This window comes from Staphylococcus pragensis (assembly GCF_004785665.1).
Lineage (GTDB): Bacteria > Bacillota > Bacilli > Staphylococcales > Staphylococcaceae > Staphylococcus > Staphylococcus pragensis.
In genome coordinates this window covers 576715-692057 of sequence record NZ_SRPJ01000001.1, presented here as the reverse complement: position 1 = coordinate 692057, position 115343 = coordinate 576715, and the positions used below count along the sequence as shown (strand labels likewise).

Sequence of the window (115343 nt, the reverse complement as noted above, 5' to 3'; positions counted from 1 at the left end):
TCGCCAATATGTAAAGCAGATTGAATTTCTTGCACGAACGTTTGTTTATCATTTAAATCGATATTTGTTTTATCAATATCTTCTAATTGTGCATTAAAACTTTCGATTTCTTGCTTTAAAACTTCTTGTTGGTTGGATTTATCATTATATTCAATTTTTAATTTAGCCAATTTATCTCTATTAGCGTGTAATTGTTTTTGTTTATCAATATCTCTTTCTAGCCCATAAATACGTTGTGTTAATTGATCAATTGCATCCTCATCAACTTCAATGGTTTTAACTTTTTCGTTAAGTTCATTTTCATTATAATTAATTTCTTCTTGATTTTTACTATTCTCAACTAACTGATGGTCGGTAGTTTTTATATCAGTATAAGCATTTTTGTATTTTGTAAGGTTCACATAAAATTGCCTAGTATTATTGATATATTCAGATTTTTGTTCAATATCATTCTCGTTTTGTACTAAAGACTCGAATTTACTTGAATATGATTCTAATGATTGTTTTAGATGAGTAATATTAGACTTGGAGGTCGCTATTTTATTTTTAACTTCTTCAATTTTTAGAACTTTATTTTTTTCTTGGTCATATAAATTAGAAAGTGTTTTTATTTCATTTAATCTATCTAATTCCTTATTTAATCGGTTAATGTAACTAGCTTTTTCATCTAACTGCTTTTTTAATTCTTTTCGTTTTTCTAAATCTATCAAGTTTTGTTTAAGTTGTTTATTATCTTCAATACGTTGATTTAAGTTCGTTAGCGCAAAATAGTTTTTATTCTTTAATTCTTCATAATCATTAAGTAATTGTTGACCAACTTCTTTAAAATTTGGAATGACTTTTAAAATTTCTTGTGTTTGAAGACTGTCGATTGACTTAAGTTGGCTTAACACTTCATTTTCAAAGTCATCTATATCTTCCCATAACAATTGAATTTGATTTTGACGGGATTCAATTTGTTTCTTTTCTTCTTTTACTTCATTTAGTAGCAAATTCTGAATTTCTTCGAATCTTATGCTATTAAACAAAGTTCTTAAAATACCTTGTTTATCAGAGCTATTAGAAACTAAAAATTTCTTAAATTCGCCTTGAGGTAATATAAATAGTTGTCTGAATTGATCTGCATTCACCCCTAAAATACTTTTAATAAATGGATTTCCTGAACTAATCTTACTCTCACGCAATTCATATTGATTTGTTTCTTTTTCTAATTCATAAACATCTAATTTTCCTGGAGTTTGAGAGGTATTACCTTGTTTTGTAAAAGCACCTTGTCTTACAATTTTGAATGCTTTATCTTTAAGCTCAAATTCATAAATTACAGACATAGGCGATTTTCCATCTGCAAAATGACTTCTCAGCTCACTTTCATTTCGTCCCTCAGTAGAAGCTTTTCCAAATAAAGCGAAGACAATTGCATCAAACAACATTGTTTTACCAGATCCAGTTTTACCACTTATCAAAAATAATTTTTCATTTTTAATTTCTTGAAAATCAATAGTTTCATTTAAAAAAGGGCCAAAATTAGTTAACTTTAATTTTATGGGCTTCACCGTTTAAACCTCCTTATTCATTACTTGATTAAGTAAGTCATGAATTTTATTATTTTGATAATCAGTTAGCTCTTGATCTGTAATCGATTTATAAAATTGCTTAATAATTGTCGCATCATCTTCTTGTTTTAATTCAGCTTGATGAAATTGACTGCTACTTTCAAAAGTTATATTACTTAACGATAAAGTATTAGGATACAATTGTTTGAGTTGTAACATAGGGTCACTAATATGTGACATGTTTTTCAATTTAAAATGAAAATAATTCTCTTTATTTTTTATTTTGATATTACCTTGAATAACATCATTATAATCACCTTCAATAACTTCCAATTCTCGCAAAGGTTTTATTTGGACAAAGTGATTCGTTATGTCCTCTTTAGAGTTAATTACAAGTCGTTTATAACCTTTTGGTTGGTTACTTTCTGAAAATGAATATTGTAATAATGAACCACTATAACTAATCACCTTATCCTCAATACTAAACGGATGATGTAAATGGCCTAATAGTACTTTGTCAAAAATATTAAAAGATGTTTTATCCACACTTTCAACTGTACCAATTGTAAGTGGTCTTTCAGAATCAGACGTTTTGCCTCCATTAATTGTAAGATGTGCAATTAAGCAATTCACTTCGTCTTTAACCATAGTTTCAGACATATAAGCAATACATCTTTGAGTAGCTTGCTCATATGTCTCAATTGAATCATCTTCAAAAAATGCTTTGATTTCACTTACTGTAGCAAATGGTAATGTATAAAAATTAACATCATTAATTGTAATAGGACAGTTCATATCCTCTAATCTAGTACGTATGTATAATTTTGAATGTTGAAACCAAGTAGAACCGTAATTCAAGCGTTCTTTTCCATCATGATTACCATTAGTAATAATGGTAGGAATACCCATCTGAATATTTATCGTACTGAGCGTCTTTTCAAATAATTTAATTGTTTCTTTACTTGGGTATGTTGTATCGTAAATATCACCAGAAATAATAAAAACATCTGGTTTTTCTTCACTAATTTTATTTATCAATTGATTTAATATGTATTCTTGATCTTCTAAAAATTGCTTGCCATTTAAAATCTTTCCTAAGTGCCAATCTCCTGTGTGTATGATTTTCATAGAAATCCCCCTTAAGAACATTTGTTCGTATAAATTATACACATTCTTTTTTTCTTATTCAAATAAAAAAGGAAGCGAACCAGAAATCAAATTCAGTTCTGTCCCGCTCCCATTGAATCTATGAAACTACAGTTTTTTTCAATTTTTTAAATTTATATAACATAGCTATTCTCCAAGGTACAATCATGCTAAATGCTAATAAGAAGAACATTCCACCGATTTCGCCAGGATCAATTGAGCTACTTATAAATATTTTAATCACCGTACGTATAATTAATAATGAAATCAAAATGATTGGAAAAGCTTTAGATCTTTTCATATAAATTTCAGTTCCTTGAACTTCAAAATGGCTTGTCCAAATTAAAACTGATGAAAAAAGAACGCCCAAAATAATAGATTCAATTATTTCTGCACCAGTTAATCTAAAATACGGTATAACGTACATTAGTGCACCTGTAGCCATGAAGAACGGTGGTAAAATAATTTTTTTCTCATTAACTGGGAATTTTTGAGCTTTCATACGTATGAAGATAACGACAATCCCCATAAACAATGCAAATACTACTGAAAAAATTAAATATGCCAAAATTACACCTTCTTATATTCATAAACTAATACTTTAAAATTATTTTCAATAGCTAAAATTTTAATTGAATTTCTGAATCAATAATAATCCTAAAATTGTTTTACATCAAAAATAAAGGATTGTAAACCTTTAAACGGTACAATCCTTCTTAAAAATTATTTTTTTGAACTTTTCATGTTTTGATCCATGTTTTTGTTCATCATAGTCATCATTTGATTGATTTTCTTTTGTGATGGTTTTTGTCCCATTTGCATCATCATCATACGTAACATTTCTTCATTAATAGGTGGGTTTTTTTTCAAATAATCCATCATATATTTTCTTGCTAAGAAGAAACCACCAACAAGTCCGATGATAAGCGCTACAATGATTAATAATATCGCTAACCAAGTTGCCATTGTTTCACCCACTTTCTATACCTACTGAATTTTACTAAATAACTATCTTATTTTCAATAGCTAGTTTAAGAATAAAAACACATTTATTATGATAACAAATTACCATATCATTTTGATACCTAAAATTTAATAAAAAAGAAGACTTTCCCGTTGAAAGTCTTCTCTCTAGCATTAGTAATCAATTAGAATGTTCTAATTTGATTTAAAATATTTTCTTTAGTAAATCCATATTTTTCAACTACTAAATCACCCGGGGCACTTGCGCCAAATCCATCGATACCGATAACTTTACCTTCAGTACCAACGTATTTATGCCAACCAAGTGGTGAAGCCATTTCCATAGCAACACGTTTAGTAATGTCTTTAGGAATTACTGATTCTTTATATTCATCGCTTTGTTGTTCAAATGCTAACCAGTTCGGCATAGAAACTACTCTTACACCTTTACCTTGTTTATCTAGGTCTTTAGCCGCTTCAATAGCTAAGCTAACTTCTGAACCAGTAGCTAATAATAAGTATTCTGGTTTAGTTTCAGTTTCATAAACAGTATAGGCACCTTTACGAACGCCTTCTTCAACTGTAGCTTCATCAACATCTAAATAAGGAAGATTTTGACGAGTTAATACTAATGACGTTGGTGTTTGTTCAGATTCTAAAGCAACTTCCCAAGCTACTCTTGTTTCATTACCATCAGCTGGACGAATCACATTCATATTTGGAATAGCTCTTAAACCAGCTAATTGTTCAATTGGTTCATGAGTAGGACCATCTTCACCTACTGCAATTGAGTCATGAGTAAAGATGAATGTTGAGTTAAGTCCCATAATTGATGATAAACGAAGTGCAGGTTTTAAGTAATCACTAAATACGAAGAATGTTGCACCATATGGGTGGAGACCACCATGAGCTGCCATACCATTAACTGCTGCGCCCATTGCAAATTCTCTTACACCAAACCAAACGTTTTTACCTTCAGGTGTGTTACGGTCATAATCTATAGCTTCTTTAACATTAGATTTGTTAGAACCAGCTAAGTCAGCAGAACCACCAAAGAATGAAGGTACTGATTTACTTAGAGCTTGGATAATTTCACCTGAATCAGCACGAGTAGCAGCGTTATGCTCACTATCAAATTTAGGTAACTCATCTTTATAATTTTTAGGTAATTTACCGCTAATCGCTAATTTAAATTCTTCTGCCAATTCTGGATATTTATTAGAGTATTCTTCTAATTTTTCTTTCCAAGCATCTTCATTTTCATTAGCACGTTTTAACATAGTTGTTTGGAAGATTTCATATACTTCTTCTGGCACGTAGAAGCGTTTCTCAGGATCTAAACCATAAGCTTCAAATGTTAATTTTCTTTCGTCATCGCCTAGTGGTGCACCGTGAACGCCGTTCGTACCACTTACGTTTGGAGCTCCGAAACCAATAATTGTTTTAACTTCAATGATTGTAGGACCTTTTTGAGATTTAGCTTTAGTAATAGCATTATCAATTTCTTCTAGGTCATTACCTTCTTTAACTAAGATGTGATTCCATCCATAGCTTTCGAAGCGTTGTTTAGTATCTTCTGAAAATGATTTATTTAATTCCCCATCAAGAGAAATATCATTTGAATCATATAACACGATTAATTTATCTAATTGATTGTGTCCAGCAAAAGAAGCGGCCTCATGAGAGATACCTTCCATTAAGTCGCCGTCAGAAGCTAATACATAAGTGTAGTGATCAACGATATCGATATCTTCTTTATTGAATTTACCTGCTAAATGATCCTCTGCTAAAGCCATACCTACTGACATTGCAAAACCTTGGCCTAATGGACCAGTTGTTACTTCTACACCATCAGTATGTCTGAATTCAGGATGACCAGGTGTTTTTGATCCCCATTGTCTGAACTGCTTAAGTTCTTCTAATTCTAAACTACCAGATACATGAAGAAGACTATAAAGTAAAGCCGAACCGTGACCCGCTGAAAGAATGAAACGGTCTCTATTGAAATAGTCTTTTGATTGAGGATTAAAGTTTAAATGGCGTGTCCATAAAGTGTAAGCCATTGGAGCCGCTCCCATAGGTAGACCTGGGTGCCCAGAATTTGCTTGTTCGATTGCATCAATACTTAGAGCACGAATAGTATCAATGGCTAATTGATCTTTCTCGTTAAACATCTATAATACTTCCCTTCTACTAAATAATCTTTGTTATATTATAACTTAAATATATTGTTTTTGATAAGGAATTAATCTCAAGGGGTTAAACCTTGAATTTTAACCTTTATTATTTTTATTTTCTTCTTGAATTTTTTTCAATTTATCAGGTGTAACGTCGTTTCCTTCTGGGTCTATTACTTTAGTATTTTCAATCTGTTGTTTAAACCCTTTTCTAAATGATTCTAAATAAGCTTTACGTAACTTAGACTGTTCCTTAGCTTCAGCTTCAGTTAATCCTTGTTCTTTTTTCTTTTTAACTAATTCATTAATTCTATCTATATTTAAATTGTCTTTAGTCAAGGCAATCACTCTCTTTTCGAATAAAATATTTTTATTAATTACTTCATAAAATATACCAAAAATATGTGGGTTAAAAAAGTTTTTTAAAAGCTATTTCTGCCATTACTAACGATTCAAATTATAAATATATGTTTATATTAAATAAACTCGTGTATTGAGTGCTATTACCCCATCAACATACTTTCTAACATTTATTACTTTCTTAAAAATAAAAGCATAAATTCCTTAACTAATTCTATAAGGAATTTATGCTTTTAAAATTTATATATAATTACTCTACACATTAAAAGTTTATTGGACTAACGCGAACACTTTGTAATCTGTTTGTTCTGTATTTGTGTCTTTTATGTTCTTATCGTCACTATTTAACATAGCTTTTTTAGAGATAGTATGATCTGTAATTTCGTACGTTTGTTCCATTTGCGAGCTATGATATAAACTAATGAAAAAAACTAGAAAAACAATGCAAGAGACTACTACAATGGCTATATTGCTAATCAAATTACTAGTATATTTATTAATCATTTATTACACTCCTAGAACATTTGTTTGTATTAACACTTTAACAGAACAGATGATCCTAGTCAATACAAAAACGAACAAATGTTTGTTTTAATGAAAAATTAATGCTATAATAACGTTAAATAAACATAGGGAGTGCCTATATATGAGAGAATTAACAAAAAGACAAAGTGAAATATATGATTACATTAAACATGTAGTTCAAGTTAAAGGTTATCCACCAAGTGTTCGTGAAATTGGTGAAGCGGTTGGTTTAGCTTCAAGTTCAACTGTTCACGGTCACTTATCAAGATTAGAAGAAAAAGGATATATAAAAAGAGATCCAACAAAACCAAGAGCAATTGAAATCGTGAGTGAACAATCAAATGACTCTATTAATATGGAAGAAACAATATATGTGCCAGTAATTGGTAAAGTCACAGCTGGTATTCCTATTACCGCTGTTGAAAATATTGAAGAATATTTTCCACTACCAGAGCATTTAACTTCTACTCACAATAGCGATATTTTTATTTTAAATGTTGTTGGTGAAAGTATGATTGAGGCTGGCATCTTAGATGGAGATAAAGTCATCGTTAGAAGCCAAACAATTGCAGAAAATGGAGATATCATTGTAGCAATGACTGAAGATGATGAAGCTACTGTAAAACGTTTCTTCAAAGAGAAAAATCGTTATAGATTACAACCAGAAAATAGCACTATGAATCCTATTTATTTAGATAACGTTACTGTTATCGGTAAAGTAATAGGTCTTTATAGAGAATTATAAGTAGCACTTGTTTTCTTAAGTTAACTATCTCTCTTATATATTTATATATAATAAAGAACTAGAGCTAGTCTTTTTTGACTAGCTCTAGTTCTTTTTTTCAACTGTGTCTTTTTTGTTTAAAATATCTTTCACTTTATCAAGAATGTCTTTTTTATTTTTTGTATTAGTAGTCATATTATCAACTTCCTTATCAATAAAAAGATACCCCAAACATTCAATATTTAAACTACTCACCAGTATAATTTTCAGTCCAATATGGCTGACGATTTTTATTAAAATCTACGCCGACACCTAACGTAGTAAAATCGTTATTTAAAATATTTTTACGATGCCCTAAAGAATTCATTAAACCTTCATGAGCAAAAATACTACTCTTCTGTCCATAAGCGAGATTTTCGCCAGCAGTATCAAATGTGATGCCATCTTTACGCAAACGATCAAATGGCGAATTTCCTTGTAAATCTGTATGATCAAAGTAATTATTTTTAACCATATCTTCACTATGTTTTCTAGCTGTTTGAGCTAGATTATCTGAATAAGTTAAAGTGTTTAAACCGTGTTGTTTACGTTCAGCATTTACTAAATCATAATTTTGATATTCAAAGCTTTTTTCTAAAGCAGAGGATGGCGCGCCGTATTGTTGAGACAATCGATTCTCCATCGCTTCACTAACTTGTAATAGTGCAGTAACACCATTATTGTTATGCTTATCATAAAATACTGTAGAATATACATGATCTTTATGGAAGACATCATATTCATCATCTTTAACTTCGAAACGATATCTTCCTTTAACTACTTCATTTATAGGTTGACCTAAACGTTTTTCAACAACCTCTTTAGGTGTATTATATTTTATTTTCGATTTAGACGTAATAATATTTTGATTACTATATAGTGCGTTGACCTTATTATTTAAATAGCTTACCATAACAAAGTTATTATAGTCGCCATCATAATAAGTAAACCATTTTAATCCATATTCATTCGTGGTCACTCGCTTAGGTTGACCTAAGTGTTTTTCAACTTCGCTTTTAGATGTATTCAATTGTATATTATTAATTGCAAATTCCTGATCTTTCGGAACTTTTAACGTATTATTTTTAACACTAGTATCCCCATTCATCCATTTACTGACTTTAGCTTGAACGTCATTTTGTAAATGAATGAGGGATGGACTTTCGTTGAGTGGCACTATTAAGATAAAGGACAACAATAACAATGAAAATAAAAGAAATTTTTTAATAAGTCACACCTGCCACTTTTTATAATTAACCTCTGTCGCTGTCCCCATTGAAAATTGAATTTCTTACAATGACATAATCTACTGTTGTTAATGATTTTAAATCTTTACCACCAGCATATGAAATTGAACTTTGAAGGTCTTGTTGCATTTCAACTAATGTGTCTTTTAGTGAACCTTTATGCTCTACAAACATTTTTTTACCTTCAACATTTTTGTGTTCACCTTTTTGGAATTCAGAAGCACTACCAAAGTATTCTTTATAACGTTTACCTTCTAATTCAACAGTTTCACCTGGAGATTCTTCGTGTGCTGCAAACAATGATCCAATCATTACCATGCTTGCTCCGAATCTAATAGATTTAGCGATATCACCATGTGTTCTAATACCGCCGTCAGCAATAATTGGTTTACGAGCAGCTTTGCTACAAATATTTAATGCAGCTAATTGCCAACCGCCTGTACCAAATCCTGTTTTAATTTTAGTAATACAAACTCGTCCTGGACCAATACCTACTTTCGTAGCATCTGCGCCAGCATTTTCTAATTCTCTTACGCCTTCAGGAGTTCCTACATTACCTGCAATAACAAATGATTCAGGTAAGTGTTGTTTAATATGTTTAATCATATTAATAACTGAATCTGAGTGACCGTGTGCAATATCAATAGTAATATATTCTGGTACTAAACCTTTTTCAGCTAACTCTTCAACGAATTGGAATTCATTCTTTTTAACACCTACAGAAATTGACGCAAATAAACCTTTGTTTTGCATTTTTTCGATAAATGGAATACGACCTGCTTCGTCAAAACGGTGCATGATATAGAAATAATCGTTTTCTGCAAACCATTGTGCAAGTTCTTCATTCATAACTGTTTGCATATTTGCTGGTACTACTGGTAATTTAAAAGTTTTTGGTCCAAATTGAACCGTTGTGTCACATTCTGATCTACTTTCAACAATACATTTATTTGGAATTAATTGGATATCTTCATAGTCAAAAATTTTCATTTTAATTTCATAGCCCCTATATAAATTTATTTAACATTGAAAATACGAACAATTTACAAAGCATTTACATAAATCATTCATGATTTTCACCCTTATATACTTTACAACCTTTTATTTATATTGTAAATGGACTAAAGTAGTACTTTTTATAAAAGTTTACCAACTTGATTTTTTCACACCAGGAATTTGACCTTTATGTGCATGTTCTCTAAACGCAATACGAGACATTTCAAATTTTCTCAAAACACCTCTAGGTCTTCCTGTTACTTTACATCTTCTAGTTAAACGCGTTGGTGAAGAATCTCTTGGTAATTTTCTTAAAGTTTCGTAATCACCTTTCGCTTTTAATTCTTTTCTTAATTCGTAATATTGATTAACTAATTTTTCTCTTTTCATTTCTTTTGCGATTTTTGATTTTTTAGCCATAAATGATATCTCCTTTTTACAAATCGTAATAATTACGTTTTATATATTAACACATCTTTTCTCATTTGCAAGTAGTTAAAATTTTAAATTTCAAATTATAAATCACTTTATTAGAATTTTGATGAATAAAAAAAGACTGCTGACAAAATCTTTCTAACTTTGTCAGCAGTCTTAGCTCTTTAATATTATCTTAAAATGTCGTATTTAAAAGATAAGTGATTATTTAGTTTCACGATGTAGCGTGTGTTTGTTTAATCTTGGGCAGTATTTCATCATTTCAATACGCTCAGGATTATTACGTTTGTTTTTAGTCGTAATATAGTTACGATCGCCACATTCTGTGCAAGCTAATGTTACATTAACGCGCATAATTAACACCCTTTCTTTTACAACTAGGAATTCTTACGATTTAAAATTTTACCACAAGGTACAATTATGCGCAATTAATATTTTAATTTATTTGAAGTTTTCGTATGTTTCATCTTCTGTAGTTTCTAAATCGATATCGTTAATATCAATTTCTAATGCTTTTGCTACGCCTTTACCGTATTCAGGGTCAGCTTTATAGCAATGACGAATATGTCTACGTTTCACATCTTCAGAAACACCATCCATAGCATTTGCAGTATTTTTGAAGATTCTTTCTTTAGCATCATCTGTTTGTAAACGGAATAATTTACCTGGTTGTTCAAAGTAATTGTCATCATCTTGGCGTTGATTGTATTCATAACCATCACCATCTACAGGGAATGGTGGTTTTTTGTATTCTGGTTGTGAATCATAAACACCTTGATTATTTGGATAATAATGAGGTCCGCCACCTTGGTTTCCGTCAAGGAATCGCATTTGACCATCACGACTAAATGGGCATAAGTTTTCTACGCCTACTCCTTTAGGTTGGTTTACTGGAATTTGCCAGTGATTAACGCCTAATCTATAACGTTGCGCATCACCATATGAGAATAAACGACCTTGTAACATTTTGTCTGGTGAGAAATCTAGACCTGGAACAATATTTGTAGGTGCAAACGCAGCTTGTTCAACTTCCATGAAATAGTTTTCAGGGTTACGATTTAATTCAAATTCCCCTACTTCAATTAAAGGATATTCATCTTTGTACCAAACTTTAGTTAAATCAAATGGATTGTCTGGGTGATTTCTAGCTTGTTCTTCAGTCATTACTTGAATGTACATTTTCCATTTAGGATAATCTCCACGTTCAATCGCATCATATAAATCACGTTGAGAAGAATCTCTGTCGCCACCAACAATTTCAGCAGCTTCTTCGTCTGTATAATTTTCAATACCTTGTTGAGTTCTGAAATGATATTTAACCCATACACGTTCACCTTTATCGTTGTACATTGAATATGTGTGTGAGCCAAAGCCATGCATATTTCGGAAACCTTTAGGCATACCACGGTCAGACATTAAAATTGTTACTTGATGTAATGATTCTGGGACACCTGTCCAGAAATCCCAGTTATTTTGAGGACTTCTCATATTAGTACGTGGGTCACGTTTCACGGCACGGTTTAAACTAATGAATAATTTTGGATCTCTGAAGAAGAATACAGGCGTGTTGTTACCAACTAAATCCCAGTTTCCATCTTCTGTATAAAATTTTAAAGCGAAACCACGAATATCTCTTTCTAAGTCGGCTGCTCCACGCTCACCTGAAACTGTTGAGAAACGTGCAAACATTTCTGTTTGTTTACCAACTTCTGAGAATATTTTCGCACTTGTATATTGAGTAATATCATTCGTTACTGTAAATGTACCGAATGCGCCTGAACCTTTTGCATGCATACGACGTTCAGGAATGACCTCACGATCAAAGTGTGACATTTGTTCTAAATAATATATATCTTGCATTAATAACGGACCACGATGGCCTGCTGTCATACTATTCTCTCTATCTGAAACGGGATGTCCGAATAAACCAGTCAATTTTTTATCTTCTTTAGACATAGTAAATCTCCTCTCATTACCTTACTTTGTAATAATTATAATCTAATAGCTACTATTATTAAACCCATTTCCCTTGTAGATAAACGTATTTTCACTTTTTCTTGAAAAATCAGAAAATTTAAAATTTTTAGAACGAATTGTTTAAAAGTTATTGAATACTTGAGATAAAAGCATTAAAATGATGTGTATATTTAATTTTTGTATAGGAGACAACATATGGAAGATAACAATATGAAACGTGGTCTTAGTTCAAGACACATATCCATGATTGCAATTGGCGGAGCAATCGGTACAGGTCTCTTTGTAGCTACTGGTAGCGTTGTAGCTCAAGCAGGTCCTGGAGGCGCTATTTTAGCTTATTTATTAATAGGCGTTATGCTTTATTTTTTAATGTCATCAATTGGAGAACTTGCTACTTTTTATCCTGTATCAGGTTCATTCAGTTCATATGCTACCCGCTTCGTTGATCCTTCTCTAGGTTTCACGATGGGATGGCTATATTATATAATGTGGTCTTTAGTTTCAAGTGTAGACGTAATGGTCGCATCAAATGTTTTATTTTATTGGGATATATTTAAATTCTTTAGTCCGCTTACTTGGAGTTTAATCTTCATTACGATAATATTCCTATTAAACATATTCACAGTTAAAGCATTTGGGGAAACTGAGTTTTGGCTTTCACTAATTAAAGTGATTACAATTATAGTATTTATAATTGTTGGTTTCTTAATGATTCTTGGTATCCTAGGTGGCCATACTTATGGCTTTGAAAATTATACTAAAGGGCAAGCACCGTTTGTTGGCGGCTTTTCAGGTTTTTTAGGCGTATTACTTGTAGCAGGTTTCTCAGTGGGCGGTACAGAAGTTGTCGCTGTGACAGCTGGTGAATCAGATAATCCTAAAAAAACAATGCCTAAAGCCGTTAAACAAGTCTTTTGGAGAATTTTATTATTTTACGTATTGTCTATCGCTGTCATTGCAGCCATTATTCCTTATTCAGATCCACTGTTACTAAATGAGCATGAATCTGTATCTCAAAGTCCATTTACCATTGTATTTGATAGAATTGGAATTGCTTTCGCGGCTTCTGTTATAAATGCAGTTATTTTAACTTCATTATTATCAGCGACGAACTCAGGCATGTATACTACAAGTAGAATGTTATTCTCTTTAAGTGATGAAAAACAAGCGCCGAAATTCTTAAGTAAATTAAATGAAAAAACGAAACTTCCTTTACGTGCTTTAGTTACAACATATATTTTAATTGTAGCAATCATTATTATCGCTAACTTTTATTCTAATGCAGTATTTAGTTTATTAAATATTATTGGCTCATTGGTAATTATTGTTTGGGTAGCTAGCTCATGGGCTCAAGTGCGTTTACGTAAAGCGATAAAACGCCAAGGCAAAGATATAAATACTTTATTACCTTATAAATCACCTTTATATCCTCTAGGTCCAATCCTAGTATTTGCAACACTTATTTTCTTATATTTTGGTAATTCAATAGGCGATTTATTTAGTGGTCATATCGGTAAGTTCATCATTAATATTTTACCTTTAATTGTTTTAGCACTCATTTTCTTGGTGCATAAAGTAATTAGAAAAACAAAATATGTTAAGTTAGATGAAATGGATATTACGCCTCATCATTATCATGATAATTAGAATTTTTATATTTTAAGCGAACAGTAAAGAGAACTTTGGATATGAACATATATATCCTCTTTCTCTCTTAACTGTTCGCTTTTTCATTGAAACGTATTCTGTGTATTTCCACGGTTTAATTTATTCTGTATAATAAGTCTTAAGATATCGATTTAGAGGTGAGAAGAATGGTTGGTCAAACAAATTTATTTGACGATGTCATTAAAAGTGAAGAGCGTTTTGTAATCGTAGTCCAATCTCTTGAAGAGAAAAATGGTCAGCTACTTAAACGTACTTTACGAGAGTATCCAAGTCTCGAACACGATCAGATGGAGAATTTATTTATTCACTTAAAGGACGTGTTTGGTAACGAACCATTTAACGATAATCAATCGGCATATACTATTACTGTTTATACTAATTTAGATTATGCAGCGGACCAAGTTTACGCTTATGTCAAACGCTATCGTGGCAAACATGATTGGACACATACTGCTAAGTAATATTAAAAAGCATGAATACTTATTAACGTTTTTACTAAAAACATTTTAGTATATTCAAAGATAATAAGTACTCATGCTTTAATTATTTATAAAATTTCTTTTAAAGCGGCTGGTATACCATTAGAATCATTATCTAATGTCACTTTGTCCGCTACTTCTTTTAATTCTTCAGTAGCATTTCCCATAGCTACAGAATAACCTGCTACTTCAAACATAGACTGGTCATTTAAACTATCGCCAAAGCACACTACTTCTTTTAAAGAAATATCTAACTTTTCACATAACGCTTTAATAGCATTACCTTTAGATACGCCTTTACCCATAAACTCTAAGAAAAATGGTTTACTTGTAGTAACATCAATATTGGAATTAAATGAACCATGTAATGCATCTCTTACATTCGTAATGTTCTCTACATAATCTACACCCATCACTTTAGGCACATCTTCATTGATATATTTTTTGATATCGTCTACTCTCTTCATCGGTAAACCAGTAAGTTGAGATTCAATATCTCTATATTCGTGATCACCATCGTGAATGATATGACCATCTTGATAAGTTAACACTAAAAAGTTCTTTTCTCTACAGAAGTCTGCGATTTTATCAAAGTCTTCTTTTGAGACACTCTTACTTACTTCAACTTTTTCAGTGGCTACTTTGATTGTTTTTCCACCATTATAACTAATGATATAGCTATCATGTTTATCTAAATGTAATTCTTTAGCTATGGGTAACATACCTTCTGTTGGTCGTCCAGAAGCTAGAACTACTTTATAGCCTTGATTTTGAAGATCTATTAAATACTCTTTCGTTTCAGGACTTACTTTATTATCACTATTAATTAAAGTATCATCCATATCCATTACTATCACTTTGAAATTACTCATATTTTTATGGTGCTCCTTTCAAAAATTGCTTGTTCTCATTTTACAATAAATTTAAGAAGGATACACAATTTCTTCAACTACACCTACTTGATTAATCGTAGCTAATTCAGAATGACAATGTGTAATTTGATGTCTCAATGCTCTTACCAACTCGCCGCTTTTTTCTTTACGACTTAATGTTAAGATAGTAGGTCCCGCTCCACTAATCACTGTAGCATAAGCATCATATTTCTTGGCTAACGCTTTTATTTCTTCAAATTCTGGAATTAAATGTTGACGATATGGTTCATGAAAACCATCTTGTGCCATCATCTTCCCAGCAAGTTCATAATTGTGCTGTATTAACGCGCAAATCATTGTATTACTAATCGCACTATTTTGAATTGCTTTTTTATGAGAAAATTTATCTGGCAAAACATTTCGAGAATCTTCAGTTTTTAATTCATATGGAGGAATAGTTAAAATAATATCCACGTCAGGCACATCAATATGAGCTACATCTGTTTCTTTAGTATCTGGATTATAATATCCGGCTAATAGGCCTCCATATATTGTCGGTGCTACATTATCGGGATGCCCCTCAAATTCAGTGGCTAACTGAAGTAACTCATATTTTGAAAGCTGAATGTTACCAAAATAATTAGCTATATATAATGCTCCAACTAAAGCAGATGCTGAAGATCCTAATCCTCTTGCTAATGGTATGTCACTTCTCATTTCAACCTTTAACGTCGGTAACTCAATATTATATTTAGTAGCAACTTGTTGGGCGACTTGATATATGTAATTGTCCTTATTGTTAGGAAGACTATTTAATTCTGGACTTAAATACTCAAATTCCCACTCATCACCTTCGATTCTATGAACATATAAATTTAAATATTTGTCGATAGCCATTCCAATTGAATCAAATCCTACTCCTAAATTAGCAGTTGATGCTGGAATCTTAAGGTGCAAATATTTATTCATTTATAATGCTCCTTTGATGTAATCAATAATACTTGCTTTATCATTCGGAAGCGGTTGAATAGGATTATCTAAAATAGAAATAGCTGTATCAGGATCTTTTAAGCCATTACCAGTTAAAATAGCTACAACTTTTTTATTTTTTGGCAACTTACCTGCACGATGTAATTTAATAAGTCCAGCAATAGAAGCATTACTTGCTGGTTCACTAAATACACCTTCTTTTGAAGTCATTAATTGATAAGCTTCTAAAATTTCTTCATCTGTTACGCTATCAATTAAACCATTAGATTCTTCTAACGCTTTTGTCGCTTTACTCCAGCTAGCAGGATTACCGATACGAATAGCAGTAGCAATTGTTTCAGGATTTTTAATTACTTTATTTTGAACAATTGGAGATGCACCTTCTGCTTGGAAACCAAATAATTGTGGTAACTGGCTACCTTTTTTCTCGTTATATTCTTTAAACCCTTTCCAATATGCAGTGATATTTCCCGCGTTTCCTACTGGGATCGCTAAAACATCTGGTGCTTGTTCTAATTGTTCAACAATTTCAAATGCTCCTGTTTTTTGTCCTTCAATACGATATGGGTTAACTGAATTCACTAATTCAATTTCATCATCATTTGCTGCTATTTCTTTAACAATTTCTAAAGCTTCATCGAAATTTCCTTCTATAGAAACAATTTCTGCCCCATACATTACCGCTTGAGATAACTTTCCTAACGCTATTTTACCTTCAGGAATAACGACTATTGCTTTTAAACCTGCTCTTGCGGCATAGGCTGCTGCAGAAGCAGATGTATTACCAGTTGAAGCACAAATAACTACTTTTTTACCTTGCTCTTTTGCTTTAGTGACAGCCATTACCATGCCACGGTCTTTAAAAGAACCTGTAGGATTTGCACCCTCAAATTTGACATATAAGTCAATGTTTAACATTGCTGATAAATTTTCACAATGGATAAGTGGTGTATGACCTTCATTAAGTGTTAAATGAGGTGTGTCTTCATTCACAGGTAAATATTCTTTAAATTCTTCTACTAATCCTTGCCATCTTTTCATAATTATTAAACTCCTTCAACTGGATAAATTTTTTCAACATTCAATCCTGCTTTACTTAGTTCATCTTCAGGAGATACGTCTAAGCCAATAACCACTACACCATAAGATGTTTCATCTCTTTTTTCTATTTGAAGCGATTTATGGAAAGGTAATATCGCTTTTAGTTCACCTTCAATTTTTTCTATTGATTTGTCACTATGAATAACTACATAATAATTTAACTTTTCCTTAAGAGAAACTGACTCATCATTATCCATTAATTCGCGTGTTTCATCAGTCTTCAATTCGAAATGTGGAGGAAGTGTATGTAGATTGGATTCAAAGAATAACGCAACATTCAATAAGTCACTTACTACCGCACTACCTGTAGCTAAACTACCTGCCCCCTTACCGTAGAACATAGTGTCTCCTACAGCATCACCAATAACGTAAATAGCATTATATTCATTTTCCACAGCAGCTAATTGGTGAGATTTATGTATTAAAGTTGGTTCTACAGATGCTGAAACTTTGCTGTTATAATATGTTCCTTTACCAATCAATTTAATCTTATAACCTAATTTATCTGCTACATTAATATCACTCAATGTTGTGTTACTAATTCCTCTAACTTTTACATCATTTAATTTAATGACTTGGTTAAATGATAAATAAGAAGTAATCACTACTTTACGTGCTGCATCAATTCCTTCAACATCATCAGTAGGATCCGCTTCTGCATAGCCTAAACGCTTTGCTTCTTCTAGTGCTTCTTCAAATGATGATTGTTCTCGTGTCATTTTAGAAAGAATAAAATTAGAAGTACCATTTAAAATTCCCATAAATTTAGAAATATTATTGGCATTTAATCCATTATTGATTGCATTAACGATTGGAATACCACCTGCTACACTTGCTTCAAATTTTAGTGCTACGCCTTGTTTTTCAGCTAAGTCTTCTAAAAGTTTTAAGTGTACGGCTAGTAAATCTTTATTCGCTGTAATAACATGTTTACCACGTTTAAGCGAATCTCTAAGCCAATCAACGGTAGGTTCAATACCTCCCATAACTTCGATAACGATATCAATTGAATCATCATTTAAGATTTCGTCTACATCATCTGTTAAATGATATTGACTAATATTGATAGGTCTTTTTTTAGATTTATTACGAACTAAAATATGTTTAATAATGATATCTTTATTGAGCGTATCTTTAATTTGTTGTCTATTTTCTTCTATGATTTTTACTACGCCTGACCCAACTGTTCCCAGGCCAAGTAAAGCAACGTTCAATTCTTTCATATAACTATCTTCCCCCATTTGTATTACTGAGAAATACAATTGTTTTCTTGAAATATACTTTATTATAGTATACTATTAAATTGATAGGACTTTTTTAGCGTAAAAAGTGAATATATAGATATATATTACCACGGGGTATCAGAAAATTAAATAGAATTTTCTGATTTTTTAGAAAGGTTGATACAATTTATGAAAGTAGCAAAATTCGGCGGTAGTTCTGTTTCAAATGCAACTCAAATTAAAAAAGTCCTTAATATTGTCAATGAAGATGACGAACGTAAAATCATTATTGTTTCTGCTCCTGGAAAAAGACACAAAGATGATATAAAAACAACTGACCTTTTAATTCGTTTGTATGAAAAGGTTCTAAATGGATTAGACTATCAAGATAAAAAGAAGGAAATTATTCAGCGCTATGCAGATATTTTAGAAGAGCTAGAGATGGATATGATTTTTTTAACTACAATTGATGAAACACTTGAACACATCATTAAAACATTAAAAAACGAACCCCTCGTTTATATGATGCTTTATTATCGTGCGGCGAGAATTTTAATGCTCAATTAATCGCAAGTTATAATAACTCACAAGATGTTAAAACAACATACTTTTCCCCTAAAGATGCTGGTATTTTAGTTAGTGATTTGCCTCAACAAGCACAAATTTTAGAAGAAGCTTATGACCAAATCTATAAACTGAGAGAGGTTGAAGGAAAAATTATTATTCCTGGTTTCTTCGGGGTATCTAAACAAAATTATGTTGTAACGTTCCCTAGAGGCGGATCAGATATCACTGGTGCAATTATTGCTAGAGGCGTAAGAGCATCACTTTATGAAAACTTTACTGACGTTTCAGGTATTTTCAAAGCGAATCCAAATGTTATAAAAAATCCAGAACTCATTAATGAAATTACATATAGAGAAATGCGCGAATTATCTTATGCAGGGTTTGGTGTTTTCCACGATGAAGCACTACAACCTTTGTATAAACATAGAATTCCTGTAGTTATTAAAAATACTAATCGTCCCCAAGATAAAGGAACGTTCATTAGACATGATCGCGATATTAATGATAAAGAAGTTATTATCGGTATTAGTTGTGACAAAGACTTTACAGTAATTAATATAAAAAAATATCTGATGAATAGACAAGTTGGGTTTACTCGTAAAATATTAGAAATTCTTGAAGATTACAATATTTCTTTTGACCATATGCCTTCAGGAATCGATAGTATCAGTATTATTATGCGTACACATCAAATTAAAGGTAAGGAACAAGAAGTTTTAAATGCTATACGTAAAAAATGCGATGTTGATGAATTAAGTATTGAACATGATCTAGCTATTTTAATGATTGTAGGCGAAGGAATGAACAAATCTGTAGGTACCGCCCATCAAATTACGCATGCATTAGCCGAATCTAATATTAACTTAAAAATGATTAACCAAGGCGCCTCAGAAATTTCAATGATGTTTGGAATTTCGGTTGAAGATGCTGATAAAGCAGTCTTATCAACCTATGAATATTGTTATCACGGTGTTTGTTTAAAAAATTTATGTGCTAAAAAGTAATAAAAAGCAACTGATATGTTGATAAATACTGTTAAAGTCTTATCTATATCAGTTGCTTTTTTCTATCTTAAATTTTATTAGGTTTAACCTTGTGTTAAAGCTGCTTGGATTCTTTGCTCACCCACAACCATTTTTAATATAACAAATTGATAGTAACTTAACGCTTCTAATACCCTTTTATAATTTGGTAATTGATGATAATTTTGATTATCCATCAAATCATACATTAGCACTATTTCTGGTTTTATATAATCAACATTCCAAGTGAGCGAATGAAAATAAATACTATTTTTAGGTAGACGAATACTTTCATCTAATCTAAATATCCATTCTTCATTTACAACATCATAAATAAAGATATTTAGAACTAATTCATTATTAATTGTGACATCGATATGAGCTACTTCCGGCACATTTAATTTATCTTTATCCATTTTCTTATTATTTTTATTATAAAAATTATATGTGTATGATGAAGGAATTACTCTTAACACTTCGACTAAATATTTTCTCTCAACACATATGTCAACTTTTGAAGGTAGCGTAAAGTTATCGTTTAAAAATAACTGCATAGCGACTTCCCCATGAAATTTAAAAGATTTTCGACATTTTGATTTAAGAATGTCTACTAACTTTTCTACATATTCTTGATGTTCATTCTCCATTCTACTACCTCCTAAGGAAACGCTTTCATAGTGATTATTATACCTTTCTTGTACAATATTTTCAAACTTCAATTTATGAAAAATATGTAAGTATTTAACTCATAAAATGTTAATTCCAACATTTTAAATTCAATTAATATTTAATTGATAATTAACTATTATAAAATAATTCTTTAAAATTTTCGATATAAAAATAACTAATTTATAAGCCAAATTACTTCTAACAGAAACCTACATTATATTTATCAAACCTAAAAGTTAAGAAACTTGAATTAAAATTAAAGTGTAAAATCAATTGTTTTTAATAATGTCTTAACAAAATCTTAAGACCTTCTTGATTTTCAGAATATTGAACTGTCGATATATTACGTTTATAATTTATGTGTTGTCTTATATCATTTAAAATTTTTGAAAACGTTTAATGATATAAACGAATAAACAAAAATGCAGGTGATTAATTATGACGTTAACGGTTATTTTGCTAATTATCATAGCAGTACTTATCTTGGCATTTATTTTAAATCAACGTTATATGCAAGATCGAGTTGACACTGAAATGTATGCTAGAAATCAAATGATATCTAAAAATGCAGTTTTAAGTAAAGAGAATTTAGATCTTAGAAACAAAATGTTAAGTTCTAACAAGGAAATCAGTCCGCATGCTAAAAGTAATGCAAAAAGAGTGATAAGAGAAATTTTAGATAACTACATCACTGAAGGTCAATTAAAATTTTATCATATCGTTACGACGAGTAATCTAGCAACTAAACATCCTTTATTCGAATATGCTAGAACATTTGATTTTATTGTTATTTCTGATATTGGTTTAATCAATATTGATGTCAAAAAATGGAATCAGAAAACGTTCTATCATTTTAATGCGCCGGTAGACGATAAAATGGTTATTGATACTAAAGATGTTAATCAAATAGTTGGTCATTATATTAGCAAACAGTTTCATAGCCAATTCAATTCACCACGTAGTGACATTTATACTTTTGTCGAAAAAGTTCAAAATAATAGAGTGATTTATGACTTTTATGACTATGATCCATATGAACAAGCTGCGATAAATTCTAAGTCTTTAAAAGATAATATTGAAAAGCATTTTGACCACAAAATTCAAAGTATTGGTATTATTTACTTTAGTGATGGAAGTGTTAATATCATTGAAGGTGCGCAAGATCGTGAGAAATATGTAGACACAGTCTCAACAAAATATTCACTCGAACATGTGATTAAAAATGCAATTAATTTATCTAAACACCCACTTACTGAAGCACAGGCTAGTAAAATCGTCAATAGCTTCAATAACTAATTTATTTTGATGAATCGAATATTTAACATTAATGATAAAAGCGATTATCATACCATTTTCCTAGATAATATGATAATCGCTTTTTCTCTTTATTTTAGCTCCAGATATTAACTTTATTCTTTTTAGCTTCCGCTTCATCTTTTTCAAAAGTACTTCTATATTTACCGTTAGGCGCAAAATATTTTTCACGTGCCAACCCTTGTTTTACTAATTCTTCATTGTACATTGTATCTTTATCTAACCAGACATATGCTAAAGTACGTCCGTATCGATCTTCTTTTTCTTTATCGTACTCTAAGTATACATCTTTACCTGATAAATGTTTTTTACTATAATTTGAAGCTTCTTTTCCATAAGGTTGCACAGGTGTATTAGGTTTAACGGTTTCAGGCGTATCCACACCGATTAATCTTATTTTTATTTCTTTACCGCTATTATTTCTAGCTACAAATGTATCACCATCGACGACACGTTCAATATGTACTTTCTCTTTACCCTTTAATTCTGTAGTTGATGAAGTTGGGCTCCCGCTATTTTTAAACGGACCTGTGTGATTAATAAATTGGAATGCTAACACCCCTACTATAATCACAGCTAAGACGATTATACTGAGAGATTTTTTAGATTTCATGAACTCACCTGCTCTTCTTTTCGATACTTCCATATAATATATAATTCAAATTTAATCGTCAATTAAATATTTACTTTTATTTATATAAATCGTTTTTTTATTTTTCCTGAAAATGAAGAAACAATTAAAATCATGCTATAATGTAATGCGTTAGGAGTGAAACACATGAACGAACGTAATGAAAATTTACTGACTACTATAACTGTCGTAATCGCCATCATCATTGGTGTTATTCTTCAAATTGTTTATAAACTTCCAATCATTGTATCAGTAGTAGTAGCCGTATTATTAGGCGTTTTAGTCGGTTTTATTATTTATATTATTCAATCCTTTATTAAAAAACGTAAAAACAAATAAGAGGCTGAGACAAATTAAAATGTCTCAGCCTTTGCTAATATATTGGCAAAGACTGACTGGTTTGAAAATGCGCTTAAATCAAGCTTTTTTCAAATCTAGTCACCCTTGCCGGGGAGCGGGGCCCCAGCACAGAGAATGTCATTAAGAAATTCCACTAATAAAGCAAGCTGGGGTTGGACGACAAAATTTATTTAATTTCTGTCCCACTCCCTTATTTTTAATATTTAAGATTAATTTAAAGTCAGTGTGGTAGATATAAGGAATAACTATATAATTTATCCTTTATAGAAATATTAAGACGATAATCAAAAAGAAACCTCATATTAAATACTAAAGTAAAGAGGTGGAAACAATGGAAATTCTTGATATTATTATCGATACACATGGACTTATTTATAGAGTGCAAACGCAAAATGGCAATATATTTGAACACACATTAGCTAATGAAACACCACCAGACAAAGTAGCACAAGTTTTGCGTTTATTAGCGACTCACGTAGATCAATTAGAAGCGGAAAAGGCAAAAAATAATTAAATCCATCCTTCTAAAAAAACTCACTAAAACTAAAATTTAGTCTTAGTGAGTCATTAAATTCTATAGAATTGGCGATACTAATTTAGCTATATCTTCTTTTATTTTTATAGATAGTGATCGTTTGTCATATTCTTCTTTTGTTAGTTGTTTAGATTTTTTAACATCTTCTTCAAATGCTGTTTTAAGTTGTTGCGCGATATCTTTGTCATAGATAAATGCATTGACTTCAAAGTTTAAAGCAAAGCTTCGGTAGTCCATATTTGCTGACCCCACACTGCTGACTTCTCCATCAATCATAGCGACTTTTGAATGGATAAAGCCATTTTCATACATATAAACTTTGACACCACTTTCAATTAAATCTGCTGCATTTGAAAATGTAGCCCAGTATACGAAAGGATGGTCAGGTTTACTTGGAATCATTAAGTGCACGTCCACGCCGGCGTTAGCAGCCATTTTCAAAGCGTTTATATAAGAACGATCTGGAATAAAGTATGGACTTTGTAAATAAACCGATTGCTTAGCACTCATAATCATCTTCGTGTAACCATATTCAATTTGATGAAGCTCATAAGCTGGTCCGCTAGAAGCAATTTGAATTGCCGAATTGCCATGATGTTGCGCTTTCTTCGGTGGGAAATACTTATCATCATATTCAAATTGAGGACGATGGGCTTGAGAGTTCCAGTCGAGAATAAAACGCATTTGTAAAGCATCGACCACATCACCTTCAACACGAATATGCGTATCACGCCAGTACCCTAATTTCCCTAATCCCAAATAATCGTCACCAATGTTAAAACCACCAATGTAACCAACTTGGCCATCAATAACAATAATTTTGCGATGATTACGGTTATTCATTCTAAAGTTGATAAGTGGAAATTTAGAGGCAAAGAAAGCTTCTACCTCCCCACCTAATGACTTAAAATGTTTAAATTTAGACATTCTTACTTTTTTAGAGCCTACATCGTCATATAAGATTTTTACTTCTAAGCCTTCTTTAAGCTTTGTTTCTAGTGCATCAATAATTCGATGCCCTAGCCCGTCTAGTTCGAAAGTATAATATTCTAAATGTATGTAGTCTTTCGCATTATAGATATCTTCAATTACTTTGTCGTAAAGTTGATGACCATCTATAAATAAATCTACTTTATTATCTTCAGTTAAAAAGGCATCTTGTTTCATTAATAGCATTCTAATCATATCACGATGTTTTTTAACTTCATTATTATTCGTTTGATAATTATTAGCGTCTAATGCTTCAACTTGTTGCTTAATGACATCTTTGAAGGTATCCAATTCTTTACCGTTGTTTTTCTCCATTTTACGTTTAGATACTGTTCTACCAAAGAATAGATATAGAATAAAGCCTATTAAAGGCAAAACGAATAATACAAATAACCAGGCCCATGTCGATGTTGCGCTGCGTCGATTTCTTTCTAAAAATATAATTATAAAAGCTAATACTAAATTAATAATAAACCCTAAAGCTAATATAATTGTAAATACAGTCCCTAAATCTGGACCAAATATATATTTCATAACATTTACTCCTATTAACCCGATATTAATGCTTAAAATTATTGGTGCGCTAAAATTAATGTAGCACTTAAAACTTCTTCGTTATGTGGAAACTTTTGTTCTTCTACTCTTTCAATTGAAGCATTTAAAAGCTTAAATTGACTACCTTCCTTACTAGCTAAAAACTCATTAACTTTAGCTTCTAAACCTTCTAATGTTTTTTCTTTAATCTTTTTGAATTTAATCTTATTCATCTATCTAACACTCCTCTTTTCTGTTTGTTTAAATCATAGTCTTTTTATATACGTTTAGCAACTAAATTTAAATATATTAGTTAAAACGCTTACAATTATATTTTTTTAATATTAAATTCACATCACGAGTGATTTAAGGTATACTAAAGACATTCTTTTAAATTTTCAGAATAATATAATAATTTGTGTTAATTAATTCCATGGAGGGAAATATATGATTTCTTTTGAAAATGACTACCTAGAAGGCGCACATGAAAAAGTGTTACAAAGACTACTCGATACGAATTTAATACAAGCAAGTGGCTATGGGGATGATCAATTTTCCAAAAAAGCAGCTGAACAAATTAAAGCTACTATTAAATGTCCTGAAGCAACCGTACGTTTCTTAGTAGGCGGTACACAAACCAATCAAGTTGTAATTAATTCCGTTTTAGAATCGTATGAAGGTGTCATTTCAGCCGACACAGGACATGTCGCAGTACATGAAGGTGGCGCAATAGAATTTAGCGGTCACAAAGTCTTAGCTATTCCTTCTCATGAAGGGAAAATCACACCTAAAAAAGTTAATGCTTATTTAGATACGTTCTATAGTGATTTTAAACGTGAACATATGGTATTTCCTGGCATGGTATATATTTCTCATCCAACTGAATATGGAACGTTATATAGTAAAGAAGAATTAAAAAATCTAGCTGCTGTTTGTAAAGAACATAAAGTACCATTATTCATGGATGGCGCTAGATTAGGTTACGGATTGATGAGTGATCAAAGTGATTTAACTATTGAAGATATTGCGAAGTATTGTGATATATTTTATATCGGCGGTACAAAAATCGGTGCCTTATGTGGCGAAGCAATTGTCTTCACAAATAATAACGAACCGAAACACTTCACAACACGTATTAAACAACATGGTGCTTTATTAGCTAAAGGTCGTTTAGTCGGTGTCCAGTTCTTAGAATTATTTACTAATAATTTATACTTTGACATTAGCCGTCATGCGATTAACATGGCTAACAAGATGAAAAAAGGATTTATCGAAAAAGGCTATCAAGTATATTTCGACTCACCTACCAACCAACAATTTTTTGTTTTAAGTGAAGATAAGATTAAAGAATTACAACAAAAAGTGAAATTCGCAGTGTGGGAAAAATATGATGATAACCATCGTGTCGTTAGATTTGCGACAAGTTGGGCTACTACTGAAGAAAACGTAGATAAGTTATTAGAGTTAATTTGATATTGAAAAACAGGGCTAATTTTAAAGTTAGCCCTGTTTTTAATGAATTTTAAAATAGTTGCCCATTTCTTCAAAATTATACTTATTTTTCTCATTCAATTACCCAACTAAAAACAAAAAAGAGCTAAGGCAAAATGCCTTAACTCCTTATTTCCCTAAGTCTTTCCCCGATTTGCTTAGCGATTAATATTGTTTCATATATTGTTCGCGTTCCCATTCAGACACTTGAGTTCTGTAATAGTCCCACTCAATTGATTTAGAATTGATGAATTGATTGTAAATGTGGTTACCTAACGCTTTTTTAACTGTGTCGTTTTCACGCATAGCTTTTAGCGCTGTGTATAATGTTGATGGAAGATCTTGAATGCCTACAGCTTCGCGTTCTTCACGATTCATTTCATAAATATTTTGGTTTACTGGTTCTGGTACTTTAGTTTTGTTTTTAATACCATCTAATCCAGCTTGTAAGATTGTTGCTAATGCCATGTATGGGTTAGCAGCTGGGTCAACTGAACGTACTTCAATACGAGTTGATAATCCTCTTGAAGAAGGTACACGTACTAATGGTGAACGGTTTTTACCACTCCATGCGATATAACATGGTGCTTCGTAACCTGGTACTAAACGTTTGTAAGAGTTTACTAATGGGTTACATACAGCAGTGAATCCACGTGCGTTGTTTAAGATACCTGCAGTGAAGTGATATGCATCGTCAGTTAATTGCATTTCGCCATTTGGATCGTAGAATGCATTTTCTTTACCTTTGAATAATGAAACGTTGAAGTGCATTCCGCTTCCGTTAACACCAAATAATGGTTTTGGCATAAATGTTGCATGTAAATTATGTTTACGAGCAATTGTTTTAACAACTAATTTGAATGTTTGGATGTTGTCACATGCTGAAATTGCGTCTGCATATTTGAAGTCAATTTCATGTTGACCAGGCGCAACTTCGTGGTGACTTGCTTCGATATCGAATCCCATATCTTCAAGTTCTAATACGATATCACGACGGCAATTTTCACCTAAGTCAGTTGGTGCTAAATCGAAGTAACCACCATTATCGTTTAATTCTAATGTTGGTTCACCTTTTTCATCTAATTTGAATAAGAAGAATTCTGGTTCAGGCCCTAGGTTAAAGTCTGTGTAGCCCATATCTTCCATTTCTTTTAAGACACGTTTTAAGTTTGTACGTGGGTCACCAGCGAATGGTTCACCATCAGTCGTGTAAACATCACAGATTAAACGTGCTACTTTACCTTGACCAACAGTCCATGGGAAGATTACCCAAGTATCTAAGTCTGGGTGTAAGTACATATCTGATTCTTCGATACGTACGAAACCTTCGATTGATGATCCATCAAACATCATTTCGTTATCTAAAACTTTTTCTAATTGGCTAACTGGTACTTCAACGTTTTTGATTGTACCTAAGATATCAGTGAATTGTAATCTTAAATATCTAACGTTTTCTTCTTTTGCAAATTTACGAATATCATCTTTACTAAATGTACGTTTTGGCATAACAGAAATCCTCCAAATATTTATTTAATAAATCGCGATAAATCGCCACGATTTATTGGCAAAGCTTCACCATGTGGTTTTTGCGTTGCGTCTACAATCATTCTCTTTCTAGTCTCTTGTTCATCGGGTGACAAATGCCCTTGATTACCGGTAATGATTTGTTTAATTCCCTTCAGGTTAAATCCTTTTTCAATTAAGGATTTAATTTCTAAAAGTCTTTCCAAATCATTTAAAGAAAACAATCGTTTGTTTCCTTCCGTACGTTCGGGCTTTACAAGTTCATGTGTTTCATAGTAGCGGATCTGTCTAGCAGTGAGGTCGGTTAATTTACAAACTACACTCATAGAGAACACGGCCATATTGCGTCTTATTCTATCGTTAGACATCAATAACCTCACCTCTACTTTTGAACTTGTCTATAATTTAGCATAGTTTCATTCGCATTACAAAAATATGTTAGGTTTTCTGACATAAAAATTTAAATACTCCTTAAATGTTGTTATATCAAGCATTTGCTTCATATAATTATTAAATTTCGCATTATAATTTATCTTCATTTTCAGAAAAAATAAAAAACCTACTTAAAAAAGTAGGAATTTTTATTAAATCATATTCTGTTCTTTCAAATGGCTCACTGCTCTAGTTACGGCAATCTTCACATGTTCATATGTTAGTCCACCTTGCACATAAGCTTCAAATGGCGGTCGAATCGGGCCATCTGCAGATAATTCAATAGAAGAACCTTGAACGAAAGTACCTGCTGCCATAATAACATCATCTTCATAACCCGGCATATAACTAGGTTCTGGACTGAAATGTGCATTAATTGGTGAGGCATGTTGAATACTTTGACAGAACGCAATCATTTGTTCTTTCGTATCAAATTGAACTGTTTGAATCAAATCGGTACGTTGTTCATTATATTTAGGTACAGTGTTCATGTTCATTTTTTCAAGAAGTAGACTAGTAAATAAGGCGCCTTTTAAACTTTGACTTACGACATGAGGCGCAAGGAAGAAGCCTTGATACATTTCTTGTAGTGAATTCAATGACGCACCCGCTTCTTTCCCAATACCAGGAGCAGTCAAGCGATAGCCACAGCGTTCGATTAAATCCTTTCTACCAGCAATGTAACCACCAATCTTAGCTAATCCACCACCAGGATTTTTAATTAATGATCCAGCGATTAAATCAGCCCCTACTTCAATAGGTTCACGGCGTTCGACAAATTCACCATAACAATTGTCGACAAAGACTATAATATTTGGGTGGTGTTGTTTAATACATTTGATAGCCTCTTCAATTTCATCAACTGGAATAGATGGACGTTGATCATAACCTTTAGAACGTTGAATCGCTATCACTTTCGTTTTCTCTGAGATAGTATTTAAAACACTCTCAACATCGATTTGACCGTTCTTTAAAGCGACTTCGTTATAACTTACGCCATGTTCTTTCAAACTTTCAATACCATTACCGTTAACCCCTATCACTTCTAATAACGTATCATACGGGCTACCTGTAATATAAATGAGTTCATCTCCATATTTAAGAGTACTTTGAAGTGCTAACGTTATCGCATGTGTACCTGAAATGATTTGTGGTCTGACAATCGCATCTTCCGCTTTAAATGTATGCGCGTATATTTCTTCTAAATGATCACGTCCGAAATCATCGTAACCGTACCCTGTACTACCCGTTAAGTCACTTTCTGTGGCTTTAACATGATGAAATGCATTTAACACTTTTTCTTGATTAATATATGCAGTTTCTTCTATTTCTTTAAAATATGGCGCCAAAGTATCTTCTACTTCAGTAACCAATTGTTTAATATCTGACATGCTTAATGACTTCCTTTTACTATTTTTTATAACCTTCAATAAGGTATTCTTCTTTTTCAGCGTCAAAATCCATTTCTTCTATTAATGTATGTTGTTTCAAGAAATATAATCTGTCGGCATCAGCTGCAGGAACCGTCTCTTTATAATGCGTTAATGACGCTTTGATTTGTTGAAACAATAATTGTTTCACTTTCGCTTTATCTTCGTCAGCTCGACTAGAAACAAATATTGAAGGCGCCTCTGAAACAGGGGCATCTTCTTCTTTATTACATTGATCTTTTTTATTGAAAATGACTGCTTGTGGAATTTGATCCATGTCTAAATCTTTTACTAATTGATTAACAGTATCAAATTGTGCACGGTGTTCAGGATGACTTGCATCTACGACATGTAATAATAAATCTGCACCTTTTGCTTCTTCTAATGTTGATTTAAAAGCAGCAATAAGCGTAGTTGGTAATTTTTGAATAAATCCAACAGTATCTGAAATAATTAAATTAAAGCCATCATTAATTTGAATTTGTCTTGTTTTAGGATCTAATGTCGCAAATAGTAAATCTTTTTCAAAAGTCGTTTCACCAGCTAAGACATTGAACCATGATGATTTACCCGCATTTGTATAACCAATTAATGCGATTTGATACACTTGGTTTTGTTCTCGTTTATTACGATAACGTTCACGATGTTCTACCACTGTTTGAAGTTGATGCTTAATTTCATTCATACGGGTTCTGATATGACGACGATCCATTTCTAACTTAGTTTCACCAGGACCTCTTGTACCAATTCCGCCGCCTAAACGTGATAAGCTTTTTCCATGACCCTGTAATCGTGGTAAAAGATAATCTAATTGTGCTAACTCAACTTGAAGTTTACCTTCTCTACTACGCGCTCTTAACGCGAAGATTTCAAGAATTAATTGAGTTCTATCGATAATTTTTATGCCCAAATTATCATTTAATGTTTTCGACTGTGCAGTAGTTAATTCATCATTCGTTACTACTACATCTATTTCATGAAATTCTATAAAAGCTTTTAATTCTTCGATTTTACCTTTACCAACATAATATTTATGATCAACCTGTTCTCTATTTTGTGTGATTTGTCCTTTAACATCTAGTTGGCAAGTTAATGATAATGCTTCTAATTCTTCCATTGTTGACTCAAAATTAAATTGATTATCGTTTTGAGCATGTACACCGACTAAAACAGCAGTTTCTAATTTTTTCTTTGTATCATGAGTGGTTTGCTGCGCCATGTTATACATCTCCTTCTAAAATGTTTCTCAAATATTCTATCATAGTGTGTTTCTTAAGACTATCTTCTAAAATTATGTTAAATTAAAGTTGATAAGAAAGGGTGATATTGTGGAAAATATATATGACTTTGTAGTAAAAAAATCTAACGGTGAAGATTATAAATTAGCTGACTATAAAGGTCAGGTTATGCTAATTGTAAATACAGCAAGTGAATGTGGTTTTACGCCACAATTTGAAGGCTTACAAGCTTTATATGAGAAATATAAAGATCAAGGCTTTATTGTTTTAGGTTTCCCTTGTAATCAATTTGGTGGACAAGAACCAGGTACTGGCGCTGAAGCGAACCAAAACTGCAAAATTAACTATGGCGTAACGTTCCCTATTCATGAAAAAGTAGACGTCAAAGGGGACAATCAACATCCTTTATTCCGTTACTTAACTGATGCGGCTAAAGGTATGTTGAATGAAAAAATCAAATGGAACTTTACTAAGTTCTTAGTAGATCGCGATGGCCGTGTAGTGAGCCGTTTCTCACCACAGAAAAAGCCAGCTCAAATCGAAAAAGATATTGAAAAATTATTATAAAACAAAAAGAAGCTTCATATCAGAAGACATTTATTTTCTAATGTCCGTCTGATATGAAGCTTTTTCTTATTACAAACATTTCCTCTATTTGTTCAAAAGTGCTAAAATGATGAGTTTTCAGCAAGTGAAAGTCATGCTAGACCGCTGTCTACGCTCTACAAAACTTTTAAACTTGGCACTTTGATTACAACTTATTCTTCACTCGCTACTGCTGATTCTGCTTCAGAAGCTTCATCATCAACAGTGAAAGTGCTGATCGCATGTTTGTAAATCAGATGGTGTTTGCCTTGAGATACTAAGCTAATCACGTATTTATCGAAGTCTTCGATAACACCTTTCATTTGAAATCCGTTTAAGAAAAAGACTGTGATTTCAGTTTTCTCTGCTTTAAAGTTCTCTAGTGCTTGATCTTGGATGTTGTGGTTTGCAATCATGTTTAGAACTCCTTTTATTTATTTGGGTTGTAATCTCATCTAACATCATTTGAAGTGTAAGTCTCTCTCTATCAAACCATTGAACATTTAGTTTATTTTTGAACCAAGTCAATTGTCGCTTAGCATATTGTCTAGAATGTTGCTTCAACGTTTCAATGGCAGGTTCTAATTCCATTTGTCCTTTGACTACGGGAACCAATTCTTTATAACCAATTGCTTGCATACTTTGAGTAGATTCAAAACCTTGTTCAACGAGTTGTTGCACTTCATTAAATAATCCGTGGCCCAACATAATATCAACACGTTTATTTATTCTTGAATATAATGTTTTGCGCGACATTTCAATCCCTATTAATAATGTATCATAATTTTCTGTAAATTGTTGCACTTTTTTGCGAGAACTTAAAAGTTTTTTCGTTTTTAAGTAGTATTCTATCGCTCTATTGACTCTTTTTCGATTATTGGGATGAATATCTTTTGCGGATTCAGGATCAAATGAAGCTAAATATTGATGTAAGGTTTGATTATCAAGTTGTTCTAATTCGCTCATTTTTGCATTGGCTTGTGCCTCTACTTCTTTAGATACACTTTCATCATCAAATGGATAGTCATAAATTAACGATTGTATATATAGTCCTGTGCCCCCAGCTATAATTGGCGTTTTGCCTTTAGCAGTAATTTCATCGATTAATATTTCTGCTCTTTTTTTAAAATCATAAGCAGAAAAAGTATCGTCTGGATTCAATATATCTATCATATGATGAGGTATGCCATCCATTTCTTCTTGAGTTACTTTAGCGGTACCAATGTCCATTTGTCGATACACTTGCATAGAATCTCCGCTGATGATTTCTCCATTGATGCGTTTGGCTAATTCAATACTTAGCTCAGTTTTACCTGAAGCAGTTGGCCCCACTATTACAACTAAAAAGGGTTTGGTAGAATCACTCAAAATTATCCCTCACTTTAACTTTTATTTAATATTTGTTTTTGAATCCAATCAAACATATGATTCCAAATCATTTGTTCATCTTCTTCAAATAAAATTTCATGACGTCTATGGGCGTATAGTTGAACTGTAATATGCTTAATTCCAGCTGCTTTAAATTTTTTCCCTAAATTTCTTACGCCTTTACCGTAATCTCCAAATGGGTCCTCTTTACCTGAAATAAGTAGTATTGGTAATTGCGAATTCATTTTTTTCAATTGACCATCATTTGCAGTTCTCATCATATTTTTAACTGTTTGATAAATGAGCTGATTTGAAACTAAGAAACCGGTATATTCATCTTTAACAAACTTATCAACCTCATCACGTCTAGAAGATAACCAATCACTTTGCGTTTCTGGTTGATCGATTTTTTTGTTAAAAGACTTATAAACTAATTGATTTACCCATTTTAAACGATTGCGTTTACCACAGAATAATGTAATTAATTTTAGACCAATCATTGCTGGTATCCCTTTCCATTTAGGATACAGACCCGTGCCTGTTAATATTAATCCTTGTGCCATATCAGGATACTTTTCAACAAATAAACGAGCAATAATCGAACCCATTGAATGACCTAAAACAATATAAGGTAAGTCCCTTTTTTCACTATGTAATGTTTGAGCTATTTCATACGCATCTTGCACCACTATATTCATATCATCAAAGTGGCCACGTTCATCCTCATTTATTTCCATACCATGGCCTCTATGATTATGTCTAATAACATCATATCCCTGTTGAGTTAAAGATTGAACGAGTGCCTCATAACGATCCATATGCTCAGCCATCCCGTGAAAAATATGAACGACGCCAAAGGTAGCTATTTTTGCTTTATCTACTTTAACTTCTAATGTTGTACCATCTTCAACGGTAATTTTATAAGAATTTTGACCCACGCATATGCCTCCCAACGAAAAACAAATCTTTTATAAATTAAAATGATTTAGTATTCCTTTAAATATACCTTTACTTTTTAATGTTATCAAATTGAGAGTGACTTTTTAATAGTGAGTAAATGAATTTTTTGAAAATCAAAATATTAAATGGACTATGTATTAATTTTTTTAGGATATAAGAAAATACTACTAACATATTGGTAAGACACCCATATGTTAGTAGTATTAAAAGTGTTATAAGCTAGTTAACAATTATTTTTTTACAGCTAATTGTTCATTACCATGTGTTGCTTCTTCAATAGCTACATTAACTTCTTTAGTATATTCGTTAACTTGGCTTTGAGTGTAATTCAATAATTGACCCAATTCTTCAATAATTGCATCTTTATATTGTTTTACTTCATTAATATTGAAGTATAATTTACCAGTTCTACGTACTAAGAAGTCAGTTGGTTTATAAACCATTTCATTTTGTACACTATAAACTAATTGTACATATAATTCTAATGGTAATTTAAGATCTTTATCTTTTGCGATTTGAGCAATATTGTATAATTTATCAATATTTGAACCATATTTAGAAGCTAAGCGACGTGCAACATCCTCTTTCAAGCCAATTGCTTTACCTTCTTCAACTTTACGTTCAACGTATTTTTCAAAGTTTTTACTGCCACCTACATCACCGCCAGAAATTGGAGTGTTTTTAGTAGCACATTCACCAAATTTCAAACCGTGTTCTTGTTTTAAGCGTTTCGCTAATAAATCAACAATTTCTAATGCCATGTGACGATAACCAGTTAACTTACCACCAGCGATTGTTAATAGACCTGATTTACCTTCCCAGATTTCATCTTTACGTGAAATTTCAGAAGGATCTTTACCATCTTCTAAAATAAGTGGTCTTACCCCAGCCCATGTAGATTCAATATCTTCATCTTTAACATCTACATCTGGGAACATGTAATTGATCGCATCAATCAAATAATCTCTATCTTCTTGAGTAGTTAATGGTTTCGCTTTATCGTTATCGTAGAAAGTATCTGTAGTACCTACGTACGCTTTACCTTCACGTGGAATAGCGAAAATCATACGACCATCTTTCTCAGTATCAAAGTAAACTGCTTGGCCTAATGGGAATTTAGATTGGTCGATAACTACGTGTACACCTTTAGTTAAACGTAATTGTTTATTATTACGTGTATAGTCTTTTCTTCTCACTTCATCTACCCATGGGCCTGAAGCGTTGATTACTTTTTTAGCCTTGATTTGGTAGATATCGCCTGTTAATTGATCTTGAACTTCGATACCATTTACTTTTGATTTTGAGTCGTATAAGAAGTTTGTAGATTTAGTGTGGTTAATAATTTCTGCCCCGTTCTCTTCAGCACGTTTCATTACTTCAATAGTTAAACGAGCATCATCAGTACGGTATTCAACGTAATAACCGCCACCTTTTAAACCCTCTTTTTTAACTAATGGTTCTTTATCTAATGTTTGTTTTTTAGTCAACATTTTTTTACGTTCATATTTTTTAACACGAGCTAAACGGTCGTACATCATTAAACCTAAGTTAGTTGTAAATTTACCGAATGTACCACCTTTATGCATTGGTAATAACATCCATTCAGGTGTAGTTACGTGTGGACCATTTTCATAAACGATTGCACGTTCTCTACCTGTTTCTGCTACAACTTTAATTTGTGCTTGTTTCAAGTAACGTAAACCACCGTGAACAAGTTTAGTTGAGCGTGAGCTAGTACCTTGCGCAAAGTCTTGCATTTCAACTAAAGCTACTTTCATACCACGTTGACTAGCATCTAATGCAATACCTGCACCAGTAATACCGCCACCGATAATAACTACGTCATATTCAGTATCTTGTAAGTTCTTTTTAATTACTTCTCTATTTAAAGTAGACAAAGCCATAATTTATACCCCTCCAACTTTTAATTAAAAAAAGAGAGACCTATCCATACAGAAGCATACTGCATGAAACAGGTCTCTCAAATCTCGATTAATATATTAACTTAAGTTTATCATAACACATCTTTCAAAACTAAGCCATTAATAGTGATTAATCTTCTAATTTAAAGACCTGAGTTGCTTCTACTGCTTTCTTCCAACCTTTATATAACTTAGTTCTTTGTTCTTCAGACATTTGTGGTTTAAATTCAGTTTCTAATTGCCATCTGTTTTCAATTTCATCTTTACTGTCCCAGAAGCCTACTGCTAAACCTGCTAAGTAAGCAGCACCTAGCGCTGTAGTCTCTTGAATTTCAGGACGTTCTACAGCGATATTAACGATATCTGCTTGGAATTGCATGATGAAATTGTTTTTAACAGCGCCACCATCGACACGTAAAGTCTGTACTTCAATGTCAGAGTCTTTAGACATTGCTTCCATTACATCACGTGTTTGATAGCATAATGATTCAAGTGTTGCGCGAATGAAGTGTTCTTTTTCAGTACCACGGCTTAAGCCAAATACTGCACCTCTTGCTTCTGAGTCCCAATATGGTGTACCAAGACCTACAAAAGCAGGTACTACATATACATTATCAGTTGAATCGACACGTGTAGCATAATTTTCTGATTGTGGTGCTGAGTTAATGATTCTTAAACCATCACGTAACCATTGAATCGCAGAACCTGAGACAAAGATAGAACCTTCTAATGCATAGTTTACTTTTCCATCAAGACCATAAGCGATTGTTGTTAATAAACCACTTTCAGATTTAACTGGTTCTTCTCCGGTATTCATTAACATGAAACCACCAGTACCATAAGTATTTTTCACATCTCCACGTTCGAAACAAGCTTGACCGAATAATGCTGCTTGTTGGTCTCCAGCGATACCAGCAATTGGAACTTCTTGACCAAAGAAGTGATAGTCTTTAGTATGCGCATAAACTTCACTTGATTCTTTAACTTCTGGTAATAAGTTTTTAGGAACATCTAATAATTCTAAAAGTTCGTCGTCCCATTTTAAATCATAAATATTGTACATTAATGTACGACTTGCATTTGTGTAATCTGTGATATGAGCTTCTCCACCAGATAATTTCCAAACTAACCAAGTATCGATAGTACCAAATAATAAATCGCCGTTTTCAGCTTTTTCTCTAGCACCATCTACATTATCTAAAATCCATTTAACTTTTGTGCCTGCGAAATATGGATCTAGTAATAAACCTGTTTTGTTACGGAATGTATCTTCGTGTCCTTGATCTTTTAATTCTTGGCAAATAGATTGAGTTTGACGAGATTGCCATACAATTGCGTGATAGATAGGGCGTCCAGTATTTTTATCCCAGATGACTGTAGTTTCACGTTGGTTAGTAATACCGATACCTTCAATTTGTTCAGCATTTATTTCATTTTCATTTAGCACTTCTGCCATAACTGCTAATACTGATGTCCAAATTTCATTAGCATCGTGTTCTACCCAACCAGATTTAGGGAAGTATTGTTTAAATTCACGTTGAGCGACGCCTTTAATATCCCCATCTTTATCGAATAAAATCGCTCTAGAGCTTGTTGTTCCTTGGTCTATTGACATGATGTATTTTTCCATAAATATTCTCCCTTTCTAATCTATAAATGAAAAAGTGCTATTATGTAGCTTGAGTATCTTGTTAATAAGGAAGTGTACTATCTTTATTACACTTTTCCAAAAAATTAATCATAAAAATGCTATATTTCATTTAAATTTAATAAATCGATTCAATATCATTTGATTTATTAGATTTATTAAGTGCAACACCTAATAATAAAGTAGCAATGACAACAACGATAGCAACTATACAAGAAATATCGAACTGTCCTTGATAGCATACTTTGTAAATTGTTGCGCCAAGCATACCACCAGCAATTGGGCCTAAAACTGGAACAATTGCGTAACCCCAATTTGAATTTCCTTTTCCAGCAATTGGTAAAATGGCATGAGCAATTCTAGGACCTAAGTCACGTGCTGGGTTAATTGCATATCCAGTTGGACCACCTAAACTTAAGCCAATCGCTACGATTAAAGCCCCAACGATTAATGGATTCATACCGTCAGCAATTTTATTTATACCAATGTACATAATCGCTAAACATAAGATAGCTGTTCCAATGATTTCACTTAAAAAGTTTGCGAAATAGTTCTTGATTGCAGGTGCTGTAGAAAATACGCCAAGTTTAGCACCTTGATCTTCTGTTGCTTTCCAATGAGGTAAGTACATTAACCAAACTAACACCCCACCAAAGATACCACCAAGTAATTGACAAATGATATAGCCAGGAACTTGTGCCCAACTAAAACTACCGTCCATCGCAAGTGCAATGGTTAACGCAGGATTTAAATGCGCTCCTGAAAATTTCCCTACTGCATAAGCACCCATCGATACTGCTAATCCCCAACCAGCTGCGATAACTATCCAGTCAGAATCTTGTCCGGCACTACGTTTTAAATTTACGTTAGCACAAACGCCACCACCGAATAATATCAAGATAGCAGTACCTAAAAACTCTGCTAAATATATATTCATGTTTTTACCTCCTATGAAGACAAAAAGATTCCTACAAAAGCACTAGATATATGCATTGCAGAAATCTCTTCGTCTCTTAATCAAATATTAACTTGGTTAAATCATACATAATCGGTGTAAGCGTTGTCAATACTTTTGTAAAAAAATTGTCACAAATAATAGATTTATTTAAAAGCTGTAAAATTTGTTTTTAAAAAATTTTTTAAATTATTTTGTCTTATAGCATTTTCAATAGTTTGTGTTTAATGCAATATTGTGAGTCATTTGTATTAAAAAACGCTTATAATCATTTAATTAAATATCACATGATTATAAGCGCTTAATTAGAAAAATTATGCATCAAAATAATTTAATTGTTACTAAAATATTGTATGTTTCTCGATTACCATAGTGCACGATTGCTAGTTGTTACATAACTCGCACCACTATCAATCACTTCTTGAACTTCTTTGTCTTCTTCAATTAAGCCTCCTGCTATCACTTTTGAAGCAGTTTCTTCGCCAACTATTTTAACAATTTTATGGGCGACGCCTGGCAACACTTCAACGAAATCAGGTTGCACTTTTTTAATAAGTTGAATACTTCTATTTATCGCCTGACTATCTATAATAAACACTCTGAATATCGTTAATGTATTGAGTGACTTAGCTTTCTGAATCACTTTAGTTTTAGTCGAAACAATTCCTTTAGGCTTATAAGTTTGAATAATGTACTCACATGCAAATTCGTCATGAGCCATGCCTTTAATTAAGTCGATATGGATAAATGCTTCAATATTATGATTTTTAAGTAATTCCATTACACTTTTTAAGTGTCCAATATGCATATCTAGTAACACACACACTTTATAGTCTGTTTTAGTGAGCTTCTCTAAATCTTTCATAGTACGAATTGCCGGTAACACGTTCTTTTTCATTTAGCGTATCCCTTTCTACATTACTCGTTTAAATAATTTTTCTAATTCATAATTTGAGAAATTGATAATAATCGGTCTGCCATGAGGACATGTGAATGGATCTTCTGCTTCACGTAATTGATCTATTAAGTCAGCCATTTCATTATTTTTTAAATAATGATTCGCTTTTATGGATTTTTTACAACTCATCATAATCGCGGCATCTTCTCGCATTTTTTTAATATCTATTTTTTTATGATTTAGCACCAATTCTATCATATCTTTAATAATTTCTTCCGCTTTTACTTTAGGGAACCACACTGGATAACTATTCACAATATAATCGTGACCGCCGAAGTGTTCTAAATGCACACCTACTTTATCTAATTCTTCTTGATATTGGTCAATAATCATTTGTTCATCTTTTGAAAAATGGAAAGTCAAAGGAATCAATAAATCTTGAACTTCATTACTTACTTCTCCGATTTTTTCTCTAAAATATTCATACTTAATACGTTCTTGTGCAGCATGTTGGTCAATCATAAACATGCCATTCTCATTTTGGGCAATAATATAAGTACCATGAACTTGTCCTACAACTTCCATATAAGGCACGCGACGAGATGGTGTTTTACTCACTGTACCTTTAATGTCATTTTCTTCATTAGCATTACTTAAAGTGTTTTGCGGCTCAGTATCTAAATCAGTATTTTGATTAAACACTTCATTATCTAAATCTACATATTCTTTCTCTTCATTCAATGAACTCTCTGCTCTATCCAAACTATTTAAAATATCTTTCTGAATTTGGAAGTAATCTACGTCATCTGATCGTTTATTATTATAGGTATCAAAATTAGCAGTATCTTCATCAGCCATAGACTCATTATCACTTGTATACTCATTAGCATGAGTTACGTTATCGAAATTATCAACATTCCAGTTATTAGTAGGACGATTGTTATTTTGTTTTAAAGCTTCTTCATTTTCTCTCTGTTTTTTCTCAAAATCTAATTTCTGTTGTTCAAACGATTGTAGTACTTTATTTTTCTTAGGTGCTTTATCTAAATCATTTTGAGGGATAAGAATTCTATCTTTAAAAGCACTACGTATTTTTTCAACAATTAAATTATAAAGTTGTTCTTCTTTAGAAAGTCTAACCTCTAATTTAGTAGGATGCACATTGACATCTACAAGAATTGGATCCATTTCAATATTGATATAACAGATTGGATATCTACCTATAGTTAGAAGTGTATGATAACCCTCTACTATGGCCTTATTAAGTACAAAGTTTTTAATATATCTACCGTTAATAAAAATTGAAATATAGTGTTTATTACTTCTAGAATGTTCTGGTTTAGCTACAAATCCTTCTAAATGATAATCACTAGTATCTCCGGAAATATGAACTAAATCTTTAGCTACCTTAATACCATATATTTCTGCCATGACTTCATTTGTTTTTCCTGAACCATTTGTTTTAAGTAAGACTTTGCCATCAGAAATAAGTGATATTCGAATGTCTGGATGACTCATAGCCATACGGTTCACAATATCAGTTATCTTACCTAATTCTGTATATAAACTTTTAATATATTTCAAACGAGCTGGCGTATTATAAAATAATGATTCTACTTTAATATCCGTACCTTTTTTCGCTTTAGCAGGTTTTTGATTAATAATTTTTCCATTTTCAGCGTATATTTCATGCCCATTTTCATTATCGGTACAAGTTTTCAAAGTGACTTTAGCTACAGAAGAAATACTTGCCAATGCTTCTCCTCTAAAGCCCAAAGTTCGGATATGAAATAAATCTTCATCAGCATCTAACTTACTCGTAGCATGTCTATGAAATACTAACTCTAAATCATCCTGTTCTATTCCAGTTCCATTATCTACCACGCGAATTGAAGAAATCCCTGATTGTTCAACTTCAATATTAATTTCTGTTGACTGTGCATCAATGGCATTTTCAAGCAATTCTTTAACAACTGAGCTCGGTCTCTCAACTACTTCTCCGGCAGCTATTTTATTAGCTAGAGAGGTTTGCAATTCTTTAATTTTACCCATAATAGCACCTCTATCTTAACTGATTTTGTAATTCACTTAATTTTAATAATGCATCAATAGGTGTCATATTTGATATATTAAGATTTTTGATTTGTTCCTCAATTTCACTAGTTTCTTTATTAGCTTCAAATAAGTCGAAACTAGCTTGTTCGAATTGATTTTTATTTTTAGTATTGTGTGATTTTTCCGTATCATTTTCCGAATAAACTGATGAATCAAGTTCGTTTCTTTCATCTGTACCAGTCTCTTGTTCTTCCGCTATATTTAACTCTGAGATGGAAGGTTCACTTAATGTTGCTGAGTCAATTTGATTGTCGTCTTTTTGTTCAAAATTATTTAATATAACTTGAGCGCGATCAATTACTAAGTCAGGCAGATTCGCTAACTTAGCTACTTGAATACCATAACTATCATCTACTGCCCCATCTTTAACTTTATGCAAGAAGATTAATTCTCCTTGATACTCTTCAGCAGCAACATGCACATTTTTTAAGCTTGGCAATTCTTGTTCTAAAGTAGTTAATTCATGATAGTGCGTTGAGAATAAAGTTTTAGCGTGTGATGTTTGTGCAACGTATTCAATCATCGCTTGAGCTAATGCTAGTCCGTCATATGTTGAAGTACCTCGACCAATTTCATCAAAGATAATTAAACTATCTTCTGTAGCATAAGTAAGTGCTTTTTGAGCTTCTAACATTTCTACCATAAATGTACTTTTACCCGAAACTAAATCATCAGCAGCTCCAATTCTAGTAAATATCTGATCGAAAATAGGTAACACAGCAGCATCACAAGGTACATATGCTCCCATTTGAGCCATAATACTAATAATGGCTACTTGTCGCATATATGTCGACTTACCAGACATATTTGGTCCTGTTATTAAATAAATAAAATTATCTTTATCTAACTGACAGTCATTTGGAACATAGTCATTATAGTCCATTACACGCTCAACTACTGGATGTCGAGAATTTTCAAGTTTTAATGTTTTATCTACACTAAATTCAGGTTTAACATAATTGTATTTTTGAGCAATTTCGGCAAAACTTTGCAAGCAATCAAGTTCTGAAATAATTTTAGCTTGTCGTTGTAAGCGTTCAGTATACGTTTTAATATGTTCTCTTAATCTAACAAATAATTGGTATTCTAATTCGATTGCTTTATCTTCAGCGCCTAAAATAATATCTTCTTTTTCTTTAAGTTCATCAGTAATAAAACGTTCGGCATTAGATAGCGTTTGTTTACGATGATAGCCAAATTCTGTAGGCTCGAAGCCTTGAAGATTAGCACGCGTAATTTCTATAAAATAACCAAATACTTTATTGAAACTAATTTTTAGTGACTTAATTCCAGTACGTTCACGTTCTTTAGCTTGTAATTGCGCTAACCAATCTTTACCATTTTTAGAAGCTTCAAGATATTCATCTAATTGTTTACTAAAGCCTTGTTTAAAAATACCACCGTCTTTGACAGAAATCGGGGGTTCTTCAATCAAACTATCTTCAAGCACTTTTAATAAATCTTCTAAAGGTTCGAGTGCACTGAATTGTTCAGAGGTTGTATTATCCATTTCTTCAAGTAATAACTTAATGTTAGGAATTTCAGAAATAGAATGTTTAAGTTGAATTAAATCGCGAGCGTTAACATTTCCATAACTTACACGTCCTACCAATCTTTCAATATCATAAACTTGATTTAAATAACCTCTTAAGGTATCTCTCTCAATAAAATGATTAATAAATGATTCTACTATATTTAAACGTTCTTCAATTTTATCTTTATGAATTAATGGTCTATCAATCCATTGTTTTAATCGACGGGCACCCATTGGTGTTTTAGTTTCATCCATTAACCATAATAGCGTTCCTTTTTTCGATTTAAGTCTAATACTCTCTGTTAATTCTAAATTTCTCTTAGCGTAGTAATCCATTTTCATAAAGTCGATCGCCGTATATGAAATAACTTCTTCAATGTGAGACAAGTCTCTTTTTTGAGTATGGTGGATGTAATCTAAAAGTAATTGGGTTGCTAAATACATTTTTTGATTATCTAGTTGATTAACTTCATAGGTAGCATCAGAAATGTCATTTCTAACTGTTATTGTTTCAGTCGTTAAACTAATTTGTTTTTTTAATTCCTCATCTATTTCATGATTGACTACAATTTCATTTGGATTGATAGTAATAATTTCATTTATCAATGTACCTTCATCGTCGAAATGAGTAGCTTTAAGTTCTCCCGTCGAAATATCACAATAACTTAAAGCATAACTATTATCTTGTAAAATAAAGCTAAGAATATAGTTATTTTGATTTTCATCCATACCCCCTTGTTCCATTACGGTACCAGGAGTTACTATTCGAACTACTTCTCTTTTTACCATACCTTTAGTCTGTTTTGGATCTTCCATTTGTTCACATATTGCTACTTTGTATCCATTACTAATTAACGTTTCAATATAACTATTAGCGGAATGATATGGTACACCACACATTGGAATAGGATTAGCTTTTTTAGCATCTCTTTTAGTTAAAGTAATTTCTAAAACTCTAGAAGCTTCTTTAGCATCTTCATAAAACATTTCATAAAAATCGCCTAATCTAAAAAACAATAAACAATCTTGATATTGAGATTTAATTTTTAAATATTGTTGCATCATTGGGGTCGTATTCGACATATTTTCACAACCTAACTAAAGTATTTCTAATTTTTATACGTACTTTTAACTTATCTATTTTAACATAACTCATTATTACACGCTCGTTCTCATTACTAGTGAAAGTTTTCGGGTAAACTCTATTTTATAATTTATATTCTATTCAATAATATATTTTCAGATAAAAAAATTACCATTCCAAAATGAAAGATACAAGAGGTTATGACATCTAATAACTACATTTGAAATGATAATCTTTTTAAATTGACTAAATAAAAATCTATGACAATTATTTTTTAAATTTATCGAGTAAGCCTCGTTTTTTCAACATTATAAGTAAGAAATAGCTGATTATCGCACCTATGAAACTTGAGATAATAAAAGCAAGCATTAATGGTTTAACAAAAAAGTTTTGCATACCTAACATCCATGCTACAGGAATACACATTAAACTACCTATGATACCTGTACCTATAACTTCACCTACTGCAGCCATAAATATATGTTTTCTATACATATAGAAAAGACTAGCTAATAATACACCAATCATACTTCCAGGGAACGCAAAGAAGCTTCCTGTTCCAAAAAGAATTCTAATAATTGATGAAATTAAAGCTTGGGCTAAGCCATACCATGGTCCAACAAATACAGCACATAGTACATTGATAAAATGTTGAACTGGTGCTGCTTTAATTGGCCCTAAAGGGATAACAATAATACTGCTTAACACCACATTGATGGCTATCAATAATGCAGTGAGTGTAAGTTTTCGAGTGTTCATAGTTTAGTTCCTTTCTCATTTATAAATCATTATGTTCTTTTTTATTATAATCATTTAATCTTTTTTCCATCGTGCTAATCATCATTTGTAAAAAATCATTAGCTTCATATTGCGCAGAACGAAATTCTTCAACAATTGGTAACCTATTAATTTCACTTTCCAAATTATGAATTTCATCTTCTGATTGTTCATAAGCATGGGTTTTACCATAATTTTGAAAATTAACAGATTGTTTCTGCTGTTTTTTTAATTGATTCATTTTATTTTTTATCGTAGCATTTTCATGAATCTGTTGTTCAATATTTTGATAAGTTTGAATGATATCTAAGTCACTAATTTTACCCGAAAGTTGCTCTGCTTGCTTTAATATTTCTTCTTTACTATACATGTTAATTTGTCACCAATACATTATCATTGAAACGCACGAAAGTACCATTTAATGAATATTGTTTAGCTTCTTCAATTTTCACATCTACTAATTGTCCAATTGCTTCTTTAGGACCTTTAAAATTAACTAATTTATTCTTTTCAGTATATCCTGCTAAAACAGTATCGTCTTTTTTACTAGTACCTTCACATAATACTGTCACTACTTGACCATCGTACTGTTTCATTGCCTCTTCTGAATAGTGTCCTACTTTTTTATTCAGACGCTGTAAGCGATCTTTTTTAACTTCATTAGGCACGTTATCTTTCATTTTAGCAGCAGGTGTACCATCTCTTTGTGAGTATAAATAAGTATAAGCATGTTCGAATTTCACTTCATCGTATAATGATAAAGTTTCTTCAAATTGCTCTTCTGTTTCGTTTGGGTAACCAACAATAATATCTGTAGTTAGTGCAACATTTGGAATAGCTTGTTTAATTCGAGAAACTAAATCTAAATAACTTTCACGTGTGTACTTACGTCCCATAATTTTTAACACAGCATTATTACCTGATTGTACTGGTAAGTGAATATGAGGAACAATGTTTCCACCTTTAGCGATTACTTCAATCATACGATCAGTAAAGTCCCAAGGGTGACTCGTAGTAAAGCGAACACGTGGAATATCTATTTTAGAAATATCTTCTAATAAATCTCCTAGACCATAGTTCAGTTCTTTTATATCTTTACCATAAGAGTTAACATTTTGTCCTAACAATGTGATTTCTTTATAACCATCACGTGCTAAACCACGTACTTCTTCAATAATATCTTCTGGACGACGGCTTCGTTCTTTACCTCTAGTAAATGGAACAATGCAATATGTACAGAATTTATCACAGCCATACATGATATTTACCCATGCTTTTGTGCTACCTTCACGTACTTTAGGGAGATTTTCAATGACATCTCCTTCTTTAGACCATACTTCCACTACCATTGCTTTTGATAGATATGCTTCTTCAAGAATTTCAGGTAACTTATGGATATTATGAGTTCCAAAAATCATATCTACATTTTGATAAGATTTTAAAATCTTATTTACTACTGACTCTTCTTGAGACATACACCCACACACACCAATTAAAGCTTCTGGTCTATTCTTTTTAAGGTGTTTTAAATTCCCGATTTCACTAAACACTTTATTCTCTGCATTTTCACGAATTGCACAAGTATTAATCAAAATGACATCCGCTTCATTAATATCATCTGTAGCAGTATAGTCTAATGCCTGTAAAATACCTGCCATTACTTCAGTATCATGCGCATTCATTTGACAGCCATATGTTTTAATAAGGAATGTACGTCCTTTACCCATTCCTTTATATTTCTCTTCTATATGAAAGTCGCGATTATAATTTATATCCTGTTTCCCACGTTTACGAGCTTCTTTAAGACTAGGTGGCTGATAAACATGTTCAAAATATTTACTATAATCTTTTTCAGCTTTTTTCTCACGTTCATCTAATATATTTATCGTACCAGCTTTTCTTTGTTCTTCGTTCACTTTACAATATCCTTTCTATATGCCCTAATATCATTAGTACATTATATTAAAATTAACCATAAAGTGCAAAAAGAGTTCAAAAGAATTCATAAAATAGTAAAGTTTATGAAAGATTAATTACATACTTTTTTAGTATTGCTACTAAAAATTTCTAAAAATAAAAAAACCAAGGCATTTAATATGCCTTAGTTTCGATAAACTTTTATTAAGCTTCGTCGTATTTGCCAGTTAATGTTTCAATTGAAATGCCTTCTGGTACATGATAAAACTTCACTTGGCTAATAATACTTGGACATTCTAATTCAACCATTCTTTCATTTAATTTTTGAATTAAAATTAAACATTCACTCATATCTCCTTGAACTGTCGTTTCAAGTGGCCCCACTCTAAAATGCAAACCAGATTCTTCTATAATTTTAATAGCTTCATCAACATACGGAATAACATCCTCATTGTTTGGTGTTTTTGGGACAATTTGTATACTCATTAAAGTATCTTGCATTATTCATTCACCTCTATAAATTATATTCATATTTATTTTAGCACTCTTATTTCTAAATAACTTATTTAATTTAGACTTTCAATCGCTTTATTAATTGCTTTAGCTATTTCGTACATTAAATCATCCCAATTTGATTGATCTTGTCTACTTTTAAAATTACTTTTCCTATTTTTAAATAAAGATTTTCTTAATTTTGAAGAAAGTTCAATTTGAACACCTGCACCTTTTGTAGTGCGATTAACAATATTGTTATCTTGAGCACCAGCCATATTACTTGGTGCAGCTTGAACATCTATACCGATGTTAGCTAAACCACTCCCTATGGCCTCTTTAAGTTCTATATCTTTTCCACCTATATATGCAACGCTTTCATCACCAGAGCAACCATGTATTGTTACTGCTATGTCACTATCATTCACAAGGTTCATAGCTGTTTCATTATCGTAATTGATAGAAGTTACATGCAACTCATTGTTTCCTTTGCTTCTTATACCATTAAAAGCAAAATAGTTATATTGTCCTTGCTCAGCTATAACACATGCTAATTCAGTAGTTGCGGGTTCAATACCGCCTCCATGTATAGCTAATATAGTCACATTACTTCTTAAATCATTACTAACTATTTCCCAATCTTCATTCTCTTTTGTTTGTTTTACTAATTCTGTCATTGATTTAAATTTATCCATAGAACCCCCACTTTTTAATAATGTATATTTAAACTCTTCCCTTTAAAATCATTATAAAAAGTAGCTTTACTAAGATTTAACAAAACTTACTTGCAATTAAATTTTGTTATTCCTCTTTAATAAAACTATGAGAGTAAGAGAGAATTTCAAATAATTTCATTCTAAATAAAAAAGCCTACACATTTAATAATGTGCTAGGCTTAAGAGTAAATATTATTAAACAAATTGAGCTGTTAATTTTTGGAAATCTTCTTCTGAAATATGAATATCTCTTTTAGATAATGCACTTTCTTCTAATTCTTCGATTTGAGATTCATATGAAGGCGTTTCTGTATCTTGATAAACAATGCCTTTAACTAGAGATTCATGATCTAATACAGTTTTCATAGCTAATTGTTTATCCGTTGGGTCGTATCCTTCAATATCATCTAAACTAGTTAAATGTTCTTTAAACCAGTCATACGTATTGATTTTATTATACGTTACGCATGGTGAGAATACATTTACAAATGAGAAGCCATCATGGTTTATAGCATCTTCAATTAATTTTGTTAATGCTTTAATATCACTTGAAAATCCTTGCGCTACAAATGTTGCGCCTGAAGATAATGCTAATTCTAATGGCGCTACATTTTTCTCAATATTACCTTTAGGCGTAGATTTAGTTACAAATCCAACTGCTGACGAAGGAGAAGTTTGACCTTTAGTTAAACCATAAATTTGGTTATCCATAACAATATAAGTCATATTCATATTACGACGTAAAGCGTGAATAGTATGTCCCATACCAATCGCATAACCGTCGCCATCTCCTCCTGATGCAATAACTGTTAAATCTTTGTTAGCCATTTTAACACCTTGAGCTAATGGTAAAGCACGACCATGAATACCATGTACACCGTAAGAATTAATGTAACCTGATAAGCGACCTGAACATCCTATACCTGTGATGATTGCTACTTCTTCTGGCTCAAGACCTACATTAGCTGCCGCTTTTTGTATAGCTGCTTGAACAGAGAAATCACCACAGCCTGGGCACCAATTTGGCTTAACATTATTTCGGAAATCTTTAAATGTAGCCAATTAAACCAACTCCTTAATTTCTTTAGCTATTTCTAAACCTTTTTCTTCAATTTCATGAGGTAAGAAAGGCGTACCATCATATTTAGTTTGGTTGATTAATTTATTTTGAACATTTGTATTCATTTTAATAATATTCGCTAATTGTCCTTGATAGTTATGTTCCGCAATCACTACTTTAGAAGCTTTATCAATAGCATCTTGGATTGTGTCTACGGGTAGAGGATGCAATTGACGGATTTGCATTGTATTCACTTTGATACCTTTTTCGTTTAAGCGTTTTGTACCCTCTTGTATCGCACCTTTACTTGAAATGAATCCTATATATAATATATCCGCTTCGTCATATGCTTTATTTAACTCAATAGGATTTTCAATTAGTAAATCAGCTGTTTTACGCATACGTTTTTCCATTTGTTGGCGTCTGTTTTCAGCTGCTTCACTCGGTTTACCTTCTTCATTATGCTCAACACCAGTAACATGATGAATACCACCTTTGACTCCTGGAATCGGTCTAGGAGATACACCACTACCTGTTAATGCATAACGTCTGAAGTATTGTTTATCATCCTCTTCACGTTCTATATCAGACTGTAATAACTCTCCACGTTTAATTTGGATTTTATTATAGTCTAGATTTTTAACAGTTTGTTTACCTAATGATAATTGTAAATCACTTAATACAATGACTGGACATTGATATTCTTCTGCTAAATTAAAGGCTTCCATTGTTAGATAAAATGCATCTTCAGCATCAGTTGGAGCTACGACAATTTTAGGAATATCACCATGTGTACCATATATCATTTGCATTAAATCTGATTGTTCTTGTTTCGTAGGCAACCCTGTTGATGGACCACCACGTTGAGTATTGATAATCACTAGTGGCGTTTCAGTCATACCCGATAAACCAATGGCTTCCATCATTAATGATAAACCAGGTCCAGCACTAGCTGTAAATGCTCTTACTCCAGCATAGTTAGCTCCAATAGCCATATTAGCTGCTGCAATTTCATCTTCAGTTTGAACAACTGTACCACCAACTTTAGGAACATTAGCAATCATATATTCCATAATTTCTGAAGCAGGTGTAATTGGATAAGCAGCCATAAATCTTGACCCTGCTGAGATAGCACCTAATCCTATTGCATCGTTACCAATCATATATAAATGTGGGTCTTCATTATTTGCTTCTAACTTGAAGTCACCTTCAACCTCAGTTAATTGCTCTTTCATTAAATTGTATCCTTGGTTTAACGCTTCAATATTCATTTCAACAACTTTATCGCCTTTTTTACTGAACATATTATTAATAAGTTCTTCAAACGTATTTGTATCTAAATCCATTATTGCACATGTAGCACCTACTGCTACCATATTCTTCATTAGCGCTGTACCTAACTCTTTAGCAGTGCTCGTAAAAGGTAATTCAATTAATTGAGCACGACAATCTTCAGGCTTAGTAGGTTTTGCTTTAGCATCTGCAATGATAATACTATCTTCTCGCATCTCATGATGGTTTAATTCAATTGTTTCTTGATCAAATGCGACTAAAATATCTAAATCATCACTAATCGCATGAACTGGTTCGATAGATACTCTAATTTTATTATTTGTGTGACCACCTTTAATACGACTAGAGAAATGTCTATATCCATAAAGATAATAACCTTTACGATTCATTGCTGTGGCGAATATTTCACCTGTTGATTCAATTCCTTCACCTTGTTGTCCGCCCACTTTCCATGATATCTGTGATTTCATATCATATGCCTCCTGTGGAAATAATTCATCTTAAATAATAACAAAAATAACCACCGTCTTACTATGTCAACAGTGGCATTTGATTAAATTCATACTAATGGACTATAATAAATCCATTTTCAATAAAAATATTAAACACAAAATATATTATTTATTAAAAGGGTGATCGTCATTGATTAAAATTCTTTCAATATGCTTCGTTCTACCGTTTTTATCTAAATCAATGATAACACCTGATAGCACACTTCTTCCATCATTTGGAACTACATGTCTTTGAGGTAAACTTGTAATAAAGCGTTCAATTACTTCGTCACGATTAATTCCAAGAATACCATCGTAGAATCCAGTCATTCCTACATCAGTAATGTATCCAGTGCCTTGAGGCAAGATACGATCGTCAGATGTTTGTATATGGGTATGCGTACCAACTACAGCACTTGCTCTACCATCTAAATACCATCCCATTGCATTTTTTTCTGATGTAGTTTCAGCATGGAAATCCACAAAAATATAATCCGTTTCTTTTTTTGCGTCTTCAATTAATTGATCTGCTTTTTTGAAGGGATCATCAATATCTTGCATAAATGAACGACCTTGCAAATTAATAATTGCTAATTTGATATCATTAACTTGAATAAAGCGCATTCCCACACCAGGGGCTTCGCTTGGAAAATTCGCTGGACGAACCATCCTTTTTGCATCATCAATAAAATCGTAAATTTCACGTTGGCCGTACGTGTGATTACCCATTGTCATAAAATCTACGCCATCTCTTAATAATTGTTTGTAAATTTTTTCAGTTAGACCTTTACCATGAGCAGCATTTTCTGCATTTACGATACTTACTGTTGGTTTATACGCTTGCTTAATTTTAGGCAAATATTCACTAATAGCGTTTCTGCCAATTTTACCAACAATATCCCCGATAAATAATATTCTCATTAAATGTTCATCCTCTCATAAAAACAGTTTAATTCAAAAAGGACTAGATTTAAAGAGAGGATTTATACTCAACTTAAATTTATGCCTAACTTTACTTTAGCATGTATATAACATATGATAATATAAACTTATAAAAATAATAGGAGTTGTAATAAATATATGTCAATTAATATTGATCCTGAAAAATTTGCAGAATTAGTAGTTACATCTAATCCATCAAAGTCTGAGGATGCTGAAGATATTGCTAAAGAAAGTTTAGAATTATACGTTAATGCTTATCGTTTAGCAGAAAGATATTCAAATATTGCTACAAACTGCTATGATACTGCTGAAATAATTTCTGAAGTAAGAAAAACTGATTTACAACTTAAATAGTCAATGAATAAGTGAAATTTTAAAAAGCTAGAAGTTAACGTTAAAATACGACGTTTCAACTTCTAGCTTAATTTTTATTTTTCAAATTACTACTTATACTAATTGATGTCATGTTATCGGTCTAATTTAAAAAGTCGAAGAAAAAACAGACCCAATAAATGATTAGGTCTGTTAAAAATTATTTCGCATACTCAACTGCTCTTGTTTCTCTTACAACTGTCACTTTAATGTGACCAGGATATTGTAGTTCTTCTTCGATTTGATTTTTGATGTCTCGAGCTAATCGATATGACTTCAAGTCATCAATTTCATCAGGTGATACAATTACTCTGATTTCTCTACCCGCTTGAATAGCAAATGCTTTTTCCACACCATCATAACTTTCAGATAAAGTTTCTAAACGTTCAAGTCTGCGGATGTAGTTTTCAAGTGTTTCTTTGCGGGCACCTGGTCTTGCTGCAGAAAGTGCATCAGCTGCAGCTACTAATATTGAAATGATTGATGTTGGTTCTACATCACCATGGTGAGAATGGATAGCATTAATTACAGTATCATTCTCAGCATATTTTTTTGCTAATTCTACGCCAATTTCTACGTGACTACCTTCAACTTCATGGTCGATAGCTTTACCCACATCATGAAGTAAACCAGCACGTTTAGCTAAATTAACATCTTCTCCTAATTCCGCTGCTAACATTCCTGATAAATGCGCAACTTCAATAGAATGTTTTAAAACATTTTGGCCATAGCTAGTACGATAGTTTAGACGACCTAATATTTTAACTAAGTCAGGATGCATATTGTGAACATTAATTTCAAAAGTAGCTTGTTCACCAGCGTCTCTAATAATATCGTCAACTTCTTTTCTAGCCTTATCAACCATTTCTTCAATACGTCCTGGATGGATACGTCCATCAGACACCAAGTTGACTAATGCAGTCCTAGCGATTTCACGTCTTATTGGATCAAATCCAGATAAAATAACCGCTTCGGGTGTATCATCGATGATTAAATCGATACCTGTTAATGTTTCTAAAGTTCGAATATTTCTACCTTCTCTACCAATGATACGGCCTTTCATTTCATCATTTGGTAAATTAACTACTGATACGGTTGATTCTGTAGTATGGTCAGCAGCTAATCTTTGAACGGTAGTAGCTAATAGTTCTTTCGCTGTTTTATCAACTTTTTCTTTTGCTTCTTTTTCTTTCTCTTTAACAAGTACTGCAATATCTTGTGACAGTTCTTCTTCTACTCTATGAAGTTGCTCATTAACAGCTTCTTCTTGAGTTAGTCCGGAGATGCGTTCTAATTCTTGTTCATGCTTCATTATTAATGTTTGAACACTACTCTCTTTTGCATCTACTTGTTGTTGTCTTTCTTCAAGTTTAGATTCTTTTTGTTCTAAAATCTCATCCTTTTTATCTAAAAGATCAGATTTTCGATCTAAGTTTTCCTCTTTTTGAAGAAGTCGGGCTTCTTGTCTTTGAAGCTCACCACGTCTTTCACGTAGTTCAGTTTCAGTTTGTTCTCTTAAAAATTGATTTTCTTCTTTTGCCTCTAATAATTTTTCTTTTTTGATATTTTCGGCTTCTTTTTGACCATGCCTAATAATATCTTCAGCAGTTTGTCTAGCTTGTAATTGCTTTTGATGCAATATATTTCGGGCTACAATATACCCTACAACAACCCCTAGAATAATCCCCAGCAAAATGAGTAGGAGGTCTAATAAATTCACATAAACACCTCCTTTTTCTAGGTATTTGCTTTGTATATCAAAATCTATATGATTTTATAAGTTGTATAATAATTATACATATTAATTGTACGTTTATAAAGTTGGTAGTGTCAAGATATGAAATTGCACATAAGATTCAGTTTACATATATATTATCAAACAATTTTTTGAATAAAACAAAGCAGGTGAAAGCTTCCTTTCACCTACCTCAGGATGTAATTTATTTTAAAATGCTAGATATTATTCTTCATCAAATAATGACTGTGGTGAGTCTTCTTCTTTTTCTTCTACATCACCGTCAAAAATACCAAGTTTTTCACGTAACTTACGATCAATTTCGTCTTTAATTTGAGGGTTTTCTTTAAGGTAAGTTTTAACATTTTCTTTACCTTGGCCCATTCTTTCACCATTATATGAGTACCAAGCACCTGATTTATCAACGATTTCATTTTCAACACCAAGGTCGATTAATTCGCCTTCTTTAGAAATACCTTGACCATACATAATGTCTACTTCAGCTACTCTGAATGGAGGTGCTACTTTATTTTTAACAACTTTAATTTTAGTTCTGTTACCAACAATGTCTTGTCCTTGTTTTAGTTGTTCGGCACGACGTACTTCTAAACGAACAGAACTATAGAATTTTAATGCTCTACCGCCAGGTGTAGTTTCTGGGTTACCAAACATTACGCCGACTTTTTCACGAATTTGGTTAATAAATATTGCTGTAGTATTAGATTTAGAAATAGCACCTGAAAGTTTACGTAACGCTTGTGACATTAAACGCGCTTGTAAACCTACATGAGTATCGCCCATTTCCCCTTCGATTTCTGCTTTAGGTGTTAAAGCAGCTACCGAGTCAACAACAACGATATCTACTGCGCCACTTCTTACAAATGCCTCAGCAATTTCTAAACCTTGTTCACCATGGTCTGGTTGAGATAAATATAAGTTATCAATATCTACTCCTAGAGCTTCTGCGTAAACTGGATCAAGCGCATGCTCAGCATCGATAAATGCAGCTACGCCACCATTTTTTTGTACTTCTGCAATAGCATGTAAAGCTACTGTTGTTTTACCTGAACTTTCAGGTCCATAAATTTCAATAATTCTTCCTTTAGGATATCCACCGACACCTAATGCATTATCTAAAGTAACTGAACCACTGGAAACACTTGAAACACGACGACCTTTATTGTCGCCTAATTTCATAACGGCACCTTTACCAAATGATTTTTCCATATTTTTAATAACTGTATCTAAAGCTTTTTGACGTTCATTATCCAAAGCGAAACCTCCTAAATGAGATAGTTATCTAATTAGACTGTAGACAAACCTTTTCACTCTTCATCACCTTATGCATGACTAAGTCGTTTACATATAGTAAACTCCCAGCATTATGCATTTTGGTTCCTAGATTGACGATGGTCTTCATTCAGTCTTTATACTTAAAAATTTCTTTGTCGACAACCTTGGTTATCTATTTAATATCTTATCTAATACTATACTCTCAATCAGAATGAATTACAAGCATTTTGCGAATATTTGTTCGCATTTTTCAAATTTAAAAGTTCTAAAATCGAACAAATGTGCCTAAAAATTAGATTTTTGAAGAAATATCAAATTACTTAAGCCAATTTAGTAATCTTATTAATGCATAATTTTGACTTCTGTTTTGAAGTAGATTTCTTTTCTGTGACATTTTAAATGCGTCTACTTTAAATTCATCATCTTGAAACATTCCTAAGACAACATGTTCATTGTCATGTAATAAAGCTATACCCACTTCTGTTTTATATAAATCTTTAACGTATTGTGCCGCTCTTTTTGCTTTTTCTTCAATATCATTATTTTCCTCAAGGAATACCTCATTATCAGGTAGTAATCCTTTTAGAATATGCTCCTCATCATAATTTTTAAGACGTGTATATATTGCACCATTTGTTACGCCATCATAAATACTAAATGTTTCTTTCATAGTATTTATAACTGACTGTTCAATGACGACATCATCTGAGCCATAGTAGTATTCACCTATACGATTTAATATTTCTTCTTTAACAGGCGCTATTAGACGTTGACATTCCTCTTTTGTATCAGCATTTGCAGTCAATCTTATATAAACTTCATGTGTACCAGCTAACGGTGCAATAGTAGGATTAGATTGCTCATCGATTAAATCCATAAGTTCTGTTTCAACTTTTGATTCACCTATGCCTGCAAATCTTAATTGTTCTGAAAAGATGACTTTATCATCGTCCATTAAATAAGGAAGTAATTCATTTTTAGCCATTGGTTGCATTTCACGTGGCGGCCCTGGTAATAACACTACTTTCTTATCATCTTTTTCAACTAGCATACCTGGAGCCATGCCATAATGATTTTTTAAAACTTTTGAGCCTTCAATGACTAACGCTTGTTGCTTATTATTAGGTGTCATTTCTTGTCCTTGTTCTTTAAAATATTGTTCAATATATTCTAATGCTTCATTATCTGTAACAAGTTCTCTCCCAAGCACTTTAGCTACAGTATGCTTAGTCAAATCATCTTTCGTTGGTCCTAAACCACCAGTTAATACTAAAGTATCAAATCGTCTTAAACCTTCTTTAATAATATATTCAAGTCTTTGTGGATTATCTCCAATAACCGTATGTTCTACGACACTTTTTCCAATACTATTAAATAACTTAGATAAATATTGGCCATTAGTATTAGCTATCTGTCCTAATAATAATTCCGAACCTACTGCAATGATTGAAATATTCATTTATGACTCCCCCTTGTAATACTTACAATACTCGTTCATATACAACATATATATTATAAACGTCTTAATCTATTTATTCTAAAATTAGGCTTATAAAAAATAAAAAACCAAGAATATCCGTAAGAAAACTATCTTACAATTATTCTTGGTTAATATTTTCACTAATTTAATGTTTAAAAACATCTCTACCTTTATAGAAGTACTCAATACCAGATAAAATCGTAAAGAATACACCAATATAAAGTAAGACTTGTCCAATAGGGAATCCAATCCAATGTACAAATAAATCCCCTAATAAAATCCAAATAATAGCGACCATTGTGACTGCAGTTTTAATCTTACCTAATTGACCTGCCGCACTAACAAAACCTTGTTCAATTTGTAATAAACGTAAACCTGTCACTGCAAATTCTCTGGCTATGATAATAATCGCTACTACTGAATTAGTTAAGTCCATTTGTACCATAACGATAAGCGCACTTGAAACTAATAACTTATCTGCTAAAGGATCTAAAAATTTCCCCATGTTTGTAACTAATTGCCATTTTCTTGCTAAATAGCCATCTAAGAAATCACTTAATGATGCTATGATAAACACAATAGCAGCAATAAGTTGTTCAATACGGATTTCATATCCGCCTAAAATTGATACACTGCCAAATCCAAAGTTAACTAGAGCAAATAAAATAAAAACAGGAATAAGTATTACTCTAAAAACTGTAATTTGATTTGGTATATTCATGTTAAAGCCTCATTTCTAAATTTATATCTTTTGATTATAATATTAATACTGCCAAAACCCAAAGAACAAAAGTAATAATAACAATGCCACCCATAATAACTGCAAGTTGCAACGGTTCTTTATTCTTAGTACGATATGTTGGCGCCTCATCACTATGATAACGATAAAGGAGATCATCTAATTGATTCTGGCTACTAGGAATTTCACTTTTATGTGCTGAGATAAGTTGATTTGCATCTATATTCACTACACTAGCATAACGTCTGATAAAGCCTTCAGCATAGTCTATTTTAGCTAATTGATTAAAACGATTATCTTCAATCATTTTTAACGTTTCACGCTTAATTTGCGTACGTTCTTCTAGTTCAGCTAGTGTCATTCCTAATCTTTCTCTTCTACCTTTTAAAGTTTCTCCAATTGTGCTCACTTTCAAAAGCCTCCACACTTACTATTCAAAAAATCCAAAGCCTCCGCCAAATGTATCTTCACCAAAATCTAATGTGTTTTTACTTTTAACAGTTTGTTGTTTCATGTGTTCATATTGTATTTCTTGATTTTCATTTTCACGTAATTCAATAATGTAATCAAAATCATCCATATTATAATCACATGATTCTGCAAACAAATCCGGATGTTCCACTACTTTAATCGATGGCAATGCCATCACTTCTCTAACTAACTCTTGATGTTTAGGATTTGTTTCTCTAGCTGTAACTGCACCATCAATAATATAAACATGATTTGCTTCATACTCACCTTTAATTAGAGAGCTACGAACAGTTTGTTTAATTAACGTGGAACTGATAAATAACCAACGTTTATGTGCACACACACTTCCAGCTACAATTGATTCCGTTTTCCCAACTCGAGGCATTCCTCTGATACCGATCAGCTTATGACCTTCCTCTTTGAAAAGTTCAGCTAAAAAGTCTACAAGTAGTCCTAAATCTTCACGTTCGAAACGAAATGTCTTTTTATCATCTGCATCCTGTTCGATATATCTACCGTGACGTACTGCTAGTCGATCACGTAATTCAGGTAAGCGCAATTTAGTAATTTCGATTTCATTAAGTTCTTTAATGATGTGCTCAAAGCGTTTTACTTTTTCAAGATTATCCGTTTTAATTAATAAACCACGGCGTCCTCGGTCTACACCATTAATTGTGACAATGCTAATACCTAACATACCAAGTAAACTTGAAACATCCCCTAATAGGCCAGCACGATTCACAGTAATTTCATATTCAAGATACCATTCTTTTTTTTCGGCAATCGTCATTTACATCCGCCCCTTGTTTAAATATCCATTTAGCATCAGTATACATTCATAAAATGATAATCATATTATATCATTTATTTAGATAATGCTAATTAATAATTTAACTCTTCACACTTTAAACTTCATATGTATCTATAAGTACCAAGCACCATTCACTTTCTGAACGGTACCTGTAATGCTTTGAGAAAATGGATGCCATAAATAAGCACACGTATGCGCTACCTCTTCAGGTTTCACCATTCGTTGTTGAGGAAGCTCTGCTAAAATGACTTCTTTTTCAACGTCGCTAAATGTTTGAGACATATTACCTGAAACAAACCCTGGCGTCACAGCATTTACCGTTACGTTCGTCATTGCCAGCTCTTGACTCAACGCTTTAACAAACCCAATTTGAGCACTTTTCATTGCTGAATAAACGGTTTCCATACTTGCACCAGTTTCTCCCCATATAGAAGAAATCACAATAATTCTTCCATTGGAACTTTGTCGCAACGTGTCTACAAAGTAGCGACAACATCTTATAAATTGTTTTACATGAATATGATAACTTTGCTCAATATCATCATCAGTCATATCTTGAATCATGCCATACAAGGCTGTGCCTGCACTATAAACTAAACAATCTAAATGTTGAATATGACCAAAGGTTTGTTCTAAATCAATATCTTTCGTTAAGTCAGCTTGAATAAATTCAACCGCTTCGTTGTGATATTTTTCTTTTAAAATGGCTACATCAGTATGATGGTATTGCACGATAACTTCAAAGTTATCCTTCAATAGTCGTTCTACAATAGCCGTGCCTATACTACCTGATCCGCCCATAACTAAAGCTTTCATTACTGTTTAATCTCCAAGCGACTATCTACCAAATTATCTAAGTTTAAATATTGATTGGCCGTTTCATTAATACTTTCAAGCGTTATATTTTCAACGATATCTAACATATCAAATACACTTACACCTTCGAAGTATAATTTTGCGTATTGATTGGCAATGTATTCAGGAGAATTTAAACTTGAGATAAACTCACCAATAAATTGTTTTTTCAATAACTCGAAGGCTTCAGTATCAGTTAACGCTCCTTTACGTTGTCGTAACTCAGTTAAAAGTATTTCTTTTAACTTATCGGGATGTTGAGTTGCACTAGTAATGATTGAAAAACTATATGTAGATTCTAAAACAAATTGATAGCCAAAGGTGTCATCAATTAAATCATTATTTAATAACACTTGATAAAATTCTGTTTCTTCACCAAATACTAATTCAAAGAATAGGGTCATTTCTAAATCGCGTTGGACATATTTTTCAGGTGTTTCATTTAAAGGTTGATTTTTAAATCCTAACATTAATCGTGGCGATTGCAATTTCATTTCTTCAGTGACATAAGGTTTTATCACGTTGACTGGTTCATCAATGTGGCCTCTTTGAATACTTGGTTGATTCGTTTTATTGCGTTTATTCTCGTGCGTTTCAACTACTTCACGAATATGCTCTGGATCAACATCTCCCACTACGAATAACACCATATTTGAAGGATGATAGAACGTTTCATAACATAAATATAAATCATCTTTTGTAATGTCATAAATACTCTCCACACTACCTGCAATATCTACTCTAATTGGATGGTTTTGATACATAGCGCGTAATGTATTAAACATAATTTTATAGCCCGGTTGTTCTTGGTACATCTTGATTTCTTCAGCTATAATTCCTTTTTCTTTATCTACTGTTTCTTTTGAAAAGTAAGGCGTTTCTACCATTTCAAGTAAACGTTGTATATTGCTATCAACATTATCTGTTGCGCTAAATAAATAACTTGTACGGTCAAAACTAGTAAAAGCATTTACTTGAGCATTGTCTTCTGCAAATGTAGTAAATAAATCCTCATCTTCATCTTTTTCAAATAATTTATGCTCTAAAAAGTGCGCTACGCCATCAGGAACAGTTACAAATTCATCACTATCATGTGGTTTAAATGTGCTATCTAATGAGCCAAACTGAGTCGTATATGTAACAAATGTTTTCTGAAATCCTTTTTTTGGAATCACAAATAAACGTAAACCATTCTCTAGTTCATGTTCGAACACATGCTCATCTATGAGTTCATAGTATTTATTTTTCATCAGTTTGACCTCCTTTTCCTTTAGTAAGCACATAAATAGTATCAAGTAAGCCTTTATTAGCCATTGCTATAACATCTTCCCTTGTCACACTCATGATGGCTTGCATATATTCTTCATCAGTTTGTGCTTCTTCAAGAAGTAATTGGTTTTGCATAACCTCAATAATACTTTTAGGTCTATCTGCAATTTCTTGACGTTGTGAAACAATAATTTTTTTAGCGAGTGCTAGTTTATTATCCTCAAATTCACCATTCTTAAATTTCTCAAATTCTTTTAAAATCGTTTCTTTAGCGACTTCATATTTATCAACCGATACACCACTTAAAACAAATAAATAGCCATTTTTACCATCTAGTTGTGAATGGATTGAATACGCTAAACTTTGCTTTTCACGTACTTCGCTAAATAATACAGATGAAGGGTCTCCACCAAACATTGTATTTAAAACAACAAGGGCATAATAATCTTTAGATCCGTAACGCGTAGGAAAACGATAACCAAGGTTAAGCTTTGCTTGATCTACTTCATCCTCTTCAACAATGAATTGCGGCTCAGTTTGATTGTACTTCAACTCAGGCATAACTGATTGTTGAAGTATAAATGGTCTGATATCAAATTTTTCCTTAATTAATCGACTAACTTCCGCTTCGTCAACATTTCCTACTACATATACAGAACAGTCATCATTATTAATCATAGATTGATATGTATCGTATAAACTTTCAGATGAAACTTGAGCTATATTTTCTATTTGTCCCGTTGCTAAGTAACGATATGGTTCATCTTTAAACATATATTTAAGTAGGTTTAAAAATGAATATTGTGCTTTATTATCTATTATTGACTCAATTTTTTTAGATAATAATGATTTTTCTTGCGTCACAAATGTAGGGTCAAATGCTTTATCTTTAATGAGAGGGTTAGCAATAACTTCTTGTAGTAAATTAAGTCCCTTTTCAAGTAATGGTGTATTATCTTTAAGATAACGTTCATTAACAATTTCTAGTGAGATAGTAATCACATGTTTATCTTTAAATTTAGATACAAAGCTGTTGATATAAGCCCCATATAATTCTGATAACTCTCTATTCAATGCTTTATCAGTTGGCCATTTCTGAGTACCGCGTACTAGAACTTTACTTAATAATGACCTTGCAGTGATTGTATTATAATCAAGCGGCGCCATAAATTTAAAAGTAATCATTGTTGTTTTAAATTTTTCGGTAGGCAATATGTTGATATGTTGATATTTATCCTTATTTACTTGCGAATTCAATGTAACATCTCACTCCTTATTAAGTTTTAAAGCTTAGTGCGCGTCAATTTAAATTTAACTAAGCTACTTTTAACATAATTTAATGAATATAAGATAGGTTTACCCATTTCATCATAATGTACAACCTTTAATAACATTAAACCTTCATGGGGAGAAGCATTTAATATTTCAGAAATATGTGGTTCATAACTAATAGCTTCAACTTCAGTTTCAGCAGATGCCACTTTATGACCTGTATTTGTTTCTATTGCTTTAAGCATTGAGCCATCACTAACTTGATAATCTGCACAAGTTAGATTATTTTTAGCAATTTTATCTAAGCAATATATAACCGGTTGATGATTAGCAGTGCGTAAACGTTCAATAATCGTAATAGGTTGCTTATCTTCAATTCCTAACATTTGAGCATCCCATATTGATGCAGGTTGTTGTTCTAAACTTAAATATTCAGTACCTGAATGGTATCCTGCTTTTTCAATCATGTCATTAATGCTAAATAATTTATTTAATGGATAAAAGAAAGGATGTAACGCTTTAACACTTGGTCCCTCTTCAAAGTTATCTGTTAGGACTTGCTCTGTAATGAGTTCCCCAATTGCGACATAGACATCATCTGTTTTGACATTCACTTCTCTAGCAATTTCTAAATTGCTAGGAAGTGGGTCACCAGGTTTTAAAGATTGATTTTTTATCTGTCTAAATATATACTCTTTAACTTTAAAAACTGAGTTTAATTCTGTCATTTTTACACCTCTTCATTATCTAAATCTATTAAGACTTGTCTAGGTTTACTGCCCTTTTGAGGACCGATAACTTGATTGCGTTCTAAATCATCCATTAATCTTGAAGCTCTATTATAGCCAATTCTAAATTGTCTTTGTAATAAAGAAGTACTTGCTTTTTGTTGTTCAATCACAAATAAATAAGCTTCATCATATAATGAATCTTCACTTTTCATTTCTGACTTATCTACAGGTGCATCGGGTTCCATTTCTTTCACGTAGTTAGCTTTTTGTTGCTCTACTACATAATTCACTACATCTTGCACTTCTTGATCACTTAAAAATGCCCCTTGCACACGTGTTTGAGAAGATTCTCCATTACCAACATACAACATATCACCTTTACCGAGTAGCTTTTCAGCTCCTCCTGAACCAATAATCGTTCTTGAGTCAGTTTGAGAACTTACTGCAAACGCAATTCGTGATGGGATATTATTCTTGATAATACCTGTAATAACATCTACAGATGGTCTTTGTGTAGCCACAATTAAATGAATTCCGGCTGCACGCGCCATTTGCGTAATACGTTGAATCGCATTTTCCACTTCTTTACCTGCTACCATCATTAGGTCAGCTAACTCGTCGACAATCACTACGATATAAGGTAATTCAGCTTGTTTCTCATCCAGCTCTTCATTTTGACGGCGTAAGAATTGATTATACCCTTCGATATTTCGTGTTGAAGAATGTTGGAATAAATCGTAACGTCGTTCCATCTCAGCTACAATTTTCTCTAATGCTTGAGATGCTTTATGAGGATTTGTAACTACCGGAATTAATAGGTGTGGTACGCCATTATATACATTTAATTCTACCATTTTAGGATCGATTAACATAAGTTTGACTTCATGTGGCTTAGCATTTAATAAAATACTAGTAATAATGCCGTTAATACATACTGATTTACCGCTTCCTGTAGAACCTGCAACTAATAAATGAGGCATTTCATTTAACTGGATAGTCATTGGTTCTCCAGAGATATCTCGCCCTAATCCAACTTCTAATTTATTTTGCGCTGGGAACTTGGATTCTAACACTTCTTTTAAAGTAACCAATGAAATTTTATCATTTGGAACTTCGATTCCTACTGCTGAACGTCCAGGGATGGGTGCTTCAATACGGACGTCTTTTGCAGCTAGTGCAAGGGCAATATCATTATGTAAGTTTACGATTTTACTTACCTTAACCCCTTGGGCTGGTTGAATTTCATATTGAGTTACTGCAGGGCCAATTTTAATTTGAGTAACTTTCGCATTGACTCCAAAGTTTTTCATTGTAGATTCAAGAATTTGACCTTTTCTTTGAACCTCAGCTCTTGATGTCGCTTTCTGTTTGGCTGGCTGTTTTAATAATGATAACGGTGGAATATGATATGCTACATTCGCTACTTCACCGGCTTCTGAAATAGAGCTACCCGCTTGTTTACCATCTTCTGAAGAATTATCGTGCTGTGGTGTTGATGGCTTAGATTGAGTTGCTTTTGGAGCTCGTTCAAAAGGTATTTCGTCTTCAAAGTCGAAGTGACGTTTCTTTCTTTTCTTAGCTACTGGTCTCTCTTCTGAACTATCGTTATCACCATAAATTGGAATATCTTCAGATGGTGTTTCTACCTCTGGGAAATCACTAACATCTGTAACTTCTTTTTCACGTTGTAATCGCTCTTCTTCTTGCTCTTTTTGCAATTGTCGCTCTCGTGCGCGTTCTTCTTTTTGACGTGTACGCTCTTGTTTTTTAATCTTATTTTGTTCTCTTTTTTCTTTAAAATTAGACGAAGCACTTGAGCTCGATGATTTCATCTTTTCTAGAGATAATTTAGCAACATCTCTATGACGTAATTTCATAAGTAAAATAATACTTGAAACTAGTAGTAATAAAGTAATAATAATGACACCAGCAATAGAAATTAATGGCACAAATATTTTCAATAAATAAAAACCAATTAAACCTCCCCCAAAATTCGGGAAATGTGTATGGTTATATGATTTATATACATAAGAAAGTACCGGTTCTCGCTCCGCTACTGCACCTTTAGTCATATGATATATAATTTGTGCGACGATTAATAAAACGAACTGTAATAGAATTAAGCCTATCGTTCGGCGTGATTTAGGAAATCGTTTTTGCATAGCAACATAAATTGTAATTAAACTGACTAAAATATATGTAAGATAGCGACTCATACCAAATAAATAATTAAAGAAGCTATCAATCATTCGTCCAACAATGCCGAGTTGAAACATGCCTAATACTGATAAAATGACAACTACAATTGCTACGACGTATCTTAAAGAAGAACTTTCCGTTTTTTGTTGCTTTTTAGTATTACGTGCTCGTGTAGAAGTTCCTTTTTTTCTAGTAGTTGTTTTTTTCTTAGTTTGTGGCAAATTTGTACACCTTCTTTTATTTCATGCGTTAATTTTTATATGTATTGCTTAAAACAAGTTATGACTATGTATTGGTTTCACTTTTCATAAAAATTAGGAAAGAGGTTGAGACAATATCATACATCTTCAGACTAAATTGTCTTTCAACAACGTGAATAATGAATGACGCAAGTTATGATACCCCGCGTTCTATTATTTCACTGCTGTGATGTGTTGTCCCGACCTCTTTATTGTTATATATATCTTATATCTCAGAAATGACTGGTATAATCATTGGACGACGTTTCGTGCTTTCGAATAAAAGCTTACTAATTTGATCACGCATATTTTGTTTAATGTCAGACCATTCGATACGTTTTTCTTGAAGTCCTGCTTCAACGATTTCACGTACTTTCTCTTCAGCTTCTTTCATTAAATCTTCACTTTCACGTACGTATACAAAACCTCTAGATTGAATTTCTGGCCCTGCAGCAATACGTCTATTTTTAGGATCTAAGGTAACTACTGCGATAAAGATACCATCTTCTGCTAATAAATGACGATCTCTTAATACAATATTACCTACATCACCAACACCAATACCATCGATTAAGATATTACCTGATTGTACTTTTTCATTTAATACCATATCTTTGCCATCATAATGAATGACATCCCCTTTTTCTACAAGGAAAATCTTTTCAGGTGCAACGCCTGCTTCATTAGCTAATTTGGCATGAGCGATTTGCATTTTAAATTCACCTTGTACAGGAATGAAGTATTCAGGCTTCATGATATTAATCATCATTTTTAATTCTTCCATGCAACCATGACTAGATGCATGGATTTTTTTATTGTTAGGAATAATGTGTGCACCTGCACGAACAAGTTCATTCAATGTATCTGCAATGATGACTTCCATATTAGCTGAAGCGGTAATTGCTAAATAAACTGAATCGCCTTCTTCAATATTCATAATTTTATGCTTATGTTGAGCCATTTGACTTAAAGCTTCAATTGGTTCGCCTTCCATACCTGTAGCAATAATTACGACTTCATTTTTAGGATAATTCTCAACTTCATTAATAGGGATTAATAAATCTTTTGGAATATCAAAGTATCCCATTTTACGTGCAATGTTAAATGAACTTTCTAATGAACGTCCTAAGAATGAAACTTTTCGGTTTAATTTACTAGCCGTGTTAAGCACTTGTTGGATACGAATAAAATTAGACGCATAACAAGACACAATTAAACGTCCTCGCACTTTAGCAAAGGCATCATAAATATGTGACTCAATTACATTTTCTGGCGTATTATAACCAGGTTTCTCTGCTTCAGTAGAGTCACTGATTAATGCAAATACACCTTCTTCACCAATTTCAGCCATGCGCTTAATATCTGGCGCATAATGACCTTGTAAACTTTGATCAAATTTAAATTCACCAGTATAAACGATTGAACCGTAAGATGTATGGATACAAATGCCTAAGCTATCTGGAATACTATGTGTTGTATTAAAGAAAGTGATATTTACATTTTTAAAACGCATTACTGAATCATGATTAACTGTGTAATAGCGCACTTTTTTCTTCACATTTCTTGCTTTCATATTCTCTTTAACAAGCGCTAAAGTTAATTTCGAACCATAAACCGGCGCATCAATTTGTTCTAAAATATAGCTAACAGCACCAATTGCATGTTCATGACCATGACTTAAAAAGATTCCTTTTAATTTTTCTTTGTTCTCGATGACATATTGAATGTCAGGAATAACAATGTCTACACCTAACATTTCATCTTCTGGGAACATTAATCCCGCATCTAACATGAACATTTCATCGTCTACTTCAACGATATACATATTTTTAGCGATTTCGCCAACGCCACCAAGTGGGATGATGCGAATATCGTCATTTTTTTTCTTTACTAAACTCAAAATGTTACCTCCTATATAAAAAAATCCCCGTCCATATAAACTCATCATTTATTATAATTTAATTTATGTAGGATGTACACTATTAAAGTACTTCATTACTTCTTGTAATATAGGCAAAAACTATTAATGCTTATTTTTACTTAAATTATTCATTTTTGTAACAGCAAGTACCACAGATATCTAAATGAGTTAAAAAAATAAGGTTAAAGCGTAAACAAACGCCTTAACCTTAACAATCTTGGTATAGTCACCCTTAATGAGCGAGATGAAGAAATGAGTTTAATTTCTGTCTCAATTCCTATTCATTTAATGCTTTATGAGATGCATTCACACGACCTTGCTTATCAATTTCAGTAATTTTAACTTCAATTGTATCGCCAATTTTTAATACATCTTCGACTTTATTAATACGCTCTTTAGAAATTTGAGAAATGTGTAATAATGCATCTTTACCAGGGAAGATTTCTACAAATGCTCCATATTTCTCAATACGTTTAACTTTAGCATTGTAGACTTGACCTACTTCTGCTTCACGTGTGATATCTTCAATAATTTCACGAGCACGTGTAATCATTGCTTGATCAACTGCGCCAATAAAGACTGTACCATCTTGTTCAATATCTAATTTAACGCCTGTTTCATCAATGATTTCATTGATTTTCTTACCACCAGGTCCAATAACATCTCTAATTTTATCTGGATTGATATGAATAACTTCTACTTTAGGCGCATATGCACTTAATTCTTTACGTGGTTGATCAATAGTTTGTAACATATGATCCATAATTGCTAAGCGGCCTTGACGTGCTTGTTCAAGTGCTTCTTCAATCACTTCTCTTGTTAAACCGTCAATCTTAATATCCATTTGAATAGCAGTAATACCTTCTTTAGTACCTGCTACTTTAAAGTCCATATCACCTAACGCATCTTCCATACCTTGAATATCAGTTAAAATAGTATAACTATCTTCACGTGTTACAAGACCCATCGCAATACCTGCTACTGGAGCTTTAATTGGTACACCTGCATCCATCAATGCAAGCGTTGAACCACAGATTGAAGCTTGTGAAGATGAACCGTTAGACTCTAATACTTCACTTACAATACGGATTGTATATGGGAAGTCAGCTGTATCTGGAATGATATATTTTAAGGCTCTTTCGCCTAACGCACCATGTCCAATTTCACGACGTCCTGGCGCTCTTACAGGGCCAGTTTCACCTACTGAGAAGTTAGGGAAATTATAATGATGCATGAATCGTTTCTCAACTTCAGGTCCTAAACCATCAATTAATTGATAATCTCCTAAAGCACCTAATGTTAATACAGATAACGCTTGTGTTTGACCACGTGTAAATAATCCTGAACCATGTGCACGTGGTAATAAACCAACCTCAGAGTCTAATGGACGAATTTCGTCTGGTTTACGACCATCTGGTCTAATTTTTTCATCTGCAATTAAGCGACGTACTTCTTCTTTAACTAAATCGTTAAGAATAGCATAGACTTCATCAATTAATAATTCATTTTCAGGATCCGCTTCGTCAACAAACTCAGTTGCAATTTCAGCTTTTAAAGCATCTAAATTCTCATCACGTTGTTGTTTATCGAATGTTAAGACAGTTTCTTTCAAGCCTTTTTCTTCTGTTAAAGCTTTTACATTGTTTACAAGTTCTTCATCACGTTCAACAGGTACGAATTCTTTCTTAACTGGTTGAATATGCTCAACAACTTCTTCTTGGAATGCAACTAAACGTTTAATTTCTTCATGACCAAAGAAGATCGCTTCTAACATTTCTTTTTCAGTAATTTCACTTGCGCCCGCTTCAACCATGTTGACCGCATCTTTATGCCCAGCTACTTCTAAATCTAAGCGTGAAACTTCTTTTTGTTCAAGTGTAGGATTGATTACGTATTCTCCATCAATGTAACCGACATTTACGCCAGCAATTGGTCCTTGGAATGGAATATCAGATACACTTAATGCCATTGATGAACCGATCATTGCTGCCATTTCAGGTGAACAATCAGGATCAGCACTTAGTACTGTATTCATAATTTGTACATCATGACGGTAGCCTTTTGGGAAAAGTGGTCGAATAGGTCTATCAATTAACCGCGCTGTTAATGTAGCTTCGTCTCCAGGACGTCCCTCACGTTTTTTGAAACCGCCAGGAATTTTACCTGCAGCATACATTTTTTCTTCATAGTTCACTGTTAATGGGAAAAAGTCACCATCACGAGGTTCTTTTGAGGCTACAGCCGTTGATAATACTACTGTATCACCATAGCGCACTAATACTGCACCATTAGCTTGTTTAGCTAATTGACCTGTCTCAATCGTTAACGATCTTCCAGCCCACTCAGTTTTAAAAACTTTTTTATCTTGAGACATTATGAATCTCCTCTCTGAAATCTAATATCTACATCATATCATTAATTTTTATAATTTTATATTAGTGATTGTTTAAAAAGATAAAAAAAGGAAAGTACCAAACCAAGTGGTGCTTTCCTTTAAATATATTAATATTAACGACGAATACCTAATGATTTAATTAATTCACGGTAACGTTGAATATCTTTACCACGTAAGTAGTTTAATAAGTGACGACGACGACCTACCATTTTTAATAATCCACGACGTGAATGGTGGTCTTTTTTGTGTTCACGTAAGTGTTCGTTTAATGCAGCGATTTCTGCAGTTAAAACAGCGATTTGTACTTCTGGTGAACCAGTGTCAGTTTCGTGTACGCGATATTCTTTGATAATTTCATTTTTACGTTCTTGAGTAATTGCCATAATTAAATTCCTCCTAAATTTTGTATACACCTTAATCTGAGCTAAGCGTCGGAGTTTCAACTTGCCAAGAGAAAGGAATAAATTTAATAAGTCTTATATTTATAAAACTCAACTTTAGATATTATACGATACTTCATCTCCGAAATCAACAGCTAATAGATATTTAGCACGTTCTTTATCATTGTTCATTTGTTCAACTAACGGATCAATACCATCAAATTTAACTTCTGGTCTTAAATAATGATGCCAATAAACTATCACGCGTTCACCATAAATATTATCACTAAAGTCGAAGATGTTTACTTCAATAACAACTTCTGCTTTTGAAGGATCATGAAATGTAGGTTTTACCCCAACATTCGCTACTCCACGATACAATTTATTTTCAGCACCAATAGCCATACTTACTGCATATACACCTTTTTTCGGTAAAACGTAATCATCACTAGGTTGAACGTTGGCAGTAGGGAAACCAATCGTACGTCCACGTTTCTCACCTTGCACTACCGTACCTTTAATACGATATAAATAACCTAATTGTTCATTTGCTTTTTTCAAGTCACCATTTTTTAAAGCTTCTCTTATAGCAGTGGTTGAAATCTTTTCAGATTCCATTTCTTGTTTACCAACAATAGTGGTATTAAATTCTTCCATTTCGTTTAAAACTGACATATTACCTTTTCCAAATTTACCATACGTAAAATCGAAACCGGCAACAACTTCTTTAACATGGTTATTAATGATGTATTCTTGTGCAAATTCTTCAGCAGTCACATTTGCAAATCGAGAAGAGAAATTAATGACAATACAATAATCGATGTCATGTTGTTCAATCATTTCAAGTTTATCTGAAAGCGGTGTTAAATAATCCGTACGTTTACGTTCAGGATTTAACACTACAGAAGGATGTGGGTCAAAAGTTGTCACTGCTTTTTTCAAATGTTTCTCTTGAGCACGTTCATCTAACGCTTCAAATACTTTATTATGTCCACGATGCACACCATCAAAAAAACCAAAAGCCATGGCAACATCTTCTTGGATTAATTGGTCTTTTTGGATTGGATGGGTTACTTCTATCACTTTCATAACGTCTAACTCCTTTAATTGAATACTTTTTTAGGTTTTATTTCATGTGGTTTGTCAGGATGTTGAACATAAATAGCCATTACTTTGTCAGTGTCTGCATCTTTAAATACAAGTTGATCACTTTTTATTGATTTTTTAAATGTTTTCTTATTAAATTTCTGACCATTTAAAATTCTTTTTTTCATATTTTCATCTGAAATAAGTATCTCAGGCAAACTTTTCAAACCATATTCTATAGGAAATAAATGAGATTGTAATGTGTCTTGCTCATGGAAATCTGAAATTTGTTCAAGTGTTAAACTTTCTTTAATATCAAAGCCACCTGAAGTTGTGCGCGTTAATAAAGACATGTGAGCTGGATAACCTAATTCTTTTCCTATATCAGTGGCAAGCGTACGAATATATGTCCCTTTTCCACAATGAACAATGATATCAAAATGACATTGATTATCTTTAAACACTAAATCTGACGTGCGTTCGATTTGTTTAATATTCACTTTTCTTTCTGGTCGTTCTACCGTTTCACCGTTTCTCGCATATTCGTACAATTTTTTGCCATTCACTTTTACTGAAGAATACATAGGTGGAACTTGAGTTATGATACCTTGAAAATCTTCTAATATTAAATCTACTTGACGTTCATTAAGTTCATTTGGCGCAATATTCACCTTATTAATAACTTCTCCAGTTTGATCTTCAGTAGTTGTACTTTCACCAATTGAAACAGTCGCTTTATAAGATTTACCCATATCCATAATATAGTCACTCACTCTAGTAGCAGGCCCAATACAAATAGGTAACACCCCTGCAACTTCTGGATCTAATGTGCCAGTATGACCGATTTTTTTCGTTTTTAAAATTTTTCTTAATTTAAATACAACATCGTGACTTGTAAGTCCACGTTCTTTATATACGGGTAAAATGCCGTTGTACATTATTTCACGCCCTTATCCTAAAACGATTTATGTATAAGTTTTATTTCAGTAATAATTGAGAGGCTGAGACATGATACTATGCCTCAGCCAATCCTTCATTATTTATCTTGTTTGTGTAAATCTTGAATCATTTTTTCAATTTTATTTCCGTATTCGATTGACTCATCGTATTCAAAGAATAATTCTGGAATAATACGTAATCTCATTCTTGAACCCAATTCAGATTTAATAAATCCTTTAGCTTTATCTAAAGCTTTAAAAGTATCTTTCACTTCTTTGTCACTACCAAGTACTGTTAAAAATACTTTAGCTTGTGATAAGTCATTTGTTAAGTCAACATCAGTAATTGTGATGAAACCTACTCTAGGATCTTTCACTTTATTATTAACGATATCCATAATTTCTTTTTTCATTTGTTCGCCAACACGTTCTGCTCTCATGTTACTCATTTGTGTCACCTCTTTAATTGATGTTTAATTCTACTTATCTTTTAAATTTCCTTTTTTCAGTTCGTTTAAACTTTAGAAATGATTATATTACTTTTATTTCTTAAAAAAGGGAGTGGGACTGAAATCAATTAGAAATCATTGTCCCACCCCCGCAAGAAAGACTAACGTTGAGAAAGGCTTGTTATAAGCGACTTCTCAATTCAATCAACTACTGCGAATTTGCTATGTGGCTTCATATAGTTATTTTTACCTTAAAATCTAACTAACTTAAAGGGTTAAATTATCTTTCAACTTCTACCATTTCAAAGGCTTCGATAATATCGCCTTCTTTAATATCGTTGAATTTCTCAATTGTAATACCACATTCGTAGCCTTGTGCTACTTCTTTAGCATCATCTTTGAAACGTTTTAATGTGTCTAATTCACCTTCAAATAAAACGATACCGTCTCTGATAATACGTACACCTGCGTTACGTGTGATTTTACCTTCAGTTACGTAACTACCTGCGATTGTACCCACTTTAGATACTTTAAATGTTTGACGTACTTCAGCTTGACCAATAACTTGCTCTTCAAATTCAGGGTCTAATAAACCTTTCATTGCTGATTCGATTTCTTCGATAACATTGTAAATAACACGGTGAAGACGCATATCTACATTTTCAGCTTCAGCAGCTCGTTTAGCACCTGCATCTGGACGAACGTTAAATCCGATAATGATACCATTAGATGCATTAGCTAATGTTACATCTGATTCATTGATAGCACCTACGGCAGTGTGGATGATACGTACGTTTACACCTTCAACATCAATCTTCATTAATGAAGCGGCTAAGGCTTCTACTGAACCTTGAACGTCACCTTTAATAATAACGTTAAGATCTTTCATTTCACCTTGTTTCATTTGTTCAAATAAATTATCTAGCGAAACATTTTTACTTTCTTGACGTTGTTGAATTACGCTTGCTTCATGACGTGCTTCACCGATACGACGTGCTTGTTTCTCATCTTTGAAAATAACGAAACGGTCACCAGCTAAAGGTACGTCATTAATACCAGTGATTTCAACAGGAGTTGATGGGCCTGCAGTTTTAATTCTTTGACCAAGGTCATTTACCATAGCACGAATACGTCCATACGTGTTACCTACTACGATTGAATCACCAACATTTAATGTACCATTTTGTACAAGTAATGATGCTGCTGGACCACGTGATTTATCTAATTCTGCTTCAATTACAGTACCAACAGCTTGTTTATCTGGGTTAGCTTTTAATTCTTGAACTTCAGCTACTAAACCAATCATTTCTAATAAGTCATCGATACCATCGCCACTTAATGCTGATAACTGAACAAAGATTGTGTCACCGCCCCAATCTTCAGGAATCAAACCATATTCAGTTAATTCTTGCATAACGCGATCTGGGTTAGCAGTTGGTTTATCGATTTTATTTACCGCAACGATTGTAGGTACATTTGCTTCTTTGGCATGGTTAATCGCTTCAATTGTTTGTGGCATTACACCATCATCTGCTGCTACTACTAAGATTGTGATATCTGTAACTTGAGCACCACGTGCACGCATTGTAGTGAAAGCTGCGTGTCCAGGAGTATCTAAGAAAGTAATTTTCTTACCAGCATTTTCAATTTGATATGCACCGATATGTTGTGTAATACCACCTGCTTCGCCAGCAGTTACTTTTGTATGACGAATTGAATCAAGTAACGTTGTTTTACCATGGTCAACGTGACCCATAATAGTCACTACAGCCGGTCTTTCAATTGCATCTGGATCGTCTTCTTCGTTATCAAAGTAAGTTGAAAGATCTTCTTCATTAACTACTACTTCTTTTTCAATTTCTACACCATAGTCATCAGCAATTAATTCTAACGTTTCTTCATCTAAAGATTGGTTAATATTCGCTACAATACCTAATAAGAATAATTTTTTAATGATGCCTGATGATTCAATATTTAATTTATCCGCTAATTCACCAACAGTAATGCCTTCTTCATAAGTGATTTTTGATGGCATTTCTTTTGGTTCAGCTGCTGGTTTATTTTTGTTTCCTTTATTATTGTTCTTATTATTTTTGTTGCTTTTATTGTTTTTGTTGTTTTTATTTTTATTATTGTTTTTAGGATTAGCGTTACCTTTGTTATTTTGTTTCTTATTATTGTTATTACTTTGTTGTTTTTGGTGATTATTTTGAGTAGTTTGTTTATCATTATTACCACTTTGTTGTGGTTTAAATTTCTTATCAAGCACTTTAATTTGATCGTCTTCTAGCGCTTGCATGTGATTAGATACTTCTACGTCCATTTTTTTTAACTCATCGATAATCTCTTTACTTTTCACGTTTAACTCTTTCGCATATTCATAAATTCTTTTTTTACTCATATAATCACTCCTTACAATATTCATCAATCATAGCCTTTAGCTTTTTAGCAAATCCTGAGTCAGTGACTCCAACATTTACACGTTTTGCTTTGCCTAAAGATTGGCCTAATTCTGCTCTCGTACCGAAAATTCTAAATGGAACATGATATGTTTCACATTTATTTTGTATATTTTTTATAGAGTTTTCAGAAGCATCAGATGCTAAAATAACCAATTTAACATTTTGTTTTTTTATTTCTGTTAATAATACAGATTCTCCTGCTTTAACTTTTCTAGCTCTCATAGCTAACCCTAAAAAATTAAATATTTTTTCTTTGGTCATTTAGGAATCTCTTCTCTATAAATTAATCTGATAATTTCTTTGTAGACTGGGTCTAATTTTTCAGGATTTTCATTAAAATATCTCTCAAGTACGCCTTTTTGTTGAGCTTCTTCTACACTTTTAACATCTTTTGAAACATATGCGCCTCTACCTTGTTGTTTCCCTGTACCATCAGCAAATATCTCGCCTTCTTTATTAATAACAACGCGAATCATTTCTTTTTTAGGACGCATTTCATTAGTAATAATACATTTGCGCATTGGAATTTTTTTCTTCTTCATTATTAATTACTCACCCCAATTTTGTGCTTAAACGTCTTTATTTTCATTCTCTTCTTCAGTTTGCTCTACGTCTTCAGAAGTTTCTTCACTTTCTTCATCAGAAGGTTCATCGATTTCGGCTGCTAACTCAGCAGTTGTTAAATTAGATTCTTCTAAATTCACATCATCGATTTCTACATCTTCATCGCCTGTCATAACGATTTCATCAGCTTGTTCTTCTGATTCGATAACAGGATAAATGCCCGCTTCACGTGCATCAGTTTCTGATTTAATATCAATCTTCCAACCAGTTAATTTGGCTGCTAAACGTGCGTTTTGACCTCTTTTACCGATAGCAAGAGATAATTGATAATCAGGTACAACTACGACTGTAGATTGGTTATCTTCATTAACAATTACTTCAAGTACTTGTGATGGGCTTAATGCATTGCGCACGAAAACTTTAGGATCTTCGTTCCATTGAACGATATCAATTTTTTCTCCGCCAAGTTCTTCAACTACAGCTTCAACACGCGCACCTTTAGCACCTACACATGCGCCTACTGCATCAATGTCAGGATTTTCAGAGTGAACACTGATTTTAGAACGGTCTCCCGCTTCACGTGCTACTGATTTAACGATAACAGTTCCATCGTAGATTTCAGGTACCTCTTGCTCAAATAAACGTTTAAGTAAACCTGGATGACTTCTAGACACATAAATTTGAGGGCCTTTAGTAGTTTGTTCAACTTTGTTTACGTACACTTTGATGCGTTCATTTGGAATGTAACTTTCATTAGGACTTCTTTCAGCTTCAGATAATACAGCTTCAATACGACCTAAATTAACATAAACATAGCGATGATCAACACGGTCAATCACACCTGTTAAAATGTCTTCTTCTTTGTCGATAAATTCTTTATAAAGAATTTCTCTTTCAGCATCTCTTAAACGTTGCATTACCGCTTGTTTAGCTGCTTGTGCACCTACACGACCAAAGTCTTTAGGTGTCACATCTTCTTCATAAATATCGCCAATTTCATAAGCAGGGTTTTTAACTAATGCTGTACTTAAATCAACTTCATCACGGTCATCAAGTACTTCTTCTACGACTTCTTTACGTGCGATAACTTTGAAAGTACCTTCATCCATATTTAATTCAACGCGCACGTTTCTAGCGCTATCATAGTTTTTCTTATATGCTGTAATTAATGCTGCTTCAATGGCATCAATTAAAACTTCTCTTGGGATTTTCTTTTCTTTCTCTAAATATTCAGTTGCTAATAATAACTCATTACTTGCCACAATTATTCCTCCTCATCACGTTAAATCATTACTGCGTGACGTGCTTTTGCAATTTTATTTCTTGGGATTTCGATATTTTTAGTTCTAGCTTTTTCTTTAACTTCCATCGTAATTGCATCATCAGTGACACCTTTTAAGATGCCTAACCATTCTTTATCTCCTTCAACAGGAGCGTATAGTGACACAAATACTGGTTTGTCGATTGCATTTTGATAATCTTTTTCTTTTTTTATTGGTCGCTCAGCACCTGGTGAGGCAACATCTAAATAGTACATTTCAGATATTGGATCTTTCTCATCCATTACTTCGCTTATCTTTTCAGAAGCAAGCGTACAATCATTTAAATCGACGCCACCTTCTTTATCGATAGAAATTCTTAAGAAATAATCTTTTCCTTCTTTAGCATACTCGATATCTACTAGTTCAAAATTTAATTCGTCTAAAACAGGAGAAATGATAGTTTCTACTTCTTTAGTTATTTTACTCATACAGGCCTCCTTTTTTGGCAAATAGAAAAGAGCGGGTATATGCCCACTCTTTCTGCCTGAGTCTAATTTTTACACAGTGCAATTATATCACAAGTTCATTTTTTAAACAAATTAAGCTATTTAAATAAAGCATTGAATAGTTCCAGTTTAGTAAAAAATAGTAACTTTGTTGGCCTACTCATTTTAGATATCAAAAATAGATAACTGTGCTTTATCTGGTAAATCTGGTAATGAACCTAAATCATCTAAATACTCAATGATTTTTTGTGATAAACCTGCTTTTTTATTTAAGTCTTCTTTAGATAAGAACGGACCATCTTCACGAGCTTCCACAATACGTTTCGCTACGTTCTCACCTAGACCGGGAACGGCGATAAATGGTGGTATTAAAGTATCGCCTTCGATAATAAAATCAAACGCCTGACTTTTTTCTAAGCTAATAGGTTGCATACGGAAACCTCTATGCGCCATTTCGTTCATTATTTCTAATACAGTTAACACGTCTTTCTCTTTCTTACCTAAATCCATATATCGAGAATACATATCTTTAACTGTATTTTTGATGCTTTCTTTATCTTTAATCATTGTAATTAAGTCAAAGTCTGAAGCACGAATAGTGAAATAAGCCGCATAATAGTATAAAGGATGATGAACTTTGAAATACGCGATACGCACAGCCATTAAAACATATGCAGCAGCATGGGCTTTAGGGAACATGTACTTAATTTTAAGGCATGAATCTAAATACCAATCTGGTACATCGTTTTCTTTCATAGCTTCAATCATTTCATCCGTTAAACCTTTACCTTTACGTACAGACTCCATTGTTTTAAAAGCCATAGATGGTTCTAGACCTGCATACATTAAATAAACCATGATATCGTCACGACAACCAATTACGCTTGATAAATCACAAATACCAGAGCGAATTAGTTCTTGCGCATTGCCTAGCCATACGTCTGTACCATGAGATAACCCTGAAATTTGAACAAGCTCTGAGAACGTTGTAGGTTTAGTATCTTCTAACATTTGACGCACAAATCCTGTACCAAATTCAGGCACTCCAAATGTTCCGGTTTTACATAAAATTTCTTCTTCAGTCACACCTAATGATTCAGGGCTACTAAAGATTTGCATCGTTTCTTTATCATCAACTGGAATCGTTTTAGGATCTATACCTGATAAATCTTGTAACATACGAATCATAGTTGGGTCATCGTGTCCAAGAATATCAAGTTTTAATACGTTATCATGAATAGAATGGAAGTCAAAGTGTGTGGTCATCCATGAAGCACTTTGGTCATCTGCTGGGAATTGAATAGGCGTAAAATCATATATATCCATGTAATCAGGTACTACGATAATACCGCCAGGGTGTTGTCCAGTCGTACGTTTAACACCAGTACATCCTTTAACTAGACGATCCACTTCAGCACCGCGTTTATGAATACCTTGATCATTTAAATAACCTTTTACATAACCAAAGGCAGTCTTTTCAGCAACAGTACCAATTGTTCCAGCACGAAATACTTTATCTTCACCAAATAACACTTTCGTATAGTTATGGGCGTTAGGTTGATATTCACCGCTAAAGTTCAAGTCAATATCAGGCACTTTATCCCCTTTAAATCCTAAGAACGTTTCGAACGGAATATCTTGTCCCTCTTTAATTAACTCAGCACCACATGTACCACATTTCTTGTCTGGTAAGTCAAATCCTGACCCTACTGACCCATCATCAAAGAATTCACTTGTCTTACAGTTTGGACAAATGTAGTGCGGTGGTAGTGGGTTAACTTCTGTAATTTCAGTCATTGTCGCAACGAAACTTGAACCTACAGAACCACGAGATCCTACAAGATAGCCATCATCTAATGATTTTTTAACTAATCGTTGAGAAATTAGATAGATTACAGAGAAACCATTACCGATAATACTTGCTAACTCTTTTTCTAAACGATCAATAACAATTTGAGGTAAATCTTCCCCATAAAGTTTTCGCGCATTAGCATAACTTAATTCTCGTATTTCTTCGTTAGCACCTTCCATACGTGGTGTGAACAGTTTATCTTTAATTGGAATAACTTTATCTATACGATCTGCTAATTCATTTGTATTTTTAACCACAATTTCATAGGCTTTTTCTTCTCCTAAGAAATGAAATTCGTCTAACATTTCATCTGTCGTTCTAAAATGAGCTTCTGGTAACGTTGAGCGATTTAAAGGATTACCTGGTTGAGAAGCAATCAAAATTTTACGTGCAATCGCATCATGTTCATATAAATAATGCGCATTACCAGTTGCTAATACCGGAATACCTGTACTCTCACCAGCTTTTAAGATACGATCATAAATTTCATATAGCGTTTCAGTATCTCTAATTAATTCACGATCAATTAAATCTTGATAAAGTTTTGGTGGTTGAACTTCAATGAAATCATAATATTTCGCGATTTTTTCAACTTCTGCTTGATCTCTTTGCATTACCGCAGTGAATAGTTCACCCTCATCACAAGCTGTACCCACTAAGATGCCTTCTCGATATTCATTTAACAGTGAACGTGGAATTCTTGGTGTGCGGTAATAATATTTAACTAATGATGCACTTACAATTTTGAAGAGATTTTTAAGTCCCTCTTGAGTTTGCACAATTAAAGTGACATGCTTAGGACGCGCACGTTTATAAGCATCTTCGTTGGTTAATTTTTTATTAATATCTTTATGATTTGTAACGCCTAACTCTTTCATTTGTTGCACCATTTTTATGAAAATGTAGGCTGTTGCCTCAGTATCGTAAATGGCTCTGTGGTGTTGTGTCAGTTCTACACCATATTTTTTAGCTAAGAAGTTCAAACCATGTTTACCATATTCCGTATTAATCGTACGAGATAATTCAAGCGTATCAATAACCCCATTTGTAGAAGGACCAAAACCAAGTCTTTCATATCCAGTATCAATAAAGCCCATATCGAATGAAGCATTATGCGCTACAAATATAGCGTCTCCAACCCATTCTTTAAATTCAGTTAATACTTCTTCAATTTCTGGAGCATCCGTTAACATATCATCCGTGATATGCGTTAAATTAATGATTGTTTCAGATAACTTTTCATGCGGGTTACTAAAACGTTCAAATTTATCGATAATTTCGCCGTCTTTCACTTTTACAGCGGCAAGTTCAATAATTTGATCATATTGGTTAGATAAACCTGTTGTCTCAACATCAAAGACGACATAAGTTGCTTCTTTTAAATCTCTATCTGTCGGTTTATAAGCAATTGGTACACCATCATCTACAAGCATACCTTCCATACCGTAAATCATTTTAATGCCATTTTTCTCAGCAGCACTATGCGCTTCTGGGAACGCCTGTACTACATTATGATCGGTTACTGCAATAGCTTTATGACCCCAGTTTGCTGCTTGCGCTACATAAGAGCCAATATTAGGAATCCCATCCATTTGACTCATAGACGTGTGTAAATGGAATTCAACACGTTTCTCTTCAGCTTTATCTTGTTTTGGTGTCTTTTTGATTTCCTCAATATCTGCCATCATCATGACTAAGTCACGCACAAATGTATCTTCTTCAATACGTCCTTGTGCACGTACCCATTTACCTACACTTAATGCTTTAAAGTGATCTAAGTCATCTTTATTTTTTCTAGTAAACATTTTTAGTACTAATGAATCTGTGTAGTCTGTCACTTTCAATTCTACGATGTGACGGCCACTTTTAAGTTCTTTCAGATTAATATCAAAGATGACCCCTTCAATAGCTACCTTAAATTCTTCTTCGATAATTGATTCAATTGGTTTAATATTCTCAACTTGAATTGGCTTACCAATTTGACATTTATCGACGCTACTTTCGTTATTATCTTGTTGTTTCGCTTTTTCAGCTTTGATTTTTTCCATTTTTTCGGTTGCTTCTCTTGCGCTTTTTTCATCTTCTTCTTGAATATGCGCCTCTAATGAAGCTAAGTCTTCATCCGTGTTAGACTCATCTGTTTCAAAGACAACTTTATCTATATCAAATCCACACTTTTGAAAAGCTTTAACCAAACTGCCGTTACATACTTTGTCAAAATGATTTCTTTCAATATCGTTTGAAGTCATAATCTTTAAAACATTACCAGACATAATTAAATGTTTCTGCTTTAGTTGTCCCTTCACTTTAGGTGATAAAGCAGTATGTTCGATGCAGTGACCAAAGTATTTGATTGCATGTTCATCTTGGTTACTCGTATTTTGTATCGTAAAATGCCAATCTACTTTTGCGATTTCTTTAAATTCTTCGGTGATTGCATTGGTAAAGATTAAATAATCTTCATTCGAAAGAAAGTATGGCAATGTAATTTGAAATTCCCATGTTCTATTTTTATTTGATACATCAACGCGCGTTAATTCCCCATTTTCAAGAATTTCTTTATCAAGTTGATTTGAAATTTTGATTTGGTCAGCAAGTACTCTAAATTTTTCTTGATTCGTCATTGCCACGACAGATAACCACCTTATTTCTTACTTAAATTCATCACAGTTGATAGTATTTTCAACTACCCTACATTCACAAACTTGATATCTATTATACTACTTCAATTATCATTTTTCATTCGTACAGATTATTTCTTTATTTTTTGAAAATTAATTCTATATACACAATGAAAAACGGTAAAAATGCCACAAACATTTTTACCGCTTCGAGTTAAACTTTTAAATAAATTTATAAGTTTTCATAAATTTTAGCTACATGTGCTTCTAAATCATCAATATGCACATCTTCGCTTTCACCAGTATGGCGTAATTTTACTTCAACGATACCTTCAGAAGCGTTCTTACCTACTACAATACGAATAGGTAAACCGATTAAATCAGCATCGTTGAATTTAACACCTGCACGTTCTTTACGATCATCGTATAACACATCGTACTTACCTTGGAATTGTGCATATAATTGATTAGCTAATTCAAGTTGTTCTTCTTTTTTAGGATTAATTGTAATTAAATGTAAATCAAATGGTGTCACTGATTTAGGCCAAATAATACCATTTTCATCATTATTTTGTTCTACAATCGCACTTAGCGTTCTAGAGACACCGATACCGTAGCAACCCATGATTAATGGTTGCGCTTTACCTTGATTATCTAAGAATGTTGCATTCATAGCTTCTGAATACTTAGTACCAAGTTTAAATACTTGTCCTACTTCGATACCTTCGGCAAATTTAGCTTCACCTGAACCATCGCTTAATTGTTCACCTTCTAAGATAAAGCGGAAGTCTCCATATTCATCAATCTTGAAGTCACGATCAACATTCGCATTTACATAATGGTAACCATCTTCATTTGCGCCTACAACGATATTATTTAAATCTTTAACATAATTGTCGGCATAGATTTTAATTTCTTTATCATGAATAGGACCTAATGAACCTGGGTTAGCACCTAATAAATTAACTATTTCATCTTGAGATGCCAATTCTACATTATCAGTGCCAAAGAATGATTTCACTTTCACATCATTTAATTCGTGATGCCCTCTTACTAAGAACATTATAAATTCGCCATCTACTTTGAAGATCATTGTTTTAACAATTTCATCTACTGGACGATTTAAAAAGTCAGCTAATTCTTGTGCAGTTTTAACATTTGGTGTTTCAATTTTACTTAATTCAGCAATATCTGTATGTTTTTCATTAGGATGATAAACCACTTCAGCTTTTTCGATATTTGCTGCATAGTCGCTATTTTCACTATAAACGATTGTGTCTTCACCAATTTTACTTAATGCCATAAATTCATGTGTATGGTTACCGCCGATAGCACCTGAATCTGCAACTACTGGACGAGCATTAATTCCTACTCGTTTAAATATACGGCTATAAGCGTTATACATATCTTGGTATGTTTGATCTAGTGATTCTTCGTCTGCATGGAAAGAATAAGCATCTTTCATGATGAATTCTCTACCACGTAATAAACCAAAGCGTGGGCGCTTCTCATCACGGAATTTAGATTGAATTTGGAATAAAGTAATTGGTAAACGTTTGTAAGATTTAAGTTCATCTCGTACGATTGAAGTCACTACTTCTTCGTGTGTTGGTCCTAAAGCAAATTCTCTACCATTGCGATCCTTTAAACGCATTAGTTCAGGACCATACGCTCCCCAACGACCTGACTCTTCCCATAACTCAGCTTGTTGAAGTGCAGGCATTAAAATTTCAACTGCATCAACACTTTCCATTTCTTCACGAATAATTTTAGAAATATTATTTAATACGCGTGTTGCTAGTGGTAAATAGCTATAAATACCACTTGTACTTTGTTTGATTAATCCTGCTTTTAATAATAATTGATGACTTAAAGCTTCTGCTTCTGCAGGTACTTCTCGCATCGTTGGTATGAATACTTTCGATTGTTTCATATCATTCTCCTCCTAAATTATAAGAAATAGCGTTGTATATCGTTCCAAGTAACCAGTACCATGATAATTACTACGAATATTGCCCCAACAGCTATGATAGCTGTTTCTGCTTTTTTATTCACTGGTCTTCTGAATATAGCTTCATAAATTACAAATAAAATTCTACCACCATCAAGTGCTGGAATTGGTAATAAGTTCATTATACCTAAGTTTACACTTAATAAAGCAGTATAGAATATAAGCGCGATGACACCTTGTTTAACCACTGAATCAACATTATGATAGATACCCACTGGTCCATTAAGCATGTCAAATGTGAAACCGCCAGTGAAGATGCTTGCTATCATTGTACCTACTGCTTTGAAAATGACTGTACTAGCGTTAACAAAATCTTCAATACCAGCTGGAATAGGTTTAAACAATGAGTGCTCATTTTTAGGTTGGAAACCTAGTACATATTTTGTAACTGAGTTCATTTTTGTTTGCTTAATCACTTGTTTTTTAGGTGTAATATCTAACGTTTTAACCTTGCCATCACGTTCAACTTTTAACGTTGTCTTATGATCTTTAATTTGATCGGCAGCTTTTTGAATATCTTCAAACTTATCTACCTTATGACTACCTAATTGTACAATCTTATCACCTGTTTTTAACCCGGCTTGTTGTGCTGGATAATTATCCGCCAATTGATTAACTGTAGTTGTAGGCGTTCCTTGGTAATAAGCTAAACCAATAAATAATACTATAGCCAAGAGGAAGTTAAATAATGGCCCTGCAAATAATGTTAAAAATTTGGGCAGTGGTTTTTTGTGAGCAAATTGACGATTTCTAGGCGCAATTTGAATTAAACTACCATTTTCTACAAAATACGCTTTCTTAGCAATATTGAAGTGATGTCTTTCATTATCATAAGTTGTAATACCTTCAATAAATAATTCGTCTTTAAAATCACATTGCTTTACTTCAATAGCTTCAATTTTTTGAAATTTATGCTGATCATCTAAAATAATATGTGTAATTTCATCTTGGTCATTTAATTTTATTTTTACATTCATACCTGGTTCAACGGGCGGTTCTTCAAGACCATCCCCGGCCATTCTTACGTAGCCTCCCACAGGTAGTAAACGGATCGTATAAAGGGTTTCGTCTTTACGGAAACTAAAAATTTTCGGTCCCATACCAATCGCAAATTCTGGACACATAATCCCTGCACGTTTAGCAAAGAACATATGACCATATTCATGTACCGTTACAAGCACACCAAATACGATAATAAATGAGACAATAGTGACTAAATAACTCACTCGCTACACCTCAATTAATTAAATTTATCTACTTCTATTCAATTCATAAGAATGTTGTAGATTATGTATGATTTTGTAGAGTTTTTCAAGCATTTATGACTGTATAACATTCCTTTCACTCTTCGTTCCATTATGCATGTCTAGCTCGTTTACACACCGTAAACTCCCACCGTTACGCATTACGTTCATCGATTGATAAAGGTTCTTTCAGTCATTTACTATATTTACTTTAACAAAATTTTCTAATTATTACCTTTGAGAAAAGGAGTTAAGAATTACGTGATTGAATGCTTCTAATCAACAGTAAATTCAATAACTCCTCAATTATACCATTATTCATTTTTTAAAAATAAATATTACATTAAATTCTCACTATATTTGTATTAATAATATGTTGAGTAAAGGTAACACAAACATAAAACTATCAAAACGGTCTAGTATACCACCATGTCCAGGTAAAATTCTGCCTGAATCTTTCACACCGAAATGACGTTTAAATCCTGATTCCACTAAGTCACCAAGTTGACCAAATACACTTAGGATTATCGTTACAAGTAACAGTAGCCAAATGTTTAAGTGGAAATCAACGAAAAATAGCATAACTAGTGGCACAATTAGACTACAAATTAATCCACCAATAAAACCTTCAATTGTTTTATTCGGGCTAATGACAGGCCACAATTTATGTTTGCCCATTAAACGACCAAATAAATATGCGCCTGTATCAGTTAACCATACAACTAAAAATGCATATAGTATATAGTGCAATCCATCTTCACGTGTAGCATAAAAATACATGAAACCTATGCCTACATAAGCAACCGACATTAAACAAAATGCTGCATCCATAAAACTAAATCTATTTTTAGAAAGTACAGTATAACTTAGTAATATAAAGCTCATTGCGATTAAACTTTTTAGCTGAACATCATTTACCCATTGCCCAGCATCTTGCGGTAACATAATAATAATTAACGCTAAAGCACTAAAAATACCTGGAATAGAAAGTAATTTGATCATATTCATATTCAACAGTTCTTTTAATGCAATTAAAGCTAGTAAATAAGCAAATAACATTAAAATAGTTCCACCTTTTAATAAAATAGGTAGAAATATAATTAAAGCTATAATCGCGGTTAAAGTTCTAACTTTCATACGCTACTCCTTACTTAATCCTCCAAAACGTCTTTGACGAGATTGGTATATTTTTAAACATTTTTTAAATTCCTCAGCATCAAAATCCGGCCATAACTTCTCATTGAATATAAATTCACTATAAGAAGATTGCCAAATTAGAAAATTACTAATGCGTTGTTCACCAGACGTGCGAATTAATAATTCAGGATCTGGGTAGGGATGCGTCATTAAATGTTTCGATATCATTGTTTCGTCGATGTCATTACTATCCTGACCATTATTTTGAAGCTCATCATAAATTGATTTCATACTTTGAACAATTTCAGCTCGTCCGCCATAGTTAATGGCAAATATTAATTTCAAACCTGTATTATCTTTTGTTTTCTCTTTTGCATATTCAATAGCATCAATAGTTGATTGAGGCACTGCCTCTAAAAAACCAATTGTTTCAATTTGGACATTTTTTTCTATTAATTCTGGTAGAAAAGTTTTTAAAAAATTAACAGGTAAATTCATGATATAATTAACTTCATTTTCAGGTCTAGACCAATTTTCCGTTGAAAAAGCGTATAAGGTTAAGTATTTAATACCTAAATTGCTCGCTTCACGCGTTACTTTTTTTATTGTTTGCATACCTTCATAATGACCTTTAATTCTAGGCATTTTACGCTTTTTAGCCCAACGTCCATTTCCGTCCATGATAATCGCTACATGTTCAGGTAAATTATGTAAATCTAAATCATCGTTGTGAGTGATTTTAGTCTTATTTCTTTGTATTAGCTTTTTAAACATGGTCTTTCCTCCGAGCCTGATCATCTCTGTTATATTATATTAGTTATTTAAGAAATCATCTATCATTTTATCATACTCGATAATGGCATTGAATAAGCAAATTAAAAAACTGTACCAAAGTCTGAATTGGCACAGTTTAGACTAAAATGATTATTGTACTATTATAATTAATAATACGATAAATTCACAAAATTTATGAATAATTAAACGGTATTAATATTCTAAATTATACAGACATGATATCTTTTTCTTTATCTTCTACTAATTGATCAATTTCTTTAATAGAATTATCAGTCGCTTTTTGAACATCTTCAGTTTGACTTCTTAAGTCATCTTCAGTAATATCGCCATTTTTTTCATCTTTTTTCAATTGATCATTAATATCACGACGAATATTACGGATTGAAACTTTAGCATCTTCACCAATTTTTTTCACGTTTTTAACTAATTCTTTACGACGTTCTTCTGTTAAAGCTGGAACTGTGATACGAATTACTTCACCATCACTAGTTGGGTTAACACCTAAGTTAGCAGCAATAATTGCTTTTTCGATATCAGCAACAGAAGTTTTATCGTAAGGTGAGATAACTAGTAAACGTGCTTCAGGCACATTGATACTTGCTAATTGTTGTACTGGTGTTGGTGCACCATAATAATCAACAGTTACACCATTTAATAAATTAGAGTTAGCTCTACCTGCACTGATATTAGCTAATTCACGTGATAAGTTATCGATAGATTTTTTCATTCTAGCTTTAGTATCTTGAATAATGTCACTCATGTTTTACACCTCAAATTATTTAGTAATTAAAGTACCGATTTTTTCACCCATTACTGCACGTTTAATATTTCCTTCTTCCATAATTGAGAAGACATTTAAAGGAATATTATTGTCCATACAGAATGATGAAGCAGTTGAGTCCATAACTTGTAATCCTTCTTGTAACATTTGGATATGAGTTAAGTGATCATATTTTACTGCATTTTTATCAACTTTAGGGTCAGCTGAATATACGCCATCTACATTATTTTTACCCATTAAAATAACATCAGCTTCAACCTCTGCTGCACGTAATGCTGCAGTTGTATCTGTAGAGAAGTATGGATTACCAATACCCGCTGCAAAGATAACCACACGTTTTTTCTCTAAGTGTCTGATCGCACGACGACGAATGTAAGGTTCTGCAACTTGTTTCATTTCAATTGAAGTTAATACGCGAGTATCACAGTCTAATTGTTCAAGGCTATCTTGTAAAGCAAGTGCATTCATTACAGTTGCTAACATACCCATATAATCAGCTGTACCGCGATCCATACCTAAATCGCTACCCGTTTTCCCTCTCCAGATATTGCCACCGCCAACAATTACAGCAATTTCACAATCCATTTTAGCTACTTCAGCTACTTGTTCAGCTACGCTTTTAATGATCATTGGATTAATTCCAAAGCCTTTATCTCCTGCAAGTGCCTCACCGCTAAGTTTTAAAACTACACGTTTATATTTAGAAGTTTGCGCCATTGTTTTTTCCTCTCTATTGTAAAAATATGTAATATATACAAGTAAAGAAGACACGAACGCGTCTTCTGAGATAAAGTAGAGCCTTTATCTAATAGAAAACCTCAAAGGTGCCTTCTTTCTTGTTTGGTAATTTTGAAAGATTATTTCATTTGTCCTTTTACTTCGTCAGCAAAGTTTTCTTCTCGTTTTTCCATACCTTCGCCTACTTCATAACGTACGAAGTCAACAAGTTTACCACCTTTAGATTTTAAGAAAGCTTCAACTGTTTGGTCTGGATCTTTAACGAAGTTTTGATCAACTGCACAAATTTCTTGAAGATATTTACGTAAACGTCCTTCAACCATTTTTTCAACGATTTTTTCAGGTTTACCTTCATTTAATGCTTGTTGTTTTAATACTTCTCTTTCGTGGCTGATTTCTTCTTCACTTACTTGATCAGATGAAACATATTTAGGGTTGATTGCTGCGATGTGCATAGCAACGTCTTTAGCTGCTTCTTCATCAGTTGAACCTTCAACAACAGTTAACACACCAATACGTCCACCCATGTGTAAGTATGCACCGAATGCATCGTTGTCAGATTTAGTTCTGATAGCAAAACGACGGATGCTTAATTTTTCACCGATAGTTGAGATAGCTTCTTTCATTCTTTCATCAACTGTTTGACCACTTGATAATTTAGTTTCTAATAAAGCTTCAACTGTTTCTGCTTTGCTTTCAAGAACTTGGTTAGCAATTTCTTTTACTAATTCTTGGAAACCTTCATTACGAGCAACGAAGTCTGTTTCAGAGTTGATTTCAACGATTGCAGCTTCATTACCTTTTACTTCAACGTGTACTAAACCTTCTGCTGCGATACGGTCAGCTTTTTTAGCTGCTTTAGCGATACCTTTTTCACGTAAGTAATCAATCGCTTTATCGATGTCACCATCAGTTTCAGTTAGCGCTTTTTTACAATCCATCATACCAGCGCCAGTTTTTTCACGTAATTCTTTTACAAGTTTTGCTGAAATTGCCATTAATTATTCCTCCAATATGTCTAATTGTAATAATAGATGATACTTAAATATTACCATTAAAGGCACTATAATTTCCAATACTCTATTATTATTTAATAAATATTTTTTTATTTGAAAAAAGGGCGATAAGCATTACATCTTATCACCCATTTAAACTATATCTTAGTTTGATTCAACAGTAGTATTTTCTTCAGTTGATTCTGCTTCTTGAGATTGTTCTTTTTCATCTAAATCGATGTTTTGTTCTGCAGCTACTTCATCGTTAGAAATACCTTGTTGACCTTCTAAGACAGCGTCTGCCATTTTACCAGTTAATAATTTAACGGCACGAATAGCATCGTCGTTCGCTGGGATAACGTAATCAATTTCATCAGGATCACAGTTAGTGTCAACAATACCAACGATTGGGATATTTAATTTACGTGCTTCAGCAATCGCGTTGCGCTCTTTACGAGGGTCAACTACGAATAATGCTTGAGGCATTGATTTCATATCACGAATACCGCCTAAGAATTTGATTAAACGGTCGTATTCTTTTTTAAGTTCAACAACTTCTTTTTTAGGTAATACTTCGAATAAACCGTCTTCTTCCATTTTTTCGATTTCAGAAATACGTTTAATACGTTTAGAAATTGTTTTATAGTTAGTTAAAATTCCGCCTAACCATCTTTGGTTAACGTAGAATTGTCCAGCACGTTCAGCTTCAGCTTTAACTGATTCTTGTGCTTGTTTTTTAGTACCTACAAATAAGACTTTACCGCCATCTTCAGATACTTGTTTTAAGAAATTGTAAGCTTCTTCAACTTTTTTCACTGTTTTTTGTAAGTCAATGATATAGATACCATTTCTTTCAGTGAAGATATATTTTTTCATTTTTGGGTTCCAACGGCGTGTTTGGTGACCGAAGTGAACACCGGCTTCTAGTAATTGTTTCATTGAAATTACTGCCATTTTAAATTCCTCCTATTGGTTATTTACCTCCATAATAAACTAATGTAAAGACAATTCTTAGAATTGCACCCTTTGCATATACGCTTATTATGTGTGTATTGGCTTTATAGCCGTCAACAATAATACCATATTTTTTTTACTAGTGCAATGGCTGATTTAATATCATTTATTTTAGAGAAAATAAAAACGAGCCATCAAGTTATCTTACCTGAAAGATTAACTTGGCTCGTTTCTATAAACTAGCTAAAATGAAAAATAATTTACTATAAAACTTTTTCGCTTCAAATGATTAACGCTTATTTATTACGATCTAATTCGTCTAAGAATTTTTCTTTTTTAACTTTAATGAATGTGCCTTTCATCCCTAACGATCGAGATTCAATTACACCAGCACTTTCTAATTTACGTAAGGCATTGACGATTACAGAACGAGTAATACCTACTCTGTCAGCAACTTTTGATGCGATTAACAATCCTTCATTGCCGCCTAATTCTTCAAAAATGTGTTCGATAGCTTCTTTTTCAGAATAAGAAAGTGAATTAATTGCCATCGTAATCGCTGCTTTATCACGTGCTTCTTTTTCCACTTCATTATGTTTCTCACGAAGAATTTCCATGCCAATAACTGTGGCTGCATATTCGCCTAAAACTAAATCATTTTCATTGAAGTCATCTTCAACACGTCCTAGTACTAATGTACCTAAACGTTCTCCACCACCTAAAATTGGAAACACAGTAGTACGACTGTTAATGAAAGTTTCTTTATCTTCAGGAGGAAAAACAGTTAATTCATTGTCAATTTTGATGTTAGATTCTGTTTGTTTAACATCCATTAATAGTTCAGTGTATTCGCTTGGAATGTGTCTGCTTTCTAACATCTCACTAATTCTTTCGCTTTTTAAAAGTTCATTTAAACTTGAACCTAAGATTTTTCCTCTACGTGATACAATAAACACGTTTGTCACAGTTACGTTACTAATTGTTTGAGCAACATCTTTAAAGTCTACAGCTATACCTTTATGTTTTTGTAATAACGTATTTAATTCTCTAGTTTTAGATAATAAGCTCATAAAATTTCTCCTTTATTTATATTATAAAATAAATGCACTTAAATCTTTATTAGTTGAAATAGATTTCAATTTATCATCAACATATTGAGGTGTTATATCTACGACCGCATTCGGCATGTTCGGAGCTTCATACGATAAATCTTCAAGCATTTTTTCTAAAATAGTGTGCAAGCGACGTGCACCAATGTTGTCCGTATCTTGGTTTACTTGATATGCCATCTCTGCTAAACGAGTAATCGCTTCCTCAGAGAAATTCACAGTAACATCTTCAGTCTTAAGTAAAGCTTCATATTGTTTAATAAGTGATAATTTAGGCTCTGTTAAAATTCTGAAGAAGTCATTTACTGTTAAACTTTCAAGTTCAACTCTAATTGGAAAACGACCTTGCAATTCAGGAATCAAGTCACTAGGTTTTGAAACGTGGAATGCTCCAGCCCCTATAAATAGCATATGTTCAGTGTTTACAGTACCATATTTCGTTTGAATCATGCTACCTTCAAGGATTGGTAAAATATCACGTTGTACACCTTGTCTTGATACATCTTGGCCGCTATTTGAATTATTTGTCGCAACTTTATCGATTTCATCAATAAAGATAATACCCATTTGTTCAGCTAATTCTAATGCTTCTTGATTAGCTGTTTCTTGATCGATTAATTCATCAGCGAAATCATCTATTAAAATTTTACGTGCCGTTTTCACTGGAACAACGCGTTCAACTTTACGTTTAGGCATAAGTTGATTCATCATATCTTGCATTTGTTGGTTTTGGTTTGTACCTAACATGCCTAATGCACCTGGATCTTGCTCAACTTTGATTCTAACTTTCTCTTCTTCAAGTTTACCATCCAAAAGTTGTTTTTTGATTTCAGAACGTTTTGTTTTAATTTCTTCGGTTGGTGTTTCTTCTTCCTCATCATCATGATTACCAAAGTTTGGAAGTGTGCCACCTAAAAGAGATTCAAGTGGGTTATTATTTTGTGACGCTTTTTTCTTCATACTAGGAACTAATAGTTTTACTAATTTTTCATTAGCTTTTTCAGTGGCTTCATCTTTAACTAAAGCTTTCTTTTGGTCCTTCACTAATCGTACTGCGACATCTACTAAATCTCTTACCATACTCTCAACGTCGCGACCTACATAGCCTACTTCAGTAAATTTAGTAGCTTCCACTTTAATAAAAGGTGCGCCTACTATTTTAGCCATACGACGTGCAATTTCCGTTTTACCTACACCTGTTGGACCAATCATTAAAATATTTTTAGGTGCGATTTCTTGTTTAGTTTCATCATCAAGAAGGCTTCTTCTATATCTGTTTCTTAAAGCGATTGCGACTTTACGTTTCGCATCATCTTGACTAACAATATATTCATCTAACTTAGATACGATATCTTTAGGTGTTAATTTTATACCGTTTGCATCCATTAACTATTACCTCCAACTAAATGTATGTCCATATCTATTCATTCCCATTTTTTATTAAACTATTATAAAGTTTCTACAATAATATTATCGTTTGTAAATACACAGATATCAGAGGCTACTTTTAAACTTTCGTAAGCCATTTCTTTAGCAGACATGTGTGTAGCATGACGTTTCAATGCTCTACCAGCACTTAATGCATAGTTACCGCCAGAACCAATCGCAATTAAATCATCGTCTGGTGCAATAACTTCTCCTGTTCCACTAACTACTAATATTGCATCTTTATCCATAACAATAAGCATCGCTTCAAGTTGACGTAATTGCTTATCTCCTCGCCATTCTTGAGCTAATTCAACAGCTGCACGTTCTAAATTACCACTGAATTGTTGCAACTTAGTTTCAAACTTTTCAAATAAAGTAAATGCATCTGCTACACTTCCAGCAAATCCAGCTAATACTTTACCTTCATATAAACGTCTAACCTTACGGGCAGTTTGTTTCATAATCACTTGTTCACCAAGTGTAACTTGGCCATCTCCTGCCATCGCTGCTTCTCCATTATGTCTCACTGCATAAATAGTTGTAGCATGTAATGATGTCTTGCTCATTTATTTACTCTCCTTTTTCGCTCGAGGATGTGCGTTTAAATATACCTTGCGTAATTGTTGATTTGACACATGCGTATACTTTCCAGTCGTGGAAAGATTTACATGGCCTAACAAAGATTGAACTGTTCTCAAATCAGCCCCTTGATTTAATAAATGAGTGGCAAACGTATGTCTTAATTTATGGGGATGAATTTCAGTTACTCCTGCAGTGCGTTTAACTACATCATTAAGCACATATCGAATTCCCCTAACCGTAATTGGGTCACCATTCATATTTACTATTAAATAAGGGTGCGATTTATGTTGAACGGGTTTAAATTCATTCAAATATTGTTCAATGCTTTGTCGACAAAATTCTCCAAACGGAACAAAGCGTTCTTTATTACCTTTTCCCAGTACTTTAACGCCTGGTAATGACATATCTATATCGGTAAGTTTAATATTTACTAATTCTGAAACACGTATGCCTGTTGCATATAATAATTCTAAGATAACTCGATCTCTTAATCCTTTTTTAGAATCTTTAGCTACGGTTTTAAACAATGCCTCCATCTCTTCTTCATAAAAGAATTGGGGTAAATATTGTTCTTTTTTAGGATGAACTAATTGCACAAAAGGATTGATGATTGAATTATCTTGAGTCATCCAAAATTCATAAAATGTTCTTAGCGTTGATATTTTTCTAGATACAGTCGTTCTTTTTAAATTTTGAGAATATAAAAAACTTAAATAATTTCTAGCATCTTTATATTCAAACGTATTTAATTTTAACATTTCTTGATTTAAAAAGCGGTTAAATTGCTCTAAATCATCATGATAAGATTTTAAGGTATGGTCGGAGAAATTTCTTTCAACTTTAAGCATATTTAAAAATGTTTTTTGGATTTCTTCCACTTAAAAATCCCCTCCATCATATGCATTGTAGCATATATTATGGAAGGGACTAAAATAATTAGCTATAGAATTCAAAATCTTTTGAGAATTGTTCAAAATATCGAAATAATACTTCTCAATTTTAATTTATATATAAATTAAAACTTATAGTGTCTTCTTAAAGTTCTCTAAATATTCTAAAGCTCTGTTTGCTTGTGCTTCGTAACGTTCTTTTTTATCTTTAATACGTTTCTCTAATGAAGGAAGTAAACCAAAATTAGCATTCATAGGTTGGAAGTTCTTTTCGTTTTTAGCATGAGAAATGTAATAAGCCATACTACCTATCATCGTTTCTCTAGGGAAAATAACTTCCCCTTTATTTTGAAGTTTATGCGCTAAATTAATTCCAGCTACAAGGCCACTTGCTGCACTCTCAACATAACCTTCAACTCCAGTCATTTGACCAGCAAATTGAATTCTTTTCTCATTAATTAACTCATATTTTTCATTTAAAACATCTGGTGAATTAATGAAAGTGTTTCTATGCATAACGCCGTATCTTACGATATCAACATTTTCTAAGCCTGGAATTAATCGAATAACTTCTTTTTGGGCACCCCATTTTAAATGCGTTTGGAAACCAACGATGTTATAAAGCGTACCAGCAGCATCATCTTGACGTAATTGTACAACCGCAAATGGGCGTTTGCCTGTTTTAGGATCTTCAAGACCAACTGGTTTCATAGGTCCGAATAATAGTGTCTTGCGACCACGTTCAGCCATTACTTCAAAAGGCATACATCCTTCGAAATACTTTTCTTTTTCAAATTCATTTGTTGGCGCAACTTCTGCTTCAAGCACTGCATCATAAAAACGGTTAAATTCTTCCTCTGTCATTGGACAGTTTAAGTAAGCCGCTTCACCTTTATCATAACGTGATTTTAGATACACTTTGTCCATATCGATTGAATCTTTTTCAATAATAGGTGCTGCAGCGTCATAGAAATATAACTGATCTTTGCCAGTGATGTCTACAATTTCTTTTGCTAAGTTCTCAGTAGTTAATGGTCCAGTAGCAATAATGGTATGACCTTCTGGAATGCTATGAATTTCTTCATTTAATACAGTCATATTTGGATGATTTCTTAATGTATCAGTAATATATCCTGAAAAATCATGTCTATCTACAGCTAAAGCGCCTCCTGCAGGTACTCTAGCTTTGTCAGCAGCTGCAATGATTAATGAGTCTAAGCGTCTCATTTCTTCTTTTAATACACCTACGCCATTAGTTAATGAATTACCTCTTAATGAGTTAGAACATACTAATTCAGCAAATTTATCTGTATGATGCGCTGGTGTTTGCTTCACTGGACGCATTTCAATTAGGTTAACTTTAATTCCTCGTTGTGCTAATTGGTAAGCAGCTTCTGAACCAGCTAAACCTGCACCAACTACGTTAACGGTTTGACTCATATTGATCCTCCTCGATTTTTTATTTCTGTACTTCTTCTTTATAGTCACAATTTGAACAAATAACTTGAGAGCTACGTCCTTTTTTATGTTCCATGAGATAGTGATTACATTTAGGACAATCACGACCTACAGGTTTATCCCATGAAATAAAGTCGCACTCTGGATAATTTGAACAGCCGTAGAATAATCTATTTTTCTTAGATTTTCTTTCTACTACATCGCCATCTTTACATTTAGGGCAAGTAACACCAATTGTTTTAACAATAGCTTTGGTATTTCTACAATCAGGGAAATTAGAACAAGCCATAAACTTACCAAAACGACCCATTTTTATAACCATTGGTGAGCCACAAACTTCACAATCTTCTCCAGCTGGTTCGTCCTTGATTTCGACTTTTTCCATTTCTTCTTCTGCACGTGCTACATCTAATTTGAAACTACCATAGAAATTATCAATTACTTTTCTCCAGCCGATGTCACCTTCAGCAATTTTATCTAGAAGCGTTTCCATATTGACTGTAAATTCTACATCTATGATTTCTGGGAAGTAATCCTTTACTTGTTCATATACAATTTCACCTAATTCAGTAGGTACAAATCGCTTACTTTCAAGTTTTACATAATTTCTTTTTTGAATTGTATCAATTGTCGGTGCATACGTTGATGGTCTACCGATTTTCAATTCTTCTAATGTTTTTACTAGACGTGCTTCTGTATAACGTGGAGGTGGTTGTGTAAAATGTTGTGAAGGTTCAATTTGTGTTGCAGTAACTTTATCGCCTTCATTTAATTTTGGTAATTTATTTTCTTTGTCATTTTCTTTATCATCTTTAGCTTCAACATATAAAGTCATAAAGCCTTTGAATTTAATTGTTTGTCCGTTAGCTCTAAACTTAATGTCATTTTGAGTAACGTCTAAAGCTACTGTATCTAAAATAGCTGGCGCCATTTGACTCGCTACAAAACGTTCCCAAATTAATTTATATAAACGATGTTGATCACGTGTTAAATATGCTTTCATTTCTTCAGGCGTACGTAAAGTACTTGTAGGACGAATTGCCTCATGGGCATCTTGATCCCCTTGTTTACCTTTAGCTGTGCGACGAGACACATAATCTTTTCCGTATTTATCTTCAATGTAATTCTTTGCTTCATCTTTAGCTGACTGAGAAATACGTGTAGAGTCTGTACGCATATAAGTAATTAAACCAACTGTGCCTTGTCTTTTTAGATCTATACCTTCATACAGTTGTTGTGCAAGCATCATTGTTTTACGCGCTTTAAAGTTTAATTTGCGTGCTGCTTCTTGTTGAAGTGTTGAAGTTGTAAAAGGATTAGCTGGATTTCTTGTTTTTTCCTTTTTATTTACATTCGTAATTTCAAACTCATCACCATTAAGTTCAGCTGTAATTTTTTCAACGTCTTTTTTAGTCTTTAATTTAAATGGCTTATTTTTATAGTGTAAGAACTTCGCATTAAATTTCGACTTTTTATATCTAAATTCGCCTTCAATTGTCCAATATTCTTCTGGTTTAAAATTGCGGATTTCGTTTTCTCTATCGATTACTAATCTTAAAGCTACTGATTGTACACGTCCTGCTGATAAACCCTTTTTTACTTTCTTCCATAATACTGGAGAAATGTTATAACCTACTAATCTATCTAAAATACGACGCGCTTGTTGGGCATCCACTAAATCCATTTGAATATCGCGTGGATGTTTAAAACTCTCTTTAACCGCGTCTTTTGTAATTTCATTAAATACTACTCTGTTTTCTTTTGTATCATCAAGTTCTAAAATTTTTGATAAATGCCAAGCAATCGCTTCACCTTCACGGTCGGGGTCACTCGCTAGGAAAACTTTTTTCGCTTTCTTAGCATATTTTTTCAAATCTTTAACGACGGGACCTTTACCGCGAATAGTAATATATTTTGGTTCATAATTATCTTCTACATCGACACCCATTTGACTTCTTGGTAAGTCACGAACATGCCCCATAGAAGCAATAACTTTATATTTTTTACCTAAATATTTTTCAATGGTTTTAGCTTTTGCAGGCGACTCAACTATGACTAAATTATCTGCCAAAGTGAATTCCCCCTTGCTTTTTCAATTACTAAAGATAAATGATAAACGGTTAATTTTGATTTTGTCAATATTTAACTTTAATTAAATCCGTTTTTGATCATCATTTTAAATAGTTTCTATTAACATATAATATCAACTTATTTCATAATATAAATTATCATTTATAACAATTTTAGCAATTTTTTAGCAATTAAACTCCTCTTAAAAATCATTTAATATATCTTGAGCTTCCGAAACTATCATTGCACCTTCTTGAGCTCTTAGTATGTTTCCTTTTGTTAATGGATTAAACATAGAACCTGGTAATACATATACATTTCTATTTTGTTCAACTGCACAATCAATCGTGATTTGGCTACCACTTTTAATACCTGCTTCAGTAATAAGAACGCCTTTTGATAAACCACTAATTAGACGATTACGTTGTGGGAAATGATACCTCGCAATATTAACAAATGGAGGATATTCACTAATTACTAATCCTTTTTCTTCAATAATATTGCGTAACTTTAGTGTTTCTTTCGGATAATGTATCATATGTCCATATCCTAATACAGCTATTGTAGGAAGTTGATATTTTAATGCAAAATGGTGTGCTAAGCTATCGGCACCTTTAGCTAATCCAGATATAATTGTTAGTGGTATTCGTTTAAAATGAGGAAATAAATATTGTAATGCTCTTGCAGAATAATTAGTAGCAGTGCGAGACCCAACAACACCTAGAGTATTAGTAGAATTTAATAGCTTTACATTACCACGGTAAAATATGAGAAGAGGAAAATCGTATATTTCTTTAAGCAGCTTAGGATAATTGGGGTTTAAGAATGTAACATATCTCACATCATTATCTTTTAAGAAGGTTAAAATTTTATTTAAATCTATATCCATAAATTTGTCTATTAGCTTATTATGATTGTAAATTTCATCCCATATCCTTAAAGTATCTTTTTGATCTTTATAAGACAAATTAAAATAGTCAGGATATAACGAAAGTAAGTGGTGTATCTGATGGGTAGAATAACCAACCCACCGCATTTTTAATAATAGTTCATCGTTGTTAGTCATGATGTCTTCTCCTTTAATCTCATTATAAAGTAATTCTGTCAATTTGATATTTCATTATAAATACATTTCACTATCGAAATAATATTAAAACTTAATGAGTAAAATAGAAGATTTACTTATGTAAACTAACTTTTATAAAAGTAAAAAGTAGAGATTTATATCTTTATCATCTCTACCTCCTTTATTATTTCCTATATAATTTATATAACAACTTATTTACTGGCTAAATAAAATCGCCTACATATTCTTCTACAAATGCATTGAATCCTTTTTTAAATTGTTGAACACCATAATCTTTTGCATCCTCACCAAAGTCACCAGTTATGCCGTAGAAATTATAACGCTCTATCCCTTTCTCTTTTGCGTAGCGTATCATATCCCATTGTAGACAATAGGCACCCATAAACTCATTGTATTTAGGATTAGAACCACTTGATAAATAGTACATTTCGTGATTGTTGTAAATAAACAATGCAGCAGCTAAATCAAGTAATGTACCATCCGTAATGATTAATTGTTCAGTTTTTGCTATTTTATTATAAAGGCTCTCGAGTTGTTGATTTAATTGGTGATATTTTGTTTTTGTCTTTTTTGAATTAGCATTCACTTTTAATGATTGTTTAATTTCAGTCACTTTCTCTTCTAATTCTATCGCTCGTTGCTTTAATAAATATTAATTACTTATAATAAATTAAACAAAAGACCTGATTTCCAGTGTTAGAAATCAGGTCTTAGACAATAAAATCAATTCAAATTTTAATGATGATTATTTAACTGTTAATAATTCTTCATAAATGCCAGCTTCTTTAGCTGCTTCGATTAATGTTGTACCAATTTCTGAAGGTGTATCTGCAGTTTTAACACCACAATCGTTTAATGTTTTAATTTTTTCATCTGCAGTACCTTTACCACCAGAAATGATCGCACCAGCATGGCCCATACGCTTACCTGGAGGAGCAGTTTGACCACCAATGAAACCTACTATTGGTTTCTTCATGTTAGCTTTAATCCATTCAGCTGCTTCTTCTTCAGCTGTACCACCAATTTCACCAATCATAACAACCGCTTTAGTTTCTTCATCTTCATTAAATTCTTTAAGAACATCGATGAAGTTTGTACCGTTGACTGGGTCGCCACCGATACCTACAGCTGTAGTTTGACCAATACCTTCTTCAGTTAATTGATGAACTGCTTCGTAAGTTAATGTACCAGAACGTGAAACTACGCCTACATGACCTTTTTTGTGGATATATCCAGGCATAATACCGATTTTACATTCATCAGCAGTGATGACACCTGGGCAGTTTGGTCCTACTAAACGTGTTTTTCTACCTTCTAAGTAACGTTTAACTTTAATCATGTCGACAACTGGAATGTGTTCAGTAATACAAATAACCATATCTAAATCAGCATCAGCCGCTTCTAAAATAGAGTCTGCAGCAAATGGTGCTGGAACATAAACAACTGATACGTTAGCACCTGTTTCTTCTTTAGCTTCTGCTACTGTATTGTACACTGGCACGCCTTCAACGACTTGTCCGCCTTTACCTGGTGTTACACCAGCAACGATTTGTGTGCCATAATCAAGCATTTGTTTTGTATGGAAAAGGGCAGTAGACCCTGTAATACCTTGTACCATTACTTTAGTATTCTTATCTATAAATACACTCATCTTAGTGTTCCCATCCTTTCCTTACGCTTCTTTAACAAGTTTAACAATTTTTTGTGCGCCTTCAGCCATTGTAGCTGCTGGTTCGATTGCTAATCCTGAATCGTTTAAGATTTGTTTACCACGTTCAACGTTAGTACCTTCTAAACGTACAACTAAAGGTAAAGTTAAGTCTACTTCTTTAACTGCTGCTACGATACCTTCAGCGATAACGTCACATTTCATGATTCCACCAAAGATATTTACAAAGATACCTTTAACATTGTCATCACCTAAGATGATTTTAAATGCTTCAGTAACTTTTTCTTTAGTAGCGCCGCCCCCAACGTCTAGGAAGTTAGCTGGATTTCCACCAAAATGATTAATTGTATCCATTGTGGCCATAGCTAAACCAGCACCGTTAACCATACAACCGATATCTCCATCTAATGCGATGTAAGATAAGTCATATTTAGATGCTTCAATTTCTTTTGGATCTTCTTCTTCTAAATCACGTAATTCTTGAATATCTTTATGTCTAAATAAAGCATTGTCATCAAAGTTAATTTTCGCATCTAATGCTAAAACGTCACCGTCACCAGTTGTTACTAATGGGTTGATTTCAACGATAGAACAGTCTTTTTCTACAAACACATTGTATAAAGAAAGTAAGAATTTCGCTGCTTTATTAACTGATTCTTTAGGAATGTTAATATTGAAAGCAATGCGACGTGCTTGGTAAGGTGATAAACCTACAACTGGGTCGATTGTTTCTTTAAAGATTTTTTCTGGTGTTTTAGCAGCTACTTCTTCAATTTCAGTACCGCCTTCTTCAGAAGCCATTAAAGTAATACGATCAGTTGCGCGGTCAATAACAAAACCTACATAATATTCTTTTTGAATGTCGCAACCTTGTTCGATGTATAAGCGTTTTACTTCTTTACCTTCTGGGCCAGTTTGATGTGTAACTAATTGTTTACCTAATAATTCATTTGCGTAAGTTTCAACTTCAGATAGTGATTTAGCAATTTTAACACCACCTGCTTTACCTCTACCCCCAGCGTGGATTTGTGCTTTTACCACATAAACATCTGAGTCTAATTCTTTCGCCTTTTCTACCGCTTCTTCAGCAGTGAATGCAACTCGTCCTTCTGGAACGGCTACGCCCATAGAACGAAATATTTCTTTACCTTGATACTCGTGGATATTCATCTTCCATCCTCCTGTTTCTTAGGTTAAGTTCATTTCAATTATAAAAAATGAAAGCGCTATTGTAAACTGAAACTGTTTCATTTTTTGCAATAAATTTAAAATTCAAATAATTACAACATAGATTTCACTGGTTCAAAGCTCTGTCGATGATATGGCGTAATCCCTAATTGATTTAATCCTTCAAGATGCGCTTTCGTGCCGTAACCCACATTTTTATCGAACTCATAACCAGGATATGCTTCTGCAATATCTTTCATTAATGTATCTCGATACTCTTTTGCCATAATACTTGCAGCCGCAATGGACACACTTTTAGCATCCCCTTTAATAATTGAAGTCTGAGGAATTGAATTATCTAACGTCATTGCATCAATCAATAGGTGATCTGGCTGATGTTTCAATTGCGCAATGGCACGTTCCATCGCTACTTTTGTCGCATTATAAATATTTAATTGGTCGATTTCTTCTGCGCTCGCCACACCATATGCATAATCAAGTACGCCTTCTTTAAGCTGTTGATTTAATAATTCGCGTTTTACAGCTGAGACTTTTTTGGAATCATCTAACCCTAAATATTGGTGGCCCGGATTAAGTATGACAGCACAGGCCACTACTGGTCCTGCTAATGGCCCGCGCCCTACTTCATCTATCCCACAAATTAATGCTTCAGGATGTTGTTCAAGCAATTCATTCTCAAATTTACTCATAGTTTTATAATGCTGGATGATTTCTTGCTCTTTTAAAAGTTGTTTACGACGTTGAACGATACTTTGTTGTACGCCTTTACGACTATCAGCATTTAATTCATGATTATCTAATTCTTCAATATCTGTGATTGTGGCTAGCAATGCTTTTACTTCTTTAATCGTTTGCGTCATCGTCTAACTCACTTTTCATTTCAGCATATAAGTCAAAGCAGTAAGTGCCGATTTTAGCATTACGTACATCATTGATAATTAATTCAATAACCGCTTCATAATCTACTTCATTACCACGTTGTAATAGTCCTCGACGTCGACCAATAGCATCGAACCATTCTAACATCTCAGCATCTTCAGGCACATCTATTTTATAATGATGCTTAAAGCCTTCTAAATCATGTTTAATCAAGAATTCTAAACCATATATTGCCACTTCGTCTAAATGCACAATACTATCTTTAATCGCACCTGTTAAACTTAATTTCTTACCTACTAATTCATCTTCAAATTTAGGCCAAAGGATCCCAGGTGTGTCTAATAATTGTAGTGATTGGCCCACTTTAATCCATTGTTGTTGTTTAGTAACACCAGGTTTATTTCCTGTTTGAGCGATATTCTTTCTAGCTAATTTATTAATAAGTGTAGATTTCCCAACATTCGGAATGCCTACAATCATGGCACGAATCGCACGTGGTTTTAATCCTTTTGCTTTTTCTCTTTCAAACTTTTCTTTAGTCGCTTCAATAGCAGCCGTTTCTACGCTTTTTAGATTTTTGCCGTGCTTAGCATCAACCGCTACAGGATAATAGCCTTTATCTACAAAGAAACGCTCCCATTTTTGCATTTCATTTAAATTAGCCATATCTTTTTTATTTAGAATGACTACTCTTGGTTTTTGCTTAATGACGTCATCTATCATTGGATTTCGTGAACTATACGGAATACGTGCATCTACTAATTCAAAGACAACGTCTACTTTTTTTAATTGTTCAGTAACCTCTCTTTTGGCCTTAGCCATGTGACCTGGATACCATTGGATTGGCATATTCATTCACCTTGCTTTCGTTAATTTTATATGATTTCAACTTTTTGATTATACTTGAAAATCAAAACCTTCACCACTAAACCTGTATATTCTCTTTCATTTTATCATTCGTATTGAATATGAGTGAACTAATAACGGTTATCATCCCTCTACGTCATGCTCAAATTACTTTATTCCTAACCACGAATAGCCTACAATTTAATTATGAAAATGTTTTAAAACAAGTTAGAGGTTAAATATGAAGAAATTTCTAATACATATAGGCTTATTCCTAGCACTTGCTTTAATTGGCCATAGCTATATTATTTACCGCTTCATTCATGATGGTATTTTATTCACTGGGCCGAATGATGGTATGGAGCAAATGGTTCCTATTCAAATGTATTTATTTGATAAGTGGAGTCACGGAAATTTATTTTATGCTTCGGATTTTGGCTTAGGTGGAGACTTTTTCACTGACTTAAGTTATTACTTCTCCACTAATTTATTATTTATTTTAAACGTTATTATTATATTGATATTAAAAGTTTTCATGACGTTACATACTCAAGATTTAATGTTTTGGATGATTGATGCACTTATGATGTCAATTGTCAAAGCAACGATTGCTATGTATTGCACCTATTTATATAGTAAATGGATTTCTAAAAATAAATGGCTAAGTTTAATTATGGCCTTTCTATTTGTTATGTCGCCGTTATATTATCGTTTTACCGTTTATTGGCCATTCTTTAGTGATGTCTTTATTTGGATGCCTTTTCTATTATTGTCAATTGAACGTGTGTTACAGAAACAGAAGTTTGGTTTATTTATAGTGACTGTGACACTACTCTTAATTAACAACTTCTATTTCGCTTATTACTTAAGTTTAATAGGTGCAGGTTACATATTAATACGAATTATATTTAGACATCCTAAAGATATAGTTTCACGGGGAAAAGCGCTGTTATTGCTAGTCATTAGTGCATTATTAGCACTTGGTAACAGTTTATTTATTTTTTTCCATGGTACGCAAAGTTTTTTAAACAATCGACGTATTCCCTTTTCAGGTGATGTCCCTGCTTTTGAAAAATTAGATATTAATACTAATTTATTCTTTGATAATTATCTTATTGTCATATTATTTATTACCATCCAAGCTTTATTATCGTTTAAATTATATAAACATTATTACTATAGAATGTTTGCTATACTCACATTCATTTTTATCATATGTAGTTTTATCCCACTTGTGGATCAAGTGTTTAATGGCTTTTCTGCACCACAAAAACGTTGGCACTTTATTCTAGCTTTTAATTCAGCAATATTAATTGGTTTATTTTTAAAATATTATCGTACGTTGAGTCTTAGAACTTACATAATATCTAATCTTATAGCTGAAATAGTTATTTTTAGTAGTGCTTTTGTTTATCATAAGTTCGTCGCTTGGTTAATTCTTGTTCCAATGGTATCACTCATTGGTTTAATTATTTTATTAATAAAAGATGCGTCTTATCGTATAAAGCTTAATTATATATATGGAATATCCATCATCTTATTAAGTATTGTCGTCTCAATTGTATTTATAAATAATCAAATATATTTTAAAGATCACAGAGATCGTGCCAATACGTTCTATGTCAATTCGAGTTTATATAGTTCAGATTTACAACGTGCGCTTGTTAAAGAAATGGTGAAAAATAAGAAGAATGATGAACGTATAGATTGGCGCGTGAATGAACAAGACAATACGCCAATGTATCAACATTTTAAAGGTTTGAGTCTTTATTCAAGTATCTTCCATCATAATATTCTTGATTTTTATTACGATGCCTTGAAGATTAATTTAGCTGAAGAATCCTTGAGTCGCTATCAATCTATCAATGGTCGTCAAAATCTCGCAAGTTTATTCTCTATTCGTTATATAATGTTAAAAGAATATCAAGGTAATTTGCCTGCGCATTTTCAAAAAATAAAAACAAGCGGGCAATACTCAATATATGAAAATCAACTTAATCTACCTTCAGTAAAAGTAACTGACAAGATTTATAATAGTAAGAGTCTGACTACAGCTATAGATCGTGAACATGCGATGCTAGACGGCGTAATAATGGAAGACAAAGGGACTAAGTTTACTGCTAAAGCGCCTGACTTACTTAATAAAGTAGACATGCAATCTCACAACATTAAGAAACTAGGCAACCATAAATATAAAGTTGTAGGTGGTAAAGGCGGTTCCATTACTTTACATGTGCCTTCTGCATTACGTAAAAAATATGATGATTTCTATCTTACAATGATGATTAAACGTGGTAATCCGGATAGTAATTATACAGTTGCTGTCAATAATTATGCGAACCATCGTTTATTTAATAATTCAACGTACCGAACTGGCATAGACACGCAACTTTACCGTACGCAACCTGATAAAAACGGTAATATTACTATCATGTTATCTCCAGATGGCGAATTTAATATGAAGTTACTCGATTTAAATGGGGAAAATTATGATACGCTTAAACAGGCTTATCAGCATAGAGATCACAGTAATTACAAAGATATTAAAAATGGCGTGGAAGTTCATCTAGATAAACATCGTAAGGGGATGGCTTCTATTAATATTCCTTATCGAGATGGCATGCGCGCCTATGTCGATGGAACGCGTGTTAATCCGGTAAAAGTAAATTATATGATGACAGGTGTACCTGTAAATGCATCAGCTAAAACAATTACTATCAAGTATCAACCACCTTATTGGAATACGATGATACTGATTTCTTTAATAAGTATGACTATAAGCTTCATATTTGTACGATTTAACAATTCAAAAAAGAGAAAGATGAGGAAGTAAATTGATTAAGAAAGTTTGGACTAAACCATTATGGACATTTGGATTCATTTTTATCGTTGCTAATTTAGTGTCGTTAGCGATTTATTATCCATTTATACGCGATTATTTTAGAGAGGGATATGTGTTTAGTGGTTCTGGCGACGGTTTTAGACAAATGATGCCTTTTCAACTCTATTTATATGAGCATTTTACTCAATTCAAAGGTTTTTATGACCAGTCATTTGGTTTAGGGGGCGACTATGTTAAAGGACTTGCTTATTATTACTCCTTCTCCCCTATTATGTGGCTTAATTTCATATTTGTTTGGCTTGGAGAAACCCTATTTAATTGGAATCCCCATCAAATTGATTTTTGGCCATTTAACCAATTGATTGTTGCCTATATTAGAACAATCATTACATTTATCTGTGCATTTTATTGCTTTAGATATTTAAAATTAAAACCTGCACCACTATTAATAGCGACCATCTCTTATGGTGCTTCAACGCTCATATTATACTATAACTATACATGGTCGTTTTATGGTGATTTATTGATTTTCTTACCATTATCAATATGGGGAATGGAACGTTTCTTCCAACAACGAAAAATTGGCTTATTTATATTTTCAGTTGCGTTAACTTTATTTTCAAACTTCTACTTTAGCTATTATCAAGCCATTGTATTAGGAATATATTTCTTATTACGACTGATTTTTACATATCGCTATGATATCGTTACACGTTGGCAAAAGTTCTATCTACTTGCTTGTGGTGCAATTTTAGCGTTGCTTTCAAGTATTTTAGGTTTCTATACTGGCGTGTCGTCATTTTTAAATAACGATAGACAGCAAAATAATGACTTTAACATTTCGTTATTCACTGATTTGACTCATAATAAATATTATATATTCTCAAATGGTTTTTATATCACTGTATCAATTATTGCATTAGTCGCATTACTTTCATTTAAACTATATAAGCATTACTATTATCGTATTTTTGCCATCATTACATGGTTTTTATTAATCGGTTCACTTTCACAATACTTTGATAGTGCGTTTAATGGTTTCTCTTTACCACAACGTCGTTGGGTTTATTTCCTACCCCTATCAACAAGTGCATTGATCGCTTTATTTATTCAATATTTATCAGAATTATCGCTGAAGCATTATTTATTTGCTGCGGTGCCGGTCTTCATTTTTGGCATACTTAAATTAATCTTTGCTGAAGGCTATGTTCATTGGATGGTTGTTCCATTAGCATTGATGGTGGTACTTGCTTTCTTAGTTTGGAGGAAAAAGTGGTTAAACCACCCTATTATACTTTTAGCTATGGTTCTTACCTTCGTCGTGCAACAAGTTGTATTAACGCATGATTCACGAGCACGTACGATTGATCCTTATGCCACTACAATGAAAACAATTCACGACCCTAGTTATCATAATAAGACACTTGCTAAAAAGATTAATCATATTAATGACGCAACTAATGATCCATTTCATCGCATTGATTACATGTCGATGTATGGGTTAAATTCACCGTTTATTTATCATTATAATGGCATCTCCCTATATTCCAGCATTTTCGATGGGAGCATCTTAAACTATTATGATAAATTAATGCAAATCAATATGCCGGTGGATAAGAATAGTACTTATCGTTATTTAGGTAATCGCGCGAATTTAGAAGCAATGTGGGATGTTCAAGACCGTTTCCGTCATCCTGAGGATTTAAACATGCCTTATGGTTTTGAAAAGGCAGAGACAATTACTGAGGGTAAAGACAAATTAATACATTCCAAAAATAAAATGGATTATCCAGCTGCACACGTTACTGACAAGATTTATAATGCTAAGGATCTTAAATCACCGCTAGATCGTGAACAGGCGATGTTACAAGGTGTAGTCCTAGATAATAATTCTAAAAAAGCAAATACATCATTTAAGCGTAACGATAATTTACTTGGTGAAGCGGAGGAATCGTTAAATAACGCCTCTTGGCAAAATAAAAATCACCTTCAAGTAACTAAAGATGATGGTGGCGTAACCTTATCATTGCCACAATCCATTGCAAATAAATATAAAGATATGTATGTGGAAATGGATGTAGAATTATTAGCACCTGATAAAGCACATAATGTAGGTGTAAATGAATATACTCAAAATCGTAATGAATTAAGCTATAAATACCGTCGCTTTGTTACACCTGTCACAATGAGGGTGAAATCATCTGATAAGTTAAACATTCACCTTTCAAAGGGAAAATATCGCTTATCTGTTAAAGGCATTTACGGTGAAAATTATGATACCTTAAAACATGCTTCAAAGCAGCTAGAAGCTGTTAAAGTAAAAGAAAATAGAAATGGTTATACTATTACAAAATCTAAAGGCACTTCAGGTTATGTTGTTCTACCGACTGTATATGCAGATGGTATGAAAGCAAACGTCAACGGTAGAGACGTTAAAGTTGAAAAAGCAAATGGTATTATGACTGCCATTCCAGTCAATAAAAATGATACGCATATACGATTAACATATACACCACCTCATTTATTCATTTTAATAGTATTAAGTGTAATCGGAATAATAGGTAGTGTCATATTTAGCCTATGGGTAAAACGTAAAGTGCATTCATCTTAAAAAACTTAACTAATACAAAAAAGACTTCCAATCTGGCATGAAGCCATCAATTGGAAGTCTTTTTGATTAAGATATGCGTTGTGACTAACCCATACCTTTATCATATCTTCAGTATGCTGATTAACGAATTTCTTGGATTCTAGCAGCTTTACCACGTAAACTACGTAAGTAGTATAATTTAGCACGACGTACTTTACCACGACGTTTAACTTCGATTTTTTCGATTTTTGGAGTGTGTAATGGGAATGTACGTTCCACACCTACACCTGAAGAAATTTTACGAACTGTGAAAGTTTCTGAAATTCCTCCACCACGGCGTTTGATTACAACACCTTCGAATACTTGGATACGTTCACGTGAACCTTCCACGATACGTACGTGTACACGTAAAGTGTCACCAGTACGGAAAGCTGGTAAGTCTGTGCGTAATTGTGATTTAGTTACTGCTTCGATTAACTTATGATTACTCATTTTTATACTCTCCTTCAACCTATGTTCTTGCCTCGACATACATATAGCAGCGGATCATAGTGATTTTTAGTGTCTTTTCACACTTGATATATATTAGCATACTACTTCTCGTTTTTCAATTGCTTTTTATAGCTTTCTAAAATTTCTTTATCGTTATCTGTAAGTGGATACTGTTCCAATAAATCCGGACGCTTATTATAAGTACGTATTAACTTTTGTTCATGACGCCACTTTTCAATATTTGCATGGTTACCAGATAATAATACATCAGGCACTGACATATCATTAAACTCTCTTGGGCGGGTATATTGCGGAAATTCCAACAAACCGTCTGAGAAAGAATCATCTTGGTGAGATTGTTCATTACCTAGAACACCAGGAATCAAACGCACAATCGCATCCGTCATCGTCATCGCAGGTAACTCGCCTCCAGTTAAGACGTAATCACCCATTGAAATTTCGTCTGTAACAAGATGCTCACGAATACGTTCGTCATAGCCTTCATAATGTCCACAGATAAAGACAATATGTTCTGCTTCGCTAAGTTCTTGTGCTATTTCTTGTGAAAATGGACGTCCTTGAGGGCACATTAATATTACACGTGTATCCGCATCGCGTTGAATATCTTCCATAGCATTAAATACAGGTTCTGGTTTTAACACCATGCCTTGACCGCCACCAAATGGATAATCATCTACTTGATTATGTTTGTTGACAGCATAATCTCTGAAATTAATCGTGTTTACGTTGATAATATTTTTATCTTGCGCTCTTTTTAAAATAGAATGATTCAGCACACCATCGAACATTTCTGGAAATAATGTTAAATAATCAATCTTCATTAGTCTAACAATCCTTCCATTGGTGTAATTCGAATTGATTTATTTTCAATATCAACTGCTTTAACTACATCGGCAATATAAGGGATAAGATATTCTTTGTCACCTTTCACTACCCATACATCATTTGCACCTGTTTCGAAGATGTTGATTACTCGACCAATTGGTGTATCTTCATCATCAAACACTGTACATCCGATGATATCTGAATAATAAAACTCATTCTCTTCTAATTCTATATCTTCGTGATCACGCTCTTGATATAAATAGTCTCCCTTATATTGTTCAACATCATTAATGTTATTGATACCTTCAAATTTAAGCATGTGAAACCCTTTATGCACACGATAAGAAGTAACTGTCAACGCTATTTCATTATTGTTGTGTTTAACTATTAATGTTTCTCCTGGCTGAAAACGTGTTTCCGTAAAATCTGAATTAGATTTAACTTTTACTTCGCCTTTAATTCCATGCGTGTTAACAATCTGTCCCACTTCAACTTCCATATTGCGCCCCTCCTAATACATTAAGTTCATTTCTTACATAGTATCATGATTTTTTATTAAATAAAAAGACGCCACAAAGGGCGCCTTAGATAAGTTTTAAACTATTAAAACTTTCGCTAATTATTTAGCTTTCTTTTGTTCATCAAAAGTTTTTAAAATACCTTGTTTAGATAAGATATTGTGAACTGTATCAGTTGGTTTAGCACCGTCTTTTAACCATTTTAAAGCTAATTCTTCGTCGATTTTAACTTCTGGTGCGTTAACGCTAGCTGGGTTGTAAGTACCGATTTGTTCGATAATACGACCGTCACGTGGAGCACGTGCATCAGCTACAACGATACGATAGAATGGATTTCTTTTTGAACCTAAACGAGTTAAACGAATTTTAACTGCCATATATAAAACTCTCCTTTAAATCTTTTACTTTTTATTTTCTACAAGAAATAATATTAACAGTTCAATCAAACTTTGTAAAGACTTTTTTCTTTACCAAATCTAGATTTATGAAATAAATCGTAGATTTGGTTATGGGAGTGAGATAGAATTCTTTTGAATTCGTCCTCTCACCCCCGCACAGTTGATTAGGCACTTGAAATATTTTATTTCAAGTCCAATCAACCACTGCGCACTAGCTTTAGCTAGGCCGAACCTCTAAAAATAGATTTATGAAATAAACCTTTATAACCAATAAAACATCGAACAACCCATTTGATTGCTCGATGTTGTTATTCATTATTAGAATGGTAAGTTCATGCCTTTAAGCATATTTTCCATTTGGCTACGTTTGCCTTTTTTACCTTTACGTCCGCCACCAGTGAATTGTTTCATCATTTTCTTCATATCATTAAATTGTTTCATTAATCGATTGACTTCTTGTAAAGAACGACCTGAACCTTTAGCGATACGTTTTTTACGTGAAACATTTAAACTTGCTGGATTTTCTCTTTCACTTGGTGTCATTGATTGAATAATCGCTTTAATATGATCGATTTGTTTATCACTCATATTTAATTTATCGATACCTTTCATTTTATTCATACCAGGTATCATTTTCATAATGTCATCCAGTGGACCTAAGTTTTTAACTTGATCTAATTGTTCTAAGAAATCATCTAATGTAAATGATGATTCACGCATTTTCTTTTCTAAGTCTTTCGCTTTTTCTTGGTCGACATCTTGTTGAGCCTTTTCAATAAGACTTAAAACGTCACCCATACCAAGAATACGAGACGCCATACGTTCAGGATGGAATAGTTCTAAACCGTCCATCTTCTCACTCATACCGACAAATTTGATTGGTTTCTGAGTAACAGAACGAATTGATAACGCAGCACCACCACGAGTGTCACCATCTAATTTAGTTAAAGTGACACCTGTAACATCTAATTGATCATCAAATGATTGTGCAACGTTAACAGCATCTTGACCTGTCATTGCATCGACAACTAACATAATCTCATTCGGTTTAGAAATTTCTTTAACTTCTTGAAGCTCGTTCATTAATGCTTCATCGATGTGTAAACGACCAGCTGTATCAATAATTACGAAATCAAGATGCTCTTCTTTAGCATAACTTAAGGCATTCTCAACAATTTGTTGTGGTTTAACTTGGTCACCTTCACTATATATAGGTACATCAAGTTGTTTACCTACTGTTTGTAATTGGTTAATCGCTGCTGGACGATAAATATCGGCAGCTACTAACATAGGTTTTTTATTATATTTTTTACGCATTAGTAAGGCTAATTTACCAGCAGTTGTCGTTTTACCGGCACCTTGTAAACCTACCATCATTACAACAGTTGGTGGTTTATTAGCCATTTTAATAGATGTATTTTCTCCACCCATTAGTTGTGTTAATTCGTCTTGTACAATTTTTATAACTTGTTGACCTGGCGTTAAAGATTGCATTACATCTGAACCTAAAGCACGATCAGATACAGTCTTAACGAAGTCTTTAACTACTTTAAAGTTAACATCGGCTTCAAGTAATGCGAGACGTACTTCACGCATCATTGTTTTAATATCCGCTTCAGTGACTTTACCTTTACCACGAATCTTTTGCATCGTGGCCTGCAAGCGATCGGATAATCCTTCAAATGCCATGTTAATTGCCCTCCTTTTTTGAAAATTATTCTAATTCTTCTAATTGAGTAATGTAATATTTTAATTTATTTGGATCATTTAACGTTTGTTTCATTTCTTCATAAATAGTACGACGTTGTTCGAATTTTTCATATAAATTAAGCTTAGCTTCATAATCTTCTACTAAATCGCCAGTTCTTCTTATATTATCATAAACTGCCTGTCTACTCACATTAAATGTCTCTGCAATTTCACTTAAAGAATAATCCTTAAGATAAAATAGTTCAAGATAATTTCTTTGTTTTTCAGTAAGTAATGATTGATAGAAATCAAACAAATAATTCATTCGTAAGGTTTTAACTAAATCATTTTTCCCCATTCGAATGTTCCTCATTATTAAAATCTAATTCAGCCACTTCTTCAGGAATATCTTCATTTTGCTCAATCATATCTGCAAATAGACCATATACATAACTTTCAGGGTTAAATGGTTGTAAGTCATCTAATTTCTCACCAAGACCTACGTATTTAACCGGGATATGAAGTTCATTTCTAATGGCAAGTACGATACCACCTTTAGCAGTACCATCTAATTTCGTTAACACGATACCAGAGACATTGGTTACTTCTTTAAATGAACGTGCTTGTGATAAAGCGTTTTGACCAGTTGTAGCATCTAAACATAATAACGCTTCATGAGGTGCATCTGGTACAGCACGGCTAATAACACGTTTCATTTTATCTAATTCTTGCATTAAGTTAGATTTGTTTTGTAAACGTCCAGCTGTATCACAAATTAAAATATCGACACCTTTATTTTTCGCAGCATTAATGGCGTCATATACAACCGCTGCTGGATCTGAACCTTCACTTTGCTTAACCACTTCTACACCGACACGGTCTCCCCAAACTTGTAATTGTTCGATAGCTCCGGCTCTAAATGTATCGCCTGCAGCAAGCATTACTTTTTTACCTTCCATTTTATATCTATGTGCTAATTTACCGATTGTAGTTGTTTTACCTACACCGTTAACACCGACCATTAAAATGACATTAAGACGTCCATCTTCAAGGTTCATCGCTTCTGAATTATCGTCTTCTTGATGATAAATTTCTACTATTTTTTCAACAATAACTTCACGTAAATCTTCAGTTTCTTTAATATTACGACGTTGTGCTTCTGTACGTAATTCGTCAGTTAATTGCATTACAGTGTTAAATCCAACGTCTGCTGTAATCAACATTTCTTCTAATGCTTCGAAGAAATCTTCGTCTACTGTTCTATAACGTGCGATTAAATTATTAAGTTGTTCTTGGAAGTTTTCACGTGATTTTTCAAGACCAGCTTTGAATTTCGCACCCATTTTTTGAGCTTCAATTTCTTCAAAGTCTTCAATTGAAATTAAACCATCTTCGTCAAAGTCTGCTTCACTTAACTTACGAGGCTTCTTTTTAGGGGCTGGCTCTGCCATGTCGTCTTGTTGCGACGACGCATCTTCCTCAACTTCTTCACTTTCAGATAATTCTTGTTCAATCTCATCTGTAGATTTAGATGAAAACTTATCTTTTAATCGTTTAAAAAAACTCATCCTTGCTCCTCCTTCATAACCTCATCTATAGTATTTAAATTAACGCTTACTAATTTAGAAACACCTGATTCTTGCATCGTGACACCGTATAAGCGATCTGAGTATTCCATTGTTCCTTTACGATGCGTAATAACAATAAATTGAGTTTGTACTGATAATTCTTTTAAAAATTGAGCATAACGAATGACGTTTGCTTCATCAAGTGCAGCCTCTACTTCATCTAGTATAACAAATGGTGCAGAGCGAACTTTTAATATTGCGAATAATAAAGCAATTGCACTAAGAGCACGTTCACCGCCACTCAATAATGAAAGATGTTGTAGTTTTTTACCTGGGGGCTGAACAATAATATCTACCCCAGCTGATAAATAATCATCATCTGTCAACTCTAATTTAGCATGTCCGCCACCAAATAACGACTGAAACACTGTAGTAAAGTGTGATTGAACTTGTAAGAATGTTTCTTTAAAGCGACCTTTCACTTCTTGATCCATTTCTTCAATAATTTGTTCAAGCGTTTGTTTTGCTTCCCTCAAATCATTACGTTGATCGTTTAAGAATGTATAGCGTTCATTAATTTCCTCATATTGTTCTATCGCGTTGATGTTAACAGGTCCTAATTCATCGATAGACATTTTAGTCAATTTCACTTTCTTACGTAATGCTTC

The 115343-nt window shown here is 32.8% G+C and carries 101 protein-coding genes and 4 pseudogenes (2 of these 105 only partly in view); 12 read left to right on the top strand and 93 right to left on the bottom strand.

What is annotated here, in order from left to right; genetic code table 11:
* The 7 genes from sbcC to sosA all read right to left on the bottom strand — a co-directional run.
* On the bottom strand, positions 1-1553 hold the 5' portion of the coding sequence (gene sbcC / locus E2558_RS03435; protein ID WP_126566796.1) for an exonuclease subunit SbcC. The gene continues 1483 nt to the left of window position 1, outside the view; 1553 of the gene's 3036 nt are visible here — the first part of the coding sequence; its start codon is at positions 1551-1553; the stop codon falls past the left edge of the window.
* 3 nt (positions 1554-1556) lie between these two features.
* Positions 1557-2681, bottom strand: coding sequence for an exonuclease subunit SbcD (sbcD, locus tag E2558_RS03430; RefSeq protein WP_126566793.1), 1125 nt, complete (start codon positions 2679-2681; stop codon positions 1557-1559).
* Between the two features lie 118 nt (positions 2682-2799).
* Complete coding sequence (locus tag E2558_RS03425; RefSeq protein ID WP_126566791.1) at positions 2800-3267, bottom strand: CcdC family protein; 468 nt, start codon at positions 3265-3267, stop codon at positions 2800-2802.
* A gap of 155 nt (positions 3268-3422) precedes the next feature.
* Complete coding sequence (locus tag E2558_RS03420) at positions 3423-3665, bottom strand: YneF family protein (protein WP_037541068.1); 243 nt, start codon at positions 3663-3665, stop codon at positions 3423-3425.
* A 182-nt stretch (positions 3666-3847) separates the two neighbouring features.
* Entirely contained in the window at positions 3848-5836 is a 1989-nt protein-coding gene (tkt, locus tag E2558_RS03415) for a transketolase (RefSeq protein WP_126566789.1), read from the bottom strand.
* Positions 5837-5935: 99 nt separating this feature from the next.
* Positions 5936-6178, bottom strand: coding sequence for a DUF896 domain-containing protein (locus E2558_RS03410; RefSeq protein WP_126566786.1), 243 nt, complete (start codon positions 6176-6178; stop codon positions 5936-5938).
* 291 nt (positions 6179-6469) lie between these two features.
* Positions 6470-6703 carry a DNA damage-induced cell division inhibitor SosA gene (gene sosA, locus E2558_RS03405; RefSeq protein WP_126566783.1) on the bottom strand — a complete coding sequence of 78 codons (234 nt, stop codon included), beginning with the start codon at positions 6701-6703 and terminating at the stop codon, positions 6470-6472.
* 142 nt (positions 6704-6845) lie between these two features.
* Here sosA and lexA point away from each other — a divergent pair, with 142 nt between their 5' ends.
* A complete protein-coding gene (gene lexA, locus E2558_RS03400) occupies positions 6846-7469 on the top strand; it encodes a transcriptional repressor LexA (protein WP_126566781.1) in 624 nt (207 codons plus the stop codon).
* Positions 7470-7695: 226 nt separating this feature from the next.
* Here the strand turns inward: lexA and E2558_RS03395 are convergent, their stop codons facing one another.
* From E2558_RS03395 to E2558_RS03375, 5 genes are all read right to left on the bottom strand, one after another.
* A complete protein-coding gene (locus tag E2558_RS03395; RefSeq protein WP_186805178.1) occupies positions 7696-8715 on the bottom strand; it encodes a CAP domain-containing protein in 1020 nt (339 codons plus the stop codon).
* A gap of 25 nt (positions 8716-8740) precedes the next feature.
* A complete protein-coding gene (guaC, locus tag E2558_RS03390) occupies positions 8741-9724 on the bottom strand; it encodes a GMP reductase (RefSeq protein WP_126566775.1) in 984 nt (327 codons plus the stop codon).
* Positions 9725-9880: 156 nt separating this feature from the next.
* On the bottom strand, positions 9881-10150 hold the full coding sequence (rpsN, locus tag E2558_RS03385; RefSeq protein ID WP_126566773.1) for a 30S ribosomal protein S14: 270 nt from the start codon (positions 10148-10150) through the stop codon (positions 9881-9883).
* A gap of 219 nt (positions 10151-10369) precedes the next feature.
* A complete protein-coding gene (gene rpmG / locus E2558_RS03380; RefSeq protein WP_103299054.1) occupies positions 10370-10519 on the bottom strand; it encodes a 50S ribosomal protein L33 in 150 nt (49 codons plus the stop codon).
* Positions 10520-10606: 87 nt separating this feature from the next.
* On the bottom strand, positions 10607-12121 hold the full coding sequence (locus tag E2558_RS03375; RefSeq protein ID WP_126566770.1) for a catalase: 1515 nt from the start codon (positions 12119-12121) through the stop codon (positions 10607-10609).
* A 216-nt stretch (positions 12122-12337) separates the two neighbouring features.
* On the opposite strand from E2558_RS03375, the gene E2558_RS03370 reads away from it, so the two are divergent.
* Positions 12338-13789, top strand: a complete 1452-nt coding sequence (locus E2558_RS03370; protein WP_126566768.1) for an amino acid permease — start codon at positions 12338-12340, stop codon at positions 13787-13789.
* Positions 13790-13956: 167 nt separating this feature from the next.
* Positions 13957-14271 (top strand): hypothetical protein, encoded by a 315-nt coding sequence (locus tag E2558_RS03365; RefSeq protein ID WP_126566766.1) that lies wholly within the window; start codon positions 13957-13959, stop codon positions 14269-14271.
* 86 nt (positions 14272-14357) lie between these two features.
* On the opposite strand, the gene E2558_RS03360 is transcribed toward E2558_RS03365, so the two are convergent.
* Genes E2558_RS03360 through E2558_RS03345 form a run of 4 tightly spaced genes read right to left on the bottom strand, consistent with a single transcriptional unit; the run spans position 14358 to position 18475 of the window.
* On the bottom strand, positions 14358-15161 hold the full coding sequence (locus tag E2558_RS03360) for a Cof-type HAD-IIB family hydrolase (RefSeq protein WP_126566764.1): 804 nt from the start codon (positions 15159-15161) through the stop codon (positions 14358-14360).
* A 51-nt stretch (positions 15162-15212) separates the two neighbouring features.
* Positions 15213-16130 (bottom strand): homoserine kinase, encoded by a 918-nt coding sequence (gene thrB / locus E2558_RS03355; protein WP_126566761.1) that lies wholly within the window; start codon positions 16128-16130, stop codon positions 15213-15215.
* Complete coding sequence (gene thrC, locus E2558_RS03350; RefSeq protein WP_126566759.1) at positions 16131-17192, bottom strand: threonine synthase; 1062 nt, start codon at positions 17190-17192, stop codon at positions 16131-16133.
* A 5-nt stretch (positions 17193-17197) separates the two neighbouring features.
* Entirely contained in the window at positions 17198-18475 is a 1278-nt protein-coding gene (locus E2558_RS03345) for a homoserine dehydrogenase (RefSeq protein ID WP_126566757.1), read from the bottom strand.
* Positions 18476-18664: 189 nt separating this feature from the next.
* On the opposite strand from E2558_RS03345, the pseudogene E2558_RS03340 reads away from it, so the two are divergent.
* Positions 18665-20046, top strand: a pseudogene (locus tag E2558_RS03340) (aspartate kinase).
* Between the two features lie 83 nt (positions 20047-20129).
* Here E2558_RS03340 and E2558_RS03335 read toward each other — a convergent pair.
* Positions 20130-20711, bottom strand: a complete 582-nt coding sequence (locus E2558_RS03335) for a hypothetical protein (protein WP_126566754.1) — start codon at positions 20709-20711, stop codon at positions 20130-20132.
* Between the two features lie 460 nt (positions 20712-21171).
* On the opposite strand from E2558_RS03335, the gene E2558_RS03330 reads away from it, so the two are divergent.
* A complete protein-coding gene (locus E2558_RS03330) occupies positions 21172-22029 on the top strand; it encodes a hypothetical protein (protein ID WP_126566751.1) in 858 nt (285 codons plus the stop codon).
* Positions 22030-22123: 94 nt separating this feature from the next.
* On the opposite strand, the gene nucI is transcribed toward E2558_RS03330, so the two are convergent.
* Positions 22124-22660 (bottom strand): thermonuclease NucI, encoded by a 537-nt coding sequence (nucI, locus tag E2558_RS03325; RefSeq protein WP_126566749.1) that lies wholly within the window; start codon positions 22658-22660, stop codon positions 22124-22126.
* A 165-nt stretch (positions 22661-22825) separates the two neighbouring features.
* Here nucI and E2558_RS03320 point away from each other — a divergent pair, with 165 nt between their 5' ends.
* Both E2558_RS03320 and E2558_RS03315 read left to right on the top strand, forming a co-directional pair.
* The gene (locus E2558_RS03320; protein ID WP_126566747.1) at positions 22826-23017 is read left to right on the top strand and encodes a LapA family protein; all 192 of its coding nucleotides are present in this window, start codon (positions 22826-22828) and stop codon (positions 23015-23017) included.
* A 352-nt stretch (positions 23018-23369) separates the two neighbouring features.
* Positions 23370-23552, top strand: coding sequence for a hypothetical protein (locus E2558_RS03315; RefSeq protein WP_126566745.1), 183 nt, complete (start codon positions 23370-23372; stop codon positions 23550-23552).
* 60 nt (positions 23553-23612) lie between these two features.
* Here E2558_RS03315 and cls read toward each other — a convergent pair whose 3' ends face one another.
* Positions 23613-25097 (bottom strand): cardiolipin synthase, encoded by a 1485-nt coding sequence (cls, locus tag E2558_RS03310; RefSeq protein WP_126566742.1) that lies wholly within the window; start codon positions 25095-25097, stop codon positions 23613-23615.
* A gap of 38 nt (positions 25098-25135) precedes the next feature.
* Positions 25136-25330, bottom strand: a complete 195-nt coding sequence (locus E2558_RS03305) for a hypothetical protein (RefSeq protein ID WP_126566740.1) — start codon at positions 25328-25330, stop codon at positions 25136-25138.
* A 214-nt stretch (positions 25331-25544) separates the two neighbouring features.
* Here E2558_RS03305 and E2558_RS03300 point away from each other — a divergent pair, with 214 nt between their 5' ends.
* Complete coding sequence (locus E2558_RS03300; RefSeq protein WP_126566738.1) at positions 25545-26570, top strand: threonine aldolase family protein; 1026 nt, start codon at positions 25545-25547, stop codon at positions 26568-26570.
* A gap of 183 nt (positions 26571-26753) precedes the next feature.
* On the opposite strand, the gene glnA is transcribed toward E2558_RS03300, so the two are convergent.
* From glnA to hflX, 4 genes are all read right to left on the bottom strand, one after another.
* Positions 26754-28094 carry a type I glutamate--ammonia ligase gene (gene glnA, locus E2558_RS03295; RefSeq protein WP_126566736.1) on the bottom strand — a complete coding sequence of 447 codons (1341 nt, stop codon included), beginning with the start codon at positions 28092-28094 and terminating at the stop codon, positions 26754-26756.
* Between the two features lie 20 nt (positions 28095-28114).
* A complete protein-coding gene (locus tag E2558_RS03290) occupies positions 28115-28483 on the bottom strand; it encodes a MerR family transcriptional regulator (protein ID WP_186805176.1) in 369 nt (122 codons plus the stop codon).
* Between the two features lie 213 nt (positions 28484-28696).
* Positions 28697-29935, bottom strand: a complete 1239-nt coding sequence (locus E2558_RS03285; RefSeq protein WP_126566731.1) for a methionine gamma-lyase family protein — start codon at positions 29933-29935, stop codon at positions 28697-28699.
* A gap of 19 nt (positions 29936-29954) precedes the next feature.
* A complete protein-coding gene (gene hflX, locus E2558_RS03280; protein ID WP_126566729.1) occupies positions 29955-31193 on the bottom strand; it encodes a GTPase HflX in 1239 nt (412 codons plus the stop codon).
* Between the two features lie 109 nt (positions 31194-31302).
* On the opposite strand from hflX, the gene E2558_RS03275 reads away from it, so the two are divergent.
* Positions 31303-31779 carry a glutathione peroxidase gene (locus E2558_RS03275; protein ID WP_126566727.1) on the top strand — a complete coding sequence of 159 codons (477 nt, stop codon included), beginning with the start codon at positions 31303-31305 and terminating at the stop codon, positions 31777-31779.
* 191 nt (positions 31780-31970) lie between these two features.
* Here E2558_RS03275 and hfq read toward each other — a convergent pair whose 3' ends face one another.
* The 17 genes from hfq to E2558_RS03190 form a co-directional block, all read right to left on the bottom strand.
* Complete coding sequence (hfq, locus tag E2558_RS03270) at positions 31971-32213, bottom strand: RNA chaperone Hfq (RefSeq protein ID WP_126566725.1); 243 nt, start codon at positions 32211-32213, stop codon at positions 31971-31973.
* Complete coding sequence (gene miaA, locus E2558_RS03265; protein ID WP_126566723.1) at positions 32167-33165, bottom strand: tRNA (adenosine(37)-N6)-dimethylallyltransferase MiaA; 999 nt, start codon at positions 33163-33165, stop codon at positions 32167-32169. The genes hfq and miaA overlap by 47 nt, the downstream gene beginning before the upstream one ends.
* Before the next feature lie 14 nt (positions 33166-33179).
* The gene (locus E2558_RS03260; protein ID WP_126566721.1) at positions 33180-34103 is read right to left on the bottom strand and encodes an alpha/beta hydrolase; all 924 of its coding nucleotides are present in this window, start codon (positions 34101-34103) and stop codon (positions 33180-33182) included.
* A 252-nt stretch (positions 34104-34355) separates the two neighbouring features.
* The gene (locus E2558_RS03255) at positions 34356-36029 is read right to left on the bottom strand and encodes a glycerol-3-phosphate dehydrogenase/oxidase (protein ID WP_126566718.1); all 1674 of its coding nucleotides are present in this window, start codon (positions 36027-36029) and stop codon (positions 34356-34358) included.
* 148 nt (positions 36030-36177) lie between these two features.
* The gene (gene glpK / locus E2558_RS03250) at positions 36178-37677 is read right to left on the bottom strand and encodes a glycerol kinase GlpK (RefSeq protein ID WP_126566715.1); all 1500 of its coding nucleotides are present in this window, start codon (positions 37675-37677) and stop codon (positions 36178-36180) included.
* Between the two features lie 136 nt (positions 37678-37813).
* A complete protein-coding gene (locus tag E2558_RS03245; protein WP_126566713.1) occupies positions 37814-38632 on the bottom strand; it encodes an MIP/aquaporin family protein in 819 nt (272 codons plus the stop codon).
* 382 nt (positions 38633-39014) lie between these two features.
* On the bottom strand, positions 39015-39548 hold the full coding sequence (locus E2558_RS03240) for a glycerol-3-phosphate responsive antiterminator (RefSeq protein WP_126566710.1): 534 nt from the start codon (positions 39546-39548) through the stop codon (positions 39015-39017).
* Positions 39549-39563: 15 nt separating this feature from the next.
* The gene (mutL, locus tag E2558_RS03235; RefSeq protein WP_126566708.1) at positions 39564-41600 is read right to left on the bottom strand and encodes a DNA mismatch repair endonuclease MutL; all 2037 of its coding nucleotides are present in this window, start codon (positions 41598-41600) and stop codon (positions 39564-39566) included.
* Positions 41601-41610: 10 nt separating this feature from the next.
* Positions 41611-44280 carry a DNA mismatch repair protein MutS gene (gene mutS, locus E2558_RS03230; RefSeq protein WP_126566705.1) on the bottom strand — a complete coding sequence of 890 codons (2670 nt, stop codon included), beginning with the start codon at positions 44278-44280 and terminating at the stop codon, positions 41611-41613.
* 268 nt (positions 44281-44548) lie between these two features.
* Positions 44549-45040 (bottom strand): energy coupling factor transporter S component ThiW, encoded by a 492-nt coding sequence (gene thiW, locus E2558_RS03225; protein WP_103328787.1) that lies wholly within the window; start codon positions 45038-45040, stop codon positions 44549-44551.
* Positions 45041-45059: 19 nt separating this feature from the next.
* Positions 45060-45428 carry a YlbF/YmcA family competence regulator gene (locus tag E2558_RS03220; RefSeq protein ID WP_126566703.1) on the bottom strand — a complete coding sequence of 123 codons (369 nt, stop codon included), beginning with the start codon at positions 45426-45428 and terminating at the stop codon, positions 45060-45062.
* 1 nt (position 45429) lies between these two features.
* A complete protein-coding gene (gene miaB / locus E2558_RS03215) occupies positions 45430-46974 on the bottom strand; it encodes a tRNA (N6-isopentenyl adenosine(37)-C2)-methylthiotransferase MiaB (RefSeq protein WP_126566701.1) in 1545 nt (514 codons plus the stop codon).
* Between the two features lie 205 nt (positions 46975-47179).
* On the bottom strand, positions 47180-47476 hold the full coding sequence (locus E2558_RS03210) for a thiamine-binding protein (RefSeq protein WP_126566698.1): 297 nt from the start codon (positions 47474-47476) through the stop codon (positions 47180-47182).
* A gap of 65 nt (positions 47477-47541) precedes the next feature.
* Positions 47542-48162, bottom strand: coding sequence for a poly-gamma-glutamate hydrolase family protein (locus tag E2558_RS03205; RefSeq protein ID WP_126566696.1), 621 nt, complete (start codon positions 48160-48162; stop codon positions 47542-47544).
* A 216-nt stretch (positions 48163-48378) separates the two neighbouring features.
* The gene (locus tag E2558_RS03200; RefSeq protein ID WP_126566693.1) at positions 48379-49245 is read right to left on the bottom strand and encodes a 2-oxoacid:ferredoxin oxidoreductase subunit beta; all 867 of its coding nucleotides are present in this window, start codon (positions 49243-49245) and stop codon (positions 48379-48381) included.
* Positions 49246-51006 carry a 2-oxoacid:acceptor oxidoreductase subunit alpha gene (locus E2558_RS03195; protein ID WP_126566691.1) on the bottom strand — a complete coding sequence of 587 codons (1761 nt, stop codon included), beginning with the start codon at positions 51004-51006 and terminating at the stop codon, positions 49246-49248.
* Positions 51007-51153: 147 nt separating this feature from the next.
* On the bottom strand, positions 51154-51948 hold the full coding sequence (locus E2558_RS03190) for a TIGR00282 family metallophosphoesterase (protein ID WP_126566689.1): 795 nt from the start codon (positions 51946-51948) through the stop codon (positions 51154-51156).
* A gap of 159 nt (positions 51949-52107) precedes the next feature.
* Between E2558_RS03190 and E2558_RS03185 the strand changes: the two genes are divergently transcribed.
* Positions 52108-52323 carry a hypothetical protein gene (locus tag E2558_RS03185; protein WP_126566686.1) on the top strand — a complete coding sequence of 72 codons (216 nt, stop codon included), beginning with the start codon at positions 52108-52110 and terminating at the stop codon, positions 52321-52323.
* A 178-nt stretch (positions 52324-52501) separates the two neighbouring features.
* On the opposite strand, the gene rny is transcribed toward E2558_RS03185, so the two are convergent.
* From rny to ylqF, 44 genes and pseudogenes are all read right to left on the bottom strand, one after another.
* Positions 52502-54061: a ribonuclease Y gene (gene rny / locus E2558_RS03180; RefSeq protein WP_126566684.1), complete on the bottom strand. Its 1560-nt coding sequence runs from the start codon at positions 54059-54061 to the stop codon at positions 52502-52504.
* A 240-nt stretch (positions 54062-54301) separates the two neighbouring features.
* Complete coding sequence (recA, locus tag E2558_RS03175) at positions 54302-55348, bottom strand: recombinase RecA (protein ID WP_126566681.1); 1047 nt, start codon at positions 55346-55348, stop codon at positions 54302-54304.
* Positions 55349-55685: 337 nt separating this feature from the next.
* Positions 55686-56828 carry a CinA family nicotinamide mononucleotide deamidase-related protein gene (locus E2558_RS03170; protein ID WP_126566679.1) on the bottom strand — a complete coding sequence of 381 codons (1143 nt, stop codon included), beginning with the start codon at positions 56826-56828 and terminating at the stop codon, positions 55686-55688.
* Positions 56829-56994: 166 nt separating this feature from the next.
* Positions 56995-57570 (bottom strand): CDP-diacylglycerol--glycerol-3-phosphate 3-phosphatidyltransferase, encoded by a 576-nt coding sequence (gene pgsA, locus E2558_RS03165; protein ID WP_126566677.1) that lies wholly within the window; start codon positions 57568-57570, stop codon positions 56995-56997.
* A 34-nt stretch (positions 57571-57604) separates the two neighbouring features.
* Complete coding sequence (locus E2558_RS03160) at positions 57605-57997, bottom strand: helix-turn-helix domain-containing protein (protein WP_126566675.1); 393 nt, start codon at positions 57995-57997, stop codon at positions 57605-57607.
* A gap of 21 nt (positions 57998-58018) precedes the next feature.
* The gene (locus E2558_RS03155) at positions 58019-58849 is read right to left on the bottom strand and encodes a YmfK family protein (protein WP_126566673.1); all 831 of its coding nucleotides are present in this window, start codon (positions 58847-58849) and stop codon (positions 58019-58021) included.
* Between the two features lie 132 nt (positions 58850-58981).
* Complete coding sequence (ymfI, locus tag E2558_RS03150) at positions 58982-59686, bottom strand: elongation factor P 5-aminopentanone reductase (protein WP_126566670.1); 705 nt, start codon at positions 59684-59686, stop codon at positions 58982-58984.
* Positions 59686-60975, bottom strand: a complete 1290-nt coding sequence (yfmH, locus tag E2558_RS03145; RefSeq protein ID WP_126566667.1) for an EF-P 5-aminopentanol modification-associated protein YfmH — start codon at positions 60973-60975, stop codon at positions 59686-59688. The genes ymfI and yfmH overlap by 1 nt, the downstream gene beginning before the upstream one ends.
* Positions 60965-62251, bottom strand: a complete 1287-nt coding sequence (gene yfmF / locus E2558_RS03140) for an EF-P 5-aminopentanol modification-associated protein YfmF (protein ID WP_229716358.1) — start codon at positions 62249-62251, stop codon at positions 60965-60967. Before yfmF ends, yfmH begins: the two co-directional genes overlap by 11 nt.
* 26 nt (positions 62252-62277) lie before the next feature.
* Positions 62278-62994 (bottom strand): GntR family transcriptional regulator, encoded by a 717-nt coding sequence (locus E2558_RS03135; protein ID WP_126566664.1) that lies wholly within the window; start codon positions 62992-62994, stop codon positions 62278-62280.
* Positions 62995-62996: 2 nt separating this feature from the next.
* Positions 62997-64454: pseudogene (locus E2558_RS12590) on the bottom strand (DNA translocase FtsK); the annotation flags it as partial.
* Between the two features lie 299 nt (positions 64455-64753).
* A pseudogene (locus E2558_RS12585) lies at positions 64754-65417 on the bottom strand (cell division protein FtsK); the annotation flags it as partial.
* A 244-nt stretch (positions 65418-65661) separates the two neighbouring features.
* Positions 65662-67335, bottom strand: a complete 1674-nt coding sequence (rnjB, locus tag E2558_RS03125; RefSeq protein WP_126566661.1) for a ribonuclease J2 — start codon at positions 67333-67335, stop codon at positions 65662-65664.
* A 298-nt stretch (positions 67336-67633) separates the two neighbouring features.
* Complete coding sequence (gene pnp, locus E2558_RS03120) at positions 67634-69730, bottom strand: polyribonucleotide nucleotidyltransferase (RefSeq protein WP_126566659.1); 2097 nt, start codon at positions 69728-69730, stop codon at positions 67634-67636.
* Between the two features lie 134 nt (positions 69731-69864).
* A complete protein-coding gene (gene rpsO, locus E2558_RS03115) occupies positions 69865-70134 on the bottom strand; it encodes a 30S ribosomal protein S15 (protein WP_011275926.1) in 270 nt (89 codons plus the stop codon).
* Positions 70135-70248: 114 nt separating this feature from the next.
* Complete coding sequence (locus E2558_RS03110; protein ID WP_126566657.1) at positions 70249-71220, bottom strand: bifunctional riboflavin kinase/FAD synthetase; 972 nt, start codon at positions 71218-71220, stop codon at positions 70249-70251.
* A 14-nt stretch (positions 71221-71234) separates the two neighbouring features.
* Positions 71235-72155, bottom strand: coding sequence for a tRNA pseudouridine(55) synthase TruB (gene truB / locus E2558_RS03105; protein WP_126566655.1), 921 nt, complete (start codon positions 72153-72155; stop codon positions 71235-71237).
* 98 nt (positions 72156-72253) lie between these two features.
* Entirely contained in the window at positions 72254-72604 is a 351-nt protein-coding gene (gene rbfA / locus E2558_RS03100; RefSeq protein WP_126566653.1) for a 30S ribosome-binding factor RbfA, read from the bottom strand.
* A 280-nt stretch (positions 72605-72884) separates the two neighbouring features.
* Complete coding sequence (infB, locus tag E2558_RS03095) at positions 72885-75005, bottom strand: translation initiation factor IF-2 (RefSeq protein ID WP_126566650.1); 2121 nt, start codon at positions 75003-75005, stop codon at positions 72885-72887.
* Between the two features lie 4 nt (positions 75006-75009).
* The gene (locus E2558_RS03090) at positions 75010-75327 is read right to left on the bottom strand and encodes a L7Ae/L30e/S12e/Gadd45 family ribosomal protein (protein ID WP_126566648.1); all 318 of its coding nucleotides are present in this window, start codon (positions 75325-75327) and stop codon (positions 75010-75012) included.
* Positions 75324-75608: an RNase P modulator RnpM gene (gene rnpM / locus E2558_RS03085; RefSeq protein WP_126566645.1), complete on the bottom strand. Its 285-nt coding sequence runs from the start codon at positions 75606-75608 to the stop codon at positions 75324-75326. The genes E2558_RS03090 and rnpM overlap by 4 nt, the downstream gene beginning before the upstream one ends.
* 27 nt (positions 75609-75635) lie before the next feature.
* A complete protein-coding gene (gene nusA, locus E2558_RS03080) occupies positions 75636-76892 on the bottom strand; it encodes a transcription termination factor NusA (RefSeq protein ID WP_126566644.1) in 1257 nt (418 codons plus the stop codon).
* A gap of 20 nt (positions 76893-76912) precedes the next feature.
* Positions 76913-77380: a ribosome maturation factor RimP gene (gene rimP / locus E2558_RS03075; protein WP_126566641.1), complete on the bottom strand. Its 468-nt coding sequence runs from the start codon at positions 77378-77380 to the stop codon at positions 76913-76915.
* Positions 77381-77563: 183 nt separating this feature from the next.
* Complete coding sequence (locus tag E2558_RS03070) at positions 77564-81874, bottom strand: PolC-type DNA polymerase III (RefSeq protein ID WP_126567126.1); 4311 nt, start codon at positions 81872-81874, stop codon at positions 77564-77566.
* A 229-nt stretch (positions 81875-82103) separates the two neighbouring features.
* On the bottom strand, positions 82104-83804 hold the full coding sequence (locus E2558_RS03065; protein WP_126566639.1) for a proline--tRNA ligase: 1701 nt from the start codon (positions 83802-83804) through the stop codon (positions 82104-82106).
* Between the two features lie 17 nt (positions 83805-83821).
* Positions 83822-85108, bottom strand: coding sequence for an RIP metalloprotease RseP (gene rseP / locus E2558_RS03060; RefSeq protein ID WP_126566636.1), 1287 nt, complete (start codon positions 85106-85108; stop codon positions 83822-83824).
* 372 nt (positions 85109-85480) lie between these two features.
* On the bottom strand, positions 85481-86263 hold the full coding sequence (locus E2558_RS03055) for a phosphatidate cytidylyltransferase (RefSeq protein ID WP_126566634.1): 783 nt from the start codon (positions 86261-86263) through the stop codon (positions 85481-85483).
* 3 nt (positions 86264-86266) lie between these two features.
* A complete protein-coding gene (locus E2558_RS03050; protein ID WP_126566632.1) occupies positions 86267-87037 on the bottom strand; it encodes an isoprenyl transferase in 771 nt (256 codons plus the stop codon).
* 226 nt (positions 87038-87263) lie between these two features.
* Positions 87264-87818: a ribosome recycling factor gene (gene frr, locus E2558_RS03045; RefSeq protein ID WP_103328775.1), complete on the bottom strand. Its 555-nt coding sequence runs from the start codon at positions 87816-87818 to the stop codon at positions 87264-87266.
* 15 nt (positions 87819-87833) lie between these two features.
* Positions 87834-88556: a UMP kinase gene (gene pyrH / locus E2558_RS03040; RefSeq protein ID WP_103296946.1), complete on the bottom strand. Its 723-nt coding sequence runs from the start codon at positions 88554-88556 to the stop codon at positions 87834-87836.
* A 140-nt stretch (positions 88557-88696) separates the two neighbouring features.
* On the bottom strand, positions 88697-89575 hold the full coding sequence (tsf, locus tag E2558_RS03035) for a translation elongation factor Ts (protein ID WP_126566629.1): 879 nt from the start codon (positions 89573-89575) through the stop codon (positions 88697-88699).
* 162 nt (positions 89576-89737) lie between these two features.
* Positions 89738-90526, bottom strand: coding sequence for a 30S ribosomal protein S2 (gene rpsB, locus E2558_RS03030; protein ID WP_103296943.1), 789 nt, complete (start codon positions 90524-90526; stop codon positions 89738-89740).
* Positions 90527-90822: 296 nt separating this feature from the next.
* Complete coding sequence (gene codY / locus E2558_RS03025) at positions 90823-91596, bottom strand: GTP-sensing pleiotropic transcriptional regulator CodY (protein ID WP_126566626.1); 774 nt, start codon at positions 91594-91596, stop codon at positions 90823-90825.
* A 21-nt stretch (positions 91597-91617) separates the two neighbouring features.
* On the bottom strand, positions 91618-93021 hold the full coding sequence (gene hslU, locus E2558_RS03020) for an ATP-dependent protease ATPase subunit HslU (protein WP_126566623.1): 1404 nt from the start codon (positions 93019-93021) through the stop codon (positions 91618-91620).
* Positions 93022-93083: 62 nt separating this feature from the next.
* On the bottom strand, positions 93084-93629 hold the full coding sequence (hslV, locus tag E2558_RS03015) for an ATP-dependent protease subunit HslV (protein ID WP_103296939.1): 546 nt from the start codon (positions 93627-93629) through the stop codon (positions 93084-93086).
* Positions 93630-94523, bottom strand: coding sequence for a tyrosine recombinase XerC (gene xerC, locus E2558_RS03010; RefSeq protein ID WP_126566620.1), 894 nt, complete (start codon positions 94521-94523; stop codon positions 93630-93632).
* 144 nt (positions 94524-94667) lie between these two features.
* Positions 94668-95975: an FADH(2)-oxidizing methylenetetrahydrofolate--tRNA-(uracil(54)-C(5))-methyltransferase TrmFO gene (gene trmFO, locus E2558_RS03005; protein WP_126566618.1), complete on the bottom strand. Its 1308-nt coding sequence runs from the start codon at positions 95973-95975 to the stop codon at positions 94668-94670.
* Between the two features lie 19 nt (positions 95976-95994).
* A complete protein-coding gene (gene topA / locus E2558_RS03000; RefSeq protein ID WP_126566615.1) occupies positions 95995-98064 on the bottom strand; it encodes a type I DNA topoisomerase in 2070 nt (689 codons plus the stop codon).
* A gap of 201 nt (positions 98065-98265) precedes the next feature.
* Positions 98266-99129, bottom strand: a complete 864-nt coding sequence (dprA, locus tag E2558_RS02995) for a DNA-processing protein DprA (RefSeq protein WP_126566614.1) — start codon at positions 99127-99129, stop codon at positions 98266-98268.
* Between the two features lie 223 nt (positions 99130-99352).
* A pseudogene (locus tag E2558_RS02990) lies at positions 99353-99787 on the bottom strand (peptidoglycan bridge formation glycyltransferase FemA/FemB family protein); the annotation flags it as partial.
* A gap of 108 nt (positions 99788-99895) precedes the next feature.
* Positions 99896-100801, bottom strand: coding sequence for a succinate--CoA ligase subunit alpha (gene sucD, locus E2558_RS02985; protein ID WP_126566611.1), 906 nt, complete (start codon positions 100799-100801; stop codon positions 99896-99898).
* 21 nt (positions 100802-100822) lie between these two features.
* Positions 100823-101989 carry an ADP-forming succinate--CoA ligase subunit beta gene (sucC, locus tag E2558_RS02980; RefSeq protein WP_126566608.1) on the bottom strand — a complete coding sequence of 389 codons (1167 nt, stop codon included), beginning with the start codon at positions 101987-101989 and terminating at the stop codon, positions 100823-100825.
* 110 nt (positions 101990-102099) lie between these two features.
* Complete coding sequence (locus E2558_RS02975) at positions 102100-102867, bottom strand: ribonuclease HII (RefSeq protein ID WP_126566606.1); 768 nt, start codon at positions 102865-102867, stop codon at positions 102100-102102.
* A complete protein-coding gene (ylqF, locus tag E2558_RS02970) occupies positions 102851-103735 on the bottom strand; it encodes a ribosome biogenesis GTPase YlqF (RefSeq protein ID WP_126566603.1) in 885 nt (294 codons plus the stop codon). Before ylqF ends, E2558_RS02975 begins: the two co-directional genes overlap by 17 nt.
* Before the next feature lie 238 nt (positions 103736-103973).
* Here ylqF and E2558_RS02965 point away from each other — a divergent pair, with 238 nt between their 5' ends.
* Both E2558_RS02965 and E2558_RS02960 read left to right on the top strand, forming a co-directional pair.
* Positions 103974-106565, top strand: coding sequence for a YfhO family protein (locus tag E2558_RS02965; protein WP_126566601.1), 2592 nt, complete (start codon positions 103974-103976; stop codon positions 106563-106565).
* Between the two features lies 1 nt (position 106566).
* On the top strand, positions 106567-109185 hold the full coding sequence (locus E2558_RS02960; RefSeq protein WP_126566600.1) for a YfhO family protein: 2619 nt from the start codon (positions 106567-106569) through the stop codon (positions 109183-109185).
* A gap of 120 nt (positions 109186-109305) precedes the next feature.
* Here the strand turns inward: E2558_RS02960 and rplS are convergent, their stop codons facing one another.
* From rplS to smc, 8 genes are all read right to left on the bottom strand, one after another.
* Positions 109306-109656 carry a 50S ribosomal protein L19 gene (gene rplS, locus E2558_RS02955; protein WP_103297861.1) on the bottom strand — a complete coding sequence of 117 codons (351 nt, stop codon included), beginning with the start codon at positions 109654-109656 and terminating at the stop codon, positions 109306-109308.
* Between the two features lie 101 nt (positions 109657-109757).
* Positions 109758-110498 (bottom strand): tRNA (guanosine(37)-N1)-methyltransferase TrmD, encoded by a 741-nt coding sequence (gene trmD / locus E2558_RS02950; RefSeq protein WP_126566597.1) that lies wholly within the window; start codon positions 110496-110498, stop codon positions 109758-109760.
* Positions 110498-111001 carry a ribosome maturation factor RimM gene (gene rimM / locus E2558_RS02945; protein WP_126566595.1) on the bottom strand — a complete coding sequence of 168 codons (504 nt, stop codon included), beginning with the start codon at positions 110999-111001 and terminating at the stop codon, positions 110498-110500. The genes trmD and rimM overlap by 1 nt, the downstream gene beginning before the upstream one ends.
* 120 nt (positions 111002-111121) lie before the next feature.
* Complete coding sequence (gene rpsP, locus E2558_RS02940; RefSeq protein ID WP_103297864.1) at positions 111122-111397, bottom strand: 30S ribosomal protein S16; 276 nt, start codon at positions 111395-111397, stop codon at positions 111122-111124.
* Between the two features lie 339 nt (positions 111398-111736).
* Positions 111737-113107, bottom strand: coding sequence for a signal recognition particle protein (gene ffh / locus E2558_RS02935; protein WP_126566593.1), 1371 nt, complete (start codon positions 113105-113107; stop codon positions 111737-111739).
* Between the two features lie 25 nt (positions 113108-113132).
* Complete coding sequence (locus tag E2558_RS02930; protein WP_126566590.1) at positions 113133-113465, bottom strand: putative DNA-binding protein; 333 nt, start codon at positions 113463-113465, stop codon at positions 113133-113135.
* A complete protein-coding gene (ftsY, locus tag E2558_RS02925; protein ID WP_126566588.1) occupies positions 113452-114675 on the bottom strand; it encodes a signal recognition particle-docking protein FtsY in 1224 nt (407 codons plus the stop codon). The genes E2558_RS02930 and ftsY overlap by 14 nt, the downstream gene beginning before the upstream one ends.
* Positions 114672-115343 carry the end of a chromosome segregation protein SMC gene (smc, locus tag E2558_RS02920; protein ID WP_126566585.1) on the bottom strand. 2898 nt of this gene lie beyond the right edge of the window, so the window shows 672 of its 3570 coding nt (coding positions 2899-3570); its start codon lies beyond the right edge, outside the window; its stop codon occupies positions 114672-114674. The genes ftsY and smc overlap by 4 nt, the downstream gene beginning before the upstream one ends.

Coding starts and splice junctions, on each gene's coding strand:
- frr (WP_103328775.1), bottom strand. CDS start 87,818: ATGAGTGACATTATTCAAGATACTAAAGCTAGAATGAAAAAATCTATC.
- hfq (WP_126566725.1), bottom strand. CDS start 32,213: ATGATTGCAAACCACAACATCCAAGATCAAGCACTAGAGAACTTTAAA.
- rpsB (WP_103296943.1), bottom strand. CDS start 90,526: ATGGCAGTAATTTCAATGAAACAATTACTAGAAGCCGGTGTTCACTTC.
- E2558_RS03050 (WP_126566632.1), bottom strand. CDS start 87,037: ATGTTTAAAAAGCTAATACAAAGAAATAAGACTAAAATCACTCACAAC.
- mutS (WP_126566705.1), bottom strand. CDS start 44,280: ATGTCGAATACGACCCCAATGATGCAACAATATTTAAAAATTAAATCT.
- E2558_RS03185 (WP_126566686.1), top strand. CDS start 52,108: ATGTCAATTAATATTGATCCTGAAAAATTTGCAGAATTAGTAGTTACA.
- hflX (WP_126566729.1), bottom strand. CDS start 31,193: ATGGCGCAGCAAACCACTCATGATACAAAGAAAAAATTAGAAACTGCT.
- E2558_RS03205 (WP_126566696.1), bottom strand. CDS start 48,162: ATGGATAAATTTAAATCAATGACAGAATTAGTAAAACAAACAAAAGAG.
- E2558_RS03110 (WP_126566657.1), bottom strand. CDS start 71,220: ATGAAAGTGATAGAAGTAACCCATCCAATCCAAAAAGACCAATTAATC.
- E2558_RS03300 (WP_126566738.1), top strand. CDS start 25,545: ATGATTTCTTTTGAAAATGACTACCTAGAAGGCGCACATGAAAAAGTG.
- rplS (WP_103297861.1), bottom strand. CDS start 109,656: ATGAGTAATCATAAGTTAATCGAAGCAGTAACTAAATCACAATTACGC.
- E2558_RS03190 (WP_126566689.1), bottom strand. CDS start 51,948: ATGAGAATATTATTTATCGGGGATATTGTTGGTAAAATTGGCAGAAAC.
- sosA (WP_126566783.1), bottom strand. CDS start 6,703: ATGATTAATAAATATACTAGTAATTTGATTAGCAATATAGCCATTGTA.
- E2558_RS03320 (WP_126566747.1), top strand. CDS start 22,826: ATGAACGAACGTAATGAAAATTTACTGACTACTATAACTGTCGTAATC.
- E2558_RS03375 (WP_126566770.1), bottom strand. CDS start 12,121: ATGTCTAAAGAAGATAAAAAATTGACTGGTTTATTCGGACATCCCGTT.
- E2558_RS03065 (WP_126566639.1), bottom strand. CDS start 83,804: ATGAAACAATCGAAAGTATTCATACCAACGATGCGAGAAGTACCTGCA.
- E2558_RS03220 (WP_126566703.1), bottom strand. CDS start 45,428: ATGTATAGTAAAGAAGAAATATTAAAGCAAGCAGAGCAACTTTCGGGT.
- ftsY (WP_126566588.1), bottom strand. CDS start 114,675: ATGAGTTTTTTTAAACGATTAAAAGATAAGTTTTCATCTAAATCTACA.
- E2558_RS02965 (WP_126566601.1), top strand. CDS start 103,974: ATGAAGAAATTTCTAATACATATAGGCTTATTCCTAGCACTTGCTTTA.
- thrB (WP_126566761.1), bottom strand. CDS start 16,130: ATGAATAAATATTTGCACCTTAAGATTCCAGCATCAACTGCTAATTTA.
- sbcD (WP_126566793.1), bottom strand. CDS start 2,681: ATGAAAATCATACACACAGGAGATTGGCACTTAGGAAAGATTTTAAAT.
- guaC (WP_126566775.1), bottom strand. CDS start 9,724: ATGAAAATTTTTGACTATGAAGATATCCAATTAATTCCAAATAAATGT.
- rpsN (WP_126566773.1), bottom strand. CDS start 10,150: ATGGCTAAAAAATCAAAAATCGCAAAAGAAATGAAAAGAGAAAAATTA.
- E2558_RS03055 (WP_126566634.1), bottom strand. CDS start 86,263: ATGAAAGTTAGAACTTTAACCGCGATTATAGCTTTAATTATATTTCTA.
- E2558_RS03245 (WP_126566713.1), bottom strand. CDS start 38,632: ATGAATATATATTTAGCAGAGTTTTTAGGTACTGCTATCTTGATATTA.
- cls (WP_126566742.1), bottom strand. CDS start 25,097: ATGAAATATATATTTGGTCCAGATTTAGGGACTGTATTTACAATTATA.
- ymfI (WP_126566670.1), bottom strand. CDS start 59,686: ATGAAAGCTTTAGTTATGGGCGGATCAGGTAGTATAGGCACGGCTATT.
- E2558_RS03360 (WP_126566764.1), bottom strand. CDS start 15,161: ATGAGTAATTTCAAAGTGATAGTAATGGATATGGATGATACTTTAATT.
- pgsA (WP_126566677.1), bottom strand. CDS start 57,570: ATGAATATACCAAATCAAATTACAGTTTTTAGAGTAATACTTATTCCT.
- ffh (WP_126566593.1), bottom strand. CDS start 113,107: ATGGCATTTGAAGGATTATCCGATCGCTTGCAGGCCACGATGCAAAAG.
- glpK (WP_126566715.1), bottom strand. CDS start 37,677: ATGGAAAAATACATCATGTCAATAGACCAAGGAACAACAAGCTCTAGA.
- E2558_RS02930 (WP_126566590.1), bottom strand. CDS start 113,465: ATGGGGAAAAATGATTTAGTTAAAACCTTACGAATGAATTATTTGTTT.
- E2558_RS03170 (WP_126566679.1), bottom strand. CDS start 56,828: ATGAATATTTCAATCATTGCAGTAGGTTCGGAATTATTATTAGGACAG.
- nucI (WP_126566749.1), bottom strand. CDS start 22,660: ATGAAATCTAAAAAATCTCTCAGTATAATCGTCTTAGCTGTGATTATA.
- thrC (WP_126566759.1), bottom strand. CDS start 17,192: ATGAAAAGATGGCAAGGATTAGTAGAAGAATTTAAAGAATATTTACCT.
- rimM (WP_126566595.1), bottom strand. CDS start 111,001: ATGGAAGTTGAAGTGGGACAGATTGTTAACACGCATGGAATTAAAGGC.
- E2558_RS03240 (WP_126566710.1), bottom strand. CDS start 39,548: ATGAAAAAGAACGTGTTACCGGCAATTCGTACTATGAAAGATTTAGAG.
- E2558_RS03285 (WP_126566731.1), bottom strand. CDS start 29,935: ATGTCAGATATTAAACAATTGGTTACTGAAGTAGAAGATACTTTGGCG.
- yfmH (WP_126566667.1), bottom strand. CDS start 60,975: ATGAAAAATAAATACTATGAACTCATAGATGAGCATGTGTTCGAACAT.
- pnp (WP_126566659.1), bottom strand. CDS start 69,730: ATGTCTCAAGATAAAAAAGTTTTTAAAACTGAGTGGGCTGGAAGATCG.
- E2558_RS03305 (WP_126566740.1), bottom strand. CDS start 25,330: ATGAATAAGATTAAATTCAAAAAGATTAAAGAAAAAACATTAGAAGGT.
- sucC (WP_126566608.1), bottom strand. CDS start 101,989: ATGAATATCCACGAGTATCAAGGTAAAGAAATATTTCGTTCTATGGGC.
- E2558_RS03315 (WP_126566745.1), top strand. CDS start 23,370: ATGGAAATTCTTGATATTATTATCGATACACATGGACTTATTTATAGA.
- hslU (WP_126566623.1), bottom strand. CDS start 93,021: ATGGATGCAAACGGTATAAAATTAACACCTAAAGATATCGTATCTAAG.
- E2558_RS03335 (WP_126566754.1), bottom strand. CDS start 20,711: ATGGAGAATGAACATCAAGAATATGTAGAAAAGTTAGTAGACATTCTT.
- rpmG (WP_103299054.1), bottom strand. CDS start 10,519: ATGCGCGTTAATGTAACATTAGCTTGCACAGAATGTGGCGATCGTAAC.
- rpsP (WP_103297864.1), bottom strand. CDS start 111,397: ATGGCAGTTAAAATTCGTTTAACTCGTTTAGGTTCAAAAAGAAATCCA.
- glnA (WP_126566736.1), bottom strand. CDS start 28,094: ATGCCAAAACGTACATTTAGTAAAGATGATATTCGTAAATTTGCAAAA.
- rnpM (WP_126566645.1), bottom strand. CDS start 75,608: ATGAAGAAGAAAAAAATTCCAATGCGCAAATGTATTATTACTAATGAA.
- codY (WP_126566626.1), bottom strand. CDS start 91,596: ATGAGCTTATTATCTAAAACTAGAGAATTAAATACGTTATTACAAAAA.
- E2558_RS03255 (WP_126566718.1), bottom strand. CDS start 36,029: ATGGCTTTGTCTACTTTAAATAGAGAAGTAATTAAAAAGAACTTACAA.
- E2558_RS03090 (WP_126566648.1), bottom strand. CDS start 75,327: ATGACCAAAGAAAAAATATTTAATTTTTTAGGGTTAGCTATGAGAGCT.
- E2558_RS03420 (WP_037541068.1), bottom strand. CDS start 3,665: ATGGCAACTTGGTTAGCGATATTATTAATCATTGTAGCGCTTATCATC.
- rbfA (WP_126566653.1), bottom strand. CDS start 72,604: ATGAGTAACATGAGAGCAGAACGTGTTGGCGAACAAATGAAAAAAGAA.
- E2558_RS03070 (WP_126567126.1), bottom strand. CDS start 81,874: ATGACGAATCAAGAAAAATTTAGAGTACTTGCTGACCAAATCAAAATT.
- truB (WP_126566655.1), bottom strand. CDS start 72,155: ATGTACAACGGCATTTTACCCGTATATAAAGAACGTGGACTTACAAGT.
- E2558_RS03345 (WP_126566757.1), bottom strand. CDS start 18,475: ATGAAAGAATTGAACGTTGCTTTACTTGGCCTGGGAACAGTTGGGTCA.
- pyrH (WP_103296946.1), bottom strand. CDS start 88,556: ATGGCGCAAACTTCTAAATATAAACGTGTAGTTTTAAAACTTAGCGGT.
- lexA (WP_126566781.1), top strand. CDS start 6,846: ATGAGAGAATTAACAAAAAGACAAAGTGAAATATATGATTACATTAAA.
- E2558_RS03155 (WP_126566673.1), bottom strand. CDS start 58,849: ATGACGATTGCCGAAAAAAAAGAATGGTATCTTGAATATGAAATTACT.
- hslV (WP_103296939.1), bottom strand. CDS start 93,629: ATGAGCAAGACATCATTACATGCTACAACTATTTATGCAGTGAGACAT.
- E2558_RS03135 (WP_126566664.1), bottom strand. CDS start 62,994: ATGACAGAATTAAACTCAGTTTTTAAAGTTAAAGAGTATATATTTAGA.
- trmD (WP_126566597.1), bottom strand. CDS start 110,498: ATGAAGATTGATTATTTAACATTATTTCCAGAAATGTTCGATGGTGTG.
- tsf (WP_126566629.1), bottom strand. CDS start 89,575: ATGGCAATTTCAGCAAAACTTGTAAAAGAATTACGTGAAAAAACTGGC.
- E2558_RS03330 (WP_126566751.1), top strand. CDS start 21,172: ATGACGTTAACGGTTATTTTGCTAATTATCATAGCAGTACTTATCTTG.
- trmFO (WP_126566618.1), bottom strand. CDS start 95,975: ATGAGTCAAACCGTTAACGTAGTTGGTGCAGGTTTAGCTGGTTCAGAA.
- infB (WP_126566650.1), bottom strand. CDS start 75,005: ATGAGTAAAAAAAGAATTTATGAATATGCGAAAGAGTTAAACGTGAAA.
- E2558_RS02975 (WP_126566606.1), bottom strand. CDS start 102,867: ATGACGCAAACGATTAAAGAAGTAAAAGCATTGCTAGCCACAATCACA.
- E2558_RS03370 (WP_126566768.1), top strand. CDS start 12,338: ATGGAAGATAACAATATGAAACGTGGTCTTAGTTCAAGACACATATCC.
- rpsO (WP_011275926.1), bottom strand. CDS start 70,134: ATGGCAATTACTCAAGAACGTAAAAATGAAATTATCAAAGAATATCGC.
- dprA (WP_126566614.1), bottom strand. CDS start 99,129: ATGACTAACAACGATGAACTATTATTAAAAATGCGGTGGGTTGGTTAT.
- E2558_RS03210 (WP_126566698.1), bottom strand. CDS start 47,476: ATGCAAGATACTTTAATGAGTATACAAATTGTCCCAAAAACACCAAAC.
- E2558_RS03365 (WP_126566766.1), top strand. CDS start 13,957: ATGGTTGGTCAAACAAATTTATTTGACGATGTCATTAAAAGTGAAGAG.
- ylqF (WP_126566603.1), bottom strand. CDS start 103,735: ATGCCAATCCAATGGTATCCAGGTCACATGGCTAAGGCCAAAAGAGAG.
- mutL (WP_126566708.1), bottom strand. CDS start 41,600: ATGGGTAAAATTAAAGAATTGCAAACCTCTCTAGCTAATAAAATAGCT.
- rimP (WP_126566641.1), bottom strand. CDS start 77,380: ATGAGTAAAATAACTAAAGAAGTAGAAACTATCATTTCTCCTGTTTTA.
- tkt (WP_126566789.1), bottom strand. CDS start 5,836: ATGTTTAACGAGAAAGATCAATTAGCCATTGATACTATTCGTGCTCTA.
- sucD (WP_126566611.1), bottom strand. CDS start 100,801: ATGAGTGTATTTATAGATAAGAATACTAAAGTAATGGTACAAGGTATT.
- E2558_RS03195 (WP_126566691.1), bottom strand. CDS start 51,006: ATGAAATCACAGATATCATGGAAAGTGGGCGGACAACAAGGTGAAGGA.
- thiW (WP_103328787.1), bottom strand. CDS start 45,040: ATGAACACTCGAAAACTTACACTCACTGCATTATTGATAGCCATCAAT.